This is a genomic window from Aeromonas sp. S8(2024) (genome assembly GCF_041403085.1).
Taxonomy (GTDB): Bacteria; Pseudomonadota; Gammaproteobacteria; order Enterobacterales; family Aeromonadaceae; genus Aeromonas; species Aeromonas dhakensis.
The window spans coordinates 112,424-227,766 of sequence record NZ_JBGLRF010000003.1 but is presented as its reverse complement, the minus strand read 5'-3'; the positions used below and the strand labels follow the sequence as shown (position 1 = coordinate 227,766).

98 protein-coding genes, 1 other RNA gene and 1 pseudogene (1 of these 100 cut by a window edge) are annotated in these 115,343 nt (G+C 59.6%); 42 read left to right on the top strand and 58 right to left on the bottom strand.

Features of this window, described 5'->3' with window-relative positions; genetic code table 11:
- The 5 genes in view from ACB031_RS09900 to ACB031_RS09880 are tightly spaced (at most 43 nt apart) and all read left to right on the top strand, a layout consistent with a single transcriptional unit that may run on beyond the window.
- Window positions 1–513, top strand: the 3' portion of a protein-coding gene (locus ACB031_RS09900; RefSeq protein ID WP_371139467.1) for an MBL fold metallo-hydrolase. The gene continues 447 nt to the left of window position 1, outside the view; the window shows 513 of its 960 coding nt (coding positions 448–960); its start codon lies beyond the left edge, outside the window; its stop codon occupies window positions 511–513.
- Window positions 506–835, top strand: coding sequence for a hypothetical protein (locus tag ACB031_RS09895; protein WP_371139466.1), 330 nt, complete (start codon window positions 506–508; stop codon window positions 833–835). Before ACB031_RS09900 ends, ACB031_RS09895 begins: the two co-directional genes overlap by 8 nt.
- A complete protein-coding gene (locus ACB031_RS09890) occupies window positions 823–1,683 on the top strand; it encodes a DUF692 domain-containing protein (RefSeq protein WP_026141310.1) in 861 nt (286 codons plus the stop codon). Before ACB031_RS09895 ends, ACB031_RS09890 begins: the two co-directional genes overlap by 13 nt.
- Before the next feature lie 43 nt (window positions 1,684–1,726).
- On the top strand, window positions 1,727–2,470 hold the full coding sequence (locus tag ACB031_RS09885) for a putative DNA-binding domain-containing protein (RefSeq protein WP_371139679.1): 744 nt from the start codon (window positions 1,727–1,729) through the stop codon (window positions 2,468–2,470).
- Complete coding sequence (locus ACB031_RS09880; protein ID WP_017765996.1) at window positions 2,467–3,072, top strand: DoxX family protein; 606 nt, start codon at window positions 2,467–2,469, stop codon at window positions 3,070–3,072. The genes ACB031_RS09885 and ACB031_RS09880 overlap by 4 nt, the downstream gene beginning before the upstream one ends.
- A 78-nt stretch (window positions 3,073–3,150) precedes the next feature.
- Here the strand turns inward: ACB031_RS09880 and ACB031_RS09875 are convergent, their stop codons facing one another.
- From ACB031_RS09875 to ACB031_RS09840, 8 genes and pseudogenes are all read right to left on the bottom strand, one after another.
- Complete coding sequence (locus tag ACB031_RS09875) at window positions 3,151–4,332, bottom strand: MFS transporter (protein ID WP_043170022.1); 1,182 nt, start codon at window positions 4,330–4,332, stop codon at window positions 3,151–3,153.
- 557 nt (window positions 4,333–4,889) lie between these two features.
- Window positions 4,890–5,693: a 2,5-didehydrogluconate reductase DkgB gene (dkgB, locus tag ACB031_RS09870; protein WP_371139465.1), complete on the bottom strand. Its 804-nt coding sequence runs from the start codon at window positions 5,691–5,693 to the stop codon at window positions 4,890–4,892.
- A gap of 46 nt (window positions 5,694–5,739) precedes the next feature.
- Window positions 5,740–6,036: a putative quinol monooxygenase gene (locus tag ACB031_RS09865; protein WP_371139464.1), complete on the bottom strand. Its 297-nt coding sequence runs from the start codon at window positions 6,034–6,036 to the stop codon at window positions 5,740–5,742.
- A 163-nt stretch (window positions 6,037–6,199) separates the two neighbouring features.
- On the bottom strand, window positions 6,200–6,850 hold the full coding sequence (locus ACB031_RS09860) for a hypothetical protein (RefSeq protein WP_371139463.1): 651 nt from the start codon (window positions 6,848–6,850) through the stop codon (window positions 6,200–6,202).
- Between the two features lie 182 nt (window positions 6,851–7,032).
- Window positions 7,033–7,398 (bottom strand): VOC family protein, encoded by a 366-nt coding sequence (locus ACB031_RS09855; RefSeq protein ID WP_371139462.1) that lies wholly within the window; start codon window positions 7,396–7,398, stop codon window positions 7,033–7,035.
- Between the two features lie 20 nt (window positions 7,399–7,418).
- The gene (locus ACB031_RS09850) at window positions 7,419–7,805 is read right to left on the bottom strand and encodes a DUF6404 family protein (protein ID WP_371139461.1); all 387 of its coding nucleotides are present in this window, start codon (window positions 7,803–7,805) and stop codon (window positions 7,419–7,421) included.
- Between the two features lie 137 nt (window positions 7,806–7,942).
- Window positions 7,943–8,164 (bottom strand): hypothetical protein, encoded by a 222-nt coding sequence (locus ACB031_RS09845; protein WP_158627191.1) that lies wholly within the window; start codon window positions 8,162–8,164, stop codon window positions 7,943–7,945.
- A 57-nt stretch (window positions 8,165–8,221) separates the two neighbouring features.
- Window positions 8,222–8,608 (bottom strand): annotated as a pseudogene (locus ACB031_RS09840) (DUF6404 family protein).
- Between the two features lie 190 nt (window positions 8,609–8,798).
- Here ACB031_RS09840 and ACB031_RS09835 point away from each other — a divergent pair.
- On the top strand, window positions 8,799–9,701 hold the full coding sequence (locus ACB031_RS09835) for a LysR substrate-binding domain-containing protein (RefSeq protein ID WP_005299545.1): 903 nt from the start codon (window positions 8,799–8,801) through the stop codon (window positions 9,699–9,701).
- 86 nt (window positions 9,702–9,787) lie between these two features.
- Here the strand turns inward: ACB031_RS09835 and ACB031_RS09830 are convergent, their stop codons facing one another.
- The 4 genes from ACB031_RS09830 to ACB031_RS09815 form a co-directional block, all read right to left on the bottom strand.
- Complete coding sequence (locus tag ACB031_RS09830; RefSeq protein WP_017779399.1) at window positions 9,788–10,024, bottom strand: hypothetical protein; 237 nt, start codon at window positions 10,022–10,024, stop codon at window positions 9,788–9,790.
- Between the two features lie 186 nt (window positions 10,025–10,210).
- Window positions 10,211–12,187, bottom strand: coding sequence for a methyl-accepting chemotaxis protein (locus tag ACB031_RS09825; protein ID WP_371139460.1), 1,977 nt, complete (start codon window positions 12,185–12,187; stop codon window positions 10,211–10,213).
- Window positions 12,188–12,384: 197 nt separating this feature from the next.
- Complete coding sequence (glpK, locus tag ACB031_RS09820) at window positions 12,385–13,887, bottom strand: glycerol kinase GlpK (RefSeq protein WP_005299552.1); 1,503 nt, start codon at window positions 13,885–13,887, stop codon at window positions 12,385–12,387.
- Window positions 13,888–13,941: 54 nt separating this feature from the next.
- The gene (locus tag ACB031_RS09815; protein ID WP_005299554.1) at window positions 13,942–14,790 is read right to left on the bottom strand and encodes an MIP/aquaporin family protein; all 849 of its coding nucleotides are present in this window, start codon (window positions 14,788–14,790) and stop codon (window positions 13,942–13,944) included.
- Between the two features lie 487 nt (window positions 14,791–15,277).
- Between ACB031_RS09815 and glpT the strand changes: the two genes are divergently transcribed.
- Window positions 15,278–16,633, top strand: a complete 1,356-nt coding sequence (gene glpT, locus ACB031_RS09810) for a glycerol-3-phosphate transporter (RefSeq protein WP_005299556.1) — start codon at window positions 15,278–15,280, stop codon at window positions 16,631–16,633.
- A gap of 101 nt (window positions 16,634–16,734) precedes the next feature.
- Window positions 16,735–17,493, top strand: a complete 759-nt coding sequence (locus ACB031_RS09805; protein WP_005299558.1) for a DeoR/GlpR family transcriptional regulator — start codon at window positions 16,735–16,737, stop codon at window positions 17,491–17,493.
- 79 nt (window positions 17,494–17,572) lie between these two features.
- Here the strand turns inward: ACB031_RS09805 and ACB031_RS09800 are convergent, their stop codons facing one another.
- Entirely contained in the window at window positions 17,573–17,710 is a 138-nt protein-coding gene (locus ACB031_RS09800; protein ID WP_162852035.1) for a hypothetical protein, read from the bottom strand.
- Between the two features lie 104 nt (window positions 17,711–17,814).
- On the opposite strand from ACB031_RS09800, the gene glpD reads away from it, so the two are divergent.
- From glpD to tyrA, 4 genes are all read left to right on the top strand, one after another.
- Window positions 17,815–19,302, top strand: a complete 1,488-nt coding sequence (glpD, locus tag ACB031_RS09795; RefSeq protein WP_371139459.1) for a glycerol-3-phosphate dehydrogenase — start codon at window positions 17,815–17,817, stop codon at window positions 19,300–19,302.
- A gap of 99 nt (window positions 19,303–19,401) precedes the next feature.
- Entirely contained in the window at window positions 19,402–20,481 is a 1,080-nt protein-coding gene (gene glpQ, locus ACB031_RS09790) for a glycerophosphodiester phosphodiesterase (protein WP_019840494.1), read from the top strand.
- A gap of 319 nt (window positions 20,482–20,800) precedes the next feature.
- Entirely contained in the window at window positions 20,801–21,874 is a 1,074-nt protein-coding gene (locus ACB031_RS09785; RefSeq protein ID WP_017779394.1) for a 3-deoxy-7-phosphoheptulonate synthase, read from the top strand.
- Window positions 21,875–21,993: 119 nt separating this feature from the next.
- Window positions 21,994–23,133, top strand: coding sequence for a bifunctional chorismate mutase/prephenate dehydrogenase (gene tyrA, locus ACB031_RS09780; protein ID WP_042008083.1), 1,140 nt, complete (start codon window positions 21,994–21,996; stop codon window positions 23,131–23,133).
- 79 nt (window positions 23,134–23,212) lie between these two features.
- Here tyrA and hdfR read toward each other — a convergent pair whose 3' ends face one another.
- The 10 genes from hdfR to ACB031_RS09730 all read right to left on the bottom strand — a co-directional run bounded on the left by hdfR (window position 23,213) and on the right by ACB031_RS09730 (window position 36,541).
- Window positions 23,213–24,079 (bottom strand): HTH-type transcriptional regulator HdfR, encoded by an 867-nt coding sequence (hdfR, locus tag ACB031_RS09775; RefSeq protein ID WP_371139458.1) that lies wholly within the window; start codon window positions 24,077–24,079, stop codon window positions 23,213–23,215.
- Window positions 24,079–24,435: a DUF413 domain-containing protein gene (locus ACB031_RS09770; RefSeq protein ID WP_010634377.1), complete on the bottom strand. Its 357-nt coding sequence runs from the start codon at window positions 24,433–24,435 to the stop codon at window positions 24,079–24,081. The genes hdfR and ACB031_RS09770 overlap by 1 nt, the downstream gene beginning before the upstream one ends.
- A 302-nt stretch (window positions 24,436–24,737) precedes the next feature.
- A complete protein-coding gene (gene eco, locus ACB031_RS09765) occupies window positions 24,738–25,220 on the bottom strand; it encodes a serine protease inhibitor ecotin (protein WP_005299572.1) in 483 nt (160 codons plus the stop codon).
- A gap of 230 nt (window positions 25,221–25,450) precedes the next feature.
- Window positions 25,451–26,008: a DUF1566 domain-containing protein gene (locus ACB031_RS09760; protein WP_371139457.1), complete on the bottom strand. Its 558-nt coding sequence runs from the start codon at window positions 26,006–26,008 to the stop codon at window positions 25,451–25,453.
- Window positions 26,005–27,378: a DUF1566 domain-containing protein gene (locus tag ACB031_RS09755; protein ID WP_371139456.1), complete on the bottom strand. Its 1,374-nt coding sequence runs from the start codon at window positions 27,376–27,378 to the stop codon at window positions 26,005–26,007. The genes ACB031_RS09760 and ACB031_RS09755 overlap by 4 nt, the downstream gene beginning before the upstream one ends.
- Before the next feature lie 58 nt (window positions 27,379–27,436).
- Entirely contained in the window at window positions 27,437–29,851 is a 2,415-nt protein-coding gene (locus ACB031_RS09750; protein ID WP_371139455.1) for a proprotein convertase P-domain-containing protein, read from the bottom strand.
- 32 nt (window positions 29,852–29,883) lie between these two features.
- Window positions 29,884–31,950, bottom strand: a complete 2,067-nt coding sequence (locus tag ACB031_RS09745) for a prolyl oligopeptidase family serine peptidase (protein WP_371139454.1) — start codon at window positions 31,948–31,950, stop codon at window positions 29,884–29,886.
- Entirely contained in the window at window positions 31,950–34,112 is a 2,163-nt protein-coding gene (locus tag ACB031_RS09740) for a TonB-dependent hemoglobin/transferrin/lactoferrin family receptor (protein ID WP_371139453.1), read from the bottom strand. Before ACB031_RS09740 ends, ACB031_RS09745 begins: the two co-directional genes overlap by 1 nt.
- 307 nt (window positions 34,113–34,419) lie before the next feature.
- Window positions 34,420–36,270 carry a DUF3413 domain-containing protein gene (locus ACB031_RS09735; protein ID WP_005299588.1) on the bottom strand — a complete coding sequence of 617 codons (1,851 nt, stop codon included), beginning with the start codon at window positions 36,268–36,270 and terminating at the stop codon, window positions 34,420–34,422.
- Window positions 36,271–36,313: 43 nt separating this feature from the next.
- Complete coding sequence (locus ACB031_RS09730; RefSeq protein ID WP_005299589.1) at window positions 36,314–36,541, bottom strand: YejL family protein; 228 nt, start codon at window positions 36,539–36,541, stop codon at window positions 36,314–36,316.
- Window positions 36,542–36,614: 73 nt separating this feature from the next.
- Here ACB031_RS09730 and yejK point away from each other — a divergent pair, with 73 nt between their 5' ends.
- The 5 genes from yejK (at window position 36,615) to ACB031_RS09705 (ending at window position 43,091) form a co-directional block, all read left to right on the top strand.
- Window positions 36,615–37,676 (top strand): nucleoid-associated protein YejK, encoded by a 1,062-nt coding sequence (gene yejK, locus ACB031_RS09725; protein WP_026140927.1) that lies wholly within the window; start codon window positions 36,615–36,617, stop codon window positions 37,674–37,676.
- 395 nt (window positions 37,677–38,071) lie between these two features.
- On the top strand, window positions 38,072–39,253 hold the full coding sequence (malE, locus tag ACB031_RS09720; protein ID WP_017779386.1) for a maltose/maltodextrin ABC transporter substrate-binding protein MalE: 1,182 nt from the start codon (window positions 38,072–38,074) through the stop codon (window positions 39,251–39,253).
- 75 nt (window positions 39,254–39,328) lie between these two features.
- Complete coding sequence (gene malF / locus ACB031_RS09715) at window positions 39,329–40,981, top strand: maltose ABC transporter permease MalF (protein WP_005299595.1); 1,653 nt, start codon at window positions 39,329–39,331, stop codon at window positions 40,979–40,981.
- A 12-nt stretch (window positions 40,982–40,993) separates the two neighbouring features.
- Window positions 40,994–41,884 carry a maltose ABC transporter permease MalG gene (gene malG, locus ACB031_RS09710; RefSeq protein WP_005299600.1) on the top strand — a complete coding sequence of 297 codons (891 nt, stop codon included), beginning with the start codon at window positions 40,994–40,996 and terminating at the stop codon, window positions 41,882–41,884.
- Between the two features lie 70 nt (window positions 41,885–41,954).
- Window positions 41,955–43,091 carry an ABC transporter ATP-binding protein gene (locus ACB031_RS09705; protein WP_371139452.1) on the top strand — a complete coding sequence of 379 codons (1,137 nt, stop codon included), beginning with the start codon at window positions 41,955–41,957 and terminating at the stop codon, window positions 43,089–43,091.
- 115 nt (window positions 43,092–43,206) lie between these two features.
- Here the strand turns inward: ACB031_RS09705 and ppk2 are convergent, their stop codons facing one another.
- Window positions 43,207–44,022 carry a polyphosphate kinase 2 gene (gene ppk2, locus ACB031_RS09700; protein WP_005299604.1) on the bottom strand — a complete coding sequence of 272 codons (816 nt, stop codon included), beginning with the start codon at window positions 44,020–44,022 and terminating at the stop codon, window positions 43,207–43,209.
- 172 nt (window positions 44,023–44,194) lie between these two features.
- Between ppk2 and ACB031_RS09695 the strand changes: the two genes are divergently transcribed.
- A complete protein-coding gene (locus ACB031_RS09695) occupies window positions 44,195–44,995 on the top strand; it encodes an alpha/beta fold hydrolase (RefSeq protein ID WP_371139451.1) in 801 nt (266 codons plus the stop codon).
- 71 nt (window positions 44,996–45,066) lie between these two features.
- Here the strand turns inward: ACB031_RS09695 and ACB031_RS09690 are convergent, their stop codons facing one another.
- Genes ACB031_RS09690 through ACB031_RS09680 form a run of 3 tightly spaced genes read right to left on the bottom strand, consistent with a single transcriptional unit; the run spans window position 45,067 to window position 47,241 of the window.
- Complete coding sequence (locus ACB031_RS09690; protein ID WP_371139678.1) at window positions 45,067–45,855, bottom strand: MipA/OmpV family protein; 789 nt, start codon at window positions 45,853–45,855, stop codon at window positions 45,067–45,069.
- A gap of 56 nt (window positions 45,856–45,911) precedes the next feature.
- Window positions 45,912–46,982 carry an AI-2E family transporter gene (locus tag ACB031_RS09685; protein WP_371139450.1) on the bottom strand — a complete coding sequence of 357 codons (1,071 nt, stop codon included), beginning with the start codon at window positions 46,980–46,982 and terminating at the stop codon, window positions 45,912–45,914.
- 16 nt (window positions 46,983–46,998) lie between these two features.
- Window positions 46,999–47,241 (bottom strand): sulfurtransferase TusA family protein, encoded by a 243-nt coding sequence (locus tag ACB031_RS09680; protein WP_010634366.1) that lies wholly within the window; start codon window positions 47,239–47,241, stop codon window positions 46,999–47,001.
- Between the two features lie 129 nt (window positions 47,242–47,370).
- Here ACB031_RS09680 and ACB031_RS09675 point away from each other — a divergent pair, with 129 nt between their 5' ends.
- Window positions 47,371–48,825, top strand: coding sequence for a M48 family metalloprotease (locus ACB031_RS09675; protein WP_010634365.1), 1,455 nt, complete (start codon window positions 47,371–47,373; stop codon window positions 48,823–48,825).
- Window positions 48,826–48,953: 128 nt separating this feature from the next.
- Here the strand turns inward: ACB031_RS09675 and ACB031_RS09670 are convergent, their stop codons facing one another.
- Complete coding sequence (locus ACB031_RS09670; RefSeq protein ID WP_025201870.1) at window positions 48,954–49,436, bottom strand: TlpA disulfide reductase family protein; 483 nt, start codon at window positions 49,434–49,436, stop codon at window positions 48,954–48,956.
- Window positions 49,437–49,496: 60 nt separating this feature from the next.
- Here ACB031_RS09670 and arsC point away from each other — a divergent pair, with 60 nt between their 5' ends.
- Window positions 49,497–49,847 (top strand): arsenate reductase (glutaredoxin), encoded by a 351-nt coding sequence (arsC, locus tag ACB031_RS09665; protein WP_010634363.1) that lies wholly within the window; start codon window positions 49,497–49,499, stop codon window positions 49,845–49,847.
- Window positions 49,844–50,227 (top strand): DUF2069 domain-containing protein, encoded by a 384-nt coding sequence (locus tag ACB031_RS09660; protein WP_010634362.1) that lies wholly within the window; start codon window positions 49,844–49,846, stop codon window positions 50,225–50,227. The genes arsC and ACB031_RS09660 overlap by 4 nt, the downstream gene beginning before the upstream one ends.
- A 143-nt stretch (window positions 50,228–50,370) precedes the next feature.
- Here the strand turns inward: ACB031_RS09660 and ACB031_RS09655 are convergent, their stop codons facing one another.
- Both ACB031_RS09655 and ACB031_RS09650 read right to left on the bottom strand, forming a co-directional pair.
- Complete coding sequence (locus ACB031_RS09655; protein ID WP_025201869.1) at window positions 50,371–52,653, bottom strand: hypothetical protein; 2,283 nt, start codon at window positions 52,651–52,653, stop codon at window positions 50,371–50,373.
- Window positions 52,654–53,495: 842 nt separating this feature from the next.
- On the bottom strand, window positions 53,496–54,110 hold the full coding sequence (locus ACB031_RS09650; protein ID WP_025201868.1) for an ACP phosphodiesterase: 615 nt from the start codon (window positions 54,108–54,110) through the stop codon (window positions 53,496–53,498).
- Window positions 54,111–54,285: 175 nt separating this feature from the next.
- On the opposite strand from ACB031_RS09650, the gene iadA reads away from it, so the two are divergent.
- On the top strand, window positions 54,286–55,416 hold the full coding sequence (iadA, locus tag ACB031_RS09645; protein WP_010634359.1) for a beta-aspartyl-peptidase: 1,131 nt from the start codon (window positions 54,286–54,288) through the stop codon (window positions 55,414–55,416).
- 114 nt (window positions 55,417–55,530) lie between these two features.
- Here the strand turns inward: iadA and ACB031_RS09640 are convergent, their stop codons facing one another.
- The gene (locus ACB031_RS09640; RefSeq protein WP_010634358.1) at window positions 55,531–56,433 is read right to left on the bottom strand and encodes a lysine exporter LysO family protein; all 903 of its coding nucleotides are present in this window, start codon (window positions 56,431–56,433) and stop codon (window positions 55,531–55,533) included.
- A gap of 533 nt (window positions 56,434–56,966) precedes the next feature.
- Here ACB031_RS09640 and ACB031_RS09635 point away from each other — a divergent pair.
- The 4 genes from ACB031_RS09635 to ACB031_RS09620 all read left to right on the top strand — a co-directional run bounded on the left by ACB031_RS09635 (window position 56,967) and on the right by ACB031_RS09620 (window position 60,151).
- On the top strand, window positions 56,967–57,737 hold the full coding sequence (locus tag ACB031_RS09635; RefSeq protein ID WP_005299631.1) for an ABC transporter ATP-binding protein: 771 nt from the start codon (window positions 56,967–56,969) through the stop codon (window positions 57,735–57,737).
- Window positions 57,738–57,801: 64 nt separating this feature from the next.
- Window positions 57,802–58,575: an ABC transporter substrate-binding protein gene (locus ACB031_RS09630; protein ID WP_017765964.1), complete on the top strand. Its 774-nt coding sequence runs from the start codon at window positions 57,802–57,804 to the stop codon at window positions 58,573–58,575.
- Between the two features lie 139 nt (window positions 58,576–58,714).
- Window positions 58,715–59,455: an ABC transporter permease gene (locus ACB031_RS09625; RefSeq protein ID WP_005299635.1), complete on the top strand. Its 741-nt coding sequence runs from the start codon at window positions 58,715–58,717 to the stop codon at window positions 59,453–59,455.
- 3 nt (window positions 59,456–59,458) lie between these two features.
- Window positions 59,459–60,151 carry an ABC transporter permease gene (locus ACB031_RS09620; protein ID WP_005299639.1) on the top strand — a complete coding sequence of 231 codons (693 nt, stop codon included), beginning with the start codon at window positions 59,459–59,461 and terminating at the stop codon, window positions 60,149–60,151.
- 60 nt (window positions 60,152–60,211) lie between these two features.
- Here the strand turns inward: ACB031_RS09620 and ACB031_RS09615 are convergent, their stop codons facing one another.
- The 13 genes from ACB031_RS09615 to ACB031_RS09555 form a co-directional block, all read right to left on the bottom strand.
- Window positions 60,212–61,525: a capsule biosynthesis protein gene (locus tag ACB031_RS09615; RefSeq protein ID WP_201892130.1), complete on the bottom strand. Its 1,314-nt coding sequence runs from the start codon at window positions 61,523–61,525 to the stop codon at window positions 60,212–60,214.
- 7 nt (window positions 61,526–61,532) lie between these two features.
- Window positions 61,533–63,587: a capsular polysaccharide biosynthesis protein gene (locus ACB031_RS09610; protein ID WP_371139677.1), complete on the bottom strand. Its 2,055-nt coding sequence runs from the start codon at window positions 63,585–63,587 to the stop codon at window positions 61,533–61,535.
- A 53-nt stretch (window positions 63,588–63,640) separates the two neighbouring features.
- Window positions 63,641–64,639, bottom strand: coding sequence for a galactosyltransferase-related protein (locus tag ACB031_RS09605; protein WP_371139676.1), 999 nt, complete (start codon window positions 64,637–64,639; stop codon window positions 63,641–63,643).
- Window positions 64,640–64,737: 98 nt separating this feature from the next.
- Entirely contained in the window at window positions 64,738–65,583 is an 846-nt protein-coding gene (locus ACB031_RS09600; RefSeq protein ID WP_323963111.1) for a hypothetical protein, read from the bottom strand.
- 51 nt (window positions 65,584–65,634) lie between these two features.
- A complete protein-coding gene (locus ACB031_RS09595) occupies window positions 65,635–66,690 on the bottom strand; it encodes a hypothetical protein (protein WP_258116493.1) in 1,056 nt (351 codons plus the stop codon).
- On the bottom strand, window positions 66,690–69,308 hold the full coding sequence (locus ACB031_RS09590) for a glycosyltransferase (RefSeq protein WP_371139449.1): 2,619 nt from the start codon (window positions 69,306–69,308) through the stop codon (window positions 66,690–66,692). The genes ACB031_RS09595 and ACB031_RS09590 overlap by 1 nt, the downstream gene beginning before the upstream one ends.
- A gap of 84 nt (window positions 69,309–69,392) precedes the next feature.
- Entirely contained in the window at window positions 69,393–70,649 is a 1,257-nt protein-coding gene (wecC, locus tag ACB031_RS09585; protein ID WP_017765957.1) for a UDP-N-acetyl-D-mannosamine dehydrogenase, read from the bottom strand.
- 67 nt (window positions 70,650–70,716) lie between these two features.
- Entirely contained in the window at window positions 70,717–71,892 is a 1,176-nt protein-coding gene (gene wecB, locus ACB031_RS09580; protein WP_371139448.1) for a non-hydrolyzing UDP-N-acetylglucosamine 2-epimerase, read from the bottom strand.
- 45 nt (window positions 71,893–71,937) lie between these two features.
- On the bottom strand, window positions 71,938–72,930 hold the full coding sequence (locus ACB031_RS09575; RefSeq protein ID WP_231586262.1) for a glycosyltransferase: 993 nt from the start codon (window positions 72,928–72,930) through the stop codon (window positions 71,938–71,940).
- A 55-nt stretch (window positions 72,931–72,985) separates the two neighbouring features.
- Complete coding sequence (locus ACB031_RS09570) at window positions 72,986–74,614, bottom strand: polysaccharide biosynthesis/export family protein (protein ID WP_042008107.1); 1,629 nt, start codon at window positions 74,612–74,614, stop codon at window positions 72,986–72,988.
- Between the two features lie 32 nt (window positions 74,615–74,646).
- Window positions 74,647–75,840 carry a capsule transporter KpsE gene (locus ACB031_RS09565; RefSeq protein ID WP_010634347.1) on the bottom strand — a complete coding sequence of 398 codons (1,194 nt, stop codon included), beginning with the start codon at window positions 75,838–75,840 and terminating at the stop codon, window positions 74,647–74,649.
- Window positions 75,841–75,872: 32 nt separating this feature from the next.
- Window positions 75,873–76,523, bottom strand: coding sequence for an ABC transporter ATP-binding protein (locus ACB031_RS09560; RefSeq protein ID WP_017765952.1), 651 nt, complete (start codon window positions 76,521–76,523; stop codon window positions 75,873–75,875).
- A 4-nt stretch (window positions 76,524–76,527) separates the two neighbouring features.
- Window positions 76,528–77,328 (bottom strand): ABC transporter permease, encoded by an 801-nt coding sequence (locus ACB031_RS09555; protein ID WP_010634345.1) that lies wholly within the window; start codon window positions 77,326–77,328, stop codon window positions 76,528–76,530.
- A gap of 825 nt (window positions 77,329–78,153) precedes the next feature.
- On the opposite strand from ACB031_RS09555, the gene ACB031_RS09550 reads away from it, so the two are divergent.
- Window positions 78,154–78,678, top strand: coding sequence for an acyloxyacyl hydrolase (locus tag ACB031_RS09550; RefSeq protein ID WP_371139675.1), 525 nt, complete (start codon window positions 78,154–78,156; stop codon window positions 78,676–78,678).
- Between the two features lie 37 nt (window positions 78,679–78,715).
- On the opposite strand, the gene ACB031_RS09545 is transcribed toward ACB031_RS09550, so the two are convergent.
- The 3 genes from ACB031_RS09545 to ACB031_RS09535 all read right to left on the bottom strand — a co-directional run bounded on the left by ACB031_RS09545 (window position 78,716) and on the right by ACB031_RS09535 (window position 83,267).
- Window positions 78,716–79,357, bottom strand: a complete 642-nt coding sequence (locus ACB031_RS09545; RefSeq protein ID WP_005299641.1) for an energy-coupling factor ABC transporter permease — start codon at window positions 79,355–79,357, stop codon at window positions 78,716–78,718.
- Window positions 79,358–79,443: 86 nt separating this feature from the next.
- On the bottom strand, window positions 79,444–80,262 hold the full coding sequence (pflA, locus tag ACB031_RS09540; protein WP_371139447.1) for a pyruvate formate lyase 1-activating protein: 819 nt from the start codon (window positions 80,260–80,262) through the stop codon (window positions 79,444–79,446).
- A gap of 65 nt (window positions 80,263–80,327) precedes the next feature.
- Window positions 80,328–83,267, bottom strand: a complete 2,940-nt coding sequence (locus ACB031_RS09535; protein ID WP_371139446.1) for an EAL domain-containing protein — start codon at window positions 83,265–83,267, stop codon at window positions 80,328–80,330.
- 134 nt (window positions 83,268–83,401) lie between these two features.
- Between ACB031_RS09535 and ACB031_RS09530 the strand changes: the two genes are divergently transcribed.
- The 3 genes from ACB031_RS09530 (at window position 83,402) to pbpC (ending at window position 92,522) form a co-directional block, all read left to right on the top strand.
- Window positions 83,402–85,090, top strand: coding sequence for an FAD-dependent oxidoreductase (locus ACB031_RS09530; RefSeq protein WP_024942788.1), 1,689 nt, complete (start codon window positions 83,402–83,404; stop codon window positions 85,088–85,090).
- A gap of 165 nt (window positions 85,091–85,255) precedes the next feature.
- Complete coding sequence (locus tag ACB031_RS09525) at window positions 85,256–90,148, top strand: alpha-2-macroglobulin (RefSeq protein WP_371139445.1); 4,893 nt, start codon at window positions 85,256–85,258, stop codon at window positions 90,146–90,148.
- A 1-nt stretch (window position 90,149) separates the two neighbouring features.
- A complete protein-coding gene (pbpC, locus tag ACB031_RS09520) occupies window positions 90,150–92,522 on the top strand; it encodes a penicillin-binding protein 1C (protein ID WP_371139674.1) in 2,373 nt (790 codons plus the stop codon).
- A 102-nt stretch (window positions 92,523–92,624) separates the two neighbouring features.
- Here pbpC and ACB031_RS09515 read toward each other — a convergent pair whose 3' ends face one another.
- Window positions 92,625–93,584, bottom strand: coding sequence for a hypothetical protein (locus ACB031_RS09515; RefSeq protein WP_099358410.1), 960 nt, complete (start codon window positions 93,582–93,584; stop codon window positions 92,625–92,627).
- Window positions 93,585–93,762: 178 nt separating this feature from the next.
- On the opposite strand from ACB031_RS09515, the gene thiI reads away from it, so the two are divergent.
- A complete protein-coding gene (thiI, locus tag ACB031_RS09510) occupies window positions 93,763–95,211 on the top strand; it encodes a tRNA uracil 4-sulfurtransferase ThiI (RefSeq protein WP_371139444.1) in 1,449 nt (482 codons plus the stop codon).
- A gap of 73 nt (window positions 95,212–95,284) precedes the next feature.
- On the opposite strand, the gene ACB031_RS09505 is transcribed toward thiI, so the two are convergent.
- Window positions 95,285–95,641, bottom strand: a complete 357-nt coding sequence (locus tag ACB031_RS09505; protein WP_010634335.1) for a hypothetical protein — start codon at window positions 95,639–95,641, stop codon at window positions 95,285–95,287.
- Between the two features lie 136 nt (window positions 95,642–95,777).
- Window positions 95,778–96,410 (bottom strand): trimeric intracellular cation channel family protein, encoded by a 633-nt coding sequence (locus ACB031_RS09500; RefSeq protein ID WP_011705587.1) that lies wholly within the window; start codon window positions 96,408–96,410, stop codon window positions 95,778–95,780.
- Window positions 96,411–96,825: 415 nt separating this feature from the next.
- Here ACB031_RS09500 and flaA point away from each other — a divergent pair, with 415 nt between their 5' ends.
- The 7 genes from flaA (at window position 96,826) to ACB031_RS09465 (ending at window position 103,982) form a co-directional block, all read left to right on the top strand.
- Window positions 96,826–97,737: a flagellin A gene (gene flaA / locus ACB031_RS09495; protein ID WP_094697284.1), complete on the top strand. Its 912-nt coding sequence runs from the start codon at window positions 96,826–96,828 to the stop codon at window positions 97,735–97,737.
- A gap of 581 nt (window positions 97,738–98,318) precedes the next feature.
- Complete coding sequence (gene flaB / locus ACB031_RS09490) at window positions 98,319–99,224, top strand: flagellin B (protein ID WP_124250013.1); 906 nt, start codon at window positions 98,319–98,321, stop codon at window positions 99,222–99,224.
- Window positions 99,225–99,262: 38 nt separating this feature from the next.
- Window positions 99,263–99,706 (top strand): flagellar protein FlaG, encoded by a 444-nt coding sequence (locus ACB031_RS09485; protein WP_017786670.1) that lies wholly within the window; start codon window positions 99,263–99,265, stop codon window positions 99,704–99,706.
- Window positions 99,707–99,733: 27 nt separating this feature from the next.
- Entirely contained in the window at window positions 99,734–101,143 is a 1,410-nt protein-coding gene (fliD, locus tag ACB031_RS09480; RefSeq protein WP_005299668.1) for a flagellar filament capping protein FliD, read from the top strand.
- Window positions 101,144–101,168: 25 nt separating this feature from the next.
- Window positions 101,169–101,591 (top strand): flagellar export chaperone FliS, encoded by a 423-nt coding sequence (gene fliS / locus ACB031_RS09475; protein ID WP_010634331.1) that lies wholly within the window; start codon window positions 101,169–101,171, stop codon window positions 101,589–101,591.
- A complete protein-coding gene (locus ACB031_RS09470) occupies window positions 101,588–101,887 on the top strand; it encodes a hypothetical protein (RefSeq protein ID WP_005299672.1) in 300 nt (99 codons plus the stop codon). The genes fliS and ACB031_RS09470 overlap by 4 nt, the downstream gene beginning before the upstream one ends.
- A 7-nt stretch (window positions 101,888–101,894) precedes the next feature.
- A complete protein-coding gene (locus ACB031_RS09465) occupies window positions 101,895–103,982 on the top strand; it encodes a 6-hydroxymethylpterin diphosphokinase MptE-like protein (RefSeq protein WP_371139443.1) in 2,088 nt (695 codons plus the stop codon).
- A gap of 87 nt (window positions 103,983–104,069) precedes the next feature.
- Here the strand turns inward: ACB031_RS09465 and ACB031_RS09460 are convergent, their stop codons facing one another.
- The 5 genes from ACB031_RS09460 to ACB031_RS09440 form a co-directional block, all read right to left on the bottom strand.
- Window positions 104,070–104,891: a cobalamin-binding protein gene (locus tag ACB031_RS09460; RefSeq protein WP_371139442.1), complete on the bottom strand. Its 822-nt coding sequence runs from the start codon at window positions 104,889–104,891 to the stop codon at window positions 104,070–104,072.
- On the bottom strand, window positions 104,884–105,834 hold the full coding sequence (locus tag ACB031_RS09455; protein WP_371139441.1) for a cobalamin biosynthesis protein: 951 nt from the start codon (window positions 105,832–105,834) through the stop codon (window positions 104,884–104,886). Before ACB031_RS09455 ends, ACB031_RS09460 begins: the two co-directional genes overlap by 8 nt.
- Entirely contained in the window at window positions 105,831–106,523 is a 693-nt protein-coding gene (gene mtnN, locus ACB031_RS09450; protein WP_371139440.1) for a 5'-methylthioadenosine/S-adenosylhomocysteine nucleosidase, read from the bottom strand. Before mtnN ends, ACB031_RS09455 begins: the two co-directional genes overlap by 4 nt.
- 107 nt (window positions 106,524–106,630) lie before the next feature.
- Window positions 106,631–107,389 carry an ABC transporter substrate-binding protein gene (locus ACB031_RS09445; protein ID WP_010634325.1) on the bottom strand — a complete coding sequence of 253 codons (759 nt, stop codon included), beginning with the start codon at window positions 107,387–107,389 and terminating at the stop codon, window positions 106,631–106,633.
- Window positions 107,390–107,483: 94 nt separating this feature from the next.
- Window positions 107,484–108,416, bottom strand: a complete 933-nt coding sequence (locus ACB031_RS09440) for a ZIP family metal transporter (RefSeq protein WP_279699113.1) — start codon at window positions 108,414–108,416, stop codon at window positions 107,484–107,486.
- Between the two features lie 377 nt (window positions 108,417–108,793).
- Here ACB031_RS09440 and ACB031_RS09435 point away from each other — a divergent pair, with 377 nt between their 5' ends.
- A complete protein-coding gene (locus ACB031_RS09435; protein ID WP_162518734.1) occupies window positions 108,794–110,425 on the top strand; it encodes a methyl-accepting chemotaxis protein in 1,632 nt (543 codons plus the stop codon).
- A gap of 355 nt (window positions 110,426–110,780) precedes the next feature.
- Here the strand turns inward: ACB031_RS09435 and suhB are convergent, their stop codons facing one another.
- Window positions 110,781–111,584 (bottom strand): inositol-1-monophosphatase, encoded by an 804-nt coding sequence (gene suhB / locus ACB031_RS09430; RefSeq protein ID WP_005299686.1) that lies wholly within the window; start codon window positions 111,582–111,584, stop codon window positions 110,781–110,783.
- 202 nt (window positions 111,585–111,786) lie between these two features.
- On the opposite strand from suhB, the gene ACB031_RS09425 reads away from it, so the two are divergent.
- The 3 genes from ACB031_RS09425 to emrD all read left to right on the top strand — a co-directional run bounded on the left by ACB031_RS09425 (window position 111,787) and on the right by emrD (window position 114,540).
- Window positions 111,787–112,242 carry a hypothetical protein gene (locus ACB031_RS09425; RefSeq protein WP_017765933.1) on the top strand — a complete coding sequence of 152 codons (456 nt, stop codon included), beginning with the start codon at window positions 111,787–111,789 and terminating at the stop codon, window positions 112,240–112,242.
- A gap of 186 nt (window positions 112,243–112,428) precedes the next feature.
- Window positions 112,429–113,091, top strand: a complete 663-nt coding sequence (locus tag ACB031_RS09420; protein ID WP_371139673.1) for a glutathione S-transferase family protein — start codon at window positions 112,429–112,431, stop codon at window positions 113,089–113,091.
- A gap of 249 nt (window positions 113,092–113,340) precedes the next feature.
- The gene (emrD, locus tag ACB031_RS09415; RefSeq protein ID WP_005299692.1) at window positions 113,341–114,540 is read left to right on the top strand and encodes a multidrug efflux MFS transporter EmrD; all 1,200 of its coding nucleotides are present in this window, start codon (window positions 113,341–113,343) and stop codon (window positions 114,538–114,540) included.
- A gap of 149 nt (window positions 114,541–114,689) precedes the next feature.
- Here the strand turns inward: emrD and ssrS are convergent.
- Both ssrS and zapA read right to left on the bottom strand, forming a co-directional pair.
- Window positions 114,690–114,872: non-coding RNA, 6S RNA (ssrS, locus tag ACB031_RS09410), on the bottom strand.
- A gap of 16 nt (window positions 114,873–114,888) precedes the next feature.
- Window positions 114,889–115,221, bottom strand: coding sequence for a cell division protein ZapA (gene zapA, locus ACB031_RS09405; RefSeq protein ID WP_005299694.1), 333 nt, complete (start codon window positions 115,219–115,221; stop codon window positions 114,889–114,891).
- Window positions 115,222–115,343 lie beyond the last annotated feature (122 nt).

Below are 115,343 nucleotides of genomic sequence, written 5' to 3'. Positions count from 1 at the left end.
GCCTACCTCGGCGGCTTCAAGGATGGCACTGATGGTCTCTTCCCCATCAATGTGCACGATGTGCCCTACCAGACGCCCAGGCCGCAACAGGTCTATCAGCAGGATGGCCTGACCATCACGGCGCTCGGCATCCCCCACGGGGACGTGCCCTGTCTGGCCTATCGCATCGAGAGCGCCGAGGGGACCATCGTCATCTCGGCGGATCAGAACGGCAGCAACCCGGCCTTTGTGCCGTTTGCCAAGGGGGCCGACATCCTGGTGATGCCGCTCGCCATCCACGAGGGCGCCGATCCCGTCTCCGCCTCGCTCCATGCCAAACCCTTGGTGGTCGCCAGAATTGCCGCCGAAGTGAATCCCAAGCTGCTGGTGCTGAACCACTGGATGGGGGTCGGTCTCAATCACAAGAAGGAGGCGATGGCCATCGTCAAGCAGCAGTTCCACGGCCAGGTGGTGGCCGCCCGCGATCTCTCCAGTTACCCCGTTTCATCCGTCAAGGAGTCCAGCCATGAGTAACGCACACAGCAACAAGAGCTCCCGCAAACTGAGCCTCTCCATCGCCATGACCGGCCTGATCGCGCTGACCCCCGGGCTTGCGCTGGCGGCCACCCCGAGCGAGGCACCGGTGAAGGCGGCGCCGAGCGAGCAGCACGGCGGCAAGTGCGCGGCCGGCAAGTGCGGCACCGAGAAGCGCTTCGAGAAGCAGGCCCTCGACAGTGATCCACAGGGCCGGCTGGTGCGCGCCCGCGATGGCAAGTGTGGTCTGACGGAGCAGGGGATCAACGGCGAGACCCAGCGCCAGGAGAGCAAGATAACGGAGGGGGTATGCGGCCAATAAGCGCCAGCAGCCGTGGCGTGGGGCTGCGCCAGGAGCATCTGGCCCAGCTCTGTGGGGCGCCTGCCCGCCCTGGCATCGACTTTCTCGAGCTGGCGCCGGAGAACTGGATGGCCATTGGCGGCGCCAGGCGGGAGCAACTGCAGCAGATCGCCGAGCGCTATCCGCTGGTGGCCCACGGGCTCAGCCTCTCCCTCGGCGATTGCCAGCCGCTCAATATGAGCCTGCTCGGCCAGATCCGCGCCTTTCTCGACGAGTTTGGCATCGACATCTACAGCGAGCACCTGAGCTTTTCCCGCGATGCCCGGGGTTATCTCTACGAGCTGCTGCCGGTGCCGCGCCAGTGGGAGAACCTCCCCTACCTGGCGGATCGGATCCGGCAGGTACAGGATGCGCTGGCCCGCCCGCTGGTGCTGGAGAACATCTCCTACTACCACGGCTATGAGCACGAGATGGCGGAGGAGGCGTTTCTGACCGAGCTGGTGGCGCGCAGCGGCTGCGAGCTGCTGCTCGACATCAACAACGTTTTTGTGAACAGCCGCAACCACGGCTACTGCCCCGAGCGGATGATTGCCGGGCTGCCGAGCCAGGCGATCCGCTACTTCCATATCGCCGGCCATCTGGAAGAGGCGGACGGCACCCTGCTGGATACTCATGGCCGTCCGGTCTGCGAGGAGGTGGTGGCGCTGGCCCGCTATACGGTGCAGACCCACGGCCTGCGCCCCCTGCTGCTGGAGCGGGATCACCATCTGCCCCCCTTGCCCGTGCTGGAGGCCGAGCTGGCCCGGGTCCATCAGGCCTGCTGCGAGGCGACGGCGCATCCTGCGGGACGGGAGGTGTGTCATGACTAGGCGAGAGCAAGCGGCATGGCCTGCCGCAGCGGTCCCGCCCCGGTTGTGGCAGCAGACCGAGTGGCTGGCCGGTTGCATACGAGAGTCGGCAGCCGAACTCGCCCCCCACTATGTGCGCAGTGTGCGGGCCAATGTCGAGGCGGTGCTGGAGAGTACCTTCGCGCTCACCCTGAACCACCTGACGCCGGCTGAGCGCGATGCGCTGGTGAATGGTTTCGTCGCCCACCATGGCGCGATCGAGCCCGCCTTTCACCAGATTGCCACCGAGCTGGTGCGCCATGTACAGCTTGGCCAGGGGGAGGGGCGGCTCAACTGGCCCGGGCTGCGGCTGGCGCTGCTGGAGTATGAGTGGGCCTGCCTGTGCGTCGAGATTGACGACGCGCAGGTGCCGCGCCCGCTTGCAGGGGAAGAGGTGGAGATGGGCAGCCAGCTCTGGCTCAACCCCACCCTGCAGTTGCTGACGCTGCCCTTTGTGATCCAGCAGGGGCGGGTGGTGGCGGCCGGTCAGGAGCCTCAGCTCTGCGCCCTGTTTCGCTGTCCTGCCCATCAGCTGGTCAGCCAGGCGCTGCGCGAATTCGATGTGGCCCTGCTGCAGCTGCTTGGGCAGCAGCAAGGGCTCAGTGTGGCCGGGTTGGCCGCCCAGGTGCATCCCTATCGCAGCGGTTTTGATCTGCTGGGGTGGGCCCGCCATTTTCACCGGCTCGGCCTGCTGGCCACGCAACCGCCATCCATAGAACCCATATCCATTGAACGTCAGGTTCCCCCTTTCCAAGGAGACATCCCATGAACAACACCCTTATCCATTGGTACGAGCGGGCCGTGGCCCAGTGCAAGCGGCTCGATTTTCTGGCCCTGCTGGCCATTCGCCTCTACCTCATCCCGGTCATCTATGTGGGTGCCCACTCCAAGGTGGTGGGGTTTGCCGGCACGGTCGCCTGGTTTGGTGCGCCAGCCTCGGAAGGGGGGCTCAACCTGCCGTTCCCGACCCTGCTCGCCTTTCTGGCGGCGGGCACCGAGGTGCTGGGCTGCATCTGCATCGCCCTTGGTCTCTTTACCCGGGTCATGGCCATTCCGACCATCTTCCTGATGAGCGTGGCGAGCGCCATGGTGCACTGGAAGCACGGCTGGGATGCCATCGCCACCGGCAGCATGGAGGCGACATTGCGCCTCAACGGCTTTATCGAGTGGCTGGCCGCCAACTTCCCCGGTCGTTACAACTACATCACCGAGCTTGGGGATCCCGTGATGCTCAACAATGGGATGGAGTTTGCCGCCACCTACTTCGTGATGCTGCTGGTACTGCTGGTGTACGGCGGCGGTCGCTACGTCAGCCTCGACTACTGGCTGGCACGCGCCGTGACGGGCAAGACCGGGCCGCAAGCGGCATAACAAAATAAACAGAGCGTGAAAGCGAAACGAGCGGCATCAGCCGCTCGTTTTTATTTTGCAGAACAAAGGCCTGTGGTTTCAGTACTGGGGGCAGGCTTGTGCCATCCGGGCGGCTTGCCGCTCGCTGACATGGGTGAGGCCGTAGGCCAGCAGCACGATCAGCGCGCCGATCCAGGGGGTGTGCATCAGACCCAGGTGCTCCACCACCAGGCCACCGACCACGGATCCCAGCGCGATGCCGACGTTGAAGGCGGCGATATTGAGGCCGGAGGCCACATCCACCGCCCTCGGCGTGTGCTGCTCGGCCTGTTTCACCACCAGCACCTGCAGGCCCGGTACGTTGCCAAAGGCAAAGGCGCCCCACACCAGCACGGTGAGCACCGCCAGCACCGGGTGGGGCGCGGTGAAGGTGAGCACCAGCAGCACCATGGCGAGACCGGCAAACAGCAGCTTCAACGCAGGCAGCGGGCCCATGCGATCGGCCAGCTTGCCGCCCCAGATATTGCCGACGGCGACCGATACCCCGTACACCAGCAGAATGAGGCTCACCGCGCCGGCGCTAAAGCCGCTCACCTGCTGCAAGATGGGGGCGAGGAAGGTAAAGGCGGTGAAGGCGCCGCCGTAACCGAGCGCGGTCTTGGCGTAGACCAGCAGCAGCGGCTTTTTGGTGAGCACCGAGAGCTGCTCGCGGATAGTCGAGGCGGCTCCTTTGGGCAGGTTATTGGGGATCAGCAGCAGGCTGCCCACCATGGCGACCAGCCCCAGCAGGCTCACCACCAGAAAGGTGTCGCGCCAGCCGAAGACCTGACCAATCCAGGTACCGAGCGGGACGCCTGTCACCAGCGCTATGGTGAGGCCGCTAAACATGATAGCGATGGCGCTGGCCGCCTTCTCTTTGGCAACGAGGCCGGTGGCGATGGTGCTGCCCACCGAGAAGAAGACCCCGTGGGCCAGCCCGGTCAGGATGCGGGCCAGGATCAGGCTCTCGTAACCGGGGGCCTGCCAGGCCAACAGGTTGCCGGCGGTAAAGAGCGCCATCAGCCCTACCAGCAGCCACTTGCGTGGCACCTTGCCGGTCAGTGCCGTCAGCACGGGGGCGCCGATGGCCACGCCAAGGGCATAGAGGCTGACCAACAGGCCCGCCGAGGGGAGCGAGACATTCAGTTGTTCGGCGATGGTGGGGATGAGCCCCACGATCACAAATTCGGTGGTGCCGATCGCAAAGGCACTTAAGGTGAGGGCAAACAACGCCAGTGGCATAACAACTCCTTGGATGGTGACTCCCGACGGGAGAATGACGCCAGTATGCCGAGGTGGTTTGTTGGCAAAAATGACGGCGACATCAAATTACTTTTGCCAAATCAGCAGCAATGGCGCCGTGGAAGGAGGAGTGGCTGAGGCAACGCGGCAAGAGCAACTGGTAGCGCACGAGGTGGGTGCAGAGACAACGCGCACGGCTGCAATCCGTGCATAGCGAGCCAGGACAACGAGAAAAGAGGAAAGAGATAAGAAGTAAACGGTGAGGGAAGGCGCTGGAGGAGCGGCACGTGCGGCCGTGGCGCTGTGTTGGAGACAAAAAAGCGGGAGGCATCATGCCTCCCGCTCAGGTTCTCGTCGATGTTGTCGGGTTTTCTTTGCTCCCTTCTCCCCTTGCGGGAGAAGGGTTGGGGATGAGGGGGCCTGATGACCCAAAAAGAGGAGCTTGCCCTCACCCTGACCCTCTCCCATAGGGAGAGGGGATAGCCCGTGGCTGCAATAGGCTCGTGAGGGTTGCCGCTATCCGCCGCCTAAGCGAGAGGCCATGGCTCCACTCCCGTTTAATCCCAATCTGGTGCAAAGTCCGGGTTGGCGCAGCGCTCGCCCCGCTCCAGAGTGGCGATGGCGGCCAGTTCCTCGGCAGTGGGTGTGACCTTCAGCGCCGCCAGGTTGGCGGCCAGATTCTCCCGCTTGGTGGAGCTCGGGATCACCGTCATGCCCTGGGCCAGCAGCCAGGCCAGCGACACCTGGGCCGCCGAGACGCCGTGGCGTTGGCCGATCTCCATCAGCAGCGGCTCGGTGAGCACCTTGCCATAGGCGAGCGGCATATAGGCGGTGATGGCGATGCCGTGATCCTTGCAGAACGCCACCACCTTGCGGTTTTGCAGCAGCGGGTGGATCTCCACCTGCTGGTGGGCGATGGCGCCCGGCCCCAGAATGTCGATAGCCTGTTTGAGCTGGGCCACGGTAAAGTTGGAAACCCCGATCTCGCGGGTCAGGCCCCGGGCCTTGGCCTCGGCCAGCTGCTCCAGATAGACCGTCATCGGCACCTCATCCTTGGGGGAGGGCCAGTGGATCAGCGCCAGATCCAGATAGTCGGTGCCCAGTTTTTTCAGGCTCACCTCTAGGCTCGGGATCACCTTGCCCGGGCCGAACTCGCTGGTCCACACCTTGGTGGTCAGGTAGATATCCTGGCGGGGCACGCCGCTCTCGCGCATCAGCTGGCCCACTTCGGCCTCGTTGGCGTAGATCTGGGCGGTATCGATATGGCGGTAGCCAAGCTCGAGCCCCTGCAGCAGGGAGTCGCGCAGGGGTTGCCCGGACAGGCGGAAGGTACCAAGACCCAGGTTGGGCATCTTCATCATTTATTCCTCGAATGGGTTGTAAAAATGCGCTCGGCGGCGCGGCACATCAGGCGTCCACTGGTTGATAGCGGCGAATGGTGCTGCCGGCAAACCAGGGCTCGGCCGTGGCGACAAATTCGGTAAAGTGGGGTTGGCTCTGATGGGCGCTAAGGGCGGCCTCGCTCTCCCACACCTCGTAGAGCATCCAGCTGTGGGGATTGTCCAAATCCTGATGCAGCTGGTAGCGCAGGCAGCCAGCCTCCTGCAAGGTGGCCGCGATCAAGGGGTCCAGGGCGGCACGAAACTGGGGGGCGAATTCGGGTTTGGCTTCAAGCTGGGCAATCACAATCACGGGTGAAGACATCTGAACCTCCTTGCAAAAACGAAGGGTCAGTATGCCCACCTAGACTTGCCCGAAACAGGGCCGCTGTCGCAAAACACTATTGAGATAAGAGCAGCAATCAATAATTAAAATTATTAACGACATTAAATGTTAATTTAAGATAAGAAGTGAGTTATATAAATAACTATCTCACTTGAAGTTGTTCTCTGTAAAATTTTATATATTTCCTTAATGTTGGATGTGCTTTTAGTAAGAGCTTTACTGCATCCAGACAAGACATGCTACTTCCTTTTAAAATCTCAATACTTAGCGGCCACTGTATTTGATAAGATACAAACTCTTTAATTGGTACGGCATAGTTTTCCATACTTCGCTCATTAGGGTGAGTCCTGTATTTTAATTGATAGCATTGATGCGGCGTAATGAATTCCTCAGCAAATGGGTTGTCAATGAAGCAAGTAGCCTTAAAGACTCTAAATCCTCGAGTCAACTCTTCTTCATCTAAAGGCTTAGTATCAATCGAGAATTCGACAGCTGGATAAATAGAGATAATAACCTCGTTAAAGATTATAGGCTCACCGTGTAAAGCTGCATTACGTAAAGATTTCAATATCTTTGTGTATAGTGTCCATTCTAAAAAATCACTGGCACTCCATGAACGACCAGTAAGATTTTTGAATTCCCTTCTCATCACATCAGTAAGTTGCTGACTTTTAACTATATACTGTTCAAATAAGTGTCGGAAGTGTTTAGGCTTTCGCCTTGAGTTCATAATCTGAAAGTAAATTTCATCTAAGTCTGAGAATATTATATCTGCCTTAGTAAGATAGTCCAATTCTTGTACCTATTAGTTTTTAAGTCGTAAGGGTGGGGTATATTAGTTGGCATATCTTCTGGCTTCAGTTATAAAAACGATAATAAATAATATGAAACCGTTGAAAGTGTATAAATACAGATTAACTCGCATCTATTATTGCTTATCAAAATTTTATGCATGAATTTTGCTCTATCTATTTCTCAGATATCGGCCGGCTCGGACCAGACCGCAAATTCATTGCCGCTGGGCTCGACAAAGTGAAAGCGGCGGCCACCGGGAAAATCGAACAGAGGGCGAACTATGGTGCCCCCTGCGCTGGTCACCTTGGTCTGGGTTGCGACAATATCGGTACTGTAGAACACCAGCAGGGCGCCGCCTTGCGCACTCTGGCTGCAGAGATCGGCGCGATAGAAGCCGCCATCCAGCCCTTCTCCCTCGAAGGCGCAGTAATCGGGGCCATAATCGGCAAATTGCCAGCCGAAAGCGGCCTGAAAGAAGGCCTTGGTGGCGGCAAGATCCCTGGCCGCAAACTCCACATAGTTCAGTTTTTCATGGGCCCTGGTCATGAGGATCTCCTTGTCGGTGATTATTTCGGTTGCCAGCGTTTTTGCGTGCGGATCGTGGAGTGGGGCAAGGCGTCCCAAGGGGTCAGCTTGAGCTGCTTGCGCCGAAACCAGAGCCAGGTTGCCATCAGCAGACCGACCCCTATGCCGAACAGCAGGCTCTGGCGCAGGGCAAATGCCGGGCTCACCTCATGTTGCCAGCCGAAGAACCACATCAACACCCCCCAGATAGCGCCAGTGGGGAGTCCCAGGGCAAGAACGTTGATCATAAAGCGTTCGTAGTGGGGCGGCCTGATGGTGAACCCAGCCTTTCGCAGCAGCCAGGTGAGTGGCGGGTTGTAGTTGAGCGTCTGCACGCCCTTCTCTGCCAGCTCCCGGTGGGCGGCCGCTAGTCTACGTTCGAATTCCATGATGTTTTTCCTTGAGGTGTTTGGTGCCATACGATGCCGGCTTGCCGCATTCTACTGGCAAACCCCGAGTGGCATGTGAGCGTGCCGTCACGTTATCTCCTCGTCGTGGCTTGGCCATCTCAGGCTGTGGTTACCCATCACGCCAGGGCCGCCATGATGGCTGGATGAAGCCTTCTAGCGACCACCATGCCAAGTAAAATGGAGACGAAGAGAGGGAGAGGATCCCGGCTGCGTCGATAGCTGCGCCAGTTGCCATTATGGTGGCGGAACAGCCGGTAGGTGAGAACCACAAGACAAATTGCGGTTTGAATGAAGCAGTTAACTGAAAAACTGATCATGAATTTGACGAAATCGGGCAAGGTGGGGGTCCGTATCTGTAGCCTGTATTACATCTGGTGCCAATTTGCGGCGGGGTTTCAGCCTTTTCCTGCCGCGCGTTCACGGATGGGTTGGCGTGCTAGCTGTTCCCATGGGGTCAAATCAAGCTGCCTGCGCCTTTGCCAGAGCCTGATTAAGGTAACGAGACCAAACAGACCAGCGAATAGAGCTGTGCTGAACAAGGATGATACGAAGGATCTTCCCTCTGGGTGCCAAACGAACGTTCACATAATCAGACCCCAGATCGGCGCGATACTGAGGCTGGCATAAAGAAAATTGACCAGCCAGCCCGCGTAATAAGGTGGCTTGACGGTGCAGCCGAGTTTGCGCAGCAGCTTGAACACCCATGGGTTGTAGTCGGATTCCTTGATGCCTTGGTCAGCCAGAGTCTGATGGGCTATGGTCAGTCGTTCTTCAAATGTCATTGATGTGTCTCATATCAATGTGGCGTCATATGATGCCTTTTTTGCGGCATTCTACGGATTAAGCAGGTTGAGGGATAGCGCTCATATCTGGTTTTTCTCCCTGAAATACCGGCACGGCTGCCAGAGCGCCCTTGCCAACCCAAGGACATTACGCCTATAAAGGCCCATTACTCTTGTCTGGATTGCAGCAATGAAGACCCATTCTGATGAACTGACCCTGTTTGTGGCGGTGGTGGAGGCGGGCAGCTTTCGCCAGGCGGCGGAGAACCTCGGCATGGACAATTCGGTGGTGAGCCGCGGCATCAAGCGGCTCGAGGAGAAGCTCGCCACCGTGCTGCTCAATCGCACCACCAGGCGGGTCAGCCTGACCGAGGAGGGGGGCTGGTTCTATCAGCGGGCGGTGAAGATCCTGACCGAGATGAGCGAGGCGGAGGGGCTGCTGCTGATGCGCCGCGAGCAGCCGGAGGGGGTATTGCGGGTCGATGCCGCCACTCCTTTCATCCTGCACCGGCTGGTGCCCATCATCGGCGAGTTTCGCCGCCGTTATCCCGCCATCGAGCTGCAACTGCACAGCTCCGAGGGCTTTATCAACCTGATGGAGCGGCGGGTGGATATGGCCATTCGCATCGGCGAGCTGACCGACTCCTCCCTGCGGGCGCTGCCGCTGGGCCGCTCGCGGCTGCGGCTGCTGGCGTCCCCCGACTATTTGCGCGAGCACGGCACCCCGCGCCAGCCGGCGGATCTGCTGAGCGGGCACGAGCTGCTCGGCTTTTTGCACCCCGATCACCTCAACCACTGGCCGCTCTTGAGCCAGGAGCAGGGGGATCGCTTTCCCATCACCCCGACCCTGCGGGCCAGCAGCGGTGAAACCCTGCGCCAGCTGGCGCTGCGGGGGCAGGGGATCGTCTGTCTGTCGGATTTCATGACCGGGCCGGATCGGACGAGCGGGGCCCTGGTGGAGGTGCTGGCCCGCAGCAACAGCGGCGCCTCGCGCCCCATCAATGCGGTCTTCTACTCCGATGCCCAGCGCGACATCCGGCTGCGGGTCTGGCTCGATTTCCTCAAGGAGCAGTTGGGGAGCCATGCCCTGTGATCCTGCTGCCGGCTGAAGGGGGCAGGGGCGGATAAGCAGACGACCGCCTCAAGGGGCGGCCGTCTGCCTGGGAAGGTGGGGAGGGCTTAGCGGGGCAATCTGCCCCATACCCGGCTGAGCAGGGCGCCACCGATGGCAGGCGGCACGGCCAGCAACAGCGTCCCATACCAGGGGAGCTCAGCCAGGGTGGCGGCCAGGACGATGCAGGTGAGCACCAGCAACTGGGCAACCATCATCAGCAAGGTGCCTTCACGGGGGGTCAGCGCCGCCTTGTGGGTGACACAGGTTTGAGCGGCGGGGGTGTGAGTGGTGGTCGGCTTCATGGCGATGTCCCTGGGTTGCGTCTGATATGACTCAACGATGACTAGCAATGGCCGTTCCAAATTTTTTCGTGTTACTTATCAATCAGTTGTGTATGTGCGTGCCATTCCCGTTTCGGGAGTGATGCAAAATCGTTCGCAAAATGAAAACGCCACCCCAGGGTGGCGTCTTGTCTGACCGACGGCGGCTCAGCCGATCCGGTATTGGCGGATCTGCTCGTCTATCGCCTTGGCCAGTTCGAACAGCTCACGACTGGCGGCATTGCTCTCCTCTGCATGTTCGCGCTGATGCTCGGCCACCATGGCCAGCTCGTCCAGCGCCGCTCTGGCTTGTCCCATCTGTTGATCCTGCGCCTGGGCCAGCGCACTGATCTCGTTTATCTCGAGGGCGGTCTGCTTGATCTGGCGGCTGGCATCCATCAACACCGCCCTGGCCTGATGCATGCGGTCATGGCTCTCTTCACTCAGGGTGCGGGAGTCAGCCATGGAGCCGCTGGCCTGGCGGGTACCCTCCTGCAAGCGCAGGATGAGATCCTGCACATCCTTGGTGGCGGTCTGGGTGCGCACCGCCAGCTGGCGCACCTCGTCGGCCACCACGGCAAAGCCGCGCCCCATCTCGCCCGCCCGCGCCGCCTCGATGGCGGCATTGAGCGCCAGCAGGTTGGTCTGGTTCGAGACGTCACGGATGAGGTTCATGATCTGGGTGATGTTGTTGCTGTCCTTGACCACCTCTTCGAGCAGGGCGGAGGAGCTGCCGATGCTGCTGCGCAGGGTGTCGAGCTGCTGGGCGCTTTGACTGACGTCCCGCTCGATGGCGAGCATGTGATCGGCGATGCGGTGGGTCACCTCGTTGACCCCCTCCGAGCGACCGGCAATCTGCTCGGCATTGTCGCCGATGAGGGCGACCACGCTGCTCAGCTCCTGGATGCTCTGGGCCTGCTGGCAGGCCTCTCCTGCCAGGGCCTGCGCCTGATGCAGGGATTGGGAGGACTGGGCCGAGAGGGCACTGCCTGACTGCTGGAAGCGGGAGAAGCTTTGGTTCAGGCTCTGGATCAAGCGGTTGAAGCTCTGCGCCATCTGGCCCAGCTCCGACTGATCCGAGAAGTCCAGGCGGGTCGCCAGATCCCGATCGGCGGTGATGTGGTGCATGCCGTCGGCGGCCTGGCGAATGGGGCGGCTGATGGAGTGGGCGAGCCAGGCGGAGGCCAGCATGGCGAGCCCGCCGATAGCCAGCGACACCATGATGATAAGCCGGCGGGATTCGCTGCGTCCCTCCTCCAGTTCGGCTGCATTGATCTCGCCTATCAGCAGGCGATTGAGTGCCGGAATGTAGCGCACGGCGATCAGATAGGTCTCTTTCCCAAGCGTCAGCGCCTGGACCGCGATCTGTTCTCTGGCTGCCGGGATCAGCGCCCTGACGGTATCGAGGAAGGCGCTCTGATGGTGAGCAGCCCCCTTGAGCTCCTCTTCGGGGTGGATTTCGATATGCCCCTCCATATCGGCCAGATAGACCTGCCCGCTCTTGCCTATCCGGTAGCTGCTGATGAGTTTGCGCAGTGCGCTCATGTCGATGGAGGTGCCGGCCACCGCCAGAGTCTTGCCCCCTGCCGTGACGGCGGTATTGATATAGAGGGAGGCACGCTTGTCAAAGTCGGAGATGTCGAGGTTCAGCTCGTAGGGCTTGCCCCGTTTCAGAAAGCCGTAAAACCACTCGTCTTTGGGATCCGATGCGCTCAGTTTCTTCTGGGCCGTGGTGCCGTTGCTGAAGTTGAGCAGGGTGGCGCTCTGGCGCGGCGCGATAAACACATTGCCCCCGATGCGTTGCTGCAGTGCCAGAAAATAGCGCTCCATGACCGGCCACTGCTCGGCGGGCATCTCCTGGCTCAGCCAGTCGATGACAAAGCTGTTGCCGGCCAGTGCCTCGGCCTCGGTCAGGTGCTGGGTCAGCTCGGCGGTCAGCTGGTTGGCGATGCGCTCCACGCTGCTTGGCAGCTCATAGCGCTCCACCCGCTGCTGTGCCTGGTCGTGGGAGATCTGCTCCAGGATCAGGGTGATGCAGCTGATGGCAATGATCATCAGGATGGCTACTCCGAGCAGGATCCGGCTGCGGATCCCGAGCCCCGACCAGAGTGATTGCAATCTAACAAGGTGTATCGCCCGCTCCATAACGCTCTCCTGTATTAAATAAGGTCGCATATGCGACCCAAGAGATGATTATAGATAGATAACTCAATTGAGAATGGCTGACATGAAATCGTCATCAAGGCAGGGGTGGTTGGCAGGGGGCCGGCAGGCCATAAAACAAGAGGCCGACATTGCTGTCGGCCCCTTCAATTTTTATTTCAAGGATATCGGTTGCCCGATCACTCCTCTTCGGCCCAGCGGCGTGAACGCTCGACCGCCTTCTTCCAGCCGTTGTAGCGTTTGGCGCGATCGTCGCGGTCCATCTGCGGGATGAACTCACGGTCCACGCTGAACTTGTCTTCCAGCTCTTCCGAGCTCTTCCAGAAGCCGACGGCGAGGCCGGCCAGGAAGGCGGCGCCCATGGCGGTGGTCTCGATCCGGGTCGGACGCACTACCGGGGTGTGCATCATGTCGGCCTGGAATTGCATCAGGAAGTCGTTGGCAACCGCGCCACCGTCCACCTTGAGGGCGGCCAGCTTGATACCGGAGTCCTGCTGCATCGCATCCAGCACATCGCGGCTCTGATAGGCGATGGATTCCAGCGCGGCACGGATGATGTGGTTGCGGTTGGCGCCGCGGGTCAGGCCGACCATGGTGCCGCGAGCATACGGATCCCAGTAGGGGGCGCCCAGGCCAACGAAGGCCGGTACCAGGTAGACGCCGTTGGTGTCGCCCACCTTGGAGGCGAAGTAGTCGGTATCGCGGGCATCGTGAATGATCTTGAGCTCATCACGCAGCCACTGGATGGTGGCGCCACCCATAAACACCGCACCTTCCAGCGCGTAGTTCACTTCCCCTTTCGGGCCGATGGCGACCGTGGTCAGCAGGCCGTTGCTGGAGCGAACCGGCTCGGTGCCTGTGTTCATCAGCATGAAGCAGCCGGTGCCGTAGGTGTTCTTGGCCATCCCTTTCTCAAAGCAGAGCTGGCCGAACAGGGCAGACTGCTGGTCACCGGCGATACCGGCGATGGGGATGCGGGAGCCGCCGCCACGGGTGGTGTAGCCATACACCTCGGAAGAGGGTTTCACTTCCGGCAGCATGGAGGCAGGGATGCCCAGCTCGTCCAGCATGCGCTGATCCCACTTCAGGTCGCGGATGTTGTAGAGCATGGTACGGGAGGCGTTGGTCGGGTCGGTGACGTGTACTTCACCGTTGGTCATCTTCCACACCAGCCAGGTGTCGATGGTGCCGAACAGCAGCTCGCCGTTCATCGCCTTCTCGCGGGCACCTTCGACGTTGTCGAGGATCCACTTCACCTTGGTGCCGGAGAAGTAGGCGTCCAGCACCAGACCGGTGTTTTCGCGCACGTACTCTTCGAGGCCGCGGGCTTTGAGCTCTTCACAGATGGCCGCGGTACGGCGGCACTGCCAGACGATGGCGTTGTAGATGGGTTTGCCGGTGGCCTTTTCCCAGACGACGGTGGTTTCACGCTGGTTGGTGATGCCGATGGCGGCGATCTCTTCGCTGCGCAGGCCAGTCTTGGCCAGCACTTCGGTGAAGACGGAGGACTGGGTCGCCCAGATCTCCATCGGGTCGTGCTCCACCCAGCCCGCTTTCGGGTAGTGCTGGGTGAATTCGCGCTGGGAGGTACCGACGATGTTGGCGTCCTGGTCAAACACGATGGCACGGGAAGAGGTAGTACCCTGGTCCAGAGCGACGACATATTTCTTTTCAGCAGACATGATGTTCTCCACGTTTTTATTTTCCACGTTTTTACACGTTGGGGAGGGCCGCTCTTAGGCGGCGGCCTCTTCTTTGGCGGTTTGGGCAGCTTGCTCGGTGGCGGCAACACGGTTGCCCGGCACACAGGGAGCCAACACTTTCACATAGAGGGCGGTACCAATCTGGGCGCCGACGATGGGGCCAAGGATGGGGACCCAGAAGTAGGGGTTGTCACGACCACCGGTCAGGGCAACGTCACCCCAGCCGGCCAGGAAGGCGAACAGTTTGGGGCCAAAGTCACGAGCCGGGTTCATGGCAAAACCGGTTAACGGGCCAAGGGAGGCGCCGATCACCGCGATCAGGATACCGATCAGCAGGGCGGCGGCGAAGCCTTTGGGGGCGCCGTTGTTGTTGTCACCCAGTGCCATGATGCCCAGCATCAGCACGGCGGTGATCACCAGCTCGACGGTGAAGGCCTGCATGTTGGAGAGCAGGGCATTCGGGTAGGTAGAGAAGATGCCGGCGGTGCCGAGGCTCTCGACGCTGCCGCGCACCACGTTGTGGGTCACTTCCCACTGGCTGAAAAGGTTACCATAGAGGAAGTAGACCAGCGCCGCGAAGCAGAAGGCGCCAGCCACCTGGGCGATGATGTAGGGCACTACCTTGCGCTTGTCGAAACCGCAGAAGGTCATCAAGGCCAGGGTGACCGCAGGGTTGAGGTGGGCACCTGAGATGCCGCCGGTCACATAGATGGCGATGGCGACGCCCAGACCCCAGGTAATGGAGATTTCCCATTGCCCGAAGTTGGCACCGGCCAGCACCAGTGCGGCCACGCAACCGACGCCGAAGAAGATCAGCAGGCCGGTTCCGATAAACTCGGCGATGCACTCGCCAAGCAGGGTATTGGGTCTTTGTATGCTCATACCGTTATTCCTTATATCCACCCAGAGTAGGTTTGATGTTCCGTTTTGTTGTTTTTCATTCCCATTGTTGCGCCCGAAAACGTTTCTTCTTGTTTTTTGAGCTGACGCAAACGTTATGCTCGTTTGCGCTCGTTCTCGGACGAGAGAGAAAATAAACCGAAATCGACCATTCACCACTCCCTCCCCGCAGGAAATGTGGACAAGATCCCACTCATTGCTAAGAAAATGTGACGGAAAGCAAGTTGATACCGTGGTTATACCACTTAGTGGGTAGCCATAAGCCTTGCTACACAAGGGATTGCGGCTGATGAGTGATTACTCATCTGACACTTTCTTTTGTAATAAAACTGCAATATTTCCGACTACATCACAGATTAAATGTTCACATATGAGCACAATAGGCTCGCTTTCGAATCGGGACTCCTCTGATTGGTCAGCATGGACAGGGCACCCTCAACCGCCCACAACAACAATAAGGAAGCAGAACATGCTTAGTCTCTTCAGGCCTGCACCACACATAGACAGGCTCCCGGCCGACAAGGTCGACCCCTTCTACAAACGCATGCGTTGGCAGGTGTTCTTCGGGATCTTCTTCGGTTATGCCGGTTACTACCTGGTACGGAAAAACTTCAGTCTGGCGATGCCTTATCTCATCGAGCAGGGCTTCTCCCGCGGTGATCTGGGCCTGGCCCTGTCCGGCGTCTCCATCGCCTACGGTCTCTCCAAGTTCCTGATGGGGAACGTGTCGGACCGCTCCAACGCCCGTTACTTCCTCTCCGCCGGTCTGCTGCTGTCGGCCGGTATCATGTTCATGATGGGGACCATGCACTGGGCCACCTCCAGCATCGCCATCATGTTCGTGCTGCTGTTCCTGAACGGCTGGGCACAGGGCATGGGCTGGCCGCCCTGCGGTCGCACCATGGTGCACTGGTGGTCGCAAAAAGAGCGGGGCGAAATCGTCTCGGTCTGGAACGTGGCCCACAACGTGGGTGGCGGCATGATAGGCCCGCTGTTCATTCTGGGGATGGGCTGGTTCAATGACTGGCGCAGTGCCTTCTACGTGCCGGCCGCCGCTGCTGCCGCCATCGCGGTGATCGCCTTCTTCGTGATGCGCGATACCCCGCAATCCGTGGGCCTGCCGCCCATCGAAGAGTTCAAGAACGACTATCCGAAGGATTACAACGAGAGCCACGAGCAGGAGTTTTCCGCCAAGGAAATCTTCATGAAGTACGTGTTGCACAACAAGCTGCTGTGGTACATCGCGATCGCCAACGCCTTCGTCTACCTCATTCGCTACGGTGTGCTGGACTGGGCGCCCACCTACCTGAAAGAGGCCAAGGACTTCAGCGTCGACAAGTCCTCCTGGGCGTACTTCCTCTATGAGTGGGCCGGTATTCCGGGCACCCTGCTGTGCGGCTGGATCTCCGACAAGATGTTCCAGGGCCGCCGCGCCCCGGCCGGTATCCTGTTCATGGTGCTGGTGACCATTTCCGTGCTGGTTTACTGGTTCAACCCGGCCGGCAACCCGACCATCGACATGATGGCCCTGGTCGCCATCGGCTTCCTCATCTACGGCCCCGTCATGCTGATCGGCCTCTATGCCCTGGAGCTGGCGCCGAAGAAGGCGGCCGGTACCGCGGCGGGCTTCACCGGTCTGTTCGGTTACCTGGGTGGCGCGGTTGCGGCCAACGCCATGCTGGGTTACACCGTTGACCACTTCGGCTGGGACGGCGGCTTCATGGTGCTGACTGCCTCCTGCTTGCTCTCCATCGTGCTGCTGGCGATGACCCTCAAGCACGAGAACGAGTCGATTGCCGCCAAGGCTGCTGTTCATAAGGCATAAAACGTGATCCTGCCCTTATCGATTGGAAAAGGGATCAGGTAAACTGCCCAAGGCCCCGCATCTGCCGGGGCCTTTTTTCGTCTCATCATCGGAGTTCAAGCGTGAAGCAAACCCAACGACATCTGGAGATCCTGGACGTCCTGACGCGGCAGGGCTTTGTCTCGACCGAGGATCTGGTGACCCATTTTGACGTCAGCCCCCAGACCATTCGCCGGGATCTCAACGATCTTGCCGAGCAGAACAAGATCCGGCGCCACCATGGCGGGGCCTCCCTGCATTCGAGTACCGTCAACACCGCCTACAGCGCCCGCAAGGTGATGCAGCTCAAGGAGAAAGAGCGCATCGCCCGGGAAGTGGCCGCCAACATCCCCGACGGCTCGTCGCTGTTCATCGACATCGGCACCACCACCGAAGCCATCGCCCGCGCCCTGCTCGATCACCGCGAGCTGCGCGTGGTCACCAACAACCTCAACGTGGCCAGCATCCTCACCGCCAAGGATGACTTCACCGTCATCATCGCCGGCGGCGAAATTCGCAACCGGGACGGCGGCATCGTGGGGGAGGCGACCCGCGACTTCATCGGCCAGTTTCGGATGGACTACGGCGTCATCGGCATCTCTGGCATCGACAGCGACGGCTCACTGCTCGATTTTGACTACCATGAGGTGAAGATCGCCCAGGCCATCATCGCCCACTCCCGCCAGGTGTTCCTGGCCGCCGACCACACCAAGTTCGGCCGCAACGCCATGGTCAACCTCGGCAACCTCAGCCAGATCCACGCCCTGTTCACCGATCAGGAGCCGCCGGAGAAGCTGATGCGGCTGATGTCCCAGCATCAGATCGAGTGTCACATCTGCTGAGTCGCCGTTAATCCGCTCCAGCATCAGGCCGCCATCGGGCGGCCGCTTCGTTTTCAGCTTTCCGCCTTTCTGCTCGCCTTCATCCCACTGCCGATGCCGCGCTGATCACCCCAAAAAGCGCGAACTCGCTCACAGCCTTGCCCCCGTTTTCCCCATGCCCTGCCGCTTTATCACCGACCGGCAGCATTTTTAGCATTGCCAAAACAATCGCGATCACATTTTCTCCATAAAATGTTCGTTTATCATTTTTTCATGCTCTAATATGAGCGAAATCAAACATTGCGACGGTTTCGCAAGATCAAAATAAGAAAGTAGGTGAACATGAGCGAACATTATGATCTGGTCGTCGTCGGCGGCGGCATCAACGGCGTCGGCATCGCGGCCGATGCGGCGGGGCGTGGGCTGAAGGTTGCGCTGTTTGAAGCGCAGGATCTCGCCTCTGCCACCTCTTCCAACTCCAGCAAGCTGATCCACGGCGGCCTGCGCTATCTCGAACACTACGAATTCCGGCTGGTGAAAGAGGCGCTGGCGGAGCGGGAAGTGCTGCTCGGCATGGCCCCTCACATCGCTCGCCCCATGCGTTTTCGCCTGCCCCATCGCCCGCACCTGCGTCCGGCCTGGATGATCCGCGCCGGCCTCTTCCTCTATGACAACCTGGCCAAGCGCGACAAGCTCAAAGGCAGCTGCGGCGTGCGCTTCCTGCCGCAGGACGGTCTCACCGCCGGCATCAGCAAGGGGTTCGAGTACTCGGACGCCTGGGTCGACGACGCCCGCCTGGTGGTGCTCAACGCCATGATGGCGCGCGACAAGGGCGCCGACGTGCAGACCCGCACCCGCTGCGTCAAGGCGGTGCGCGGCTCCAAACACTGGACCCTGACTCTGGAGCGGGAGGGGGGTGAGCAGTTCAACGTCACCTGCCGCGGTCTGGTCAATGCGGCCGGCCCCTGGGTCAAGACCTTCTATGACGAGAGCCTGCACGAGAAATCCCCGCGCGGCATTCGCCTCATCAAGGGCAGCCACATGATAGTGCCGCGCATCCATGAGCGCGAAGAGGCCTACATTCTGCAAAACGAGGACAACCGTATCGTCTTCGTCATCCCTTATCAGCAGGACTACTCGCTGATTGGCACCACTGACGTGGAGCACAAGGGCAGCCCGCGCGAAGCCAAGATCAGCGACGCCGAGATCAACTACCTGTGCAAGGTGGTCAACGCCCACTTTACCCGCCAGATCGCCCCCAAAGACGTGATCTGGACCTACGCCGGGGTGCGCCCGCTGTGCGACGACGAGTCCGATTCACCGCAGGCGGTGACCCGCGACTACACCCTCGAACTGTCTGGCGAATCTGATGGCGCACCACTCTTGTCGGTGTTCGGCGGCAAGCTCACCACCTACCGCAAGCTGGCCCAGGCAGCCTGCAACAAGCTCAAGCCCTGGTTCAGCCAGATGGGGGATGACTGGACCGCCAGCAGCCGCTTGCCCGGTGGCGAGTTCGACTGCTCGGTGCGCGAACTGGCGCGCGCCTTTGCGCTGGAGTTCGACTGGCTCGATGATCGCAACGCCCTGCGCATTGCCGAGGCCTATGGCGCCCATGCCCGCCTCTGGCTCAAGGAGCCCCGTGGTCAGCACTTTGGTGCCGGTCTGTACGAAGCCGAGGTGCGCTACCTTATCGAGCGGGAGTGGGCCTGCAGCCTGGAAGACATTCTGTGGCGCCGCAGCAAGCTGGGGCTGCGCCTCTCCGACGCCGAGCAGCAGCAACTGGCTGCCTGGCTGAGCGAACACCACCACGCCCTGCCAAAAGCGAGCTGAACCCCTGCGGGCGGCCTCGGCAGCCCGCCGTAAAACTGCAATAAACCTCTTTTATAACAATAACCTACATCCCATAAACAATAACAAAGAGCACCGCGCATGAAAAAACATACTCGCTCCCTGATTGCCCTTGGTCTGGGTGCTGCCCTGGCATTGCCCGCGCTGGCCGCCGATGAAGGCAAAATCGTGATCGCTCACCGGGGCGCCTCCGGCTACCTGCCCGAGCACACCCTGGAGTCCAAGGCATTGGCCTACGGCATGGGGGCCGACTATCTGGAGCAGGATCTGGTGATGACCAAGGATGACCAGCTGGTGGTGATGCACGATCACTTCCTCGATGGCATCACGGACGTGGCCGAGCGCTTCCCCGGCCGGGCTCGCCCGGATGGTCGCTACTATGTGGTGGATTTCACCCTGGACGAGGTGCGCTCCCTGCGCATGACCGAGCCGTTCCAGCTGGTGGACGGCAAGCAGGTGCCCGTCTATCCGGCCCGCTTCCCGCTGTGGAAGTCCAGCTTCAAGATCCACACCTTCCAGGAAGAGATCGAGATGATCCAGGGGCTCAACAAGAGCACCGGCAAGAACATCGGCATCTACCCGGAGATAAAAGCCCCCTGGCTGTTCCGCCACGAAGGCAAGGACATCTCCAAGGCGGTGCTCAAGGTGCTGAAGGAGTACGGCTACACCAGCAAGAACGACAAGGTCTATCTGCAGTGTTTCGATACCAACGAGCTCAAGCGCATCAACAGCGAGCTGATGCCTGCCATGGGGATGGATCTCAAGCTGGTGCAGCTGATGGCCGAGACCGACTGGAACGAGACCATGGTCTACGATGCCAAGGGCAAGGCGACCCCCTACAACTATGACTGGATGTTCAAGCCGGGCGCCATGAAGGAGATCGCCGCTTACGCCGAGGGGATCGGCCCCTGGAAGCCGATGATAGTGCCGGAGCCGGGTACCCTGGGCAAGCCGACCTTCACCGGCATGGTGAAAGAGGCCCATGCGGCCGGTCTCAAGGTGCATCCCTATACCTTCCGTCAGGATGAGGGCCAGATCCCGGCCTATGCGAAAGACTTCACCGATCTGCTGAACATCTTCCTCTATCAGGCCGATGTGGATGGCGTGTTCAGCGACTTCCCCGACAAGGCGGTCGAGGTGATCAAGACTCACGGCAAATAATAAAAGAAGAGCAACACGGGAATGCAAGCGGGGCCAGGTGCCCCGCTTTTTTATGTCTGCTGGCAAGGGAAATAAGTAAGGGTGTAATTTTATGTTTACGATTTTGGTGTTTTGAGTGTGTGGTGAGCACTACTTTCTGGCCGAAAGGGTCTCTTTTGTGGTCATTTATCCATCTATCAGCGAATAAGTCCGCTAGTTTCACTTGATTGTTTGTTTTTAATTGGTAAGGTGGGGGCGGTTGCGTAACAAAGTGCTGACTCGTGTAAACAAAAGTGAACGGTCGGCGCAGTTGGCTTGAAACAGTAGAGAGAATGAGAAAATGCAAAGAGACCCCCTCAACAACATCCATATCCAGTCCGAACAAGTGATGATCACGCCTGCTCAGCTCAAGGAGAAACTGCCCATCTCCGATCGCGCGCTGGCATTCGTGCAAGGGGCCCGTAATACCATCGCCGACATCATCCACCGTCGTGATCACCGTCTGCTGGTGATCTGTGGTCCCTGCTCCATCCACGACATGGACGCCGCCAAAGAGTACGCAACCAGACTCAAAGCGCTGCATGACGCCTATCAGGACACTCTCTACATTGTCATGCGGGTCTACTTTGAGAAGCCACGCACCACGGTCGGCTGGAAGGGCTTCATCAACGACCCGAACCTGGATGGCACCTTCGACGTGGAGCTGGGGCTGCACCGGGCCCGCGAGCTGCTCTGCTGGCTGGCCGAGCTGGAGTTGCCGCTGGCCACCGAGGCGCTCGACCCCATCAGCCCGCAATACCTGGCGGAGCTCTTCTCCTGGTCGGCCATCGGTGCCCGCACCACCGAATCCCAGACTCACAGGGAGATGGCGTCCGGCCTCTCCATGCCGGTCGGCTTCAAGAACGGCACCGACGGCAACCTGGGCACCGCCATCAATGCACTGCAGGCCGCCTCCAGCCCCCACGCCTTCATGGGGATCAACCAGCAGGGCCAGGTCGCGCTGCTGCAGACCCAGGGCAACCCGGATGGTCACGTGATCCTGCGCGGCGGCAAGCACCCGAACTACGATTCGGTCAATGTGTCGCTGGCGGAAGAGGCTCTGGAGAAGGCGGGCCTGCTGCCCGGCCTGGTGGTGGATTGCAGCCACGGTAACTCCAGCAAGGATCACCGCCTGCAGCCCAAGGTGGCCGACAACGTGATCCATCAGATTGAGGAGGGCAACCGCTCCATCATAGGGGTGATGCTCGAATCCAACCTGTTCGAAGGCAATCAGTCCAGCGAGCAGCCCAAGTGCGAGATGCGCTACGGCGTCTCCATCACCGATGCCTGCATCGACTGGGAGACCACGGACGCGCTGCTGGCCCGTTGCCACAGCCAGCTGGCGGCACCACTTTTGGCCAGAACCAAGGCATAAGCCGTGGTATCTTGTCAGCACTGAATTGAACAATCGAGGTGTCACCGGCCGAGGCGGTGGCACCTCGTTGCCTCTTGAATCACAGGGCGTCGCTGCGGGCGGCGCCGCAGGGACCGGATATGGCTGAAGAGTTGAATGCCCTCAGGGACAAAATCGATGCGGTGGACAAGCAGCTGATTGATCTGCTGGCCGCCCGTCTCGCCCTGGTGGGGGAAGTGGGGGAAGTGAAGAGCCGGCACGGCCTGCCCATCTACGCACCGGATCGGGAGGCGAGCATGCTGGCCCGCCGCCGCGCCGAGGCCGAGGCTCTGGGAGTGCCGGGTGATCTCATCGAAGACGTGCTGCGCCGGGTGATGCGCGAGTCCTATATTCTGGAGTCCGCCAGCGACAAGGAGCACCACTTCAAGTGCATGAAGCCTGAGCTCGGCAAGGTGGTGATCATCGGTGGCGAGGGGCAGCTTGGCCGCCTGTTCGGCAACCTGTTCAGCCTCTCGGGCTACCGGGTCGAGACCCTGGGTCAGGCCGACTGGCCGCGCGCCGACGAGATCCTGCAGGGCGCCGGACTGGTGATGGTGGCGGTGCCCATCGACGTCACCTGCCAGGTGATCGACCGGCTCGGCAACCTGCCTGAGAACTGTCTGCTGGTGGATGTGACCAGCGTGAAGGCGGCGCCGCTCGAGCATATGCTGGCGGTGCACAAGGGGCCGGTGCTGGGGCTGCATCCCATGTTCGGGCCGGACGTGGCGAGCCTCGCCAAGCAGGTGATCGTCTGCTGTCAGGGGCGCGAGCCCGCTGCCAGTCAGTGGCTGCTGGAGCAGATGACCATCTGGGGCGCGCGTTTGCAGCAGGTGGAGGCCAGGGCCCACGACGAGGCGATGACCTTTATCCAGGCGCTGCGCCACTTTGCCACCTTTGCATACGGCTGGCACCTCTCCCGCGAGCAGGCCAACCTCGACCGCCTGCTTGCCTTAAGCTCCCCCATCTACCGGCTGGAGCTGGCCATGGTGGGACGGCTGTTCGCCCAGGATCCCCACCTCTACGCCGACATCATACTGTCGTCGCCGCAGAATCTGGCGATGATCCGCCGCTACTACCAGAACTTCGGCGAGGCGCTGGGGCTGCTGGAGCGGGGAGACAGGGAGGGCTTCATCGAGGCCTTCAGCCAGGTTTCGGGCTTCTTTGGCGAGCGGGCGGACGAGTTCCTGCGCGAGAGCCGCACCCTGCTGGCCCAGGCCAACGATCGTCGCCACCACGGCTGACGATGACCAAAAGCAAAAGGGGCCGACAGGCCCCTTTTGCTTTTGCATGCCAGCGCGCGCTGCGCCGCCTCTATTCCGGCTACGGCAAGCGCAGATCGGCGCCATCCCAGCCCAGCGGCAGGGTCAGCAGCTGATCGATCAGCTCCCGCCGATCGGACTTTTCCAGATAGGCAAGGTAGAGCGGACGGCTCAAGGCCTGGGCGCCTTCCACCAGGTGCAGGCGCCCCTGCTCCAGGAAGGGGCTTACCATGCGCCTTGGCAGGTAGGCCGCACCGCCGTTGGCCAGCACGAACTGCAGCGCCATGTTGGCGGAGCTCGAGTGCAGCACCGGGGTCTTTTGCAGGCTCTGCAGCCGGCTGGGCTGTGGCTCAAAGCTGGTGCCCCAATCCAGATGAATGTGCGGCATCTGCATCAGGCTATCGGCGTTGGCCGTGCCATCCCGGCTCACCAGCTCGAACACCAGCTCGCCGATGGGGTGCAGGGCAATCTCGTCGATCTTGGTCGGCTCCGAGAGCAGGGCGAGATCGAGGGAGCGCTCCAGCAGCTGGCGGCACAGGTGCTCGCGGGAGGCGGTCTCGAGCCGCACCGCCAGACCGGGGGCCAGGGCATAGACATGGTTGAGCCAGTCATTGAAGTCGAGCTCCCAGAACACGGCGGGGGCACCGATGGCGAGCTGCTGGCTGAAACCGGGGGAGAGGGCCACATCCTGCTTGGCGCGGCCCAGGGTATGCAAGATGGCGTCTGCGTAGGGCAGCAGACGCTCACCGGAGGCGGTCAGGCGGATGTTGTTACGATGGCGGGCAAACAGACTGACCCCGAGTTGCTGTTCGAGCTGGCGGATCCGAAAGCTCACCGCCGACTGGGTCAGGTAGAGATTTTCAGCAGCCCGGCCGAAGTGCCGGGTCTTGCTGACCTCGATAAAGGTCCGAAGCAGTTCGGTATCCATTAATCGATGGACTCGTCGCTACCGCTGCCACCTTCAAAACCGCCGCCACTCGCTTCCTCGTTGGCACCGCCGGCGACGGTGCACAGACGGTGCACGCGCTTGGGACCGATCACCTTCAGATACTTGAACCACACCTTGGCGTGGGGGTTGTTGCCAGCGGCGCCGGACTTGACCTGCTCGATGAAGGCGCTTTCCACGTCATCGCGCGCGGCCAGGTTGCCCTGATAGAGCGCGAGCATGGCGGTACCGTATTTTTCCAGACTGTCCGCTTCGGCCACAGTGAATTCGCCACTGCGACGCAGGCCACGGGGAAAATGTTTGAAGTCGTTGAAACGCTTGTCTGATTCGAAGCTCATAGTGCTCTTTTTCTGGTTAGTTTGACCTTTGCGGGCAAGTATCATCAGGCCGTCGCAGAGTGCAAAATCAATTTTTTCACTATATTGATAAATCTCTTTCATCGAAAGTGATTTGCCGCGGATCCATGGGCCCGGGTCGGCTGAAAAGGGCAAAAAAGTGAGAAAAAAAGCGGAGTTATGTCAGGTTCTGTAAAGGTTGGCGGGGTGGGAAACAGCACAATTTGTTACAAATAAAGCGCCATTCGGCGCTCTATTTGATGTCATTCATGAACCAAAGCGGGAGGTTTGGTCTCGGTAGAGACTCACTCGATCATGGCTGGCTGAGCCAGGGTATCGGCACGCCACAGACGGTAGCGCACTTCATACTCCTGCGGTACGTAGAGCACGAACGGCAGCTTGGAGTTGTAGTTCACGAAGAAGCCCTGGCCGTAGATCTGGACGAAGGTCTCTTTCTTCTGGCCATCCGGGCAGGCCATCAGGGTGCTGATGGGATCGGACACCTTGCCGAGCATCAGGTAGTTGTAGCCCCAGCCTTTGACGCTGTGCTGTTCCAGGTTGCCGGCAAAGCGCGGCACATTGCAATCGACCATCATTTTCTTGCCGACCTGCAGCTCGACCATCATGTCGGCTTCGTTCTCGACTTCCGGCAGGCGGATCACCACACGTTCCTGGTTCACTTCGGCAGCCGGGAACATGCTGATATCAAATTTTTTCGGTTCGGCGGCGAAGGCATGGCCGCCCAGCAACAAGGCGCCCAGCAGGCTAAAACGCAATACGGTTTTCATCTGTACCTCATGGGGTTGGTTCAACGCCGCTAGACTAACCGCTCTGCCCGTTTCATGCCAGCGATCTGCTACGTAAAAACTGCGTAAAATGATGCAGATCCGGCACACAATGACGTCTTCTGGCTATTTTCTGACAGGGTGCAGATCCGCCAAACGACAGGCCGGGCTGCAAACGTGGGTGGCCAGCCGGGATCCTGTGTTCATCGGGATCCCCTGGCCACCCGACTCCATCAGCGCACCAGCAGCACCTGCTTGGCCCAGGCGCCGGGGGCCCGCATGCCGACGGCGCCGCTGGTGATATCCAGATAGGCGACCCCCTTGCTGGCCGGCACCGTGGTGGAGGACCAGAGGTAGACGTAACCGTCGTTCACCTCTTTGCCGTCACCGGCCATGGCGCGGGGGAAGATGGTTTCGTTGAGCGCCGGCTTGTAGCAGGCGGACTCCAGCACGCTGGCCAGCTCCTTGATGGTGGGCAGGCGCCAGCCGCCGTGGCCGCCGAAGTTGTAGAGGGCATGGCTTGGCTCGGTGCGGATCCGCTCGGCGGTCAGCAGGGCCTGCTGCCAGTAAAGCCGGGTCGGCTCGCCTTGGCAGCTCTGGTTGCGCCAGGTCTGGCCGAGCTGACAGCGCATCCAGGTCAGGCCGGTGGAGCGATCCGTGACGGTGCCGTTGCCGCGGTCGATGAAGCGGGCGGTAGGGCTGGTTCTGGGCATGTTGTCATCACAGATGGCGGTGGCCAGGGCGAGGGGGCTGCCGAGGGTCAGCAGCAGGGTCAACATCAAGCGGTTCATCGGGTTACCTCCGCCACCAGTCGCAGTTGCAGACCGTTGGCATCATCGCTGTTTTGAACTGTGGTTGCGTAGTCGGTGCCGGCGTCATCGCCAAGGAAGATGTGGGCGATGGCGCTGATGGGGGCGCTCTCAAGCCGGCGCGAAGGGGTCAGGGTCTGGCTCCAGTAGTAGCCGCTGAAATCCTTGCTGGTGGTGCCGACATCGGGGAAGTAGCGCACGTCCATGCTCACCGGCTGGTCGTCCTGGCGGGAGAGGGAGCCGTAGTGCTGCAGGCTCATCAGCTCGCGCGAGTGGGGCATGCGCCAGCTGGTGATGCCGCACAGCTGCTGGGCGTTGAGCCACTGGCGGTACTGCTCCGTGGTACAGATGGCCTCGCCCTCCGGGCAGGCGTAGTCCAGCTCCTGCTGAGTGGGGTGATAGTCACCAAGCTCCCAGGCGAAGGTGCGGTGCAGATCCCGCGGGCTGGCGGGATCATCGAGCTTCTTCTCCCAGACCAGGCCGGTATTGAGATCCTCCACGCACTCCCAGGCGGGGGCGTCATCGGCCAGCGGCTGCCCTTGGCCGTCGAGCTTGCGATAGCGCAGCGGCGCCTTGTTGAGGCTGGCCTCCTGCCCCGGGTGGTCGGCGGGTTCTTGGGTGAGCAGGTAGTCAACCCCGTCCGTGTAGGTGGTGACGCCACTGCCGGTGATCAGTGGATGGGAGTGCTGTTGCAACAGCCGGGCGCGGACGTCTGCCTGCTGGCTGGCCAGCTCGCCATGCAGGGCAAAGTGGCTGGCCAGCTCGGGCAGTAGGCTGCCGATGGCTGGCCACACCAGCATATGCAGGGTGGCGGTCGAGAAGCCCTCTTGCGCCTGTAGATCGGTCTCGACGACCGCCTGCAGCAGCTGGCTCAGCGCCAGGTTGAAGTCGCTCAGCCGGGAGAGGGCGGCCAGATCCTGACCCGGTTGCAGCGGCGCCAGCGCACTGAGCAGCTCGCCGAGGGCTTGCCTGGGGGGCTGCCCCTCGGCGATGCGGTATTGCAGCAGGGTGCTGAGCGGGCTGGGGGTGAGGTGCTGATCATCGAGCCGGGCGGCGGGATGCAGCAGCACGGGGGCGGCCGGGTTGCTTGGCAAGAACAGCAAGGTGCTGGTCAACAGGGCCGGGGCGCTGCCGCTCAGCCGGTGAGTGCCGGCCGCGCCGCTGACACTGGGCTCCCCCGCATCACAAGATGCATTCTGGTTGAGGTTGACGCACAGGGTGCCGGCTTCGGGCAGGGTCACGGTCAGGCTGTAGTCGGGAACCGCCAGCGGCGCCTCGTCCGAGCCACCACCGCCACAGGCGGTGAGCAGGGGGGCCAGCAGGCAGGCCAGGCGGGAGTAATGTGGTGTCATCTCTAGTCCTTGGGGAGGGGGCCTTGGCCCCCTCTTCTTATATATGGATGGGGTGGATTCAGGTGCGCTGGCGCAGGCGGCGCCAGAGGGCCAGCGGCAGCAACCAGAGCAGGTTGGTCGTACCGCCACCGCTACCGTCGTCCACCTGGAAGTGGATGATGCCGTCATCGGGCGGGGTGACCGGCTTGCTGCACTGGGCGCCGGTCCGCTGGCTGATGCTCCAGCCGTTGATGCGGCCCTGATTGCCGGGCTTGCTGTCCACTATTTCCAGCGTCCAGCGACCGGCCAGCGGCTCCCCTTCCAGCGCGCTGAAGGGCTGCAGGGGCAGCAGCTCGGTGGGGAACACTCCCTTGAGGCGCGGCAGCGGGCTGTAGCCCTTGTCCCAGATCTGGATGCGGGTGCCGGAGGGGGAGTTGAGCCAGATCTCCAGCTCATCGAGCGCCGGGTGCTGCAGATCCAGGTTCAGCTGCAGCCGGTCGCTCACCCTGGCCTCGCTGCTCTCTATCAGCAGGCTGGTTTCGCTGAGGCCACGCACCTCGTCGCTGATGGCATCGCTCAAAGTGAGCGGCTGACCACTGGCGCGGCTGACGATGGGGGCGCCGATGGGCAGGGTCAGCGACTGTTGCCACTGGCGCTCGGTCGGGCTGGTGCCGCTCATGGCGAGGCTTACCGGCAGCGCCACCTCGTCGCCACAGGCGAGCGGGCTCTGGGCCAGCAGGCGCAGGGTGGTGGTCATACTGGCACCCGCCGCGAGGGTCGCCGGTTGCCAGCTGTAAGGATCGGCCTGCAGCCCGCTTGGCAGCTGGAGGGCCAGCTCGTTCAGGGTCACCGGCGCCTTGCCTTGGTTGGTGAGGGTCAGCTGTACCGACTGGCGCTGCCCCAGCTCGATGACGCTACCATCACCCAGGCCCACATTGACCGGTGCCTGCAGCAGGCCGTGCTGGCGAAACGCCTGCTCCAGCAGCCTGGCATAGGGGCGCGCCGGGTAGAGGCGAGCGGCGGTATCCACAGTGATGCGGGCCAGCTGCGGCATGCGGATGGCCGGGCCAAGACCGAAGTGGGACTCGATGATCAGGCGATCAAACTCGTCCCGCACCCCTTCGCCCTGCTCGGCGACCGCGGCCAGCAGCGCCTGGAACAGCGGGGTGCCCCACAGCTGGTCGCCATTGCTGCCGTTGATGGTGCGGTGGGCCGGGTAGTTGTAATCCGGGTGGTAGCGGGCGCGCAGATCGTCCAGCTGACGCGGGGTGCGGTCGGTGAAGCGGGCATCCCAGTTGAACACCATGGCGGGCTCGAACTGGCGACCGGCTTCGCTGCGCTGGCGGTGGCTGGCGGCCAGGTAGTCGCTGAAGCCTTCGCCGATGGCGCCCCAGTCCGCCTCGTCCCCCAGATCCGGCACTATGTGATGCTGCACCGCATGGCCGAACTCGTGCCAGATCACCATGGGATCCTCGGCATCGGGCACGCCGCTGCGACCCAGTTCCAGCCGGCGTTCGAAAGGATCGTAGAGGGAGTTGTCCTGATAGCCGGCCTCGGTGTCGATGTCGAGCGCCCCCGGAATGAGATCGACAAAGCCGAGGTGCTTGAGGTGGCGCTGGGCCAGATCCAGATGGTAATAGGCGTTGATGTCGGCAAAGCCGCGATCATCGCGGGTCAGGCGAAACCCCTGCGGGCTGTCGGCGCTGAAGGGGGCGGTATCCGGCTCCATGGCATCCACTACCCGGGCGTGGGGGCCGCTCAGCAGATAGCGTCCGCCCGCCAGGGTGACCGGCAACGGCACTTTGTCCTGATAGGCGGCGTCTGCCAGTTGCAGGGCTTCGTGCCAGAACAGACCGGCGTCGCGCAGCTGGGTGCGGGGATCCGGATCGAATACCCGAGCCTCCAGCTGGGTGTCGCCTGCGTCGACGGTGCGGCTGGCCCGGGTGGTGGCCGCATCCATCCAGCGGCCGAGCTCGCGGCTGCCGTCACAGCTGGCGAAGAGCTGCACCTGGCTGGCCTTGGCGTTGCCGGCCTGATGCTCGCGTACCCGCTGGCGCAGGGCCGGCACCAGGGTGTCGCCGTCGCGCCAGTACCAGGCCTCGACCGGACCAAGGGTGTCGATCTTGCTGCCGCCATCGCGCAGCTGTTCCAGCAGGGGATCCAGATTGCCGGCGGCGTCGCAGCCGGGTTCGCGGCTATCCAGCGGCCGGCTGTTGTGATAGATGCGCCAGGGCTTGCCTGTTTGATCGACGCTGACGGCGGCCTGAATGGTGGCCACCGGCAGACCGTTGACCAGCTGGCGGAAGCTGTAGTGATGGCCGAGCAGACTGGCCCGCTCGTAGTCGGGGGCCAGGCTCACACCCAGGCGCTGTTCTAGCCAGAGCTTTGGCGTGGTGGTCAGCGGTTGTTCATCGACAAACTGCAGCTCGGCCGCCAGCAGTGGCTGGGAGAGCAGGGTTGCCGCCAGCCAGAGGGCCAGGGAAGAGGGTTTCATGGTTTACTCCAACACAAAAATGAGAAAAGGGATCACCGGCGGACGCCCCCCAGGGTGAGCAGGAAGGCGTACTCGCGGGCCGCCTGCTGGCGCGCGTTGGCCGGGCTGATGCGGTGGCCGCCGTCGAGGGCCGTGCTGAGCAGATAGGGACCCGGCCCCGTGCTGTGTTCCCGCAGGCGGGCCACCCACTTGAGCGGCTCCCAGTAGGGCACCTGACTGTCGTGCAGCCCGGCCGTCACATAGACGGGGGGATAGGGGGCCACATGCAGGTTGTCGTAAGGGCTCAGGCGGCGCATGGCGGCGTAATCGGCGGCAATGGCCGGGTTGCCCCACTCGGCGTACTCCTGGAGGGTGAGCGGCAGTTCGGGATCGCTCATGGTGCCGATGAGATCGACGAAGGGCACCTGCAGCACGGCCCCGGCGAAGCGGGTCGGTGCCTGGTTGAGGGCCGCCGCCACCAGCAGGCCGCCGGCGCTGCCGCCCATGGCAAACAGCCGGGCGGGGTCGATGGCGGGATCCCGGGCCAGCGCCTCGGCCACAGTCAGGAAGTCGTCCACGCTGTGCTGTTTGTGGCGACCGCGTCCCGCCAGATACCACTCATCCCCCAGCATGCCGCCGCCGCGCACGTGGGCGATGGCGTAGACGAAGCCGCGATCCAGCAGGCTCAGCACCTGCGGCTGGTAGTAGGGGCGCATGGGGGTACCGTAGGCGCCATAGCCGTAGAGCAGCAGCGCCTTGGGAGTGTGGATGTCCTTGCGCCACACCAGGGAGACCGGCACCTTGACGCCATCCTTGCCCACCACCCAGCGGCGCTCGCTCTGGTAGGGGGAGGGACGCTGCGCCTGCGCGTCGGCTTGCCACTGGCCGCTGGCCAGATTGAGCCAGCGTTGGTGCGGCGGCTCGGCCATGCCCTGGCGGCGGATCAGGAGCTGCCCGCTGGCGGGGTCGTGGGCGCCCTGGATCCAGGCCGTGCCGGCCCCCTCGGTCAGCAGCAGGCGATGGCTGAGCTGGCCGCGGCCATCCAGCACGTCGAGCCAGTCATCCCCTTTGTGGCGATACTGCAGCACCGTGTAGTCGGCAAACAGGCGCCACTTCTCGAGGCTCCTCTGCTCGCCGGACCAGAGCGGCTGCCACTCTCCCTTGGCCACTTGGCTCAGGTCGGCCACCTGATAGAGGCCGAGGGCACCGTCCCGGTTGCTTTTGAGCAGCACCCGCTCCCCCTGGGTATCCAGGTAGTACTCGAGGCCGGCCTGACGGGCCTTGAGCAGAGCAGGTCTGCCCTCGTCCAGCAGATATTGCTCGGCGCTGTCGTGGTTGTTGCTCTGCAGCAGCAGGTGGCGTCGATCCGTGGTGCGATAGAGGCTCAGCAGCCAGGCAGGGTCCGCCTCCTGGTGTACTAGCCGCTCCTTGCCATCCTGCCAGGCCCACAGCTGCCAGGGGCGCAGGGTGCGAGGTTCGTTGGCGATGGTGTAGAGGGTCTTGCCATCCAGGCTCCAGAGCAGATCGCTGGCCCTGTGCGTCAGGGTGGCCAGGGGTTTGCCGTCGACCAGGTCGAGCAGGGTGATGCGGTAGTCCCGATCGCCTTGCAGATCTTCGGCCAGGGCCAGCCAGCGCCCGTTCGGGTGCAGGGCCCAGCCGGCGAGCTCGTAGTAGCCGCTGGCCGGCTGACGGGCCGCCAGCCGTTGACGGGGTTCAGCCTGCTCGCCGCTGCGCTGCCACAGGCTGCCGTTGGCTTCCATCCGCCACTGGCTGCCCGCCTCGCTCAACCACTCTTGCGGCATGGGTTCACCGCGTGCTTGTGCCTGCCACTCGGCCTGCAGAGCCTGCTCCAGTGGCCGCTGAGCGGCGAGCTGCTGCTCCGTCCAGCGATTCTGCTCGCCCAGCAGGGCCAGCAGGGCGGGATCCTGGCGGCTGTCATCGCGCCAGCCGCCGTAGGGATCGAGCCGGGCCCGCTCCCCCGGCATCGGTAGCGGGCGGTGAGGAATAAGCGGCGCCGACGCGGCGACGGCTTGGCTCGGGGCGCCGGCCGGTGCAATGGCGGCGGGCTGGGCAGCTGCCGGAGTGGCCAGCAGGCTGGCCAGCATCAGGAGTGCGTGCATCAGAGCCCCACGAAGGTGTAGCGCAGGCTGGCGCTCAGGGAGCGGCCTGTCTGGGTGTAGAGGCCCGCATCCGTGCCTGCTTCCAGCCCGGCGACATCCTGATAGCGGGTGTAGCGGGTGTCGAGCAGGTTGTCGAGCTTGAGGTTGGCCTTGAGGGCGTCGGTGATCTGCCAGTCGGCGGTCAGGGCGAAGCTGAGCCAGCCTGCGGTTTTCAGGCACTCGCCCTGCTGCTGGGTCAGGCTGTTGCCACAGCTGGGCACCCGGCTCATGGCGGCGGCGTAGTCGGCCTGCAGCCCCAGGCTCCAGTCGTTGGCCTGATAGCTGAGGCGGGTGTTGCCCTCGAGCGGCGTGAGGTTGCGCGGCGATTCGCCCTGGCTGGTCTTGCCGTCGACCCAGCCCAGCTTGGTGGCCAGCTCCCATTGCGGGGTCAGCCAGTAGCTGGCGGCGACTTCGGCACCCCAGGTCTCGGACTTGGCGACGTTGCGATATTGACGCAGCATGACCCCGTCCCGCAGGCGGAAGCCCACCTGACGCCAGTCGACGAAGTTGTAGTAGCGGTTGTAGAAGAGGGCCGGCTTGATGCTCCATTCGTCCCCTTCGCCGCTCACCCCCCACTCGAAGCTGTGGCTGGTCTCCTCCTTGAGATCCGGGTTGGCGATGATCTCGAACGGCGGCAGGGCAAAGTAGTGGGGGATGTTGCCGTACACCTTGTCGTAGGAGGGGGCACTGAAACCGTTGGCGTAGCTCAGCCAGCTGCGCCACTGCTCGTTGAAGCGATAGCTGGTGGCCAGGCTCGGCGAGAGGTGCCAGCTGTGGTTGCTGTCGCCCCGGCCATCCTGCGGGCTCAGCCACTGCTGATCCATGCGCAGGGTCGGGGTGAACTGCCACTGGCCCAGGGTCGCCACGTCCCCCAGCCAGATGCCGGCCCGATCGGTGCGGGCGCTGCTGAAGGGGGCTGACTGGGTGGGTTGGGGAATGCCGGCTTCCAGCATCAGCTTCTCCACCGGTCGCTCGTGCCGGGTGCGCGCCAGCTCGATGCCGTAGCTCAGCTTGTGTTCGACGGCGCCGGTGACCAGGTCGCGGCGGATATCCAGCTCGCTGCCGAGCAGGTGTTCGGTGAAGGTGGCCAGCTCCCGCTCGCTGCGATAGCGGGGGTAGCCGCTCAGCTCGTCATTTTGCAGCAGGCTGCGCTTGTTGGCGGTGTTCTTGGCGTAGTTGCCGTGCAGGTTCCAGGTAAAGCGGTCGGCCAGCGGGTGGCCCAGATCCTGCGCCTCCCAGCTCAGCTTGCCGCCCTGGGAGCGCTGGCTGCCATTCTCGCGATACTGGCGCACCTGCCACTTGCCGTCGGGCTGGGGAATTTCGCGCGGCCCCTGATCCCGCTTGGCGTTGTCCTCGAAGTAGTCGAACTCAAGGCGCAGCAGATGCCGTTGATTGAGGGTCAGGCTGGAGCTGGTGGAGGCGCTGAGGCCATCGAGATCCGCCGGGATGCGGCTCTGGTCGTAGTTGGCGGTCTCGTGCCCCTGCCAGCCGGAGAGGCGCAGCAGGTGGGCGCTCTCGCCCCAGCGGGCGGCGCCGGTGGCGCTCAGCTTCTGCTTGTCGCTGCTGCCGTCGTGCAGCACCTTGCTGCTGAGGTAGCCATCCTGCCCCTGCAGGTAATCTTCCGGCTGCTTGGTGGTGATGACCACGGTACCGCCGATGGCGTCCGAGCCGTGCAGGGCGGAGCCTGCTCCCTTGGCCACTTCGATCTGCTTGACGTCATCGAGATCGAAGCTGAAGCGGCCCACCTTGTCGTTGAGATCGTCGGCACCGAAGCCGTCGCTGACCCGGACTCCGTCCTTGACGATCAGTACCCGGTTGCCACCGATGCCGCGGATGCTGATGTTTTGCGGCCGACCCGCCGAGCCGGTCACAGAGACGCCGGGTTCGTTCTTGAACACGTCGGTGAGCTCGGTGGCTATCTGGCGTTCCAGATCCTCTTCGGTGATGACGGTGATGGAGCCCGAGATGTCGGACAGTTTCTGCTCGACCCGCTGACCCTTGACGATTATGGTCTCGCGCGCCTTGGGCGGGGTGGTGCCGGAGGTGTCTATCCCTGCGGGATCGCCGGCGGCCAGCGCTGTACCGGACAGCAGCATGGGCCAGTAGTGAAGTAGTGTTTTCATTTTGAGAATAATTATTATTTAAGCCTGAAGGCCGCGGATTATTGCAGAGAGGTCCAATCAGATCAACGATTGATAATCATTATCATTTTGTTTTTATGATCCTGATCAGGCTGCATTTTTTGATGAAGACATCAGTAGCAAAGTGGGCCAACGTTTGTGCCTGCAGGACGCAGGGCAGGCAGACGGGGGGATGAAATGGGGGAGGGTGGCAAGGTGTTGGCTGAGGGTTTGGCAGCTCATGCCAAGGTTATGTCGGCAATAAAAAACCCGCTCGAGGAGCGGGTTTTCAAGGGATACAGGACGGGCCTCAGGGGGCGCGGTAGAAGCGGTTCAGCTCGTTCATCACCTGGATCATGACCCCCATGTCCGGGGTGCCGTGCTTGATGGGACGGTAGCTGTTGCGCTCCAGCAGCTCGAAGTCACCCTGCTTGTTGAAGTGGGTGATGGTGTTGCCCTGATAGATGGCAAAGTCGCGCTGATCCCCCGCCAGCAGCCAGTTGCGCGGGCTGTTGTCGAACAGGTTGCGGCCTATGCTGTAGTCCCGCGGCGGGTTGCGCACCCCCAGCATCCCCTGCATCAGGGTGGGCACCAGATCCAGGTGGCTGCTCACCGGGCTCGTCGGCAGGGTCTCGTTGCCCGGCCAGGCCAGCACGAAGGGCACCTGCACCTGATAGGGTGAGTAGTTGGTGCCATAGCCCCAGCTGTTGCTCTGGGTATCGTTGAACTCCTGGCCGTGGTTGGCGGTGACCACGACGATGGTCTGCTCGCCAATGCCCTGCTGCTGCAACTGGGTCAGCATCTGCTCCAGCAGCTGATCGGTGTAGAAGACCGAGTTCTTGTAGCGGTTTTCCAGCTTTTGCAGGTTTTCGGCCTGATAGGCGGTGGCCGGGTTGAACTTGGTGAGCTCCGGCTGGAAGGGGCCCTTGATGCCGGCCGGCAGCTGGTAGTCGCCCGGGCTCGACAGATAGACCAGCGAGAACCAGGGGCGGTCAGGGGAGCGCTTGGCGAGCCACTGCTGCCAGTCGCCGACAAGCTGGGTATCGTCGGTCTGCTCGGAGACGAACACCTGCTTGCGCAGGCCGGAGAGGATGCTCTGGCGATACTGCTGGGCATCTTCCAGCGCGCCGAACAGGCCGAACTGGTAGTCCTGGCGCAGCATCTCGTCAAACAGCACCGGCGGGGTCTTGTCGTTGCGAATGTCGTCGTAGTAGTGGCCCGGCAGGCCGTAGAACAGGCTGAACATCCCCATGGCGTCATCGTTGCCGCCACTCATGTGGTTGGCAAAGTTGAGGTGCTGATCCGCATAGCGCTGCAGATTGGGCATGTTGATGTTGTTGAGCATGTCGGCCCGCAGGGAGTCGACCACCACGATCAGCAGGTTCTTGTGGGTCAGCGGGGCGTTGACGCTGAGCGGGCGCAGCGGGTAGCGCAACCGGCTCGCACTGTCGCCATCCTGGGACTCGGCCTTCTTCTCGTACTGATCCAGATCCAGCCAGCCGTGCTTGGCGAGGAAGCTCTTGGCGGTCATCGGGTAGGAGAGCGGGAAGTTGGCGCGCTGCATGGTGATGGGCTGATACAGGGTGGCATCGGCCCAGCTGTTGACCACGTGGGTCAGGATGAAGCAGACCAGCAGGGCCAGCCCCACCTGATTGCCGTACTGGCGGCGCTTGCGCTTGTTGATCTTGCGCCACACATAGGCCGACAGCAGCAACTGCACCAGGAAGATGGTAGGCACCGCCACGAAGATGATGCTCCAGATCGAGCCCTCCTCGGTCTGGGCCTGATCCAGCAGCAGCTGCCACACCTGACCGTTGAGGTGGAACTTGAACAGCTGGAACACCTGGGTGTCGATAAGCAGCAGCACCAGCGCCAGGGTGGCGATGATGGCGGAGATGAAGCGCAATGGTTTCTCCCTGGGCAGCACGAAGCTCAGGGGGAAGATCGTCAACAGGTAGGTGACAAAGCTCAGAAACGAGAAGTGACCGATCCAGCTGATGATGAGATAGGTCACGCCGAGCGTGGTCGACGGCCAGCTGATCGCCCCCAGATAACGGGTGGCGATCAGCATGGCCAGAATGATGTTGAAGAAGGAGAACCAATGCCCCCAGGTGATCAGGCGAGAGACATTATCACGATAGGGGTTGCCGGTTTCGACCATAGTGATCCATCTGCTTGAAAAACATCAAAGAATGCGAAGAGACTCAATGAGCGTCGTGGCGATGATCGACCGAGGCGGTGAGCGCCTGGATGAATTTCTCGGTGATCGCCTGACGCTGGGCCGGGGCCATGCCATTGATGATGTTGGTGGTCAGGTTGCCGAGCACCATCAGACTGAGGTCCACCGGCGCCTTGTGCTTCTCCAGGGCGGTGATCAGGTCGTTCATCAGGGCGTCAAACTGCTCGTTATTGTACTTTGATACGATGGGCATAATCTTGGGTTCATCTCGGTTCAAAGCGCCTTATAATACTTCACCCTTTCGGCTAACACTATGGCTTTGTGACATGAGTCTCGATATCGACAAGATCATTCTTCACTCCCTGCGCCAGGGCGGCGATGGTCAACCTCACGCCGACACCCGCAGCCAGCTTCTGCCTGCCGATGAGGCTGTACAGGGGCTGATGGCGGAGCTGCACCGCATTTACAACGGCAAGGGGGGCAAGGGCTTTGGCTTCTTCGCCGACCCCGAGGCCGCCGTCGCCGAGCTGGCAGAGGGGGAAGAGGCCCCCAAGCAGCCCTCTCCCCTGTTTCGCATCGCGCTGGAAAAGCTGCTGGACGAGCAGCTCGAATTCGTTCCCTTCTCGGTGGAGATGACCCAGCTGCTGGTCAAGCAGCTGGTGGAGCACGCCCTCGACGAACAGGGGGTGCTGCTGTTTGCCAAGTACAACTACGTGGGTGTGGATTATCTGATGATCGCCCTGCTGGAGGGCAAGGAGAGCGTCACCGTCAGCGAGGCGCTGGAGCTGCGCCACATCCAGTATCTGGATATCGGCAAATTGAACCTGGTGGCCCGCATCGATCTCACCGAATGGAAAACCCAGGCTGATTCGCGCCGTTACATCACTTTCAGCAAGGGTCGGGTCGGTCGCAAGCTGGGTGATTTTTTCATGGATCTGCTGGGTGCCCGCGAGGGGATGGATGCCAAGATCCAGAACAAGGGGCTGCTGCAGGCGGTGGACGACTATTGCGACAGCCGCCAGCTCGAACCGGCCGAGCGCAACGACTACAAGAAACAGGTCTTCAAATATTGCACCGAGCAGGCCAGCGCCGGTGAAGAGATAGAGATCAGGGAGCTGTCGGCGGAGCTCTCGTCAAAAGAGGCAGGGGAGGGCGACCTCGATTTTTACAGCTTCATCGGTCAGGAGTACGAGCTGGAAGAGCGCTTCCCGGCGGACCGCTCCACCCTGCGCGGGTTGACCAAGTTCGTCGGCTCCGGTGGCGGCCTGACGTTGAGCTTCGAGCAGAAGCTGCTCAACAGCCGGATTTTCTACGATCCCCAGACCGATACCCTGACCATCAAGGGGGTGCCGCCCAACCTCAAGGATCAGCTGTTGCGCCAGTCGTAATGTGATCTGCTTTCCACTTTTGGCAAAAAGACACCGCAGCCTGCTGCGGTGTCTTTTTATTTAACGGGGTAGGTGGCAGCGAAACCAACTCGGTGATTTGTTAACAAATTAAACAGAATAATCCCTGTGAAAGGGTTTTCAATGAGGTGAAAACCCTTTCATTCATGTTTATTTATTTCTCTTTGGTAATTTAATTTCTTAATTTGGCGATAAATATGCCAATAAATGGCGTTAACCCCCTGAAATAAGAAAATGTTTTCAGAACTTTCCGGAAGAAAATACGTAATTGCGTTTCAAAAATGCGAGTTGCGTCATGTGAGGCGGTAACGGCTTGGGATAATATTCATCTCGCACACAATGCTCTTGCAGCGCGGAACTAATACAAGGAAAGGCTCATGAAAAAGAAATTGCTGTCATCCCTGATCGGTCTGGCTACTCTGGGTGTGGCTTGCTCTGCCACTGCCGCCATTGACGAAGGCCAACTGACCATCTGGATCAACGGTGACAAGGGATACAATGGTCTGGCCGAAGTAGGTAAGAAATTTGAAGCCGAAACCGGCATCAAGGTGACGGTTGCTCACCCTGATCAGGTGGAAGTGAAATTCCAGCAAGCCGCTGCCACCGGCAACGGCCCGGACATCTTCTTCTGGGCTCACGACCGTTACGGTGAGTGGGTCAAGGCCGGTCTGCTGGTCCCCGTGACCCCGAATGCCGCCACCAAAGCCAAGTTTGAACAGTTCGCTTGGGATGCCATGACCGTTGATGGCAAGACCTACGGTTATCCGGTTGCCGTCGAAGCCGTCAGCCTGATCTACAACAAGGATCTGCTGCCGGAGCCGCCGAAGACCTTCGAAGAGATCGCCAAGATTGACGAGAACCTGAAGAAGAGCGGCAAGCGCGCCATCATGTGGGCCTATGACACCCCCTACTTCAGCTACCCGCTGGTGGCTGCCAACGGTGGCTACGCCTTCAAGAAGACCGCTACCGGTTATGACGTGAAAGACACCGGCGTGAACAACGCGGGTGCCAAGGCCGGTGTCGGCTACATCTCCGAGATGATCAAGTCCGGTCATCTGGAAAAAGGCATCGACTACGGTGTGATGGACGCCAAGTTCAACAAGGGCGAAGTGGCCATGATGATCAACGGTCCCTGGGCCTGGAGCAACCTGGACAAGAGCGGCATCAAGTACGGCGTAGCGCCGCTGCCGACCCTGAAGGGTAAACCGGCCAAGGCCTTCGTCGGCGTGCTGGGTGCCACCATCAACGCCGCCAGCCCGAACAAGGATCTGGCCATCGAGTTCTTGGAAAACTACCTGCTGACCGACGCCGGTCTGGCTCCGGTCAACGCCGACAAGCCGCTGGGCGCCGTGGCGCTGAAGTCCTTCCAGAAGACCCTGGAAGCGGATCCGCACATCAAGGCAACCATGCAAAATGCCCAGAATGGCGAGCCGATGCCGTCCGTGCCTGAAATGAGCCGTTTCTGGTCCTCCTTCGAAACTGCCCTCAAGAACGTGACCTCCGGCCGTCAGAGCGTTGACGAAGCCCTGGATACCGCTGCCAAGCGTATCGTTCAGTAAGCACGCACTACCCGGGAGGCCGCAACGGCCTCCCACTCTCTCAAATCTCTCTTGGCGTTATAAAGGTTAATTGGCATGGAAGTAGTACCTTCTATCGAATCCTATGCCGGTCCGAAGGATAAGCACACCTGGCTTAAGTGGACCATTGCTGCCCTGGTAGCCATCCTCAACGGTTATGCAGCCGTGATGATGTACGCCAGCGGTGAGTGGGTATTCGCTCTGCTTGATCTGGTGGTGGTCTCCGTCGGTCTGTATGTCTTCATGAACAAGAAGACCTATGCCCACCGCTATATCTTCCCCGGTGTGGCTGGCATGGTTGTTTTTATCATCTTCCCTCTTGCCTACACGATCGGCATCGCCTTCACCAACTATTCGGGATCCAACCTGCTCTCCATCGAGCAGGCGCGGGATTACCATCTGAAAAAAACCTATAAGGTGGCGGGCGGTGAATTCGATTTCACCCTCCTGGGTGGTGAGAACAATCAGTTTCAGCTGCTGCTGAAACAGGACGACCAATCCTTTATCAGTCAACCCGTTACCCTGATGAACAACAAGGCCCGTGAACTGGCTGTCCGCGAGGGCAGGGTTCATGACAAGGTACAAGTTGTTCAGCTGCAACCCCTGGCCGGTGAGGCCGTGGACCAGGTGGCGCCCATCCGGGCCATCGTCGACCACCGCACCCACCTGAGCGCCCTCGATCTGGTGCTGCCGGATGGCGGCACTCACCTGACCCTGAGCAGCCTGCGCAAGTTCGCCGCCCAGAAGCAGCAGTACACTCGTCTGCTGGACGGTGCCGTGCTCAAGTCCGGGGTGGTGATCAAAGACAGCAACCTGCTGCGTGACAACCAGAGCGGCGAGCTGATGCTGCCCAACGGCGACACCGGCTTCTATCAATACATCGACGAGCAGGGCCAGTTTGTCGGCAAGAGCGTGGCGCCCGGTTTCGTGGTGAGCGTGGGCTGGAAGAACTTCGCCCGCATCGTCACCGATCCGGGTATCCAGGCGCCGTTCCTGCAGATCTTCGTCTGGACCGTGATCTTCTCCGCCTGTTCGGTGGGCTTCACCCTGGCCATCGGCATGGTGCTGGCCTGTCTGGTGCAGTGGGAGTCCCTCAAGGGGCGCGGCTTCTACCGGGTCATGCTGATCCTGCCCTATGCCATCCCGGCGTTCATCTCCATCCTGGTGTTCAAGGGCTTGTTCAACCAGAACTTCGGCGAGATCAACCTGTTCCTGGAAGCGGCGTTCGGCATCAAGCCGGACTGGTATACCAACCCCTTCCTGGCCAAGGTGATGATCCTCATCGTCAACACCTGGCTTGGCTACCCCTACATGATGATCCTCTGCATGGGCCTGCTCAAAGCCATTCCGGAAGATCTCTATGAGGCGTCTGCCATGGACGGTGCCGGTCCGGTGCAGAACTTCTTCAAGATCACAGTACCGCTCTTGATGAAGCCGCTGACACCCCTGTTGATTGCCTCGTTCGCTTTCAATTTCAACAACTTCGTGCTCATCCAGTTGTTGACCAATGGCGCGCCGGACATCATTGGCGCCAGCACCCCGGCCGGGACCACCGACCTGCTGGTGAGCTACACCTACCGGATCGCGTTCCAGGGCTCGGGTGGTCAGGACTACGGTCTGGCCAGTGCCATCGCCACCGCCATCTTCCTCATCGTGGGTGCGCTGGCCTTGCTCAACCTGAAATTGTCCAAAGCCGACAAGCAACTGTAAGGAGGCTTCAACATGGCAATCGTACAACCCAAATCAGTCAAATACCGGGTGTGGGCAACCCACCTGGTGATGTGGGGCTTCCTGGCACTGATCATCTTCCCGCTGATCATGGTCATCGCCATCTCGTTCAGAAACGGTAACTTCGCGGTAGGGGAGATCATCCCCTCCAACCCGACCCTGGATCACTGGAAGCTGGCGCTGGGCATGTCCATCACCAACGCCGACGGCAGCATCACGCCGCCGCCGTTCCCGGTGCTGACCTGGTTGTGGAACTCCATCAAGATCGCGGGCATCACCGCCCTGATGATAGTGGTGCTCTCCACCACCTGTGCCTACGCCTTCGCCCGCCTGCGTTTTCGTGGCAAGTCCACCATCCTGCAGGGCATGCTGATCTTCCAGATGTTCCCGGCGGTGCTGGCACTGGTGGCCATCTATGCGCTCTTTAACAAGATTGGTGACTACATCCCATGGCTGGGTCTCAACACCCACGGCGGCCTGATCCTGGCCTACATGGGCGGCATCGCCCTGCACGTCTGGACCATCAAGGGCTACTTCGAGACCATCGACTCCTCCCTGGAGGAGGCTGCGGCCATCGACGGTGCCACCCCGTGGCAGGCGTTCCGGTTGATCCTGCTGCCGCTGTCGGTGCCCATCCTGGCGGTGGTGTTCATCCTGGCCTTCATCGGTTCCATCACCGAGGTGCCCATGGCCTCCATCCTGCTGCAGGATGTGAACAATCTGACCCTGGCGGTCGGGGCTCAGCAGTACCTCTATCCGCAGAACTACCTGTGGGGTGACTTTGCCGCAGCCGCCGTGCTGTCGGGCTTCCCCATCACGGTCGTCTTCCTGCTCGCCCAGCGCTGGCTGGTGGGTGGTCTCACGGCCGGCGGCGTGAAAGGTTAACGGTTCATGGCCGGGGGAGCCGACTCCCCCCGCCATCACGATTTGCAAAGATTCAAGAGCGGAGCTCGACATGGCTGAAGTAGTACTCAACAACGTTCGCAAAAATTACGATCCGGCTGTCCACAAGGACACCCTGCGCAATATCAACCTGGCCATCAAGGAAGGGGAGTTCATCGTCTTCGTCGGCCCGTCCGGTTGCGGCAAGTCCACCCTGCTGCGGATGATCGCCGGTCTGGAAGACATCACCAGCGGCGAGCTGACCATCGGCGGTCGCTACATGAACGACGTGCCGCCGGTAGAGCGCAACGTGGGCATGGTGTTCCAGTCCTACGCCCTCTACCCGCACATGAACATCTACGAGAACATGGCTTTTGGTCTGAAGCTCAAGAAGATGGACAAGGAGAACATCCACAAGCGGGTGATGCGCGCCGCCGAGATCCTGGGTCTCGAGCCGCTGCTGGACCGCAAGCCCAAGGCGCTCTCCGGTGGTCAGCGCCAGCGGGTCGCCATCGGCCGCAGCATAGTGCAGCAGCCGCAAGTGTTCCTGTTTGACGAACCGCTCTCCAACCTCGACGCCGCCCTGCGGGTCAAGATGCGCATCGAGATTGCCAAGCTGCACAAGGAGCTCAACTCCACCATCATCTACGTGACCCACGACCAGGTGGAGGCCATGACCCTGGCCAACCGCATCGTGGTACTGAGCCCGCTCAAGGCGGACGCGACCACCAACCTGGAACAGTTCGGCACCCCGCTCGAGCTCTACCACAACCCGGACAACAAGTTCGTGGCGGGCTTCATCGGCTCTCCCAAGATGAACTTCCTGGCCGGCGAGTTGGTGGAGATTGGCGAGCAGGAGTGCCTGGTCAAGCTGACCACGGGCGACAGCGTGCGGGTGCGGGTCGATGCCCGCCGCGGCGCGGTTGGCGACAAGGTGGAGCTGGGCATTCGTCCCGAGCACCTGGTGCCGCTCGATCACGCCCATGCCGACAGCCGCGTGAGCGGGGTGGTGCAGGTGGCCGAACACCTGGGGGCCGAATCCTTCGTCTACATGGACGTGGCTGGGCATGACTTCACCGTCAAGGCCAGCTCCGACGTGGACGTGGCCACCGGCCAGGAGTACAGCGTCGGCATTCCGGCCGAGGCGTGTTACCTGTTCGATGCCAAGGAGCAAGCCTTCCCGCGCACGGCCAAATACATCCGCACCTGACAAGGGGCGGCTGCCGAGGTTTCCTTTTCTTTATATTCAATGCCTTTTTGCCGGTCGCAAGACCGGCTTTTTATTGCCTGCCGTTTGGCGAGCACGGCAGGCGAGGTGGCAGTGCTCAGGCCTCGAGCGCAGCTGTGATGTCCGGCACGAAGTGCTGGCTGGTGAGCGGCGGGCGCTCGTAGCCTTCGGTGTTGATGGGGGGCAGGGTGATGGGCTCGTAGTGGATCGCCTCGTAGGGCACCTTGCCCAGCAGGTGTGAGATGCAGTTGAGGCGGGCTCGGCGCTTGTCGTCCGCCTCCACCACGAACCAGGGGCAGTCCTCGGTGTCGGTGTAGGTGAACATGTCGTCCTTGGCGCGTGAGTACTCCACCCAGCGCGAGCGGGACTGCAGATCCATCGGGCTGAACTTCCAGCGCTTGATGGGGGTGTTGATCCGCTCCTTGAAGCGTTTCTCCTGCTCCTCGTCGCTGACCGAGAACCAGTACTTGATGAGGGTGATCCCTGAGCGAGTCAGCATCCGCTCGAACTCGGGGCAGGCGCGCAGAAACTCGCGATACTCGTTGTCGCTGCAAAAGCCCATCACCCGCTCGACCCCGGCCCGGTTGTACCAGGAGCGGTCGAACAGCACCATCTCGCCGGCGGCGGGCAGGTGGGTCACGTAGCGCTGAAAGTACCACTGGGAGCGTTCCCGGTCAGAGGGAGCTGGCAGGGCGGTGACCCGGCAGACCCGGGGGTTGAGGGGCTCGGTGATCGCCTTGATGACGCCCCCCTTGCCGGCGGCGTCGCGGCCCTCGAACAGCACCACCACCTTCAGCCCCTCCTGCTTGACCCACTCCTGCAGCTTGACCAGCTCCTCCTGCAGATGGGCCAGGTGGTGCTCGTAGGTCTTCTTGTCCAGGCGCGGGCGCTTCTTGCTCTTGTCCTTCGGCATGATTGTCTCCTTATTGAGTCCTTTCCAGATTGCACCAGGCGGGCGTCACTGCCAAGGGGGTCATGTTACACTGCCGCCTCACGAGCCGCCGGCAGGCAATAGAAAAACATGACGCCAATGATGGCGATGTGCACTGCCGTCTCATCACCGGCTGTTGGCAACAGGAGAAAACATGAAGCAAGTTATGGAGATAGCGGGCCGCCAGATGGCCTATCTGGACGAGGGGCAGGGCCCGGTCGTGCTGTTTGGTCACAGCTACCTGTGGGACAGCGCCATGTGGGCGCCCCAGGTCGAAGCCCTCAAGGGGCAGTACCGCTGCATCGTGCCCGAGCTGTGGGGCCACGGTGATTCCGATGCGCTGCCCGAGGGGGGTTGCACCCTGGCGACCCTGGCTCGCGATCACCTGGCCTTGCTCGATGCGCTCGGCATCGACGCGTTCGTGCTGGTGGGTCTCTCCATCGGCGGCATGTGGGGCGTGGAGCTGGCGCGCATGGCGCCTGCGCGCCTCAAGGGGCTGGTGCTGATGGACAGCTTCGTCGGCCTCGAGCCCCAGATCACCTGCGAGCGCTACCTCGGCATGCTGGCCATGATCGAGCAGCTTGGTACCATCCCGGCTCCCATCGTCGAGCAGGTGGCGCCGCTGTTCTTTGCCGACCAGCCGGATGTCGCCCTGATGAGCGGTTTCAAGGCGCGTCTCGCCGCCTGGCCGGCCGACAAGGTGGCCGCCATGGTGGCGGTGGGTCGCAGCTTCGTGACCCGCGAAGATCGCATCGAGTGGCTGGAAGAGATGAGGCTGCCCGCGCTGGTGATGACGGGTTGCCAGGACAAGGCCCGCCCTGTGCTGGAAGGCTACCTGATGGCCGAGGTGCTGGGCTGCCCGTTCAAGGAGATCCCGGCGGCCGGCCACATCGCCTCGCTGGAGAACCCCGCCTTCGTCAACGGCGCGCTGGCTGAGTTTCTGGCCCGCCTGTGACAGTGTTCTCTGCCGGATCACAAGAAAAGGAGCCATGGGCTCCTTTTCTCTTTGGGGCGGTAGCCGGGGCGTTACCAGATATAGCCGAGCCCCAGCCCGGCATAGAGTTCCCCCTGATGCTGGACGAGGGGGCTGTCCGCGATGTCGCCGTCATAGCGCTCGTAGTTGATGCCAAAGCCGCCGATCCAGTTGGCGTTGAAGCGATAGCTGCCGATGAGGGAGACCATGGGGGAGAGGGTGGTGCCGGTGTTCCACGCCGGCCTGTCCGCCCTCGCTTCATCTTGCGAGACACCGCCGAAGTAGTAGTTGGCGAGGTTGTGGCTGCGCAGCATGACGCCGGCCCCCGGCATCAGCAGCAGCGGGCCGCGGATGATGGGGAAGTTGGCCCACAGCATCAGCTCCTGGCCATTGCTGGTGCCGGTCACGTCGCTGGTGGCCCGCACGCTCCAGAGGGCATAGGGGGTGATGAGATCGGCCCCGACCCCGGCTTCGAACTCACCCTTGCGTTTGTCGAGGCCGTGCAGGAAGGGATCATCGTCCGGATCCAGATTGCCAAAGCGCATCCGGCCGAAGGCGTAGGTGGAGAGGCCGCCATTGCGGCTCAGGTAGTAGCGGGCCCGATCCCCCAGGTACATGAGGTTGTCGCCAAAGTAGAGGGCACCCGGGATCGGCAGCAGGGTGTCATCCTGGTGCTGATAGCGGGCCTGACCGCCGATGACGGCCCCGCCCAGCACCAACCCCTTGGGGATGGGGCTGTCGGGGCTGTCGCTGGAGAAGGCGCTGAGCGCCCCGATATCGAGATCGGCCAGGGCCGGCAGGGTGGTCAGGAGCAGGGCAGCCAGCCCCGTCCGTGTGAGCATTTGCAATATCTTCATGGACACTCCGTTGTCATCGATGGCCAGGCACGACTATCGCATTATTTGGGCACGGCGGGCAGCTCTTCGCGCTTGGGCCAGGCATTGAGCACTGCCTTGACCAGGGTGGCGAGGGGAATGGCAAAGAAGACCCCCCAGAAGCCCCACAGACCGCCAAACACCAGCACGGCAACGATGATGGCCACCGGATGCAGGTTGACCGCCTCGGAGAAGAGCAGAGGTACCAGCAGATTGCCGTCGAGTGCCTGGATCACCAGATAGGCCACCATCAGCCAGGTGAACTCGGGGGTCAGCCCCCACTGGAACAGGGCCACCATGGCCACCGGCACCGTCACCGCGGCGGCGCCTATGTAGGGGATCAGCACCGAGAAGCCCACCGCTACCGCCAACAGCGCCGAGTAGCGCAGCCCCATCAGGGCGAATGGGATATAGGTCGCGACCCCGATGATGAGGATCTCGATCACCTTGCCACGGATGTAGTTGAGGATCTGCTCGTTCATCTCCACCCAGACCCGGTTGACCAGGGTGCGGTTGCGCGGCAGGAAGCGGCGCAGCCCCCCCATCAATATCTCTTTGTCCTTGAGCATGAAGAACACCATCAAGGGCACCAGGATGGCGTAGATGAGGATGGCCACCACGTTGATGAGGGAGCCGAGGGAGGCGGTCACCAGCTGCTCGCCCCCGCTCAGGATACGCTGGCGCATGTTGTCGATGACGGTCTCCACCAGGCTGACATCGACTAGCTCGGGGTACTGTTCCGGCAGGGTGCGCACATAGTCCTGGGCATGGGAGAGCATGGCCGGGGACTCCTTGGCCAGGTTCAGCCCCTGGCTTGCCAGGGTCGGGATGAGGCCGAGAAACACCATGGCGGTGAGGGCGATGAACAGCAGCAGGATGAGGCTGGTGGCCAGGGTGCGGGAGAGCCCGGCCCGCTGCAGCCGGCTTACCGGCCACTCCAGCAGATAGGCCATCACCAGTGCGACCAACAATGGCGCCAGCAGATCGCCAAACAGCCAGAGCACGGCGAAACAGGCCGCCAGCAGCAGAAACAGGGTGACGGCATCGGGATCGGAGAAGCGGGTCTGATACCAGCGCTTGATGACTTCTAACATGGCGACATCCTTTACGTTACTGGGGCTGGCTGTGGTGCCTGGCCCCGACCACCAACTGCAAAGAGAGGGTATTGTCCGGCGCTTCCTGCAAGGTGAAGGGGTGACCCTGGCGCTGCAGATAGGCGGGAATGTCCTGCCGGGAGCCGGCATCGGCCAGCCGGATGGCGAGGGCTTGACCGGTTTTGGCCTCCCGCAGCCAGAGCTTGAGCCGGATCAGCGGCTCGGGGCAACGCCAGGGGGTCAGGTCGAGGTATTCCATGGAGGCTCCATCGCGCGTGATGGCGGCTATTATGGCCGTGATGAGAGCGCGAAACAACGCTTGTAGCCCTTGATGGGCAAGGGTATTCTGCCGGTGTCCCGGTAGGGTCTGATTGGAGATAGAGATAACGTGGCACGCTTTTCCCCCCTGATGGCATCGCTTCCCCTGCTGGCTTCCCTGATGGGCGCCACTTTCCATGCCCAGGCCAGCAACCAGCTTCCCGACATCGGCACCGCCGGGGTGGCCGCCCTGCCCATCGAGCAGGAGGTGCGCTACGGCAACGCCTTCATGCGCTTTGCCCGGGCCGGTTTGCCGATCATAGATGATCCCGTGTTGAGCCAGTACATCGACGATCTGGGCCAGCGGCTGCTCTCCAACGCCGACGGGGTGCGTTTCCCGTTCACCTTCTTCCTCATCAACGACCCCAGCATCAACGCGGCCGCCTTCCTCGGCGGGCGGGTCAAGGTGCACACCGGCCTGTTTCTCTATGCCGACAGCGAGAGCGAGCTCGCCTCGGTACTGGCCCACGAAATCACCCACGTGACCCAGCGCCACATCGCCCGCTATATGGAGGCGCAGGCGAGCAGCTCCGCCATGACCCTGGCCGGCCTGGTGGGCTCCATTGCGCTGGCGGTGATCAACCCCACCGCAGGGATCGCCGCGCTGCAGACCACGCTGGGTCTCTCCATGCAGTCGGCCATCAACTACACCCGTGACAACGAATACGAAGCGGACCGGATCGGCATGAAGACCCTCTACGATGCCGGCTTCGATCCCATGGGCATGGCCAACTTCTTCCAGAAGCTGGCGGCCGAGTATCGCTACGCCAGCAAGCCCCCTGAGATGCTGCTGACTCACCCGCTGCCGGAGACCCGGATCAGCGAGGCGCGCGCCCGGGCGGGCAGTTATGGCCGTCGCAATCTGCCACCCAGCCTCGACTTCTGGCTGGCCAAGGTGCGCATTCAGGTGCGTTTTGGCACCGAGAGCCCGCAGGCCCTGCTCACCTATTTCGACAACCGGTTGCAGAAGGGGGACTACCCGCTCAAGGATGCGGCCATCTACGGCAAGGCGCTGGCGCTGCTGCAGCTCAAGCGCACCGACGAGGCCGACGCCCTGATGCAGGAGCTGGCGACTCGCCACCCGGAAGATCTGTTCGTGGTGGACGCCCTCACCGACATCGATCTGGCCAAGGGGCGCAGCGCCCAGGCCATCGCCCGGCTCGAGAAGTTCCGCACCCGCATGCCGGACAACGAAGTGGTGGTGGTGAACCTCGGCAACGCCTACCTGGAAGGGGGCAACTACAAGAAGTCCATCGCCATTCTCGACCCCTATGCCCGCGAGCACGAAGAGAACAACCTGGCCTGGAGCCTGCTCTCCGATGCTTATCGCAAGGCGGGCAGGATGACCGAGCTGCACATGGCACGGGCCGAGATGCTCTCCCTGCGCGGTGACTACCAGGCGGCCATCGACGAGCTGATCGTGGCGCGCGGCACCACCAACGACAAGTTGACCCTGGCAAGGCTTGAGGCACGGATCACCGAGCTGGAGCGGGCCAAGAAGGATCTCGACAGCCTCAAGGGCTGACGGGCCAGCGGCTCTCACGCACGACAAGGGCGCACCAGGGGGCGCCCTTGTCGTTGATGCAGGTTGCCGATGGGCAACAACGGGGGGAAGGGTGGGGAAACAGAGCGGCCGGCGGCAAGGGGTCAGGCTCAGTGGCCAGCCGGCTTGACTGAGGCCCTGAGGGCCTCGACCCGCGATGGGGTGAGCTCCCCCACCAGGCTCTGCAGGAGGTTTCCTTTGCCATCGAGCAGATAGCTGGTGGGTAGCCCGGCGGGGCGAGGGAAGGGGAGGCTCGCCTCCTGTCGGGGGATGAGCAGCGGCACCCTGATGTGGTACTGCCCGGCCAGTTTGCGAAGCTCGGCCGGTGTGGTCGGGTCATAGTTGACCATCACCACGGCGATCTCTCCCTCCCGCGCCAGCGCCTCCAGCAGCGGCAGCTCCCGCAGGCAGGGGGCACACCAGGGGGCGAAGTAGTTGACCAACAGCCGCTTGCCGGCAAAGTCGGCCAGGGCCACCGGCAGGTGCTGGCTGTCGGTGAACTGGGGCGCCGGGCTGCAGGCCGTCAGCAGGCCGGCCACAATCAGCCAACAAATTCGTTTCAATTCCTGCACTCTCGCGCTTACCCTGACCATCAGTTTCCCCTACAATAGCGCCGTTTCTTGTCCCATCTTGCGATTAATCAGGGAGTTATCATGAGCGAGACCCAAATCTACCACAATCCGCGCTGCTCCAAGAGCCGTGAAACCCTGGCCTTGCTGGAACAGCACGGGATCGCTCCGGCTGTGGTGCTCTATCTGGAGCAGGCCCCGAGCGAGGAAGAGATCCGCACCCTGCTGAGTCAGCTGGGATTCAGTGATCCGCGCCAGCTGATGCGCACCAAGGAAGATCTCTACAAGGAGCTGGGGCTTGGCGAGGTGAGCGGTGACGCCCTCATTCGCGCCATGCACCAGAATCCCAAGCTCATCGAGCGCCCCATCGTCATCAAGAACGGCCAGGCCCGCATCGGCCGCCCCCCCGAGCAGGTGCTGGAGATCCTCAAGTGAGCACCCGCTTCGCCCGCCTGCTGACCCTGGTCGGCTTTTTCGGCCTGCTGGGCTGGGTGCTGCTGTGGCACCTCTGGCTCTCGCCCCACCCGGACCTCAACCCCTGGCTGTTGCCGGTGATCTGGACGGTGCCGTTGCTGTTCCCGCTCAAGGGGATAGTGCAGGGCAACCCCTACACCCACGCCTGGGGCAACTTCGTGCTGATGCCCTACTTCCTGCACGCCCTGACCCTGATCACCACGGATGAGGGGGAGCGGTGGCTGGCGGTGGTGGAACTGCTGTTTACCGTGCTCGCCTTCGTCGGCACCATCTACTATGCCCGCCTGCGCGGCCGCGAGCTGGGGCTGAGCATTCGCAAGAAAAAGGATGCCGACCGCTGACTTTGCACCCTGGTTGACGGGGGAAGAACGGATTGGGGTTGTCGCTGCGACCACAATGCAGAGCGCGCATCCAAATGAAAAGTCCCTGCTTTGGCAGGGACTTTTTTATGGACTGAGGGGCCTTGGCTACGCTTGCCGTTCGCTTAGAAATGAATGGTCAGCTGGGGCGCTTTGGCCGGGGTTGCCTCCGAGGTATAGACATATTTATCGTAGAAACTGGCATAACCGGGATCGAGCGTGAAGCTCAATCTTGGCTGTTCATAGGTATCGCCACTCCCCGTTTTTGCCCTGTCCAGGGCGGCATTGAACAAGTCAGTGACATCAACCCAGGCCACCTGTTCACTGGAGTAGGTGATTTGGTCGCTGAACTTGGGCCGGTACTCTTTCCAGCTGTTTTGTCGCATCGCCCAGGTTGAGGCGTTGGCGCTGAAGAAGTAGTAACTCCAGTAACTGGAAATATATACGGTGCCGGGATCGTTCTGTTCAATTCTCAATGAAACCGAGCTCGGTTTTCTGTTGCCATATTTGGCGACGTATTCACCCAGGTTGAATGAGAGAAATCCCCAGGTCATGGCAGGATTATAAGCACCATCGGCGCCGAGAGTCAGGTAGTTGTTTTGAGACTGACTGACTTGTTTGGGATCATAGGTATAATAGGCCATGTCTTCATCGGCATAGATGGCATAGGTGCCATCGCTTCTGACCTCATGGGGCTTGTTATATTCCCCTTCTGCCGCGCAATAGTTCTTTATGGTGACCTGACTTGATGGTGCACCGAGACGAATATCAAGACCTTGCTTGGGAGTCAGCGTCACATTGCCCAGTTGTCCTGAATTTATCAGGCGCTTGGCATCGCTATCCGGATCCAGCGTGTCCTTGGTATAACTCAAGGTGGCGGGATACTCTTTCATGGTCAAATAATAGGGAACGAATTTCCCCTCGGCGTCCGTTTTATTCACCATGGCAATGTCTTTATTCAAGATATTGTCATGGAGGGTGGCGGAATTATTCTTAGCCGTGACGATCAGGGAGATGCTATCCACAACCCCTTTTCCCCCCTTGAATGAAATGCTCGGGCGCTTGCTGTTCAAGCGGTCGTACAAATACATCAAGGGCACGTCATCGGTGACTACCGTATACAGCTTGGAACTGCTGCCATTGGTAGACATAGCGGCATAGGAGAAGCTGTCATTATTGCCGTCTATATCGTGAAGGTTGGTGAACTGCGGGGTGACATCAGCACTGACCAGATATTTGATCTTCAACCTCCCGGTGAGATTGACGCCGGTATTCTCGGTCGTGTTCCAGCCACTCATGGTCAAGCCCGACTTGGCATTGCTTGCCAGCACGACGTTGGAGGGGATGAAGGTGGTGACCAGCTTGTATCCCTGGGAGCTGGAGCGATCGCTATAGGTCTTGTCGACACGGACCTTCGGGGTGGTCAACAGGGTGAACAAGCCCATGGGCTCATCATAGAGCGGGAACGAGGTATCACTGGCACCATTTTCGCCAAAATCTTGCCAGGCGGTGGACAAACTGCCCGGCATTTTCAGTTTGACCGTGATGCCAGGATCTGAGGAGGTCGTTTCACCCCGCAAATACACCTCCGAGAAGGAGATTTGTGGAATGATTGGGCTGTAGCCGGGCACGGCCGCCGCCTGTGTTCCGAAGATGGCTCCCACGCCAGACAGGGTGCCGGCCAGTGCCTTGAAGCCTGCCGTTACACTGCTTCCCCCCGGGGCCAGCTCCATCATGCCGCCCAGAAAGTCGCCTGCGGCACCCAGGGCATCGCTGGCCACGGCATTGGAGGTGGCGGAGTCGTTGATGCCGCCGAAGACATTCTGCAGGTCGGAGAGATTGCTGACGGTATAATTGCCGGCCTGTTCCAGGTTGTCGCTCAAGCTACCTGAGACATCCATCAGATAGGCCGCCGGATCGCCGATACCCTCGTCGGTGATATTCTGCGAGATACCGGTGGCATGCCCATACAGTTCAACATTGGCGATCGCTTTTGGACTGATCTTGATGTTCAAGTCAATCTCATCTGAACCGGCGGAACAGGGATCCAGATTCACCTGGAAGTCGGTCACCCCCCAGCCACCATCCTGCGCGTTATTGATGGCGCCAAAGCCGGTCTTGCTGCTGGAGTAGAATCGGGCATCCGCGCTCTGGTTGCTGTCAAAGAGCTTGGATTTGCCAGTGGTGGAGAGCGTCACCGCAACGCCGGTGCCTATGGTGTAACCGGGGAAATATCCCATCACCCGCAGTTTTGCCGTCATCCGGTTGTAGAGAATGAGGTAGGGATATTGATTGGTTGAAAATGCATCATCCCCATCGGCAGACCAGACGGACTTCGCATTGGCATAATGCTGCATCTTGTAGCCAAGATTGAATTTGAGGAGCTCCCAACCGCTATTTGGGTCCATGTCGGGTATTTTGTCTGCGATGGATCTGGCTACCCGCCTAGTGCAGCTTGTGGCGGGAGGAAGCTGATTACCCGGGCCCATGATATCCGAGGTGATGGCTGCGCCACCCGGAATATTGTAGAGCGATTCTATTTCGCAGATATAGAATGGGCTGGTCATCAGCTCATCTTCTCCGCTTATCGAAGACATGCCAACTTGCAGGTGTTGGGTGCGCCAGTCGAAAATATTTTTGCGCTGTTGTTGAATTGCCGCTGCCGTATTTGGGTAGCGCGCATGATCCGGGTGGGTAATGACGGCTTCCTGTTTCCAGCGAGCATCTATATCCAGCGGGGTGGCTGCATGCGCCATCAATGGAAGCATGGCACTGACGGCCATCCATAATGTTGAATGCCTGATCTCTATTATCATAATTCTCCAGGTTTTAATCGCTATTGTAAAATCTTACAATTGACAGATATCGAGAATGTTATTCTCGCAATGAATATGTCAGCGGATTTTAAATGAAGCATATCCATTACCGTGAGGGTAATAATTAATGCTGGCTAGTCAATGACTTTTTATTATTCTGGAGGTCATGGATAATAGCAGTGGCATTCGACAGGCGTTTTTATATGAAAATAATATCAGTCAGAACTGTTGTGGCACCATTTATGTGGAGCCTTCATTGGCGTTGATTTTTTACAGCCAGTTCGATATATGAAAATATATATTCAATGAATGAAATATTTTCCATCAAGGGTCATTGCCAAGCAAATATTCCTTACCCCAGCTCAACCGGAGTTATGCTCCCGTGAAGTACGGGGAGCGAAAGAGAGTGTGTTTGCCGTCATTTCGCGGGGAACTCATGGCTGCGGCCGTTCATCCCCGCCACGATAGTGGACCAGCTGCTGCACGCTGAACTGCATCAGCTGAGGATAGAAGCGCAGAAAGCCCTCTTCGCACTGCTGCCAGCGGGTCGCGTCCAGGGTCGTGAGCGCTTCTCCCAGAGGCTGCGGGCGGCGCAGCCGGCGACCTATGCCGTTGAGGGCCTGCGCCAGCCCCTCTTTGCGCTGATAGGAGGCGATCCAGTCCTGCTCTGCCATCCGCTTGAGGGGTAGGGGCAGACCCTCCGGCAGCTGGGGGGCATCCGCCAGCAGGCGCCCGTAACTCTGCTGCAGGAAGCGGGACAGGGCTTCGTCATGAAACTGCGGCCAGTGCAGGCTGAGCCAGTGATCGTAGAGCATGTCCACCAGGATGCCGCCAAAGCGGCGCCAGGGGGCCTCGAAGCAGGCCACCGCCGCCCTGTGTTCGGGGTGGCCGTCGGTGAAGGCGTCTATCTTGCGGTGCAGCCAGATCCCCTCGTCAAACGGTGCGGCGAGGCCGGTGGGCAGGGCGCCCTTGACGAAATCCCCCAGCAGGTTGCCGGTGAGGGAGCTGTGGGTATGGGCTGCCAGATGCAGGTGAGCCAGATAGTTCATGGAGGGGGAACCAGCCAAAGAGATTGCCGCTGAGCCTAGCGGATCCGGCGGCCCTTGCCTATGAAAACGGCCGCCTGGCCGTGAGGAAGTGCTTCCCTCCCTGACCGTCGGCTGGGTAGAGTGCAGCATGGCTGCCGCTTTAAGGCGCACATCAACATCACGAGGAGCATGCCGCATGTTGACCCTGATCGAAGGGGCCGAACTCTATGGCCCTACCCCGCTTGGCCGCCAGGATCTGTTGGTGGCAGATGGCCGCATCGCCTGGCTCGGGCAGGGATTGTCTGTCCCCGCCGACTGGCCGCTGACGCGGGTGGACGCTCGCGGCCGCTATCTGGTGCCCGGACTGGTGGATCCGCTGGCCCACATCACCGGCGGTGGTGGCGAGGGGGGCTTTGGTTTTCGTACCCCGGAGCTCTCGGCAAGGGAGGCGCTGAGCGCCGGGGTCACTACCCTGGTGGCGGCGCTTGGCACCGACAGCCTGACCCGCAGCCCGGCCCAGGTGCTCGGCAAGGTGCGCGAGTTTCGCGCTGCCGGGGTGAGCGCCTTCATGTATACCGGCTCCTACCATCTGCCGGTCAAGACCCTCACCGGCACGGTGGAGTCCGACATCATGCTCATCCCTGAGGTGCTGGGGGTGGGGGAGGTGGCCATCAGCGATCACAGATCCAGCGCGCCGACCCACGACGAGCTGGCACGGCTGGTGAGCGAGGCGCGGGTGGCCGGGCTACTCGCGGGCAAGAGCGGGGTGAGCTTCTTTCATCTGGGGGACGGGCGTGGGGCGCTGGCACCGCTGCGGGCTTTGCGCGATGGCACCGACATCCCGCTGCGCCAGCTCTACCCCACCCACTGCAACCGCAATCCCTGGCTGTTTGCCGAGGCCATCGAGTGGGGCCGGGCCGGCGGCTGGGTCGATCTCACCACCTCGAGCTTCCCGGACCTGCTGGACGATGGTGAGTTGCTGGCGGCCGACGCCCTGGTGGCGCTGCTGGCGGCCGGGGTGCCTGCCGAGCGTATCAGCTTCAGTTCGGACGCCAACGCCAGCCTGCCGCGCTTCGATGGTGAGGGGCGTCTCATCGAGCTGCGCTGCGGCCAGATAGGCAGCTTATGGCAGGGGCTGGTGGAGAGCTGCAGCAAGGGGATCGCACTGGAGGTGGCGCTGGCAGTGGTGACAGCCAATCCGGCCAGGGCGTTGGGGTTGGCGGCCAAGGGCACGCTGGCGGTGGGGCAGGATGCGGATCTGCTGCTGATCGACCCCGACACGCTCACCATCGAGCGGGTGATGAGCGGCGGCCGCTGGCGCAGCTGAATATCGGAGTTGATGGGGAATCCGTGATGTCAGGCCACCCCTCTTTTAAACAACAAGCCCGGCAGCAGTGCCGGGCTTGTTGTTGTTGACCGTGGGCCAGTCAGCGGGTCGAGATCAGATGGCCAGGAAGCCCAGGATCAGGATGGGGCCGAGCAGGCTCAGGATAAAGCCGGAGACGATGGCCACCGGTACCACCTGGATGCCGCCGGATTTCTGGATCACCGGCAGGGTGAAGTCGAGGGCCGTGGCGCCGCCATAACCGATGGCGGCGGAGGGGTGGCGGCGCATCAGCACTGGAATGATCAGGATGGCGATGAGCTCGCGCCCCAGATCGTTGATAAAGGCGGCGGAGCCCAGCACCGGCCCCAGCTTGTCGGCCACCAGGATGCCGGAGAGCGAATACCAGCCGAAGCTGGAGCTGAGGGCCAGGCCGTGGGCCAGCGGCATGCCGAGCAACTGGGCGGCCAGCAGGCTGCCGAGCCAGCTGCTGACGATGACGGTGGCGGCGATCTTCATGCCCCAGGGGTTGAGCAGGATCTGGCGCAGCCGCATGCCGGAGTTGCGCATCTGTACCCCGATGAGAAACAGCAGCAACATCAGGGCCCACTCGCTCCACTTGTCGATGGGCAGGGCGCGCAGGTCCACCAGCAGCCCCAGCAAGACGCCGCCCAGCACCACGAAGCAGAGCTGCAGCGACTCCCACAACAGGTGCAGCTTGCTCGGCATCTGGCCGTCGCTGGCTTCATGCGTAGGAGGGGAGCGCCGATCCAGCCACCAGAGGGCCAGCAGGTTGCACAGGGTAATGGCGGCGAGCATGACGCCAGCCACCTTGAAGATCACCGCCAGGTTGCTGCCCAGGTTCTCCACGTAGGCGAGCCCCAGCCCCATCAGAAACAAGATGAGATAGACCATCTTGCCCAGCGATTGATTGACCAGCTTGATCAAGCGGGCGGAGGAGAGGGGTACCAGATAGCCGATCACCAGCGGCAGCAGGATCAGCAACACATTGAGCAACATCGGGGCCTCGATCACAAAAACTGACAAAAATGACACCTTATCATCACTTATTGGCCCTGTGTCACATATTTGTGTGTTTGCCTGCCTCATCCGGAACTTTTTTATCGATTTGTTATGTTTCTGGTATGAAATGAGGCCCCGTTTCGGGGCATCTACCCACCCTGGTGCAACCCGAAAACGGCGCGAGTCGGCGATTTTTCAACGGGATGCGAGGGCGGGGCGGGTGAATAAAGCCACTTCGGCTGCCTTATGGCATGATGGGCGGAATTTTCTTGCCAGTAGTGCGCTGCGGGTATAAAAAGGCGGTGTCGTCGAACCGGTATGATTAGCATTTTATGCAGACAAAGTGCTGAAAAATACCTGTTTGGCCAATAAAAATACAGACAAAACACCAAAGACCTCGGTTCTGTATTGTTTTTTGACTATCCGAGTGATATTTTCGCTGAAGGTTGCCATCGGTTAACTTTTTGTTAAATAAGCGATGGCGTGAGTCACGCCCCAGCGGCGTCTAGGGACAGACAAGGTTGTAATGGATGAGCGACGTTGCCGCACTGGAAGTTCGTGATCTGCACAAGTATTTCGGCACCCACGAAGTGCTCAAGGGCATCGATATGACCGCCCACAAGGGGGATGTCATCTCCCTTATCGGCTCCTCCGGCTCGGGGAAGTCGACCTTTCTTCGCTGTATCAATCTGCTGGAAACACCCTCTTCCGGCACGGTTTCCCTCCATGGCGAGCTTATTCGCATGAAAACCAACCGCACCGGTGAACGTCTGCCGGAAGACATGCGGCAGGTGGAGCGCATTCGCAGCCGGCTGGCCATGGTGTTTCAAAGCTTCAACCTCTGGTCGCACATGACCATCATGCAGAACATCATCGAGGTGCCGATCCAGGTACTCAAGGTGCCCCGCGCCGAGGCCATTGCCAAGGCGGAACACCTGCTCAACCGGGTTGGATTGTGGGAGCGGCGTGACTACTACCCGGGCCACCTCTCCGGCGGTCAGCAGCAGCGGGCGGCCATCGCCCGGGCCCTGGCGGTGGAACCCGAGGTGATGCTGTTTGATGAACCCACCTCGGCGCTCGACCCCGAGCTGGTGGGCGAAGTACTCGGCCTGATGCGCGAGCTGGCCGAAGAGGGGCGCACCATGCTGGTGGTGACCCATGAGATGTCGTTTGCCCGCGATGTGTCGAACAAGGTAATGTTTTTGCACCAGGGCCGCGTGGAGGAGGAGGGCAATCCCAAGGAGATCTTCGCCCATCCCAAGTCCGAACGGTTCAAGCAATTCATCTCCTCCATCTATTGATGGCCGGAGCTGAGCCCAACAATCTGCAATTGCAACAGTCGATGACTTTATCAAGGAGAGATACATGAACAAGCTGATGCTGGCGACTGCCATGGTTACTGCCCTGTCCTCCGGCAGCCTGATGGCCAAGGAGTGGAAAGAGGTGCGGATCGGTGTCGAAGGAGCCTACCCCCCCTTCTCCTGGACCGAGCCGAGCGGCGAGGTGAAAGGCTTTGACATCGACATCGCCAACGCCCTGTGCGAGGAGATGAAGGTGAAATGCACCCTGGTCAAGCAGGACTGGGACGGCATCATTCCGGCGCTGCTGTCGCGCAAATATGACGCCATCATCGCCACCATGGACATCACCGAAGAGCGCAAGAAGAAGGTGGACTTCACCCAGAAGTACCAGCACATTCCGGCCCGCTTCGCCGCCAAGAAAGGCACCGAGGTGAAACTGGAGAAGGCCTTCATGGATGGCAAGACAGTGGCCGTGCAGCGTGCCACCTCCATGGACACCTTTATTACCGACAACTTCCCCAACGCCACCATCAAGCGTTACGGCACCGCCGATGAGGCCTATCTCGACCTGAAATCCGGCCGCGTCGACTACGTGCTGGCCGACTCTGCCGCCATCAGCGACGGTCTGCTCAAGAAAGAGGGCGGCGATGCGTTCGAGTTCGTGGGCCCGAAACTGACCGATCCCAAGTGGTTTGGTGAAGGCGCCGGCATCGCGGTGCGCAAGGCCGACAAGGATCTGAAAGAGAAATTCAATGCCGCCATCCTGGCGCTGCGTGCCAACGGCAAGTACAAGGCGATCAACGACAAGTACTTCGACTTCGACGTCTACGGCGAGTAACCCCCAAGGCTCGCTGCCAGAGGCAGGAGCCAGGGCGTGACACGCACAATAGCGACAGGTTGACCCTCGTCTGTAGTCATCGGGCCCGTCGTCTCTCGCCAGGGAGTGATGGGCCCGCTTAGTTGCGATGGAACTGCATATGTTTGATTTGAAAGGATACGAAACCTCCCTGCTGGAGGGGGCCTGGGTCACCCTGGAGGTGGCGCTGGCCTCCCTGCTGCTGGCGCTGGTGCTCGGCATGCTGGGGGCGCTGGCCAAGCTCTCCCCCTACAAGTGGGCCCGCGGCTTTGCCACCGCCTACACCACCGTCATCCGCGGCATTCCCGATCTGGTGCTGATGATGCTGCTGTTTTTCGGCGGTCAGGTGCTCATCAACAACCTCTGTACCTGGGTCAACGAGACCTACAACAACTACCTGCTGGCGAGCAACCCCAACCAGGAGTGGGTCTCCCTGCTGCCCGATTACATCGACATCAGCCCGTTTGCGGCCGGGGTGGCCACCATCGGTTTCATCTTCGGCGCCTACATGACCGAGACCTTCCGCGGCGCCATCCTGGCGGTGGACAAGGGCGAGCTGGAAGCGGCCCGCGCCTTCGGCATGCGGGCAACCCAGGTGTTTCGTCGCATCCTGTTTCCCCAGATGATGCGCCACGCCCTGCCGGGCTTTGGCAACAACTGGCTGGTCTTGCTGAAAACCACGGCGCTGGTCTCCATCATCGGGCTCGATGACATGGTGCGCAAAGCGTCCCTGGCGGCGGGCTCGACCCAGCTGCCCTTCACCTTCTACATGGCGGTGGCCCTGATCTTCCTGATCTTCACTGCGGTCTCCACCTCGGCACTGAAATGGGCCGAGCGTCACTATGCGATAAAGACGAGGTAAGCCATGGATTTCTCAATCATTCTCAGCGAATGGCCCACCTACTGGCAGGGCCTCTACACCACAGTACTGCTGGTGGCCGCCTCCCTGATCCTCGGGCTGATGCTGGCGGTGCCACTCGGCATCCTGCGCAACAGTCGCAACTGGCTGATCAAGGGGCCGATCTGGGCCTACATCTACTTTTTTCGCGGCACCCCGCTCTTGGTGCAGCTGTTCATCATCTACTACGGCGCCGCCCAGTGGGAGTGGCTGAAAAACAGCGTCGCCTGGGATCTGTTTGCCGAAGCCTGGTTCTGCGCCCTGCTGGCGTTCACCCTGAACACTGGGGCCTACACCGCCGAAATCGTGCGCGGGGCCGTGCTCAACATGCCCAAGGGGCAGATTGAGGCGGCCAACGCCTTCGGCATGACCCGCTGGCAGACCCTCACCCGGATCATTTTGCCCAACTCGTTTCGCCGGGCACTACCGGCCTACAGCAACGAGGTGATCTTCATGCTGCAGGGCTCGGCGGTGGCGGGCATCATCACCATCGTCGATCTGACCGGCGCAGCGCGGATCATCAACTCCCGCTACTACAGCCCGTTCGAGGCGTTCCTGACCGCCGGTCTGCTCTACATGCTGCTGACTTTCGTCATCGTCTGGCTGTTCAAGAAGTGGGAAGCCCGCTGGCACGCCCACCTGCGCCCCCGCACCGTGTAACGCCCATAAAAAAAAGCCCGCAATTGCGGGCTTTTTTGTCGGTCAAGATAGGGGTAAGCATCACAGCATGCCGAGGGGCGCCAGCATCTCGTCTGCCATCAAACCAAGCGAGCTCAGCACGCCGAGGGCACCGATAAGCCCGGGGGCGTGGAGGGCCTGTTTGCCCTGCTTGAGCGGCATGCGCTGCTTGTCGTGCTGCTGGATCTTCTGTGCCACGGCCATGGCCCCGATCTCCAGATGCCGATAGAAGCTGGCATTGATCTGGGTCAGGTGCAACAGGGATTGGCGCATCCGTTCGAACGTCTCGTTGCAGACCGGGCTCTGCTTGTGCCAGAACTTCTCCAGCGTGCCGCGGGTGGTGAGCCCCGGCAGATCGTAGAGGGCGCGGCCCATACAGAAGGTCGGCACATCGTGCAGCAGGGCGGAGAGGCCGACCGTGCTGTTGATGGTAATGACGCCCTTGAGCAGGGGATAGAGTGCCGGCAGCGGCAGGTCATAGCCATAAAACACCCGCCCTTCCAGCCCGAGCAGGGTGACCAGCCGGTTGATTTGGGACTGGTAGCTGACGTAGCCCCGATCCATGGGGTGGTGCTTGAACAGCAGCACATCTTCGCTGCGGGCATGCTCGGCAAACGAGTTCATCACCTGTGCCACCATCTCCTCGACACCGCTCAAATCCGAATGCTCGCGGATCTGGAAGTCCTCGGTGACCTGCAGGGGAACGAAGAAGATATGTCCCTTGTGTGCCGGCAGGGCTTTCAGCAGACGGCGGTCTGCCCAGCGGTAGCGCCACTTCACCAAGCCGCCGGCAACCCAGCCGCTGGCCTCCTGGTAAAGGCTCCAGGGTCTGTGATTGACGAAGTGGGGGTAGCGCCAGCGAAACAGGCTCTTGTTGATGTGGTAGCGGCTGGCATACCAGGCTCGTCTGGCAAAGGTCTTGCCCACCTGCAACGGCGCCTGGTAGGGCTCAGGCCATTGCATCTCCGCCAGTTTGTCACGCTTGGCATAGAGCGGGCTGAAGGCGTTGACCCCCCCTTGCTCCAAGGTCACGTAGTCGGGGCGCAGGTACCCCTCTTCCATGGCCCAGACGGCAATCTTTTTCTGCTTGCAGATGCGAATGGCCTGCAGATGGTAATAACGGCAGTCACCGTAGCAGACCAGGCTGTCGATACCGTTGCGCTTGATGAAGCGGCGAAAAAAAGTGTTCCAGCTCTCCGGTTTGCCGGTAAAGCGCTCGTTATGGCCGACACAGGGCCAGCACTCATCCCCACCGTTGAAATGGATCTTGTACACCTGATGGCCGGCATCGCTCAGCACCTGGCTCAGGGTCTGAAAGAAGGGGCCCAGCGGTCCTTGCAACAACAAAATCTTCATGTACGACTTATCTCATGAGCTGGGGGAGGGAAGGGCGCTGCCACAGGGTCTGGGCCAGGTAACTCAGCTTGAGCTGCCAACGTTGCCAGCGGCCAGCCTTTCGGGCCGATGAGTGGCCCTGCTGTGCCAGCTGGCGGATCAGCTGCTCCGGACTTATCCAGAGGCCGGTCTGCCAGTCGATATAGAGCGGATAGGCCACCAGGGTCAGATAAACCAGTGCGGCCAAAGGCAGGGTTCGCTGCCGACGAGCAGGAGGGTGGGCATCCGTGGTCAGGCCCCAGCCACTGTAGAAGGGTTGACCCCAGGTCGTGACCTTGACCCCTTGCACCAGCGCCTCGAATCCGCTCAACGAGGTCATGGTATGCAGCTCGTCCACATGGGGATAGAGGCTGGTGAGGCCGATATCGAGTACCTGGCTGTCGACGCACTCCGCCAGGCAGGCTGCCGAGATGGCACCGGCCCGGTTGCCTGCCACCACATCCGGATGCGGTTTGTAGATGATATGGGCCTCGGGTTTGGCGGCCCGCACGGCCCACAGCAACTGCTCGTTGCTGCGAATGGTCGGACTGCCGGTCAGGATGGAGGCATCCCCGTCGACCTGACCTACCACCAGCACCCGCGTGCGGCCATCCGCCGGCGGCGTGAATGGCTGTACTGTGCCCACATTGTATTTGCTGACGCCGTGTCGCTTGAGCAGCTCAAGCAGAGCCTGGCCTCGCATGACCTCCTGTTCGGTCAGTTGCTGGTAATTGAGCAGCTGCTCGAGCCCGCTTGGGGTGCGGCAGTCAAAATAGATCCCCACCGGATCGATGGAGAGGGAAGAGGGACGACACAGGTTGGAGCCCAGCCCGCGAGAGCGGATAAAACCATCTTCCACCCGGATGGCAGAGGTGAGGTCAGGGTGGCGGCTACCCCAGACCAACACCTGCTCATCGCCGGTCAGCCGCTTGGGAGGCTTGCGAACAAAACGAAGCTCCTCGGCCAGGTGATGGCAAAACGCCTGCATAAAGGCGCGCTTCCACAGCGAAAAACCGACCAGATAGAGCCTGCGCCAACGGGGAGCGGGCTTTTGCTGGCGGGCGATGATGGCGATCACCTCTTCCACTTCGCAGCGCTGGCCGAGCACGGGGTCAAGGTAGCGCGGGTAGTGGATCAAGGCCGCCGCCACCAGCTGGGGCAGCGACACCGGCAGGTTGCGACGCTCACACTGCTTGCTGTCGTGGGTCAACCCCCAGCCGGCATAAAACGGCATGCCGAAGCAGTAGACCGGCTTGCCCAGCAGCAGGCCCTCAAAGCCGAGCTGGGATGAGACGGTATAGACGGCATCCACCAGGCTCAGCAGTGCGTGGGGGTGACAGTGGTCGGCCACTATCTCCACATCGCTGAGCTTCAGCCTGGCCAGCACTCCGCTCTTCTTACCAAAGCGGGTATCCGGGTGAGTACGCAGCAGCAGACGGGCATGGGGGTGGTTGCGACGCGCCGCTTCCACCATGGCAACAAAATCGGCTTCGCTGGCCAGTGCGCCGGGGATGGAGAGATCGCCGGCCACCTGATCGACCAGCAAGACTCTGGGCCTGGCGTCTTGCAGCAGGCGTTGAGCCAGTGCTGCCGGTAGCCCTTTCACTTCGGCAACCGACGGGCTGCGGGGCCCGGCGGCCGAGGCGATATCGGGGCGGCTGGCATAACAGTTGTACTTGGTCACCCCAAGGCGTACCAGTTCGCCGATCAGTCGCTCGGCACGCGCCAGCGTATCGGCATCGCAAGGGGTGGCGATCAGCTGTTCGAGCCGGCTGGGTTGGCGGGCATCGTAATAGATGCCCACCGGGTCGGCGATCAGCGACACCGCCATCCCCCCCTTGGCGGGGTGACCGATATAGCCGATAAAGCCATCTTCCAGTTGCCAGTAGGGCAGGCCCATAGCCTGTGCCTGCTGCTTGATCTGGCGGGTATTGGCCTTCTGGCCCCAGCCGATCAGCACATCACCCGGTTGTAGGTCATCAGGGGATGTGAAGCGAGCCAGGGGCTGGTCCAGGCAGGCACCGATCTGGGCGCTGCGAGCCATAATGCCGCCGGATTGTGTCCATAGAGTCATGCAAATTGCTCAGATAAAAAAGTTCAGCGAGACCTGGGGTTGAACATGTCTCTGAAAAAAGCCCGAGGATTGAGGTAGAGCTTGCGCAGCTTGCGCCACAAAGGGCGCTTGGGTTTGATGCCATCCTGCCAGCGAAGCAGACCCGGATACTCCTGCACCGGGTAGCCCGCCTCCTCCTGCAAGTGGATCATCCATTCCCGAAAATCGGGCAGCTCTCCACCAAGGTCGTTGCAGGGCACCACGGGCCCTTTCAACGGGCCCCGCTCTGCCTCGCTGCGGGCCAGCATCTGCTCGAGCAGCTGATCATTGCCTGCCCGCCGCTTGTGGTATGGGTGGGTCAGGGGGCGCGGATGCCACTGGTGCACCAGAAACCGGCCGGCAAACAGATGGGGCAGCGCATAATAGCTGAAATAGCGCCGAAAGCCCTGATAATCCCCCGGATGCTGGGCCTTGATATTGAGGGCATAGTCATCCGGCCTCGGCCCGATGGGGTAGTGACGGGTGAGGCGGTCTATCAGTTCGAGATCTTCGCCGCCATGGCCGACAAACTGCTCATCAAAGCCCCCCAGCTGCAAAAACCACTCGCGGTTCATCAGCAGACAGCTACTGGCCAGGGCGATTCCCTCCACTCGATGATTCTCCCCGCGCAGAAAGGACTCCAGGCAGCCCTGAAAATCCCCGTCAAAGCGCTCCGTCTCTTCCTTGGTTAGATAGAGACAGGGGTACATCTCAAAGGCAGCATGATTGACAGCAAATAATTCATTTGCCTTTGAATTAATTTCATCAGCAAGGTTTGGATTGCAGATTAAATCAGCATCCATGAAAAATACATAGTTAGAATCAATATGACTGATTGCTAAGTTTCTGTCGTGTCCGGGGGAGTAGATAAGTGTTGGTTGTAGTGTAATGACTGATAAGTCTACACCTAAATCGAAATGCTCAATGTCACTACTTGTTGCAACATTAATCCCAATGCTGTTACCTTTCAGAGAGGATATGCATCTTGTTAGCCTATCCCTCACTGATAGTTTACATTCTCTATGAATAGTATCTTTAAATGGGATTACCGTTGAAGTATTAACCAAAAAAGTCACCTTAACTTAAGTAAAACAGCAATAAGCTATTTCTCTAGTAGAAGAAAACTTGACTTGTAGAAATGTTTGAAAGCACAGTCAAGGCGTTCAATTGCAACCTCAAATGTATCCGCATCATGCCCCTGAGTTTTACTGGAATATAAGTCAAATACTATCTCAGAGTTAATCATTACGTTTTTCTTTATTTTAGATAGGCCTTCTATAAAAATTTTAAAATGTAAATCAAAGTGATGTGAGTCATATGTGTTTTGAATGTAATACACATTTGGTATATGCTTTTGTTGTTCAAAAAGTGCAACTACATTAGTTCTTTCAGGTGGGACGTCTAAATTGTTGAAATTGTTTTTTATGATCTCAGCATAGTAGTTACCATGATACTTCTTTATATCTATCTGTGGGTTTTGTACAATCGCCTTTGAACCTTTTAGGTAAGCAGACATAATTAAAGATGAAAAACCACCCGCAGAGGATCCATAAAAAATGGTATTTTCTCTAGCTATCATGAGTTGTGAAGCTATTTTGCTAATCACATTCACTATTTTGGTAATCGCATATTGCTCTTGAACACCTAAAAACCAACCAATATTGAATTTCCCTGTCTCTAAGGTTGGATCACTTATAACGATAGTTGACTCAGAAAACTTATTTGCCCAACTCCAACGATGATAAAATGGTGGAGTCACTTTTGTTGCATCAATTGCTCCGGGGCTACATATAATTAGTTTATCTGAGTTTGACTTAAGGCTCATGTACAAGCTGTAATTAACACCATCTACATCTACATTCAATATATAGTTTATTCCTATATGTATAGGATAGTTTTTTCCTGATGTAAAATGATATTTGCATTGCTCAATCGTATCTACTTTCATTTAAGTCTCATAATATATATGTGCCTGCAATGCAGGCACATATACTAAAAATTAGTATGCGGTAAATGATAAAGATCTAGTGTAAGAATCACCACTTAGTATTTTTTCAGGGTTCTTCATAATATCAACTAGGAATAATGCCCTTGACTTGGCTGAATAATCTTTTTGAAAACGCTTACTTATTAAATTGGATTGCTCTAAGGCGAAGTCATAATCATTTATTATCTCTTGGATATAAGGGCGCAGTTCATTTATTGTTTTCTTTACCTCGATCTCAGGGAAGACTTCTTTCATATCTTGTTCACCGAGAGCTACTATTGGTAATCCTGATGCCGCATATTGAATAACCCGACTCGGAAATTGGAAATAGCCTAAGTTCTCTAAGCCATCAAAATAGTATTCATCAAGGCCTATATAACTTTCAAAGTATTGAGGGATACTTATTCCGAATTTAGCAAGCTGCAACTGCTCACTGATTTTATTTATATTGATATAGCCATCTCTGATGTTTCCACCATGCATTCCATTAAAATCACTGTCAAGTAATCCGAAAATTTTAATATTGCAATCTAAGCCAGCGATTTCTTTATAGCGTTTGTGCCTTACGGCACCGTGCATATTTCCAAGAAATATACCATCAGTTGTAGAGTATTCAGGAGCATAGACATTTGGTAATGCGACATTATCTGTCCAGAAAGGAAAGTTAACACCAGCCTTATGCCCCTTATCTTTATAAAAACTTAGAACTCGTTCGCTACCACAGTGTAAAATGATATCGTATTCATCAACGACTTCACCATAGCATGTTTTGTAGAGAACAGGATCATCTGAAAGCCATATTGCAATTGCTGCATGTTTTTTAATTTTGGCAAGCAATGCTTTGTTAAGATTCATCGGCCTGAATGAGATGACAAGATCTACGGAGCTATCAATGTATTTTTCAATAGCTGCTTCCATCACTTCAATATGCTTTGGGTCAGAAATCATGGAGTGACCATGTAGAATCAGGTCTGTATATATCACCTCGTGGCCCAATTCTGTAAAGGCTCTTTGCAAGCTTTCACATAAGTGTCTTTCTAGAATTGTGTCAAACAATACGATTTTCATTATATCCCCACAACACTGTTTGTTTTATAAAGAAATGCCTGATGTGATACTTGCTTCTGTGGGTACTCCAATATGCTAAACGGATCACAGGAATATATCGATGGTTCTTTGTTTTCTTTTGCTGACATAGACAAGGCTGACTGCCAAATGTCATAAGTTTCTACATATGAATGAATACTGCCCTTGTTAAAGACTGAAAGCTTGTCATCTTTCATCTTGAAGAAGCTAGCTTTTGTAATAATATCAGCATTTGTAAATTTGAACGGCAATAGTAAATCAAATACATAATTATCGAAATAATGATACTTATCACTCATAAATACAGCGTATGACTCACTATCAGAAATAGATAATGCTTCGTCAAGGGATCCTACAACTGAAAGGCTGTCATCAGAGATAGAGCAAGACTCGCTATTAATTACAATTATTTTATTTATATTGTACTGGTTGTATAGTTTTTGTCTCTTGATAGATGTTAGCATCCTTTTAATGCTAACGTCATCGCTTGCAGATACAATAACATTGAAAGATTCGGTAGCTCTCTGTACCGTGAGACCGAGTTCTTTTGCAATAGATTCTGCTCTGTCTAAGTAAGTGCAATATGCATGTATATATCGATATCCTAAGTGACTCTTTTTGTACCAGAATATTTCATCGCTTAAGAGTTTTTCTGCAGCCAGATTAGCTTCTTCTTTATTTTTTACAGTAAGAACAAGACCCGGTAATTGCTCAAAAATTGCCTTAGATGTCGTTGAGATTATTGGTGTACCAGACGCCAAAATTTCATAAACCCGTCTCGACATCATGCTTGGCGAATTTGTAATGGTATTGACATTTAAGAAAATATTAAATTTCTTATAAGTATCCATCATTTCATTAAATGGTATACTTGGTTTTAGATAATTATTATATTTTTCTGGGAACTTGTACCGATCACTATCGGAGCCTGAGGCCCTGTCATATATAACGCCATTCCGGCCTTCAAGTGTAGACAAGACAACATCCATTTGGTCTCTTCTATCACCGTGATCATGTGCGTAGTATGTTCCTGCAAAGCATATATCGCCCAAGCACATGCTGTTTCTACCAACAGGATTACAAGAGCTTGTTTCAGCTGCGAATGGTAACCCATAAACATTGCTGTTGTAGGTGTCTCTCTTATAACTATCTACTTTATTTGTGTCAGTTGTGAAGATGAAGTCACTTTCCTTTGCAATATTAATGAAGGTGTCATAATGCATTGGGTCTTCTTTATTCCAAAAAACAATTGGAATATTCTTCTTCTTTAAACGGGATAGCGCATCTAAAAAACGCTGAGCATTTATATGTGAAAAGTTTGGGGATGTTTGAGCATACAGCCAAGTGCCTTGGTTTGCATTCCAACAGCTTTCCATGAAGAAAAAATCAAAATCTCCATTTTCTATTTGATCAATATAATCGTCATAGGAGAGAGGTGTGGTGTTAAATACTGCTGACCAGCACGCATGAGAAATTGGGTCAAGCAGGCTTAGCACTTTTATGTTCTTTGTACTATCAAATGAACGAGTTCTGACTTGTGTTGAGGTCGCTGCAGGAGATTTAGATCTTAGTTTTCTACGCTTAACCTCCTCTCTTAACTTATATAGTTCAATTGGCAACTTAATTATGCCGGATATTGATTTCTTACTATTAATAAGGGTTGAACCAAGACGATAACTGATTGAGTTTTTGGCATTGAAGTGAGCTTTATTTGACTTGGAAAGCTCTTGCTCCAATTTATTAACTTTATTCAGAAGGGCAGGTACAGTTTTTTCAGAACCAATTACACCAGATAATGGTGACATGTCTTGAAGCGACTCGAAAATTGTACTCTTAAAATATACTCGAGAATTTGGATTCCAGGACCGAATGCCCACTTTAAAGGTCTTTATGACTGGTGGTAATGTGACATTGCAGCTGAAAATATCAAATCCATTAATGTCATTGACATACAAATAATAACCTGCGACAGGTGACAAACCAAATCCGTTTCCGTTCTTGTATTTTTCATCAAGAGTATGCTCACCAAAATCGAAGCATATTAGAGCAGACTGGTTGCTATCGCCATCAATATAGCATGGGATATGTATGGATAGTTTTTTACCAGGGTTTACATATTCTTTTAACCAAGTCGTATTTATATAACATGCTTGGTTGAGATCCCGTTTATAATTAGTTATTAAAGATCTTGTTTTTAACTCTGTTGCTGAAATGAAATCTTTAGACTCGTTATTATGTTTCCATTTCTTTAAAATAACTTTTACTTTCTCTACATTGGAAGGTATTTTTAGTGTATCACTATAGGTATTATGCCCTTTTTTGATATGAATATATTTGTAGTTGCCTAGTACAGATGAGTTACTAATATTGTTAGCTTTGAGTGCCTCAAGTGAAGGCTTTGAATCGAGAAAATCAAAGCACATGCACATCCCATCTTTTTCATGACCAAGTGATGAATCAACGGAGAAGCTAAATGATGTGATGCCTTCGCTATTTTCAAAAATGCCAATTACATGTCCATCGTTTAATAAATTTAAATTCTTCACATCACTACTTTTAGTACTATTTCGTTGGCTCTTCTTATTTATTCTCTTCCGCATACCTGGTTCCATAATATATCAGATAAGTGTGCTATTGTGGTGCAGTATAACGTGCTGGAGGATGTCCCCCCAGCACGTCATCACTTAATAAGTAGCATTTACGAAATCATATACTTTAGCTTCTTTAAAATCTCTTTTTGATAGAGAAGTGAACGAATTATGCTTAACAAGAATTACGACTATGTCAGCTTTTTGAATAGCATCAGACAGAGATGTCAATTTGACGTTATTACGATTTTCTAATGCTGCTGGCAAAACCTCAATGTTAGGCTCGACAGCCAGGATCTGATAGGCAGGGTTGTTGGCCAGGGTCTTGGTAATATCCAGCGCCGGGCTTTCACGCAGATCGTCGATATCCGGTTTGAAGGCCAGACCCAGGCAGGCGATTTTCGGGTTAACCAGACCGGCAGCCGCTTGCTCTACCTGCTCTACCACATAGTGCGGCTTGTAGTCATTCACCAGACGCGCCTGATGGATGATTTTGGCGGTATCGGGGTTCTGGTTGACGATAAACCAGGGATCGACCGCGATGCAGTGGCCGCCCACGCCGCAACCCGGCTGCAGGATATTGACCCGCGGGTGACGGTTGGCAAGGGAGATCAGCTCCCACACATTGATGCCCTGCTTATCGCAGATCAGCGACAGCTCGTTGGCAAAGGCGATATTGACGTCACGGAAGGCGTTCTCGGTCAGCTTGCTCATCTCGGCGGTGCGCGCTTCGGTGGCAATGCACTCACCCTTCTTGACGAACATCTTGTAGACCTGGGTGGCCGCAGCAGTGCTGGCCTTGTCCATACCACCTATGATGCGATCGTTTTCCACCAGCTCGCGGATCACCTGCCCCGGCAGTACGCGCTCAGGGCAGTGCGCCACAAAGATATCAGGGGTCTGGCCTTCTGCCACAGTGTGGGGGAAGGTCAGATCGCTGCGCTCTTCGGCCAGCCATTTGGCCATCTGTTCGGTGGCGCCGACCGGTGAAGTGGACTCCAGTACCACCAGATTGCCTTTCTCCAGCATGGGTGCCAGGGCGCGAGAGGCACTCTCGATATACTTGAGGTCCGGCTCGTGCTCTTCACCCTTGAACGGGGTCGGTACGGCAATCAGGAAAGCGTCCGCTTTCTGCGGGCTGGTATGGGCACTCAAGTGGCCATCCTGCACCGCCTGCTTGACCAGATCTTCCAGGCCCGGCTCCACGATATGGATCTTGCCCTGGTTGATGGTATCGACCGCATGCTGGTTGACATCAACCCCGATAACGCGAATGCCGTTGCTGGCGATGACTGCTGCTGTTGGCAAACCGATATAACCCAGACCCACGACGGAGATGGTTTCAAATTTCATTATTGTGTGCTCTCGATAGTAAAACAGGGGGCAAGAAGCCCCCAAGGACAGGTATGTAATCTGTAGATCAGGCAACCTGCAGGCTGCTGTTGATCTGTTGACCCAGGGCGCCGCTCAGGCCGATCACCGCTTCGACGATACGCTGGCTGGTTCTGCCATCCCCGTAGGGGTTGTTGGCATGGCTCATCACCTGATAGGCCAGCTCGTCATCCAGCAGACGAACCGTTTCAGCGACGATAGTTTCATCACAAGTGCCCACCAGACGTACTGTGCCCGCCTTGACGGCGGCCGGGCGCTCTGTGGTATCGCGCATGCACAGTACCGGTTTGCCCAGGGTTGGCGCCTCTTCCTGAATACCACCCGAGTCGGTCAGGATCAGATAGCTCTGCTTCATCAGATAGACGAACGGCAGGTAGTCCTGCGGCTCGATCAAATGCACGTTGTCGAGCCCCTTGAGGTTGCGGTTGACCGGCTCTTGTACATTGGGGTTGAGATGCACGGGATAGACGATTTGCACATCGTCCCGTTTGGCCAGTACGGCGAGGGCCTTGCAGATGCGCTCAAAGCCATCGCCATGGTTCTCGCGGCGATGGCCGGTGACCAGGATCAGCTTCTTGCTCTGGTCCAGGAAGGGGAAGCGAGCAGCCAGCTCAGCCTTCATGCCCAGGTTTTTATCAATGCGCTGGGAAACCTCAATCAGCGCATCGATCACCGAGTTGCCGGTCACGAAGATGGTCTCGGGAGCGATGTTCTCCATGATGAGGTTTTTCAGCGAGCTGATCGTCGGGGTGTAGTGTTGATCGGCGATGCCGCCGGTCAAACGACGCATACCCTCTTCCGGCCAGGGGGAGTAGATGTTGCCGGTGCGCAAACCCGCTTCCACATGACCCACCGCGATACGGTGATAATAGGCAGCCAGCGTGGCCGCGAACGAGGTGGCCGTGTCGCCGTGCACCAGAATGCGATCCGGCTTGAACTCGGCAAAGACGGGTTTGAGCCCCTGCAAGATGGCAGTGGTCACATCGGTCAGATCCTGACCCGGCTTCATGATGTTGAGATCGTATTCCGGGGTGATCTCGAACAGGTTCAGTACCTGATCCAGCATCTCCCTGTGTTGCCCGGTGACGCAAACCCTGACGTCGACCTGGCGGTTGGCCTGAAAGGCCTTGACGATAGGTGCCATCTTGATCGCTTCCGGTCTGGTGCCAAATACGATCAATACCCGCTGTGCTTTCATCGGCATATTATTCACTCCCGTGTGAGTTAATTGATTTTCGTTTTCCTGAACTTAATAAAGGCTGAGCTCGCGGTTGAGCTGATCCAGCCGGTGCTGCCAGGTGTGCTGGGCAAGCACTATTTCCTTGGCCTGCTCGCCCAATGCGCTTCTTTGTTGAGCATCTTTTTGTAATTGCACACACCATTCTCTTGCCTCCGTGCCACTTGACACGGAAATAACGCTTTCACCAAAAATATTCGCCATGGCTAGCGAAGGGGTACTGATAATGGGGCAGCCGGCCGCAGCCAGCTCAAATACCCGTCTCGAAAGCATGGTGCTCGATTGACTGATGGTATTGAAATTGAGATAGAGCTGATATTGCCGATATGCCTTGGCAACCAGCGCCGGCGAAATGGCCGGTTTGCAATATGGCAGCAATTTTTCTGGATAACTGCAGCCACTGTTGTGCTGCCAGAAGCGGTCAAAAATGATCAGCCCCCGATCTCGCAGGGCATAGAGCACATCCTCCTGGGTCCGGCTTCGCTCTGCCAGCTCGTTGCCATAGTAGCCCCCCAGAAAGGCGATGCCTGGCCCGCGTTCGCCTGGCTCGGCAGGCAGGTACCAGCGCGGTTGGGCCGCAAACATCAAGACCCCCACATGTTGGAAAGCCTGATGGGGCAGGGCCCGATATCTCTCCACTGAGCCTATGTCGGTGGTATAGACGACGTCGAACAGCGCGGCGGCATCGGCAAAACGTTCGAAATGAAACGGGTCTTCCTTGTTCCAGAAGATGGTGGTTATCTTCTGTTTGCGGCAAAAATCGAGCAGCTTGCTGAGCTCGGGTTTATGTGGCGAACTGTGGGCATAACTGGCGATTTTTCCTTGCCAACTATTTTTATAACCACGCCAGGTCGATTCAACGAACAGAAAGTCAGGTTTGAATAATCTGAGTTTCCAGCGCCAATCTATTGGGGTGATTTGCACAAGGTCTGCGTCAGGTGACAAGCTGAATGTGGTGAACTGATCCGCCACCAATGCGATGCGTGGTTTTTTATTATTATTCAAACGAATTGACTCACAATTTAAATGGAGTGGCCAGCAAGGCCACTCCATTCATTTATTAAAGGAGCACCAGCGCTCTGGCAGAAATGGCGATCTGATAAAGCACTTCGGTGAGATCCTTGGTGATCTGCAGTGACTTGGTATCAACCTGCGGCAGTACGAATATTTCGTCGCCCGGTTTGATGGCAATCTCTTTATTGTCGAGATCACCCTTCTCGATCTGGCTGAAAGTGCCGTCACGATGCAGCAGCAAGATGCGTGAGTTGCTCGCTTTCTGGGTAAAGCCACCGGCCAGATTGATGTAGTCGGCCACAGTCCGCTTGCTGTCCATCAGGATGGCGTTCGGGAACATCACGTCCCCATGCACCATGATGAGGTTGGTCTGACGCGGGATCCGGATCACATCCCCCGGTTCGAGCCGCACCTCTTCCATATTGGTACCGTTGGCCAGTACCACCTGGCCATTGGGCTGGATGTCTTTGGCACGTTCTACCCATTGCATCAGAAGCTGGGCTTCGCTGTTGCGCAGCTTGGCCTCACCCTCGGAGGATGAACGAGCAGTCAGGATGCTCGCTTCCAGCGCCTTGAGCGAGGATTGCAGCATCTCTTTTTGGCGTACCTTGACCGATTCCCGATAGAGCTGGATGGCACTGAGATCCGCATCCTGGGTCAGTTTCAGCCCGTTGAGGATATCGCCAAGGCGTGCTCCGTACTTGAGCACATACTCCTGGGCACTGTCGTGTTCCCCTTCCACCCGTACCGCGATGGAGGCATAGCGCTTGTCGGCGATCACTTCCACCGTGTCGCCTGAGCTGACCATCTTGCTGTTCAGTTGCTGATCATTGATGGGGTAGTAGTCCATGCGGATATCTTCCCCCTGATTGCGGCTCACCCGGATATGGGTGGCATCGGGGTCGGGTCTGGCCATCTGCATCAGCTCGGCCAGGGTGACATGGGGCTTGCTCAACTCAAACTTGTTGGCGTTCGCCACCTTGCCTCTGACCGTGGTCTGATAGCGCAGCGGCGCCACCACTATGATGTCACCATCGCGCAACTGGGTCGGCAGCAGGGTGCCATTGACCAGGAACTGATAGAGGTTGTAGTGACGCAGGGTCTGGCCATTGCGCTTGAGGGCGACATCCAGATAGCTGCCACGCTCGGGGGAGATGCCACCCGCCTTGTCGAGAAAATAGAGGATGGAGTCCCCAGATTGACCGGCAAACAGACCCGGTTGCTTGACGAAGCCAGTGACAAAGATCTTGACCGGTTGGCTGACATCCAGGGTGGCATACACGCTGACGTTTTTCTGATAAACGGTGGTGATGGCGCCGAGCAGAGTGTCGTTGAGCTGTTCGTTGCGCACCCCGGCGACCTTGATGGGGCCCACCTTGGGCAGGAAAATATTGCCCTGATGATCGACCGTCAGCGGCTGATCAAATTCGACACCGCCCCAGAGTTGTACCTGCAGGCGATCGCCAATGGCGATGCGATAATCCGGGTTGAAGCCGTTGAAGGATTCGCGGGCGAACTCGCCGCGAAACAGCCAGTTGCCAAAGACAGGATCCTGGGTCTGGGTGTCGGTAATGACTTTGCGCACCGGGGCCGCTTCTTGCGAGATCTCGAGAGCCAACGCGGGCTGCAACAGCATGCCCAGGCCCAGCGCCAGCAGGCTGGGTTTCAGGTTCAAATGGGATAACATCTTCAAAAAATCACTCCTGATCAGTCCTGGTGTTCACGCAGGGTCGCCAGACCCATTACGACCAGACCGTAGAAAAGACAAAGCAGCACGCCGATGGTTGCCAGGTTGTAGAGACGGCGGGGATATTCAGCCTGTTCGGCCAAGCTGGGTTGGCTGACCACCAGCAGATGCTTGAGTTTGCGATAGGCTTCGACGCGGGCCTGCTCCATGCTGACCAGACCTGTCTTGTAGACATCGGCGGCCAGCTGGGTTTGTACCTGAACCGCCTGATAGTCGGCATTGACCTCGTTGAGGGCCTGTTTCTCGCTGCCGGTCAGCCGCTGTTTCTCTTGTGCCAGCTGGCGGGTGAGGGCATCGACCCTGTCTTTTACCGCTACCACATCCGGGGCATTGGGGTTCATGTAGATTTGCAGGCGCTTGAGCTCGGCGTCCTGGCGTACCAGCTCCGCTTCCAGTTCAGACACCACGCCCATCATGGCGGTACTGGTCGCCTCGGGGCTGATCAGCTGGTGCTGGTTCTGGAAGGCGAGCATCTTTTCCCGCTCACTCAACAGCCGTTCATGAGAGCGAGCCACCTGGGACTCGACAAACTTGAGCTGTTCGACGGCGACCTGGCGGCTCAGCCGGTTGATGAATCCTTCGCTCTCCTTGAGCATCAGCGCGACCACCTGTTTGGCATACTCGGGCTCAAAGGCTTGCAAACTGACGGTCAACACCCCGGAAAGCTCATCCAGGCTGACGGTCAGGTGATCACGATAGAAGCCCAGAAACTCTTCGCGACTGGCGTCTGCCGGCAGGCGGGAGAAGAGGTCTGCACTGTCGCTCTCGTAGTGCTTTTTCAGCTGCAGTTGTTTGTCCAGCGTTTCGAGCATGTCCCAGGATTTGAGGTAATCCTGGATCACCAGCACATCCTGATGATTGCTGCCCCCCAGCCCCAGCATGGAGAGGGCATCCGGCATCATCTTGAGTTGATCCGCCTGCTTGATGATAAGGCTGGCCTGACTGACATAACGATCGCTGGCAATGGTGCCGTAGTAGAGCGCCGCCAGGCTGAAACAGACGACAACCCACAGAAAACTGCCCAGTTTGATCGTCTTTTTCCAGGAGTGGTGGGCTACCTTGTAGCCCTTGGAGTCGATCAGAAACAGCTTGGGATCCCGCTTGAATTTGCGAAGCTTGCGCTCAAGCAGGGCGGTCAGATTGGCTTTGGTCATAGATGTCCGTGGAAATGCTTAAAAAGAAGAATTCAGAGCTTTTGGTAGACGGCGATGGCATCTTCGATGTCATCGTGCAGGGTCAATTGCCCATTTTGCAGCACAATGCCCATATCGCACTGTTGGCGCAGGGTGTTCATATCGTGCGAGACCATGATCAGGCTGGCGGTCTGCCGCTTCTGGGTAAAGACGTCGATGCACTTTTGTCTAAATCTGGCATCCCCCACCGAGGTGATCTCGTCGGTGAGGTAGATATCGAAATCAAAGGCCATGCTCACAGCAAAGGAGAATTTGGACTTCATACCGCTGGAGTAGCCCTTGATGGGCAGTTCAAAATGCTGGCCGATTTCCGAGAACTCTTTGACCCACTCCTCCACGGCTGCCGTGTCGTGCACGCCGTGAATGCGGCAGACGAAGCGGGTATTTTCGCGCCCCGTCATGCTGCCCTGAAAGCCGCCGCTCAGGGCCAGCGGCCAGGAAACCCGGCTATGGCGCGTCACCTTGCCCTTGCTCGGCATATCCATGCCCCCGAGCAACCGCAGCAGCGTCGACTTGCCCGCGCCATTGGCACCGAGAATGCCGATATTGCGATCCCCTGGCAGGGTGTAACTGACATCTTTTAGCACGTAATGGCGACCAAATTTGGTCGGGTAATATTTTGTGACGTTGTCCAGCGTGATCATAGGGTTAGCTTGCAATTAGACGGCGATGGCTGAGGCGATAGGCACTCATGGCAAACGTGAGCAATATCAGGGTAATGCCAGCCAGATAAGACCAGTTTCCACCTTGGGTCTGGTAACCGGCGATCCAGCCGGAGCGGATAAGCTCAAGGGCATGCACAACGGGATTCCACAACAGCAGATGCTGATAACTCTGTGGCACCGCCGCCAGTGGAAAGAAAACGGCGGAGATAAACATCATGGGGCGCATCAGAATGGGAAGCAGTTTTTTGGCTTCTTCGGAAAGAGATGCCGCAATACAAAACAGGGTGCCCAATGCAAACGAGAAGATCATCAGCAGACCATAGCCGGTCAGCACCGCCAGCGGGTCGGCAGGCATGGCATCAAAGCCAAACCAGATAAGTCCCAAAATAAGCACAAAGGCTACCAGCACGCCGATCAGGGTTTCCAGTACAAAGCGGGAAAACAGGGTGGCGAAGGGTGTTACCTGCCGATAGCAGAACAGCCCCTTGTTGGCACTGACTGCGGATTGCAACTGGCTGACCACGTTTTGAAACATCATAAAGGGCAGGTAACCGGCGGCGATAAAGACCGGTGCTTCCACCCCGCCGAAACCGGTGCGCTGGCGCATACCAAAGATGAAACAAAACAAGGCAATCGCAATTAGAGGATCGAGCACGGCCCAGGCGTAGCCCATCCGGTAACTGCCGAAACGGGTCTTCAGTTCACGCATCAGCAGGCCGAAGGTAACATCCTTCAGCACGGCCAGCGACGTTCGGCGATGAGTTGATAAAATGGGGGTGTTCAATTTTTAATCTTTCATCAGCGTATGAAAATCAAGAGGGGCGACTCTAGCATAAAGGTTTGGCAAAGCAGCAATGCTCTGAAAGCGAATAATTCATTGCGCAATGCGATGCAACCATATTACGTTGCCAGTGTGTTAATAATTTGTTTGTTGATTTGTTTTGTTAGGGTATAGCTACCGCACGGCAATGACATATTCCCGGCGTAAAAAGCAGATTGTGTTGAATAAAAATAAAATGGGGATGATAGCGAGGCGTAGCTTGTTGATGGCAACAAACATAAGTGGACTTGCAAAGCAAGTAATCAACCCGTGCATATGACGTCGTTCTGTGACGTGCGTCATGCTTAATTTTATTTGCGCTGCATACTACCTACCAGCTGCAATTGAGTCAACACGCATTATCAATTGTTCGTAAACGCGACCAAATAATATAACTAATTGTTGTATATGTGTTTTTTTTGAAACTTAATGGTAATTGACACGAACATGGTGAGTATTGATGGCGAAAAAATGATTAATTAAGACTTTTCTCATACATCCCCCTTCCTCAATAAAATTCTATTTTTGTGATCTGTATTTCTTGCTTTTACGTGTGTTTAGACATTTTCGCGCGACACTATTTAATTGTTCAAATAATGACCGAATATTTCCATTTGTTCTGACAAAATCAGCCTTTCTCTTGAGTTGGTAGACTATTTGACATGAAATGTTGATTTTTTTAGTTGTTAATACTCAATTGACAAACCTCCTTTTGACTGACTATGTCTGTTATGTACTCGCTTGCACTTGGACGTGGCGGCGCAAACAACAGGGATGGTGGAGGAGATGATGAACGCTAATTCGATCTTGCTTTCAGGATTGCTGGCGACCATGGCTGTCAGTACGGGAGTCTTCGCCGAGGATGACATAATGGCACTGCAGCTTGGCAAACCAGCCGAAGACGAAAAGCTCGATATCTATAGTGTCGATGTGAAATACCACCACATGTTTTGGCGTTGGGGTGACTCAGGCTGTCAGCTGGGTTTGGGTGCCCGGGGCGGCATGTTGAAGGTCGGAGATGGCAGCACTGCCAGACTAGGAACCGGAGCCAGGGCTGAGTGCCTGTGGGGTAACTGGGTAGTCTGGATCCCGGTTGAAGTGATCTGGCTGGCGGAGCATGAGTTTGGCCACCGCGGCAATGGTTTCAAGGACTATGGCGGGCCATTTCAGTTTTCAAGCGGTATTGGTCTTGGCTATGCGCTGACGCCGAACTGGCTGATTGGCTATCAATATGAGCACATGTCCAACGCCAACATGTATGAACAGAACCCGGGTCTGGATAGTCACTCCATCCACATTGAATATCGCTTCTAACCTCGCTTGTCTTTCACAAACAAGCTTAAGAGCAGGCTCAGCGGCCCAGGTATTCCCGGTCGAAGAAGGTGTTGACCCAGTGGGGGCGGTAGATGGCGAGCAGGGTCATGGTCATGCCGTTGAGCAGGGCTTCGGGGAAGAGCAGCAGTGGCCAGATGGAAAGGTAGTCGGCGCTGATGGTGTACCAGGGATAGGTGTCGCTAAGGCCCATCAGCAGGGCGCTGGCCACCACCTTGACCGAGATGGAGAGGGCGCCGCCAAGAAAGGCCACCACGAACAGGTAGACGAACAGGTGACGCGGCAGCCAGGCCCAGCTGGCCAGAAACAGCAGCCAGGTGGTGGCGACCGGCAGGGCCACGCCGATGAGGGCCTGCCAGCCGATGTCGGCCAGCGGGATGACCCCGAAGTAAGAGAGGACCAGCAGGGTGAGGCAGGGGGCGAGCAGGGCGAGGCGCCAGCCCAGCAGCAGGGTCAGGCTGGTGAGGCCGAGAAAGTGCACCTCCAGTCCTTCGTGCAGGCCGGCCCGCAGGGTCCAGAGCGGCACCAGCACGATGGCGCCGCCAAGGCAGAGGTGCTGGTAGAGCGGATTGTCGTGGAGGGTGCGCAGCAAGGTGCCACGCAGGCTGAATGTGAGCAGCAGTACCCAGAGCAGCAGGGCGGCGGCTTGTCCTTCACTCATGGCAGATCCTTGTCCGGTGACGGCATGCAGGTGGGCGAGGCCCGATGTGAAAGGGGCCGGCGTTTTCCCGGCCAGCCCCTGAGCTATCAGTATTTGACGTTGTTGTGGTACTTGGCGAGGATGCCCTGGACGCGGTCCATGGTCTCCTTGCTGGGCGGCTTGATCCCGGTGAGATCATAGGTGTCGCCCAGTACGTCCCACTTGTGCTTGCCGAGTTCGTGATAGGGCAGCAGTTCCACCTTCTCGACGCACTCTCCCAGCTCGGCGATGAACTGGCCGAGCCCTTCGGCGCTCTCGTCATCGTCCGACCAGGTCGGCACTACCACGTAGCGGATCCACATGGTCTTGCCCTTGGCGGCCAGGTAGCGGGCAAACTCCAGGGTGTACTTGTTGCTGACGTGGGTCAGCGGAATGTGCTTGTCGTCGTTGATCTGCTTGATGTCGAGCAGCACCAGATCGGTATTGTCGAGCACCTTGTCGAGCTGTTCGTCGTAGTGGCGCACGAAGCCGTTGGTATCGAGGCAGGTGTGGATGCCCTTCTCCTTGCAGGCGGAGAACAGTTCGGCGATGAAATTTTGCTGCAGCATGGCTTCGCCACCGGAGGCGGTGACGCCGCCACCCGAGGCATTCATGAAGTGGCGATAGCTGGTGATGTCGCTCATCAACTCCGGCACTGTCACCTCGCGGCCGCCCTGGGTATCCCAGGTGTCGCGGTTGTGGCAGTACTTGCAGCGCATCAGGCAGCCCTGCATGAACACGATGAAGCGTATTCCGGGGCCATCGACGGTGCCGCAGGTTTCAACGGAATGGATCCGGCCAATGACCCCGGATGTATCGGTGGTCACACTGGTTTCAGCGGCGGTGCCGCTGACTTCGACAGCAGGGATCCGATTAATGACAGACATAGACGACTCCAATGATTCGAGCAGGCCGTTATTTTATTACATAAAGCCCTATAAATCCTACATGTTTAGCCCGGTACCGGGGCACCCAGCAGGCTCTCGAGGGCTTTGGCGGTGAGCGGTCTGCTGGTCAGGAAGCCTTGATAATGCTGGCATCCGAGGGCTTTGAGGATGGCGAGCTGCTCTTCGTCCTCCACCCCTTCGGCGGTGACGGTAAAACGAAAAACCTTGGCCAGTTCCAGGATCGCCTTGACGATGGCCTTGTCCTGCTCGCTGTGCACCAGGGTCTGAATGAAGCTTCTGTCGAGCTTCACCTCGTCCGCCGGCAGATCACGCAGATAGGCGAGCGACGAGTAGCCGGTGCCGAAATCATCGATGGAGAGCAGGATGCCGAGCTCCTTGAGCTGGCGCATCCTGGCGATGCTCTCCAGCCGGTTCTCCAGCACCACGGATTCTGTCACCTCCAGCAGCAGGCGGGAGGGGGGCACCCCGGTATCGCGCAATATGTATTCCACCTGCTGCACGAAGCCTGCGGTGTGGAACTGGCGGGCGCTGACGTTGACTGACAGATGGGGAATGGCCAGCCCGCGGTTGAGCCAGAAGCTGTATTGGGCGCAGGCGGTCTTCATCACCCAGTAGCCGATGTCCTGGATGAGGCTGGTCTCCTCGGCGATGGGGATGAACTCTGCCGGCGGCACCATGCTGCCGTCGCTGCGCTGCCAGCGCAGCAGCGCCTCGATGCCGGAGAGCGCGCCGTTGTCGACCCGGTATTGCGGCTGATAGTGCAGTTGCAGCTCGTGGTGGCGCAGGGCATCGCGCAGCTGGTTGTTGAGCGCCAGCTTGCTCTTCTCCTTCTCCGCCATGGCCTCGCTGAAGAACACATAGTTGCCCTGGCCGGATCGCTTGGCCATGTGGGTAGCGGTGTCGGCCTGCTGCATCAGCACCAGGTGATCCTTGTCCTCGCTCGAGAAGAGGCTGATCCCCACCGAGGCGCTGCAGTGCAGCTTGTGATCCTCGATGTCGAACGGGATGCGAAACAGCCCCATCAGCTCGCGGGCGAAGTGTTCTGCCAGGATCTTGGCGGTAACATAACCCTGGCCCAGGGCGCTGAACAGCAGGGCGAACTCGTCCCCCGAGATGCGGGCCAGCACAAGGTTGTCCTGGGGCAGGGTCTTGAGCCGCTCCACCACCGCCTGCAGCAGCCGATCGCCGCAGGCATGGCCGAGGGAGTCGTTGATCGACTTGAAGTTGTCCAGATCCACCAGCAGCAGGGCGCCCCACTGGCCGCTGGCCTCCTGCAGGGTGCGCTGTATGATGTCGTTGAGGCTGCGGCGGTTGTAGAGGCCGCACAGATCGTCGTAGTAGGCGAGCTGCTCGATGTGGCGCGCCGCCTCCTTTTCCTGGCTGATGTCGTAGAAGCTGCAGACATAGTGGCTGATCTCGCCGTGCTCATCCTGCACCCCGCTCACCATCAAGCGGACCGGGAACAGGTGACCATCCTTGTGCAGGCAGCGCTCTTCCCCCATCCAGAACTCCTGGGCCGCCACCGCCTGGCGCACATCCTGCTTCAGGTGATCGCCATAGTAGGTGGGCCTGAGCCGGACGATATGCTGGCCGATCATCTCATCGTCGGCAAAGCCGGTGATGCGGCCAAAGGAGCGGTTGACCTTGAGGATGATCCCCTTGTGATCCATCACCAGCAGACCATCGTGGGTGTTGAAGGCCACCTCGGCCAGCCGCAGCGCATCGTCGGCGGCCAATCGTTGCAACTCGACGGCGGCCCGCTCGTGCTGGCTACTGAGGGCGTCGAGCAGCGGCATGGGGTCGGCCAGTGGCGTGTCGAGCAGCAGGGTGAGCTGGCCGATGGGGGCGCCCTGCGAGCCGTGCAGCGGAATGCCGACATAGACGGGGGCATTGAGTGCCAGCAACTGGCTGGCCTGGGGATAGCGCAGGGGCAGGTCTTCCACATAGACAGCCTGGCCGTGCTGGAACAGCTCCTGGCCAGGCCCCGGGTCCATCTGGATGGGCTTGAGCACAGAGAAGGTCTCCCCCTCCAGCACGCAGCGCGGGATCATCCAGAGATCCTGGCCGCGGGGCTGATACTCGCCAATCCAGCCGATGCGCGCGCCGCTGATGCCCATGGCCCAGCTCACCAGGGCGCGGCAGTAAGCGATGCCGGTCAGCAGGGTGAGCTCGGCAGGCAGCGTCAGCACGGCGGGCTGGACCGGTTCCGGCACTGGTTGCCAGTGGCCGAGCAACTGGGCGCTGTGACGCACCAGTTGCAGCATCTCTTCGCTCAGCGGGGTGGCGTTGAGGTATTCGAGGCTCAGCACGCCGATGAGTTTTTCCTGCTCCAGCAAGGCACCGTCCAGACGCGAGCTCACGCCGGCATTGGCCAGATAGTAGTGCTGGCTCAGCATGGGCTGGTGCGCTGCTTCCGAAAAGCTCAGGGACTTGCGGGTGCGCAGGGCGCGGATGTAGCGACTGTCGCCGCGAATGGCGGCCACGTCGTCGGCCCCCAGGTTAAAGACCGGGGTCAGCTGTTCGCTGCCGAGGGGCCCGTTGGCCTGATAGTGCCAGAGGATGAGGCGATCGGCCCCCAGGCTCTCCTTGAGGGCCTCCAGCATGGCGGCAAACTGCTGCTGGCTCGCCATCTGGCTCAGGCGTGGCAGTTGTAGCGCCAGGTCGGCCACCGGCTCCTGGCGCAGGGTCTGCAGGCAGATGAGCCAGAAGGCGTCTTGTTCGTGGGAGAGGGCAATGTGCCACTGCTGGCCAGCAAAGCGCAGCACCAGCTTGCCGCCTTGGCCGTTGCTGAGGGCCTGTTCGATGGGCAGGCGCAGCGCATCCGGCAGCTGGGCCGGCCAGGGGCCCCTTGGCTCATCGAGCCAGTAGAGCGGGGTTTGCATCACATCGGTCAACGCGACCAGCCGTTGGCTGCGCACGTCCAGACGAAAGAACAGCGGTGTCTGGTTGGCAGAAGAGAGATGACTGAGCGCGGTTGACGACATGAACTGATAACATCCTGTTGAACGACTGTCGGGTGGCAAGAATACTGCAAAATCGGTGCAAACAAAATTTCATTGAAATCTAAATTAGAAAATACTAATTTAATGTCAATTTGTCGTTGACTGGAGTCTTGCTGATGAAACGGATCCTGATTGTAGGCGGGGTAGCGGGGGGCGCGTCTGCTGCCGCCAGAGCCCGCCGTCTGAGCGAAGAGGCGGAAATTGTGATGTTCGAGCGGGGCGAGTTCGTCAGCTTCGCCAACTGCGGGCTGCCTTATCACATCGGTGGTGACATCCCCAACCGGGATGCCCTGCTGTTGCAGACCCCCCAAAGCTTCAAACGCCGCTTCAACGTGGATGTGCGGGTCTTTCACGACGTCATCGAGATAGACAAGGCCGGCAAGAGCCTGCTGGTGCGCAACCTGCTGACCGGTGAAGAGCGGCGCGAACCCTACGACGTGCTGCTGCTTAGCCCGGGCGCGGCCCCCATCCGGCCTCCCTTCCCCGGCATCGACAGCCCGGGTGTGCACACCCTGCGCAATATTCCCGACATGGATCGCATTCTGGCGGCGCTGGCGCACGATCAGCCGCGCCATGTCACCGTGGTGGGGGGCGGTTTCATCGGGCTGGAGATGATGGAAGCGCTGCACCAGCGCAAGCTGGACGTCACTTTGCTGGAGCTCTCCGATCAGGTGATGGCACCGGTGGATAAGGAGATGGCCAACATGCTCCATGCCCGCATCCGGGAGGAGGGGATCGACCTGCGCCTGCGCACCGGCCTCTCCGCCATCGAGAGTCTGGATGTGCTAGCGGAAAAAACTGCTGCCGTGGCCACTGAACAACGGGGTGGGCTGCGACTGACCCTGAGCGATGGCACCCGGCTCGATACCGGCTTGCTGATCCTGGCCATCGGCGTCAAGCCCGAGACCCTGCTCGCAGCCAAGGCGGGGCTGGACCTGGGGCCCCGCGGCGGCATCAAGGTGGATGTCGCCATGCGCACCTCGGATCCCTTCATCTATGCGGTGGGGGATGCGGTGGAGGAGACCGACTTCGTCACCGGCGAGTCTGTGCTGATCCCGCTGGCGGGGCCTGCCAATCGGCAGGGGCGCATCGCCGCCGACAACATGCTGGGCCGCGCCGAAACCTACAAGAAGACCCAGGGTACCGCCATCTGCAAGCTGTTCGATCTGGCGGTGGCCAGCACCGGGCTGAACGAGAAGCGGCTGCTGCAGCTGGGGCTGCCGTTCGAGAAGGCCTATGTCCACCCGGGCAGCCACGCCGGTTACTACCCCGGTGCTCACCCGGTCAGCCTCAAGCTGCTGTTTGCCCCCGATGGCAAGATTTACGGCGCCCAGGCCATCGGCAAGGACGGGGTCGACAAGCGCATCGACGTGCTGGCGGTGGCCCAGCGCGCCGGTCTCACCGTGTTCGATCTGCAGGATCTGGAACTCACCTATGCACCGCCCTTCGGCTCGGCCAAGGACGTGATCAACATGGCGGGCTTTGTGGCCAGCAACCACTTGAAGGGGGATACCCTGCTCTGCCACGCAGCCGAGGTAGAGGCTCGTCACCCCCATCAGCAGGTGCTGGACGTGCGCAATGGCCCCGAGCTCGACAAGCTGGGTCGCATTCCGGGGGCGATGCACATTCCTCTGGATGAGCTGCGCAATCGCCTTCATGAACTGCCCAAGGATAAAGAGCTGCTCATCAGCTGCCAGGTGGGCTTGCGCGGCCACGTGGCCTGTCGCCTGCTGAGCCAGCACGGCTTCAAGGTGAAAAACCTCTCCGGCGGCTTCAAGACCTGGCAGATGGCGGTGATGGAGTAACCCGCCACAGCCGCAAGCGAGCGCCGACCCCAGGGTCGGCGCTGTTGCATCTGGCGGGGGGCCGCCGGCGTTTTAACGCAATGAGCTTTGTGTCAAGCGAGCCTGATCCCTTATCCTGTTGGCTATTGCGCTGCACTGGCAGCGAGCCAATCAGGGATGACATTTATGCGCCGCGTCGACTCTCACCCTCGCTTCTCTCGTTCCTCACCGCAACAGACGGCCGCCCCCGGGGGCCGTTGGCTGGTCCTGCTGCTGGCGGGATTCACGGCGCTGCTGCTGAGCGGCTGCGGCCCCGACAAGCCTGTCGCCAATGAGCCGACCACGCAAGCGGCTGCCGCGCAGCAGGAAGCGGGCGCACCAAGCGCCGTAGTGCAGGCCAATGCCCGCCAATACCGCGATGCCCCTGCGCTGGCGCTGGTCTTCTCCGGCCCCCTGACCCCCAAGGCGAACTGGCAAAGCTGGCTTGCAGTCAGCGAGGGGGGCAAGCAGGTGCAGGGGGAGTGGATCCTCGCCGACGATGGTCGCACCCTCTATTTCCCGAACGTTCAGCCCGACAAGAGCTACGAGGTGAGCCTCAAGGCTGGGCTGGGCCCATCCCCCCAGAGCTGGACCCTCAAGACCCGGCCGCTGGAGGCAGGAGCCTCCTTTACCGCCAGCGGCATGGTATTGCCGCTGCGTCAGGAACTTCGCCTGCCCATCAGCGCGGTCAACGTGGACGAGGTCAATATCGACTTCTTCCGGGTCGATGCGGAATATCTGCCCCGTTTTCTGACCGAGTATCGCCCCGGTGCCGGCATGGGCAACTGGGAGCTTGAGCAGATCACCAAGCGGGCCAAGCGGGTGTTCAGCGGCCGCTATGCGCTGGAGCTCGATGCCAACCGGCGCGAGACCCGCCTTATCAATGTGAAGGAGCCGCAGCTGGCAGAGGCTGGCGTCTACTTTGCGGTGATGTCGCCCCTTGGCAACTACGACTGGCGCAAGGAGACCACCTATTTCGCGGTGAGCGATATGGGGCTCAGTGCCCGCCGTTACCGCGATCAGCTGGAAGTGTTCGTGAGCTCTCTGGCCAGCGCCGACCCGCTCAAGGATGTGCAGCTCTCCCTGCTCGACGAGAAGGGCAACCGGCTGCAGGTGCAAACCACCGATCCCCAAGGCCATCGCCGCTTCGATCAGGTGCAGGGGGCCCGCCTGCTGCTGGCCGAGCAGGGCAACCATCTGGCGGTGCTGCGCCTCGACGGGGCGGCGCTCGATCTCTCCACCTTCGATCTCGGCACCCAGCCTTGGCAGGCCCAGCAGCTCTATCTGTTCAGCGGGCGAGATCTCTATCGCCCCGGCGAGCGGCTCGACAGCGAGATCCTGCTCAAGGGCCAGGATGGCCAGCTGCTGCCGGGGATGGCGGTGGAGCTGGAGGTGAAGCAGCCGGATGGCCAGCTGCTCGAACAAAAGCGGCTGCTGCCGGATAGCCTGGGCGCCGCCCACTACGGCCTGCGCCTGCCGGACGATGCCCCGCTCGGGCGCTGGACCATCAACCTCAAGACCTCTGCCGGCAGCCGCTTCGAGTGGCCTTTCCTAGTGGAGGAGTTTTTGCCGGAACGGCTGAAACTGCAGCTTGGCAAGGGGCCGGATGGGGACGTCACGGATCTGGACGCTGCCCTGACGCTGCCGCTGCAGGGGGACTATCTCTACGGCGCGCCAGCCAGTGCCACCAAGGCCAAGGCGGAGGTAAAAATCAGCCGCGCCACCATGCCCTTTACCCAGTGGCAGGAGTTCACTCTGGGTGACGTGCTGCTCGCCGAGCAGGCCAAGGATCTCGAGCCCCTCAACATCACCCTCGATGCGCAGGGGCAGGGGACTTTTTCGCTGGCTGATGAGCTCGATGGTGTGCGCGCCCTCGGGCCGCTGGAGGTGGCCTATCGGGTGTCGCTTTCCGAACCCGGTGGCCGCGCCGTCAATCGCAGCCGCACCCAGTATGGCTGGCCAGCGGGCAGCCAGTGGCCGGCGCTCAAGGCCGACTTTGTGGCGGATCGGGTGGAAGGGGGCAAGCCGCTCCCCTTCCAGATCCTCAACCTCGATGCGCAAGGTCAACCGGTGGCGGGAGCGGTGAAGGTGCGCCTTATCAACGAGTACCGCGATTACTACTGGCACTACGCTGATGGCGAGGGGTGGAAGTACGAGTTCAACAGTCAGCCCTATCTGGAGCAGGAGCAGACCCTGCAGCTGGATGGCAAGGGGCCGACCCCGCTCACGCTGCAACTGGCGGCGGGCTGGTATCGATTGGAGGTGGAGAACAGCCAGGGCCATCAATCGAGCCTGCGGGTGGAAATAGGCAGTTACGCCTGGGGCGGCGGTGGCGAGCAGGCTCGGCCCGACAAGATTGCCATCACCCTCGACAAGCGCGCCTACCAGGCGGGTGACAAGGCCAAAGTGACGTTGGTTGCCCCGCGCCCCGGCAAGGGGCTCTTGTTGGTGGAAGATGGCGACGGCCTGCGCTGGTGGCAGCGCATCGAGCTCAAGGGGGAGGGTGGCGATGCCAAGGATGCCCGCGGCGAGTTCGAGATCCCGGTCAGCCCCGAGTGGCAGCGCCATGACCTGCATATCTCGGCCCAGATCGCCGCGCCAGACAGTGCCTCCAAACCGGCTGGCAAGCAGCAGGGGCAGAGCCTGCGCTCGGTCGGCCTGGTGCCGCTCACCCTGGATCGGGAAGCGCGCCGTCTGCCGCTCACCCTGAGTGCGCCGGATAAAGCGGTGCCGCTTACCCGACTGGAGGTGACAGCCACCTCCACCCCCAACAGTCAGGGGCGGGTGGTGCTGGCGGCGGTGGATCGGGGTGTGCTCAATATCAGCGATTATCAACCCCTCGACCCGTTCGAGATCTTCTTTGGCCGCAAGCGCTTCGCCCAAGATTTGTTCGACAACTACGGTCAGGTGATCCCGCCGCAGGATGGCAAGCTGGCCCGCCTCAACTATGGGGGCGATCGGGCGCCGCTGAAAAAGGGCGGCGCGCTGGAGAGTCGGGTCGAGATCGCCGCACTGTGGAGTGGCGAGGTGAGTTTTGATGAGAGCGGCAAGGCGGTGATCCCACTCGACCTGCCCAACTTCAACGGCGAGCTGGCGCTGATGGCGCTGGCCTGGAACGAACAGCAAGTGGGTGAGGCCGAGCGGGCCGTCAAGGTGGTGGCGCCCTTGGTGGCCGAGATCGGCTGGCCGCGCTTTGGCGCCAGAGGGGATGAGACCCGGGCGCTGGTGCAGCTGCGCAACATGAGCGGCGAGGATCAGACCCTCTCCCTTGTCTGGACCCTCAACGGCGGGCTAAAGGCAAACGGCGAGCTGCCCGGCACCCTTGCCCTTAAAAATGGCGAGGAGCAGTGGCTGACCCTGCCGCTCACCGTGACCGGGGCGAGCGGTGTGGCGAGCTTGCAGTTGGCGGCCAGCGGCAAGGATTTTGCCATCAGCCGCGACTGGACTTTGCCGCTGCGCTCCCCCTGGCCGGCCCAGACTCGTCAACGCTACCAGATGCTGGCCCCCGGTCAGCAGATGAGCTTTACGCCAGCTGAGCTGGCCGGGCTGGATCGCGCCAACCTGCAGGGGCTGCTCAGCCTCTCCGGCACTCCCCCCTGGGATCCGGCTGCCCAGTGGCAGGCGCTGGCTGACTACCCCTATGCCTGTCTGGAGCAGACCCTGTCTCGTGCCTGGCCTTACTTGCTGACCACGGCCGATGAGCGGGCCGCCTGGCGCAGACCCGCAGAGGGCAAGAAAGCGGCGAGCGAGGCAGATGTGCAGCGCGCCCTGCTGCAACGGCTGCAGCGGTTGCAACTGCCAAGCGGCGGCTTTGGCCTCTGGGATGGTCGCTCCGACGAGGAGCAGTGGCTCACCGCCTATGCCGCCGACTACCTGCTGGCGCGCAAGGAGGCAGGCGATGCAGTCCCTGAGGCAATGCTCAATCAGGCGCTGAACCGGCTGCAAAGCTATCTCACCGACAGTCAGTATGGTGAGCGCTGGAGCAGTGCCCCCGAGCACAGCCGACTGGCCTATCAGGCTTACAGTGCCTATGTGCTGGCCAGGGTAGGCAAGGCGCCGCTCGCTACCCTGCGTCTTATCTGGGAGCAGCAGGCCGATCACGCCCGCTCAGGTTTGCCGCTTTTGCACCTCTCGCTGGCCCTCTCGGCCATGGGGGATGAGCAGAACGCCGCCAAGGCCCTCAGCCGGGCATTGGCGACCGAGCGTGGTGACGACTATCTCGGGGATTACGGCTCGCCGCTGCGCGATGAAGCCCTTGAGTTCTCCTTGCTGCGTCAGCACAAGCTGGCTGCGGAGAGCTGGTCAGCCCTCAGTGCCAAGGTGGCCGATACCCTGGCCCATCGTCAGTGGCTCAGCACTCAGGAGCGGCTCGCCCTGCTGCGACTCGCCCGTTTCGATCCGGCCGTCGACTGGCAGGCCAAGGTAACTTCCTCTCTTGGCAGTGGATCCCTGAGCGGTTCGGCTCCGCTGCAGCAGGGCGCCCCCGAGGCGCTGGCGGCGAGCTCCGTCACCAACGAGGGCAAGGGATCCCTCTATGTGCAGCGCACTCTGGTAGGTTACCCCGAACAGGCTCCGGCACGGATCAGCAAGGGGATGAGCGTGACCCGCAGCTGGTTCAACAGCGATGGTCAGCCGTTTGATCCCGCCAAGGTGAAGGTCGGCGATCTGGTGGTGGTGCGGCTCAACGTCAGCAGTGAATCGGCGGTGCCCGATGCCCTGCTGGTGGAGATGGTGCCCGCCGGCTTCGAGCTGGAGAACCCGGCCCTTGGCAACAGCATCAAGCTGGAAGAGCTCTCCATCGAGGGGAAACCGGCGTGGCAGAGCGAGTGGAACGATTATCTCAAGCATCAGGAGTTTCGCGATGACCGCTACACGGCAGCGCTGGATCTGAGCGAGGGGAGCAACCAGCAACTGGTCTACCTGATGCGGGCGGTGACGCCGGGTCGCTATCAGGTGCCGCCGACCCAGGTGGAGGATATGTACCGTCCCGAGCTGCGGGCTGTGGGTGAGGATATCCATGAGGTGATCATCTCTGAGTAACATTCCCTCCCTTGAGCGGGTTCGCCCGCTCACTTTCTGGCAGCGTGGCTGGCTGAAATTAGGTCGCACTGGCCGCGCTGGCTGGCGCTGGCTTGGTCGCCTGCCACGCTGGCTGCGTTGCTCGGTGCTGGGCGTTGTAGCACTGCTCCTGTCATTGCTGGCGCTGGATCGACTCTTCCCGCCGCCACCGCTCGACCCGGCCTATGCGCGGGTGGTGCTCGACATGAAGTGGCGGCCACTGCGCGCCTTTGCCGATACCAGCGGGGTGTGGCGCTACCCCGTGACCCTGGAGCAGGTCTCCCCCCGCTATATCGAGGCGCTGCTCGGCTACGAGGATCGCTACTTCTGGCGTCATCCCGGGGTCAATCCGGTGGCCATGGTGCGCGGGGTCTGGCAGTGGCTGCGCTATGGGCGAGCCGTGTCGGGCGGCTCGACCCTCACCATGCAGGTGGCGCGTCTTATCGAACCCTACCACAGGAGTGTGCCCGGCAAGCTGCGCCAGATGGCCCGCGCGCTGCAGTTGGAGTGGCACTACGACAAGCGCACCCTGCTCACCGTCTACCTCAACCGGGCGCCGTTTGGCGGCAACCTGGAGGGGGTGCAGGCAGCAAGTTTTGCCTATCTCGGCAAGAGTGCGGCCAAGCTGACCTATGCCGAGGCGGCGCTGTTGGCGGTGCTGCCGCAGGCTCCCAGCCGCAACCGGCCGGACCGCCATCCCGAGCGGGCCCGCACCGCCCGTGACAAGGTGATGCAGCGACTGGTAGCGCAGGGTGTCTGGCCCGAACAGGCGTGGTTGGAGGGACGTATCGAGCCGGTGCTGGCCCGCGGTCACTTCACGCCGATGGAGGCGCCGCTCTTTGCCCGTCTCGCCGCCGACAATCAGGCCGGGGCGCTGGTGCACACCACCATCGACGGCGATCTGCAGCGCTGGCTGGAGGGGCGGGTGGCGAGCTATATCCGTCGCTTCCCTGAGCAGACCTCAGCGGCGCTGCTGTTGGTAGATAACAAAACCATGGCGGTGCGCGCCTATGTAGGCAGCGCCGAGTATGGCAATTTGCGCCGCCACGGTTACCTCGACATGGTGCAGGCGATCCGCTCTCCCGGCTCTACGCTGAAGCCCTTCATCTACGGTCTGGCCATGGATGAAGGGTTGGTGCACTCGGCCTCCTTGCTCTCCGATGCGCCAAGGCTGGGGTCTGACTATCGTCCCGCCAACTTTTCCGGCGCCTTTCAGGGGCCGGTGACCCTGGCCCAAGCGCTGCAGCAATCCCTCAACGTGCCAGCGGTGCAGGTGCTGGAGGCGCTCGGGGCCGACAAGTTGGTCAGCCGCCTCGACAACGCCGGGGTGCGGCTGGCCCTCTCCGATAAGCCCAATCCGGCCATCGCGCTGGGGGCGGCGGGGATCCGGCTCGAGCAGCTGGTGGCGCTCTACAGTGCGCTGACCCGACAGGGGCAGGTGGCGATGCCGGTCTGGCTGGCGGGGCAGCAGGCGGTGTCACGTCCCTTGCTGAGCCCGGGGGCGGCCTGGATCATCTGGCAGATATTGAGCGCGCAGGGGCGGGCGGACCAGCCCTTTGCCAGCGAAGCGACCGGCCGGGTCAACCGACTGGCCTGGAAGACTGGTACCAGCTATGGCTATCGCGACAGCTGGGCGATGGGGGTCTCAGGTCGCTGGACCATCGGCGTCTGGTTGGGGCGCCCGGATGGTACCCCTATGCCCGGCTTTTACGGCCAGAGCGCGGCGGTGCCGCTGCTGCTCTCGGTCTACTCGCGGCTGGCTGACAACAGTCCCCTGCCGGCACAACCCAACACGGTGAGCGAGGCCGAAGTTTGCTGGCCGCTGGGGCGCAAGGCGAGCGCGACCCTGCCTGAGGCCTGTCTGCAGCGCCAGAGCGCCTGGCTGCTGGAAGGGCGCGATCCCCCCACCTTGCCGGATCCCATGGATTGGCCTTCGCCGCTGCGCCAGGTTGCGTTGACCGTTCAGGGAAAACCCACTCTGAGCCGCTGTCAGGATGCGGCGCAATCCGGTTTTCGGGCGCTCTGGCCATTGTCGCTGGAGCCGTGGCGGGTGCCTGGCGAGCGGCGCCAGGCGCTGCTGGCGAGTGGTTGCAAGGGGGAGGGGCAGAGCACCGAGCTGCAGGCCCCCATTCGCATCTTGGCGCTGGGGGAGGGTAACCTTGTTCGCAGCCAGCGCTATCGGCTGCAGCCCAAGGTGCTGGGGGGCGTCGGCAAGCCGGCCTGGTTTCTCAACGGTCAGCGGCTGCGCTGGGACGGGGATCAGGTGCTGAGTGAGGCGGGTCGCTACCAGCTGGTGGTGGTGGATGAGGCGGGCAACAGCGATCGCATCGAGTTTCGGCTGGAGAATCCCTCCTGAGGGGAGGCGCCTCTCTTTGGGGTGTCAGAATATTGACGACATCGGGGGGATGGCTCCGATGCCGTCAGCGGATTGTCGATTTCCCCGCAGGGCGTCGCGGAGTCAGGGCTTGACCTGACCCAGCCGGGTGAAGAAGTGCTGACTCTTGCGCTGGTGGAAGTGGCTCTTCTTGATGGAGTGAAACACCAGCTTGCTGTCCGGATGGCTCGCCTTGAGGCGATGGATCATCGCCATGGCAGGCAGGCCAGTACTGACGAGCGTAGTGAGCGGCAGGCTCTGGGTCTGCGGCCCCAGCAGCTGGTTTAGCCCCTGCTGGGCCTGCTCGAAGCGGGTCAGCACGGCGGGCTCGGCGTAGCCGCTGCCCAGCATGGCGAGCAGGGCATCGAGCGCCTGATTGAACTCGGCCAGTTGCTGGCGAAAGCCGCTGCGGCTGCGCAGGGCGATCAGCTCTGCAAACGGGATGTCGGCCAGGTGAGTGGGCACTTGCAGCGGGATCTCCAGATGGAAGCAATCCTGGCCACCGCGGTTGTGATAGCGCGATTCGAGCAGGTGGAGCAGCCGGTCCAGATAGTCGTGATCGGTGATGAGGGCCCCCTCATTGGCGAGTGCCCACTCGCGGGCGAGCCGCATGGAGAGCAGGTTGGCAAAGCGGCGCGCCATCCTGAACCCGCCCTCCTCCCGGCTGGCAAAACCGTGGGCCAGGCAAAAGCCGTGCAGCCGCTCCAGCCCCGCCTGGGCCGGGCAGAAACAGTCGTGGTTGGCCGGCGTGCGCCAGCGCCCGATCAGCTCCTTGTTGCCAAACACCTTGTGACGCACGAAGTCGGGGGCGATAAGGCCGGCAATCTGACTCTCTATCTGGGGGGTGATGGCGGCAAAGAAGGCGGCATCCGGCCGCTCGGCCAGCAGATCCGTCTCCTGCTCGAGGGTTTGCAGCAGGGCGGTGAGGCCGCTCTTCTCACTGACGGTGAAGACGAAGGCGAGCCGCTCCAGATAGAGCAGGGCAAACTTGAGCCACAGCTCGTCGCGCACTTCCATGCCGGGGTAGTAGATATAGGTCTTCATCGAATGGGTCTGTGGTCAGGAATGTTGCCAGGGCGCAGGTTCGGGAATATACGCAAGATTGCCTCGCTGCGGCAAACATTGCGTGGGGGAATGTGAGCAAACGCTCATCCAGTAGGCGCTGGCCACAAAGTTCTGATATAATTCGCGCCCTTAAATCAAGGTCACCCGAGTCATTACCATGAAGTTCATTATCAAGCTGTTCCCGGAAATCACCATCAAGAGCAAGTCGGTTCGCCAGCGCTTTATCAAGATCCTGCAGGGCAATATCCGCAATGTCCTGCGCCGCTTCGACGACGATGCCCGGGTGCGGATGGATTGGGACAAGCTGATCGTGAGCTCCCGCAATGACCAGTTCCGTGAACAGGCCATCGAAGCCCTGGCCTGCATTCCCGGCATTCAGGCCTTCCTCGAGGTGCAAGCCAGCAAGTTTACCGACCTGCACGACATCTTCGAGCAGGTGAAAGCCGTGTGGGGTGACCAGCTCGAGGGCAAGACCTTCTGCGTGCGCGCCAAGCGCCACGGCAAGCACGAGTTCTCCTCCCTCGAAGTGGAGCGCTACGTGGGCGGTGGCCTGAACCAGCACTGCGTGAGCAACGGCGTGCGCCTCAAGAACCCGGATGTGAAGATCAACCTCGAGATCGACGGCGAAGAGCTGTTCATCGTCAGCGCCATCCACCAGGGTCTGAGCGGCATGCCTATCGCTACCCAGGAAGATGTGTTGAGCCTCATCTCCGGCGGTTTTGACTCCGGTGTTGCCTCCTTCCAGTTCATCAAGCGTGGTTGCCGCGTGCACTACTGCTTCTTCAATCTGGGTGGTGCCGCTCACGAGATTGGCGTCAAGCAGGTGGCCTATCACCTGTGGAACCGTTTCGGCTCTTCCCACCGGGTGCGTTTTACTGCGGTGGACTTCGAGCCTGTGGTGGCCGAGATCCTCGAGAAGATCGACAACGGCCAGATGGGCGTGGTGCTCAAGCGGATGATGATGCGTGCCGCCGCCAAGGTGGCCGACGAGTTCCAGATCCCGGCGCTGGTGACCGGTGAGTGCGTGGGTCAGGTCTCCAGCCAGACCCTCACCAACCTGAACGTCATCGACCGGGTGACCGACAAGGTGATCCTGCGCCCGCTCATCACCTGGGACAAGCCGGACATCATCAGTGAAGCTCGCCGCATCGGCTCCCTGGAGTTCGCCGAGACCATGCCGGAGTATTGCGGCGTCATCTCCAAGAAGCCGACCGTGAAGGCCGATCTGGCCCGCATTGAAGAGGAAGAGGGCAACTTCGACTTCGCCATTCTGGACAAGGTGGTGGCCGAGGCCCGTTACCTCGACATTCGTCGCATCGGCGAAGAGACCGCCGCCGAGGTGCAGGAAGTGGAGACCACCGCCGAGAGTGGTGACAACGAGGTGATCCTCGATATCCGCTCCATGGACGAGCACGACGAGAAGCCGTTGCTGGTGGAAGGGCGTGAGGTCATGCATATCCCCTTCTTCAAGCTGGCCACCGCCTTTGGCGACCTGCCGAAAGAGAAGACCTACCTGCTCTACTGTGATCGCGGCGTGATGAGCAAGCTGCAGGCGCTCTATCTGAAAGAGAAGGGCTTTGCCAACGTCAAGGTGTACCGTCCGTAAGGTGACGCTCACGCATGCATAAAAAAATCCGGCCAATGTGCCGGATTTTTTTATTTCACTTGCAGGTTGAGGCTCAAGGGCAGGGGACCGGGGTAAAGGTGGACTGCCCCTGGCAGCGCCATCCCATTTCCGCCTGGCGCATCTGCCACAGGTTGTTGCTGCGAAACAGGGTCAGGATGTAGATCATGTCGCTCTTGGTGCCATCGAGGGCGACCGAGAGCACCAGATCGTTGTCCAGCTGCTGCGCCTGGATGCGACTGGGTATGTCGCTGTGGCCCACGAAACGCAGGGCCACTTCACGATAGTCATTGACCCAGCTCTGCTGGGCGGTGCTTGCCTGACGGATCTGCTGGTTGAACTGCTGCACCGGGGTGGACGCGAGCCGACCAAACAGTACCTGGGCTTCAGCCTGCGCCGTTGCCACATTCATCAGTAACAGTGATGCGATGAGTCCAAGTTTTTGCATGAGGGATTCCGGCTTACAACACTGCATCCTATGACAACAGAAAAGCCTGCTTGGTTCAACGCAACCGGGCCGGGAGTGCGACCTGACGCCGGTTGTGAGGTCAATTGCGCTGCAGCGAGAAGGTAGGCAGTGACAGATGCCAGTAGATGGCGGCCACCCGTAAACCAAACACCGCCGTCATGCAGATGAGCATGGCGGTCACCCGATCCACGTTTATCTCAAGCGCCAGGGTATAGAGGATCCCCCCCAGGATGCAGGCGGTGGCATAGATCTCCTTTTGCAGCACCATGGGCACCTCCCGGGCCAGCACGTCCCTGATCATGCCGCCGGCCACCCCTGTCATGGTGCCCATCAATACGGCGATCAGCCCCGATGTACCAAAGTTGAGGGCTTTCTGTGCCCCGATCACGGTAAAGAGCGCCAGCCCGAAGGCGTCGGCGACCGGCAACACGTACCAGGGCATGCGACGGGGCAGCTTGACCATCCACATGCCGATCAGTGCCGTGGCGATCACCACCCAGATGTAGAGGGGGTCACGTACCCAGAAGACCGGGGTGGCCCCCAGGATCATGTCGCGGATGGTGCCGCCGCCGATGGCGGTGACCGCCGCCAACACCATGACGCCAAAACCGTCCATCCTGAGACGGCCCGCCACCAGTACGCCCGAAAACGCGAATACCGCAGTACCAAACATGTCGCTGATGTAAACAATCTGCTCAACCAGTGTCTGCATGGAGAACAACTCACGTCCAATTGTTGATGGGGCCGCGATTTTAGGGGGGATTGCGGCGTCTGACCAATGGCTGCCTGCAAGAAGTGGGAGCCAGACCAAGTTTTTCTCGGCCGCGATGGCGCCAGCCAGCGCGATGCATCTGAGCGGCGTCATGTTGCAGGGGAGGTGGATGTAGCCCTGCGCCCGGCCCGTTGTCGCAAGCCCGATGAACCCAGTGAGCAAAACAGGGCACTTTTTTCCTCAAGTTCAGCCGGAACATGCCGATATATAGGGTAAGCGGCGTTAATGCGATGAAGCGTTGAAAATAATGCTAAAGACATCGAAAAAGAGGCCGTTAAATAAGAAGCATCGAACAGGAAAGACAATAAAGTTCGAGCAAATTAAATAGTAAATTTAATAGCTTAGGAGAATAGTCATGGGTCTTTATATCAATACGAACGTTTCATCGCTCAACGCTCAGCGTAACCTGATGAACACCAACAAATCTCTGGATACATCCTACACCCGTCTGGCATCCGGTCTGCGCATCAACAGCGCCAAAGACGATGCCGCCGGTCTGCAGATTTCCAACCGTTTGACCTCCCAGATCAATGGTCTGGATCAGGGCAACCGCAACGCCAACGACGGTATCTCCGTCGCCCAGACCGCCGAAGGCGCCATGGATGAAATCACTTCCATGCTGCAACGGATGCGTACTCTGGCCCAGCAATCCGCCAACGGCTCCAACAACACGGATGACCGTACCGCGTTGCAGCAAGAGTACAGCCAGCTGATGACTGAAATCGACCGGGTGTCCAAAGACACCACCTTCGGTGGCCAGAACCTGCTCAATGGTGGGTATGTGGGCTCCTTCCAGGTTGGTGCCGATGCCGGTCAGACCATCACGTTCCGGATGACCACTGCCTTCAGCATCTCTGGCATGGCGTCTGCAACCAGCGGCAGTGCGGCAGTGACGACCACTACCTCGGGCGAGCCTTATACCATCACCAGGACGGCAGGCACTCCGGTCACCTCTACCAGCATGTCGAGCATTACGGCGGCAAGTTCCGCCCAGTCGGCCATGGCCAACCTGGATTACATGATCAAGGTGGTGGACAGCAAGCGTGCCGAACTGGGTGCGGTGCAAAACCGGTTCGATTCGACCATTCGCAACCAGGCGAACGTCTCTGAAAACGTCAGTGCCGCCCGTTCACGGATCCGCGACGCAGACTTCGCGACCGAGACCGCCAACCTGACCAAGCAGAACATTCTGCAACAGGCTGCCTCGACCATACTGTCTCAGGCAAACCAGCGTCCGCAGTCAGCACTCTCCCTGCTGCAGGGCTGATAAAAGAAAACAGGGCGGTTGTTCAGGCCGCCCTGGTCAAGAGATGGAACAAAGGGGTGTTCGGTTCGCACTCTGTTCTATCGGGAGAGAATCTATTCTCTACTAGTAAAGCCAAGTGTTGTACAGCTGTTCAGTTCTGTCACGCTTGGTCATATTCTCCTGAGCGTATGCTCGTTTTAGGCCGGATCTTCCGGCCTCTTTTTATTGTGCCGTCAAAATGACGCCACTCCCCCAGATAAAAGCACAAACTGTGCCAACACTCAGAATTCATCTCTGTCACGCCGGCTTTAGGCCCTGCTCCCTTTCATTGGGGATGGCTTGCCGGTTCACCTTGCCGCTTGCCGGATAAAACTTGCCGCCTTCGGCAATTATTTTCCTAAAGCTTGTCGCTGCGCTGCCGTTAAATAAAGTGAAGCAATCGAGGGGTGTTCGGAATCCAACGTTTGCACTACTGCGGGTGACCTGTCCGTTCAAACAGACACCCGCCAGAAGAATCAGGCTCGTTCAACCTGTTCTTCTAACGGTGGGACGCCGCTTTGGCGGTGCAACCCGCAGTCGCATGTTCTTCGGGAGAATATTTTATGGCCATGTACATCAACACGAATACTTCATCACTGAACGCCCAGCGTAACCTGATGAACACCAACAAGTCCCTGGATACGTCCTATACCAGACTGGCTTCCGGTCTGCGTATCAACACCGCCAAGGACGATGCTGCCGGTTTGCAGATCTCCAACCGTTTGACCTCCCAGATCAACGGCCTGGATCAAGGTAACCGCAACGCCAACGACGGTATCTCCGTCGCGCAAACGGCTGAAGGGGCCATGGATGAAGTGACCAGCATGTTGCAACGCATGCGTACGCTGGCACAACAGTCCGCCAACGGCTCCAACAACACCGATGACCGTACTGCACTGCAGCAAGAATTTGACCAGTTGACCACGGAGATCAACCGTATCTCCAACGACACCACCTTTGGTGGCCAAAAACTGCTGGATGGTACCTACAAGGGGTCGTTCCAGGTCGGTGCCGACGCAGGTCAGACCATCACCTTCAAGATGACCTCCGCGTTCACCATCAGCGGGATTGCGGCGTCCACCAAGGGCAGTGCGACCGTTGCGACCAGCGCCACTGGCGAACCCTATACCGTGACCAAGGGCACGAGCGCTGTGACTTCTACCAGCGTCAGCAGCATCACCGCTGCCAGCTCGGCACAACTGGCCATGGCCAACCTTGATTTCATGATCAAGGCGGTTGACAGCAAGCGGGCGGAGCTGGGTGCGGTACAGAACCGGTTTGACTCCACCATTCGCAACCAGTCCAACGTCTCTGAAAACCTGAGCGCCGCACGCTCTCGTATCCGTGACGCAGACTTTGCGACCGAGACAGCCAACCTGACCAAGCAGAACATTCTGCAACAGGCTGCGTCCAGCATCCTGGCGCAAGCCAACCAAAGACCGCAGTCTGCTCTGTCCCTGTTGGGCTAACAGAACAGCAGTGATGAGCTAGGAAAAGGAGCGACGATATGGCCAATGAAATTGGGATCCCGTCATCGGTCACTCCTTCTTCTCTTCAGTCAAGTAGCAAGAGCGGCCAATCGGCCGCTCAAGTGCTATCTGGCACGACGGAAGAGCAGCGGGTGACGGCACAACAGGATGTGAAAAAACAGCAGGATGCTCTGGCTGGTGATAAAACCGCCAAACAGGACGTATCCAATGCCGATATTGAAAATGAGGTGCAAAACTTGCAAGAGTTCAGCAAGTTGCAAGGCTGGACTGTCAATTTCAGTGTTGAGAAGGATCTGGATCAGGTGGTTATCAAGGTGGTGGACGCCGAGACCAAGTCAATGATCCGGCAGATCCCGAGCGAGGAGCTGCTGGCCATCAGCAAGCGGATCAAGGATCTGCGTGAGGGCGATGTATCTGGCGGCGGTTCGCGGGTCGGGTTGCTGCTCGATAACGAGATCTGATACGAAAAAATTAAGAGGAGAGAGAGTATGCCCACCATTACGTCTGCCGGTGCCGGCTCTGGACTCGATTTGGAGTCAGTGATTGCTGCCAGTGTCGATGCCAAAAAGGCACAACTGATGCAGCCCATCACCACCAAGAAGACCAACACTCAAATCACTCTCTCCGGTGTGGGGCAGCTGAAGTCTGCCATCGCCTCGTTCGTGACCACTCTGCAGGCCATGGCGAAGGATGATGCGTTCAACAAGCGCTCCATCAACATTACCCAGGACAAGGACAAACCCGTGCTCAAGGTGGAGAGCAAGGCGGGGGCCTCCAACGGTCAATATGACATCAGCGTCGAACAATTGGCGAAGTCTAGTAAATTTGACGGCACCTTCGACTCGTCGACGACCCCCCTCATCACTCAGGACGGGAAACTGACGTTCAAGGCTGGCGACAAGACCTTCGATGTGGATGTCAAGGCGGGTGACTCGCTGCAGTCCATTCGCAAACGGATCAACAATGACGCCGACAACTTCGGTCTGAGCGTCAACATCATGAATACCTCAGATGGCAAATCCAAGCTGATGATCGACTCAGGGGTCAGCGGCGACGGCAAGGATCTGCAGATCACCGGCAGCACCACTGAGTTGACCGACAACCTGGTGTCCAAGTTGACCAAGAGCCAGAGCGCTCAGGATGCCAAGATAAAGGTAGATGGCAACTCGCTGACCAGTGCGACCAATACCTTCGATGGCACCATAGTCGGGCTCAAACTGACCGTGCTCAGAGAGTCGGATAGCACGACCACCACCGATACCAACGGCAATCCGGTCAAGACCTACAGCTCGAACAAGGTCGATGTGACCACCGACAAGGCCGGCATCAAGGACATGGTCAAGAGCTTTGTCGACGGTTACAACGCGCTGGTGAAGAAGAGCAATGATCTTGGCAAGCGCAACTCGATCGTGGCAGGGAAGAGCCAGAATGATGGCGGTGCATTGGCCGGTGATGCGACGACGCGTGCCGTGGTCAACATGATGAACGGCCTCATCACCGAACCCTCCAAAAAATCGTCTACCTATTCAACGATTTTCCAGATGGGTATCAAGATGGACAACAAGGGGGTATTGTCCATCGACGATACCAAGTTCAGCGAGGCCATCGACAAGAACTTTGATCAGGTAGTTGCGGTGTTTGGCGGCAAGGATGGGGTCGCAGGCAAGCTGGCCAGCCAGCTGGAAACCTACTCCAAGACCGGCGGCCTGCTGGCCAAGCGGGAAGATTCGCTCAATTCCGATCTGCGCGAAGTAAGCCGCAAGGAGTCGGATGTTACCGCCCAGCTGACCAAGTATCAGGAGACCTTGCGGGCTCGTTATGGCAGCCTGGACAGCATGCTGGCCAAGATGAACAAGTCGGCCTCTTATCTGAATCTGCTCAATACCAAAACGAATTAATACGTAGTCAGGAGCCGTGCCTCTTATGTATCGGAAAAATATCAAGGCTTACACCACCCAGAATCTGCAGTCCGAGCTGGCGGTGGCGGATCCCTACCGGGTGATCCAGCTGTTGATGCAAGGTTGCCTCGAGCGTCTTGCCCAGGCCCGTGGTGCCATCGAACGTCGTGATTTCGAAGCCAAGTCCCAGTCCATCTCCAAAACCATGGCCATTATCAACGGTTTGCAGGACTCGCTGGACCTCTCCTATGGCAAGGTGCCGGAAGATCTGTTTGCGCTCTACGACTACATGAAGGTGCGCATGATGGATGCCAGTCGTGACATGGACATGGCCGCCATCGACGAGGTGATGAACCTGATGCTGACGGTCAAGAGTGGCTGGGATGCGATTCCGGTCGAAGAGCGCGATAAGGCCATTGCCCAGCAAAAAGCGGGTCGTGCGGAATGAATGATGCCAAGCTGTCCGGCTTGATGAACCACGGCAGCCGTTTGCGGTTGCTGTTGGAGCAAAATGAGCTGGCGGCAGCGGAAGTGCAAATGGAGCACTATCTCGCTGCCCTGAACGAGGTCTTCGAGCATATCCCAGCTGACAGTCACCTTAATGCAGAGCAGCAGCAAGCCCTGTCTCAGTTTCACATGATCCATGCGCTGATAACGGATGCGAGACACCTGGCAGAGGATGAATTGCGCCAATTTTCCAAGGCCGGTCGTGTGGCGGGCCTTTACAAGATGAATGCGGGTTGAGTACCGAATGGATTTTAACAAGAACATCAAAGATGCCGAGCATGAGCTCTCCCGTCTAGCCAGGCAGAAAGAGCAGGAGGCCGCCATGCTGGAGGTGCTGCCCGTTCGCCATGAACTCAATATGGCTGCCTTTGAAAAATATATGCCCGGAATACATGCATTTTTCAAAGAGTATCAGCCAGTCAGACCCTTCCGATTTTTCTGCAACGAGAACGGCGTTCCAAATGTTCTTTGGCTGGACGATGACGTCTCCCTCTATGGCGATGATCCCTTTGCCGAAGCACAGGCCCAGATTGCCGAGGTGATCGAACATAGCGTATTGCAATGTATCGACTTCGTGCCTCAGTGGTATCTGGAAGGCCAGATCCATATCGCCTACAACAATGCCATCTCCGAGCTCAAGGAGAATGTGTCGCTGGAAGGCTTGCCGCTTCGCAAAGCGCTGGATGCCGACATTCCCTTGTCCTTCATGTACGGGATCGGACTGGGTTATCAGCTGGGCTACCTGTATGAGCGGTGCCGGGTTCGGAATCTGTTTGCCTTCGAGCCCGACCTCGATATGTTCTACGCCTCGCTCTATTGCTTCGATTGGCACAAGTTGCTCGAATACATGGATCAGGAGTCGCTGAGTCTGCACCTGTTCATCGGTGTCGATGAACAGCTGCTGGTCGCCGACATGATGGAGGCGCTGCATCGCAAAGGGGCATTCTGGTCGGCGAGCTATTTCTCGTTTTGTCATTACCACTCACCCAAACTGCATGCTCTGATCGACAAGGCAGAGGGCGAGTTGTATCTGCTCAAGACGGGTTGGGGCTTTTTCGATGACAATATTTATGCGCTGGCCCACAGTCACACCCATCTGCAGGATGGCACGCCTTTCCTGAAGCGAGAGCGGGATACCTCGCTGGTCGAGCAGGTACCGGTATTCGTGGTCGGCAATGGTCCGTCGCTGGATCAGAGCATCGACTTCATCCGGCAGCATCAACGGCAAGCCATCATCATTGCCTGTGGCACGGCCGTCAGTGCGCTGCACAAGGCGGGCATCAAGCCGGACATCTACGTGGCGGTGGAGCGCACCAAGAGCTCGGCGGATTTCCTGCGCATCCTCAATGCGGATGACTTTCTCAAGGATGCGGTCTTCCTCAGCGTTGACGTGATCCACCCAGAGTGCAAGACCTTCTTCCGCAAGACGGGTCTGACCTTCAAGCCCAACGAGCCGATGTTCGCCATGCTGGTCAGCCGGTTTGGTCAGGCTTTCGAGTATGAGTCCATTGAATTCTCCAACCCCTTCGTTGGCAACACCGGCCTCAATTATGCGGCGTTGCTCGGGTTCAAACAGGTATACCTGTTCGGAATAGACAATGGCTACAAGTACGCAGACAAGCATCACTCCACTCTGAGTCTCTATTACAACGAGAAGAGAGAAGCCAAGTACGACGAGAATCTGAAAGATACTTTCCCGGCACCGGGCAATTTTGGCGGGGAAGTGCGGATCAATCATCTATTTGGCCTGGCAATCCATAACATGACGCGCGTGCTGACAAGCCATCCGGATATGCGCTGTCTGAATTGCAGTGATGGGGCCTACATTGAAGGCGCCATCCCTCAACGGGTGGATGCCCTGCAAGTCAACAGCCCGGAGCTGGACAAGATCGCCTTGCTTGATGAGTTGATGGCGTGCAGCTTCCAGCCGTTCGACATGGCCAGTGTGGATTTTACTGCCGCGCTCAATGTGACGCTGTTTGACGATCTGCTGGAGAAGTTGCGTACCGACTGGCGGACAGTCAAATACGAACATAATGACATACTGGCCATGATGCAGCGTCACCACGACTATCTGCTCTATTTGCTGATGAGCCGTGATTGCCATCTCTACCGTGTCTTGATCGGCTCGATGAACTATTTCTACGCCAACATCATCGGCTTGATGATGACCCTGATTGACGCAGCGCCTGACAAGTTCGAAGCCAAGGTGAAAGAGGCCGAGGTGATACTCGAGCGGTTCTTCGACGATGCGAAGCCGATTTATGCCGATGCCTTCCAGCGACACGATTCCGTCTACTTCGTGGGACTGGATATCTTCAAGAAGAAGTGACGGCTATCTCTCATCACGTCTCTGCCAAATAAAAAACACCGGCCTACGCCGGTGTTTTTTTGTTGTACGAGTGATTGGCTGCGGGCTTTAAAAGCTTGGTGACTGTACACCTGTGATGGCCCGGCATATCTGCTCCACCGCATTGAGTGCTCTCGGGGTGAAACGGTGCAGCTCATCCGAATTGATGAGTTGCAGACGCTGGTGACGAACAGCATCCACCATGGGCCACTGTTGCCAGTGGTGCAGGGCGTCAGCGTCTTGACTCCCTGCCAGGATCAGTGCCGGATTGGCCTTGATCACCTGCTCCAGGCTGACCTGGGGATAGGGCGTGGGGGCCGCTGCCATCACGTTTTCCCCACCGCACAACTCGATGGCCTGGGCGGGCCAGGCGTTGCCGCTGACGCTGGTGAGCGGTGGATACCAGAGCTGGTAGAACACCTTGATATGCTTGGGTTTGCCGTAGCGCTGGCCAAGGGCGGCCAGGCGGGCGAGATAGGCATCGGCCTCGGCATTGGCGGTTTTTTCCACCCCCAATGTTTTTCCCAAGGCCCGCATCTCGGTGGCGAGGGAGGCAAAGTCGGTCGGTTCTGAATAGAACACCGGGATCCCCAACTGCTCGATGGGGGCCAGCATGCGGGATTGGGCGGAGCGCCAGGCGACGATCAGGTCGGGTTTCTGGGCCAGCAGGGCCTCCAGATTGATGCTGCGATAGTTGGCTACCTGGGGCAGGCGCTTGACCTCGGGCGGATAATCGGAGGCATCGTCGGTGGCCACGATGCGATCCCCTGCACCGATGGCAAACAGCAATTCGGTCAGGTGGGGGGTGAGGCTGACGATGCGTGTCGGCGGGCCGGCCAGCAGGGCTGGCGACATGCACAACAGGCAGAGCAGGGTGAGCCATCTAGCCATGCAGGTGCTCCAGCACAGTGAGCAGCAATGCCAGCGTCAGCCAGCCCCAACCGGCTTGTTGCAGGCGGTTTAGCAGGCGCAGGGCCGTACCGACATCCGGCTCGGCGGCGGCGTCAAACACGGGAAAACGGATCAAGCTGCCCTGATAGTAACGGGGGCCACCGAGCTTGCAGCCCAGCGAGCCGGACAGCAGCGCCAGCAGTATTCCCATGGCGGGGTAGGGCCAGAGCATGGCTGTACGCAATCGGCTGGCCAGCTTGCGCAGCTGGGTCAGGCACAAGGGCAGCGCCAGCAACAAGATGGCAGGGGTACACAGGGCCTGGTAGAGCACGGCGGCGGCCCGGCCAAAGTGGGCAAAGGCTGGCAGTTTCGGGCTCCAGCCCTGATTCATCAACTGGGCGAGGCGCCACAGCAGGGCGCCTTGCACACCCGCCAGGGCGAACCCCAGTAGCGGGCCGGCCCATTGTCCTATCAGGCGCAGGGCGCAGCTTTCGCTGACCGCCTTGGCAAGCCCCATCAGGGAGAGTTTACCGGTGTCGCGTCTGAGCCAGGGGGCGGCCTGCAGCCGGGCCACCACCAGAGTATCCTGGTCTGTCAGCGAGCGAGTGGCACGGGCCAGCTCCCGTAGCGGGCGCGATTCCAGCATCAACAGCAGAAACAGCAGATCGAACAGCGGCTCCGAGAGCGAGAGATTGCGCACCGCCCAGAGTCCGGCGGCGCACGGCAGCCAGACAATCAGCATGGCCAGCAGACCGGCCTGCAGTTGCTGACCGGGGACGCCATCGGGGCGACACACCTTGTGACCCAGCCGAGTCAGCAGGGGCACGACGGCGGAGAGCCGATAGTGGGCCGGCCAGGGCACGATGGCCTCCAGCAGCGCGGCCCCGAGCAAAATGGCCGCCGGAGTGGCGGCCATCTGTTCCAGCGTGGTGAGAGTGATCACAGCTTGCCGAGCATCTTGATGATCACTTCGGCAGAGTGCTTGCCGGCCACCTCGATGAAGGCATCGAAGGATTCAACCTGTTCCTTGCCGGCGATGTCGGACATGGCACGCACCACCAGATAGGGCACCTTGAACATGTGGCACACCTGGCCGATGGCCGCCCCTTCCATCTCGACCGCCAGCATCTGCGGGAAGTCGGCGCGAGCCTTGGCGATGGCGTCCGGCTTGCACATGAACTGATCGCCGGTGCAGATGAGGCCGACCTTGGTCTGATGCTTGCTTTGCTCGGCAATGCAAGCCTGGGCGACGGCGATGAGTTGCTCGTCGCAGGGGAAGGCGGCAGGCTGCTGCGCCATCTGACCCATCTCGTAGCCAAAGGCGGTCACGTCGACATCGTGGAAGCGCATCTCGCTGGCGATCACCACGTCACCTATGTGCAGGTCCTGGGCAAAGCCGCCGGCAGAGCCGGTGTTGATGACGCAGTCGGGGGCGAATTTTTCCAGCAGCAGGCTGGTGGCGACGCTGGCGGCGACTTTACCGATGCCGGAGCGGGTCAGGATCACCTCCTTGCCTGCCAGGGTGCCCTGATAGAACTCGCAACCGCCCAGTTGCAGGGTGGTCGGGTTGCTCATCTGGCTGCGCAGCAGGGCCACTTCCTGTTCCATGGCGCCGATAATACCTACTTTCATCACTCACCTCGTCTTGATGGCCAGTTGGCCGAATAAGTTGTTGTGGATCATAACAAAAGTTGGCGATGGCGCCGAGCATTCCGATGCTGGCGGGTGGGAAGATCCACTCAAGGGTAGCGCTCGGCCAATCTGGCCAGCTCGCCGCGGTCCGCCAACCGTTGCAGGGTATTGGTAAACAGGGCCAGGCGGGCAGGGGAGGTGCGCTGGTAAAACAGGATGTAGAAGGGGATGGTCTCCATGGCGGTGGGGAGGATGCGGATCTGGTCGCTCAGGCGATGGCGCTGCAGGTCGGCTTCGATACCGGGTGAGCGGTAATAGACGAAGCGTCCGCGCTTCATCAGCAGCTTGTCGTAGTTGGCGGCGCTGCTGCTCCCGCCGCTGTCGATGATGAGCCCCTGTATGGCCTGCAGCCGTTCGATGGCGCCACTGCCGTGATTGACGAGGATGATCCCCGCATTACCCAGCGCCCTGACGTCGTCCCAGTGGTGGATCTCGACCGGGTCGTCGCTGCGCACCGCCAGGTGGTAGCGTACGGTGAAGATGGAGGGCTGCAGATAGAGGAAGTGGTTGCGGCGGACCGGGTTGTCGCCCACGCCGCAGAGGAAGTCGAGCTGGCCGAAGCGCACCCGTTTTTCCAGCCGCTTGAGGGGGATAAAGTGCTGATCCCCCTCGATGCGCAGGGCAGGCTCCTGTTGCTCCATCAATCGAAACAGCTCGACGCAGAGCCCCCCGATGCGGCCATCAGCCATCTGGGTATATTTGGGGGCGGACTCGGGCTGCGCCGCCGTGCGATAAATCTCGGTGGCGCTGACGGCCCGGTGAGTGACTGCCAGCAGACAACCCAGCACCATCACCCGGAATATCATGTCATGCTGGCCCTCGATGCGTGGGGAAATGCGACGGTGCCTGCGGATGTCGCGGCGCTAGTGCTGAAACATTACGCCATATATCAGAACCTTATCAACCAAGCGCCGTATCCAGGGTCATCATCAAGGCAAACCCGGCCATCAGGCCCAGGGTGGCGTGGGTCTGGTGGCCGTTGCGGTGCGTTTCCGGGATCACTTCGTGGGAGACCACGAACAGCATGGCGCCGGCGGCCAGCCCGAGTCCGATGGGATAGGCGATGGCCATCCCGCTGGAGAGACCGACGCCGAGCAGGGCGCCGAGCGGCTCAAGCAGGCCGCTGCCGATGGCAACCAGCACGGCCATGCCGGGGCGAAAACCGGCGGCGCACATGGCGAGCGCCACCGCCAGCCCTTCCGGAATGTCCTGCAACGCGATGGCGGTGGTGAGCGGCAGGCCCACCGACATGTCACCCTGCGAGAAGCTCACCCCGATGGCCATTCCCTCCGGCAGGTTGTGCAGGGCGATGGCAAACACGAACAGCCAGACCCGGGAGCAGCTCTCGTGACCGGGGCCGCAGGGGCCTGTCTTGTCGTGTTCATGGGGGGTGAATTGATCGAGCCCCAACATCAGGAGTACCCCGAGGGTCATGCCTGTCACCACCACGGCGGCGGCGAGAAAGCCGTTGCCAGTGATCCCCTCTGCCGCCTCGAGCCCCGGCAGCAGCAGGGAGAAGGCGCTGGCCGCCAGCATCATGCCGGCGGCAAAGCCCAGCATGCTGTCTTCTACCCGTTGCGGAACCGAGCGCAGAAAAAGGGCGGGCAGGGCGCCAAGTGCGGTGGCGGCAAAGCCGGCCAAGCCACCGATAAGGCCATAGCGAACGCCGGGGCTGATGTCGCCGGCGGCCAGCATCACCAGGCTTTGCAGCAGCAACAGCACGACGGCCGCCAAAGCAACGAACAGGCCGATGGCGATCACCGGGCGTGCCCGCAGCTGCTCGCGCAGCTGGGCTGACCAAGAGGAAAGGGGCAGGGCTGACGCGTTATCCATGAAGATCACCTCTTTTGCTTGACGGCAGGGATGGCGCGGCGCCATCCGGGGACTCTTGCATTACAGCGAGCCGGGCCTCACTTGTCCATGCCGGGGCATCGATTGCATTCATCGGCTAACTATTTGAAATGATGTGGTCGTCTTGAATAGTTTGTGACGAAGATCTGGTTGTATGGAAAAACAACTTGCTTTGTTGCGGCGAAAGCTGGTGAAGGAGTAGGCAGGTTTGTGGTAAAGTGCCGCCCTCGCGAAACCCACCCTTCCCTTGGTCTTTCGCAACGTCCCATCTCCCGTCAGGAAAGCCCGGGTTACCAGTTCATACGGATGTGATCGCCACTGTGCACCTGCTTGTCAGCAGTCGAGGATCACCAGCCACCATGTTTTACAAAAATCTGTCTATCGGCAAAAAGATTGCCGTGGTCTTTGCGGTCATTGCCGCCGTCAACGTGATATTCGGTATTTTTCTCTCCAGCGAACTGCGCGGCGTGCGCGATCGCGTGTTGAATTTTACCGACTCCACCCTGCCTAGCGTGCTCTCGGTCGAGAACCTGCTCTACGACGTATCCTACGTGCGCCGCGCCCAGTTTGCCCTGCTGATGGTGGATGACGCCACCGATCTGCAGGCGCGTCGCGGCCGCATCCAGGCCAGTGTCCAGAAAGTCGAGCAGGCCTTCCGGGGCTATGAGGCCACGGTCGGTGCCGCCCATGAGCGTCAGGTGTTCAACGGCGCCAAGCAGGCGTGGCAACGCTACCTGAACTCGGTCAATCTAGTGGATCAACTGCTGGCACAGGGCCAGCTGGAGCAGGCCAAGGTGCAGCTGTTCCAGTCCAACCCCATTTATGGCGAGCTGGAACAGGCGGTCAACGGCCTGGTGGAAGTGAACCTCGGCTTCGTCAAAGAGAACCGCGGCAGCCTGCTTGACAGCGTCAACATGGTGACCAGTTTTGCCATGGTGAGCATCGGCAGCCTGCTGCTGTTCATGGTGGCTATGACCTGGTTCCTGACCCGCCAGATCTGCCTGCCGCTGCAGGCCGTGGTGGCCCAGGCCAACGCCATCGCCGCCGGCGATCTGACCCATCAGCTGGATCGCCAGCACATCGGTCGTGACGAGCTGGGCATGCTGGCCAAGGCGTCTCTCAAGATGCAGGACAACCTGCGCGGTCTGATTGAAGAGGTTGTGGCGGCCGTGACCCAGCTGGGCGCCGCCATCGAAGAGGTGAGCGCGGTCTCCGAGCAGTCGGCACAGGGGATCCAGAGCCAGCAGCAGGAGATCTCGCTGGTTGCCACCGCCATGGCCCAGATGAAGGCCACCGTGGCCGATGTGGCAGGCAACACCGAGACGGCGTCCGAGTCGGCCAGCTCCGCCAATGCCCTGGCGCGCCGCGGCAATCAGGATGTGCAGAGCTCGCTGATGGCAATCACCCGGGTTGCCGAAGAGATTGAACAGGCCGGTACCCTGGTCACCGAATTGGAGCGAGAATCCGCCCAGATCAACGTGGTGGTGGATGTGATCCGCGGCATCGCCGATCAGACCAACCTGCTGGCGCTCAACGCCGCCATCGAGGCGGCCCGTGCCGGCGAGCAGGGCCGCGGCTTTGCGGTGGTGGCCGATGAGGTGCGCACCCTGGCGGGTCGCACCCAGGCTTCTACCGGCGAGATCGTTGCCATCATCGAAACCCTGCAGGCCCGTGCCAACCAGGCCAAAGAGGTGACCGGCCAGAGCTGCGAGATGATCCGCCAGTGCGTGGAGCAGAGTGAGCAGACCAGCGACGGCATCCAGCAAATCGAGGAGGCGGTCGCCCAGATCGCCGACATGGCCATTCAGATCGCCAGTGCCTGCGGCGAGCAGGACGCGGTCTCCGATGAGCTGGGTCGCAACGTGGAGCGGATCAACGAATCCTCCAACGAGGTCGCCGTTGGTGCCGATCACACCGCCCGCGCCTGCCTGGAACTGAGCCAGCTGGCAGCTGGTCTGCGTCAGACCATAGGCCGCTTCCGCCTGGCGTAATAGCTGTATCGGCACCAGATTGGGTGCCGTGTCATGGCCTGTTGCTGCAGGCAAACAGTCAACCCGGCTTCGGCCGGGTTGACTGTTTTTGTTGCTCCTTCATCTCAAGGCATGAGCACAGGGATGGGTCACGACTCTAGGCCTGCGGTTGGTATCGAGCATTGACGTCGCACAAGGCGGCAGTGACGCTCACGATCTCGCCAGTCGGGACAGCGCTGGCCATGAGGGGCAGAGGAGCGATGGCAATGCGCATTGGCAGGGATTTGCTTGTCAGCGTCGATGGGCTGATGGTCATGAAAAGGTCATAAAAAAACCCGGCCTGAGCCGGGTTTTGATGAGTGCGGATAGCGCTGGCTTACTTGGCCAGGGATTCCGGCAGCTCTTCGCGGATCTTGCCCAGCATCTCTTTCAGGACACGCGGGTTGGCAACGACGATGTTGCCGGAGTTCTCGTAGTTGTGACCACCGACGAAGTCGGTGACGATGGCACCGGCCTCTTTGGCCAGCAGCTCACCGGCAGCGGTGTCCCAGGGCTTAAGGCCGATTTCCCAGAAACCGTCGACGCGACCGGCAGCCACATAGGCCAGATCCAGCGCGGCGGAGCCGGCACGACGGATGTCGGCACACTCGATGAACATGCTCTGGAACATCTTCAGGTACGGCTCGATGTGGTGCTTCTGCTTGAACGGGAAACCGGTGGCCAGGATGGTGCCGGCCAGCTCTTTGGCCTTGCCGACACGGATGCGGTAGCCATTCAGCTGGGCGCCGCTGCCACGGGTGGCAGTGAACAGCTCGTCACGGATCGGATCGTAGATCACGGCTTGTTCGGTCTTGCCCTTGACGCGCAGGGCGATGGAGACGGCAAAGTGCGGAATGCCTTTGACCAGGTTGGTCGTGCCATCCAGTGGGTCAATGATCCATTGGTAGTCCGGATTGGTACCGGCAATCTCACCAGACTCTTCAGCCACGATGCTGTGTTCCGGGTAAGATTTTTTGATGGTGTGAATGATGGCCGCTTCGGCTTCACGGTCAACGTTGGTCACGAAGTCATTGCTGCCCTTCTGGATAACCTCGATGTTCTCGGGTTGAGAAAAGGCTTTTACTACTACTTGACCGGCGTTGCGCGCAGCGCGCACGGCGATATTCAGCATCGGATGCATAGGTTCACCACTGGATGTTAAAGAACGGGGGAATAAAAGGACGCGGTATCATACCAGTCTTTTCGACAATGGCAACTGTTATACGTTATCGCTCCGGCCTTGACGACTGCCAGATCTGACGGCTCCAATATAGGCTCTTTTTGGTCTAGTCTTATGGGCAGCAGCCGAATAACAGGCTGCCTTGAGCATAGGGACGTGGATCATGAATTTGTCATTAGTGAGTCAAAAACCGTCGGCAACCTCCACCCAGGGTTTGCTGGCCGCCTTGCGGAACTCGACCGGATACGGCGACTACTTCAACGAGCTAACCATTACCCAGCCATCCCACTGGCAACCTGGCAAGGAAGAGGCGGCTATCCTGCTGCTGGACGGGGATGCGGCCTGGCCCGAGTTTGCCTGGCAGCGCAACAGCGACACCTTCGGGTTGCCGGTATTGCCGCTGCTGATGCGCAAGGGAGACGGTACTCTCACCATTCAGGGGCCGGATGTGCGGGACCCGCGCTTCTATTTCGTCTCCAACGGCATCGTGCTGGAAGAGTCTGAACTTGCCGATCCCGCCTGCAGCCGGGTGCTGCTGAACAAGCTGGAGTCCTACTTCCCGCTGCTTTCCCGCCTCATTCTGCTGCGCCAGCGTCAACCCATGGGGCTGTGCAACTAGGCTCTTCCTTCCCTGCGCCGGGCTGTTCAAGCGGCACAATATTTGTCATAACTGACCGGTATTGTGCCGCTTCGTCATGTTCAGGCCGGGGGATGTCCATGTTGTCCATCTCGCTGCGTTTCTCTGGCCGACATGGGCGAGGCCCTGTCCGTCCTGTGCCAATGTGTGAATCACAAGGAGTCCATGATGATCGATTTTTATACCGCCGCCACGCCCAACGGCTTCAAGGTGGCGATTGCCCTTGAAGAGCTGGGCTTGCCCTACCGTCTCATTGCGCTCGACCTGTCGGCGCTGGATCAGAAGAAACCCGAGTTTCTGGCCATCAACCCCAACGGTCGCATTCCAGCCATCGTCGATCGGGATAACGGGGACTTCGCGGTGTTCGAGTCGGGCGCGATTCTTCTCTATCTGGCCGAGAAGGCAGGTAAGCTGCTGCCGGCGGATCCCAAGCGCCGCTCCCTGGCCATTCAGTGGTTGATGTTCCAGATGGGTGGGGTGGGGCCCATGATGGGGCAGGCCAATGTCTTCTATCGCTACTTCCCGGAGAAGATCCCGGCCGCCATCGAACGCTATCAGAAAGAGGGACGCCGCCTGTTCGAGGTGCTCGACAGCCATCTGGCCCAGCACGAATATCTGGCCGACGAGTACAGCATCGCCGACATTGCCACCTGGCCCTGGGTGCGTATCTATGACTGGAGCGGTATCTCTATCGAGGGGTTGCCCCATCTGCAGGCCTGGATGGACCGGATGGCTGACAAGCCGGCCTGCCAGAAGGGGATCACCATACCGCCGCGCAACGAGAAGCCGGAGGATCTGGTCAAGCAGGCCCAGCAGATGGTAACGCGTTGATTTTTATCGTTGACGGGGCCTAAAACCCCGTCACATTAGAAAAACTAAGGAAAGCTGATTATAAAGATTCGTTCGTTTTTCGTGATCTGAATCACTAAGATGACGGCAAGCCATGGGAGTGTCCTGCTCCCGGCCGGTGCGGGTTCTCCGCCTTGAGTTTTCACCTTTGATTGACCCTGTTTGTTGGATCCCCTCTGCGGTTTTCTGCCAGAGGCGGGCAGCCTTTCGATGATTTTTCGGGACTGAGATATGTATCGGCACAGTTTTTATCCGCTGTTTTTTCTGACCATTCTGATGGTCGCTGTGGGCCAGATGACCCAGACCCTCTACGTGCCCTCCATTCCCATGATGGCGGGGGACTTCAACGTGGCCTCCGGCCAGCTGCAGGCGGTGATGGCTTGCTACCTGATCCCGTACGGCCTCTCCCAGTTTGTCTACGGCCCCTTGTCGGATCGCATCGGGCGTCGTCCCATCATCATCATCGGCATGATGGTGTTCCTGGTGGGTACCCTGACCATTCAACTGATCCCGAGTTTCATGGCGCTGCTGGCGGGCAGCTTCATCCAGGGGCTGGGGACCGGGGCCGGCGGCGCCATGAGCCGTACCCTGATGCGCGACCGCTACACCGGTGCCGAGCTCAACCGGGCCAACAGCCTGGTGAGCATGGGGGTGATCTTCTCCCCGCTGCTGGCCCCCGTGCTAGGTGGCTGGCTGACCGAGTTGTTCAACTGGCGTGCGGGCTACTGGTTCCTGTTCGGCTTTGGCGCCGTGGCGACTCTGGCCATACTGGCCTGGTTCGTCGAAACCTTGCCAGAGGAGGCCCGTCAGCAGCCGCTGCGAGTCGGTGCAGCTTATCGCCACGTGCTCGGCAACCCGCGTTTTCAAGGCAACCTGCTCTGCCTGATGGCGACCTTCGCCGGTCTGGCGGTGTTTGAAGCGGCCGCCGGCGTGCTGCTGGGCGACGTGCTCAAGCTGAGTGCCCGTACCGTCAGCGTGCTGTTCGTGCTGCCGCTGCCCGGCTATCTGTTCGGTGCCTGGCTCTCCGCCAAGCTGAGTTTTCGCCTGAGCCAGGGCAAGCTGATGCGCCTTGGCATCGCCTTCCTGGCGCTGGGGTCACTCATCATCCTGCTGCCCGGTCTGTTCGGGATAGTGAGTGCCGCTTCCCTGGTGGGTGGGGCTGCCGTCTACTTCATCGGCAGCGGTATCCTCTATCCGACTGCCACCTCCTGCGCCATCGAACCCTTCCCGGGCCAGGCGGGCACCGCCGGTGCCATCCTCGGTGGCATGCAGAACCTGGGGGCCGGCATCGTGACCCTGCTGGCGGCCTGCTTCCCGATGGAGGGGCAGGTAACTCTGGGCGCCATCATGACACTGATGGTGCTGATCGTGGCGCTGAGCTTCCTCTGGTTGCGTCACCACGGTTCGCCCCACGAGCAGATGGCCGTGTGAGCCTAATGATGTGAAAAGACCCGCCCGAGTTGGCGGGTTTTTTATGGGCCGCCGCTGGGGGCTGATATGCCGGGTGACGGAAGCGGGGGAGGGGACTGCCGCGCAGGAAAAGAAAAAGCCCGTCACACTGGTGACGGGCTTTTTGCTGTTGGTACCCCGGAGATGCCGTTGCCGGTTTGGGCCCTTGAACCGTCGGTTCAAGGCGGGGATCGGATCTGACCGCAGGCTTCTCGGTCGTGCCGAGCATGCGCAATAGCCAGAAGGCAGATCCCCTGTTTGGTATGAATATCGGCTCGGGGACTTGAACCGGCTGACAAACACCCCAGGGAATTTCAAAAACGTTGCGAGTTAGGGTTGTACGCCTTCGTCGCTGGATTCGCCATATTGTCCGTGCTCGATCAAGGCCGCTTCGATGGTGCGTTGCAGCATCTTGATCCGCTTGTCCATGGTCTCAGAGTATTGGTGATTCTTGTCTTTTTCAAGACAGAGCTCATGGCAGAAATTGAGTGCTGCCATCACCGCCAGCTGTTCATTGCTGGAGACCTTGGAGCGTTGACGCAGCTCGATGAGTTTATCAGTCAGCTGGTCGGCGGCCTGGCGCAGGGCATCCTGCTGTCCCAGGGGACAGGATACCTTGTAGGGACGTCCCAAAATGACGATTTCTACGGCCTCTGTGCTCATGCCTTCCTCAATACGGCGGAGTGTCATTCCGCCTTTATCCACGTGGACAACTGGGCGGGACTATATAGCGCAGATGCAGAAGTTTCAAGGCCTTGCTGGCTCTGGAAGGGGGAGAATGCTAG

What these genes read in the sequence shown, in the direction of transcription:
- ACB031_RS09630 (WP_017765964.1), top strand. Translation starts at nt 57,802, where the DNA reads ATGAACAAGCTGATGCTGGCGACTGCCATGGTTACTGCCCTGTCCTCC.
- malE (WP_017779386.1), top strand. Translation starts at nt 38,072, where the DNA reads ATGAAAAAGAAATTGCTGTCATCCCTGATCGGTCTGGCTACTCTGGGT.
- fliS (WP_010634331.1), top strand. Translation starts at nt 101,169, where the DNA reads ATGTATCGGAAAAATATCAAGGCTTACACCACCCAGAATCTGCAGTCC.
- ACB031_RS09600 (WP_323963111.1), bottom strand. Translation starts at nt 65,583, where the DNA reads ATGAAAGTAGATACGATTGAGCAATGCAAATATCATTTTACATCAGGA.
- ACB031_RS09655 (WP_025201869.1), bottom strand. Translation starts at nt 52,653, where the DNA reads ATGGACCCAAATAGCGGTTGGGAGCTCCTCAAATTCAATCTTGGCTAC.
- zapA (WP_005299694.1), bottom strand. Translation starts at nt 115,221, where the DNA reads ATGAGCACAGAGGCCGTAGAAATCGTCATTTTGGGACGTCCCTACAAG.
- dkgB (WP_371139465.1), bottom strand. Translation starts at nt 5,693, where the DNA reads ATGATGAAGATGCCCAACCTGGGTCTTGGTACCTTCCGCCTGTCCGGG.
- ACB031_RS09745 (WP_371139454.1), bottom strand. Translation starts at nt 31,950, where the DNA reads ATGCACGCACTCCTGATGCTGGCCAGCCTGCTGGCCACTCCGGCAGCT.
- glpT (WP_005299556.1), top strand. Translation starts at nt 15,278, where the DNA reads ATGCTTAGTCTCTTCAGGCCTGCACCACACATAGACAGGCTCCCGGCC.
- ppk2 (WP_005299604.1), bottom strand. Translation starts at nt 44,022, where the DNA reads ATGCCGAAGGACAAGAGCAAGAAGCGCCCGCGCCTGGACAAGAAGACC.
- ACB031_RS09545 (WP_005299641.1), bottom strand. Translation starts at nt 79,357, where the DNA reads ATGAGTGAAGGACAAGCCGCCGCCCTGCTGCTCTGGGTACTGCTGCTC.
- ACB031_RS09695 (WP_371139451.1), top strand. Translation starts at nt 44,195, where the DNA reads ATGAAGCAAGTTATGGAGATAGCGGGCCGCCAGATGGCCTATCTGGAC.
- flaB (WP_124250013.1), top strand. Translation starts at nt 98,319, where the DNA reads ATGGCCATGTACATCAACACGAATACTTCATCACTGAACGCCCAGCGT.
- yejK (WP_026140927.1), top strand. Translation starts at nt 36,615, where the DNA reads ATGAGTCTCGATATCGACAAGATCATTCTTCACTCCCTGCGCCAGGGC.
- ACB031_RS09830 (WP_017779399.1), bottom strand. Translation starts at nt 10,024, where the DNA reads ATGAAGCCGACCACCACTCACACCCCCGCCGCTCAAACCTGTGTCACC.
- ACB031_RS09505 (WP_010634335.1), bottom strand. Translation starts at nt 95,641, where the DNA reads ATGAATGTGGCAACGGCGCAGGCTGAAGCCCAGGTACTGTTTGGTCGG.
- ACB031_RS09590 (WP_371139449.1), bottom strand. Translation starts at nt 69,308, where the DNA reads ATGCGGAAGAGAATAAATAAGAAGAGCCAACGAAATAGTACTAAAAGT.
- ACB031_RS09525 (WP_371139445.1), top strand. Translation starts at nt 85,256, where the DNA reads ATGCGCCGCGTCGACTCTCACCCTCGCTTCTCTCGTTCCTCACCGCAA.
- ACB031_RS09595 (WP_258116493.1), bottom strand. Translation starts at nt 66,690, where the DNA reads ATGAAAATCGTATTGTTTGACACAATTCTAGAAAGACACTTATGTGAA.
- ACB031_RS09640 (WP_010634358.1), bottom strand. Translation starts at nt 56,433, where the DNA reads ATGTTGCTCAATGTGTTGCTGATCCTGCTGCCGCTGGTGATCGGCTAT.
- thiI (WP_371139444.1), top strand. Translation starts at nt 93,763, where the DNA reads ATGAAGTTCATTATCAAGCTGTTCCCGGAAATCACCATCAAGAGCAAG.
- flaA (WP_094697284.1), top strand. Translation starts at nt 96,826, where the DNA reads ATGGGTCTTTATATCAATACGAACGTTTCATCGCTCAACGCTCAGCGT.
- tyrA (WP_042008083.1), top strand. Translation starts at nt 21,994, where the DNA reads ATGGCTGAAGAGTTGAATGCCCTCAGGGACAAAATCGATGCGGTGGAC.
- ACB031_RS09855 (WP_371139462.1), bottom strand. Translation starts at nt 7,398, where the DNA reads ATGACCAGGGCCCATGAAAAACTGAACTATGTGGAGTTTGCGGCCAGG.
- malG (WP_005299600.1), top strand. Translation starts at nt 40,994, where the DNA reads ATGGCAATCGTACAACCCAAATCAGTCAAATACCGGGTGTGGGCAACC.
- ACB031_RS09835 (WP_005299545.1), top strand. Translation starts at nt 8,799, where the DNA reads ATGAAGACCCATTCTGATGAACTGACCCTGTTTGTGGCGGTGGTGGAG.
- wecB (WP_371139448.1), bottom strand. Translation starts at nt 71,892, where the DNA reads ATGCCGATGAAAGCACAGCGGGTATTGATCGTATTTGGCACCAGACCG.
- ACB031_RS09470 (WP_005299672.1), top strand. Translation starts at nt 101,588, where the DNA reads ATGAATGATGCCAAGCTGTCCGGCTTGATGAACCACGGCAGCCGTTTG.
- mtnN (WP_371139440.1), bottom strand. Translation starts at nt 106,523, where the DNA reads ATGAAAGTAGGTATTATCGGCGCCATGGAACAGGAAGTGGCCCTGCTG.
- ACB031_RS09420 (WP_371139673.1), top strand. Translation starts at nt 112,429, where the DNA reads ATGATCGATTTTTATACCGCCGCCACGCCCAACGGCTTCAAGGTGGCG.
- ACB031_RS09565 (WP_010634347.1), bottom strand. Translation starts at nt 75,840, where the DNA reads ATGACCAAAGCCAATCTGACCGCCCTGCTTGAGCGCAAGCTTCGCAAA.
- ACB031_RS09530 (WP_024942788.1), top strand. Translation starts at nt 83,402, where the DNA reads ATGAAACGGATCCTGATTGTAGGCGGGGTAGCGGGGGGCGCGTCTGCT.
- arsC (WP_010634363.1), top strand. Translation starts at nt 49,497, where the DNA reads ATGAGCGAGACCCAAATCTACCACAATCCGCGCTGCTCCAAGAGCCGT.
- ACB031_RS09760 (WP_371139457.1), bottom strand. Translation starts at nt 26,008, where the DNA reads ATGAACCGCTTGATGTTGACCCTGCTGCTGACCCTCGGCAGCCCCCTC.
- ACB031_RS09690 (WP_371139678.1), bottom strand. Translation starts at nt 45,855, where the DNA reads ATGCTCACACGGACGGGGCTGGCTGCCCTGCTCCTGACCACCCTGCCG.
- ACB031_RS09625 (WP_005299635.1), top strand. Translation starts at nt 58,715, where the DNA reads ATGTTTGATTTGAAAGGATACGAAACCTCCCTGCTGGAGGGGGCCTGG.
- glpD (WP_371139459.1), top strand. Translation starts at nt 17,815, where the DNA reads ATGAGCGAACATTATGATCTGGTCGTCGTCGGCGGCGGCATCAACGGC.
- ACB031_RS09705 (WP_371139452.1), top strand. Translation starts at nt 41,955, where the DNA reads ATGGCTGAAGTAGTACTCAACAACGTTCGCAAAAATTACGATCCGGCT.
- ACB031_RS09425 (WP_017765933.1), top strand. Translation starts at nt 111,787, where the DNA reads ATGAATTTGTCATTAGTGAGTCAAAAACCGTCGGCAACCTCCACCCAG.
- ACB031_RS09865 (WP_371139464.1), bottom strand. Translation starts at nt 6,036, where the DNA reads ATGTCTTCACCCGTGATTGTGATTGCCCAGCTTGAAGCCAAACCCGAA.
- ACB031_RS09730 (WP_005299589.1), bottom strand. Translation starts at nt 36,541, where the DNA reads ATGCCCATCGTATCAAAGTACAATAACGAGCAGTTTGACGCCCTGATG.
- ACB031_RS09635 (WP_005299631.1), top strand. Translation starts at nt 56,967, where the DNA reads ATGAGCGACGTTGCCGCACTGGAAGTTCGTGATCTGCACAAGTATTTC.
- ACB031_RS09535 (WP_371139446.1), bottom strand. Translation starts at nt 83,267, where the DNA reads ATGTCGTCAACCGCGCTCAGTCATCTCTCTTCTGCCAACCAGACACCG.
- ACB031_RS09620 (WP_005299639.1), top strand. Translation starts at nt 59,459, where the DNA reads ATGGATTTCTCAATCATTCTCAGCGAATGGCCCACCTACTGGCAGGGC.
- ACB031_RS09515 (WP_099358410.1), bottom strand. Translation starts at nt 93,584, where the DNA reads ATGAAGACCTATATCTACTACCCCGGCATGGAAGTGCGCGACGAGCTG.
- ACB031_RS09445 (WP_010634325.1), bottom strand. Translation starts at nt 107,389, where the DNA reads ATGATATTCCGGGTGATGGTGCTGGGTTGTCTGCTGGCAGTCACTCAC.
- ACB031_RS09485 (WP_017786670.1), top strand. Translation starts at nt 99,263, where the DNA reads ATGGCCAATGAAATTGGGATCCCGTCATCGGTCACTCCTTCTTCTCTT.
- ACB031_RS09750 (WP_371139455.1), bottom strand. Translation starts at nt 29,851, where the DNA reads ATGAAACCCTCTTCCCTGGCCCTCTGGCTGGCGGCAACCCTGCTCTCC.
- glpQ (WP_019840494.1), top strand. Translation starts at nt 19,402, where the DNA reads ATGAAAAAACATACTCGCTCCCTGATTGCCCTTGGTCTGGGTGCTGCC.
- ACB031_RS09550 (WP_371139675.1), top strand. Translation starts at nt 78,154, where the DNA reads ATGAACGCTAATTCGATCTTGCTTTCAGGATTGCTGGCGACCATGGCT.
- ACB031_RS09755 (WP_371139456.1), bottom strand. Translation starts at nt 27,378, where the DNA reads ATGACACCACATTACTCCCGCCTGGCCTGCCTGCTGGCCCCCCTGCTC.
- ACB031_RS09680 (WP_010634366.1), bottom strand. Translation starts at nt 47,241, where the DNA reads ATGGAATACCTCGACCTGACCCCCTGGCGTTGCCCCGAGCCGCTGATC.
- eco (WP_005299572.1), bottom strand. Translation starts at nt 25,220, where the DNA reads ATGAAAACCGTATTGCGTTTTAGCCTGCTGGGCGCCTTGTTGCTGGGC.
- hdfR (WP_371139458.1), bottom strand. Translation starts at nt 24,079, where the DNA reads ATGGATACCGAACTGCTTCGGACCTTTATCGAGGTCAGCAAGACCCGG.
- ACB031_RS09880 (WP_017765996.1), top strand. Translation starts at nt 2,467, where the DNA reads ATGAACAACACCCTTATCCATTGGTACGAGCGGGCCGTGGCCCAGTGC.
- ACB031_RS09560 (WP_017765952.1), bottom strand. Translation starts at nt 76,523, where the DNA reads ATGATCACGCTGGACAACGTCACAAAATATTACCCGACCAAATTTGGT.
- ACB031_RS09895 (WP_371139466.1), top strand. Translation starts at nt 506, where the DNA reads ATGAGTAACGCACACAGCAACAAGAGCTCCCGCAAACTGAGCCTCTCC.
- glpK (WP_005299552.1), bottom strand. Translation starts at nt 13,887, where the DNA reads ATGTCTGCTGAAAAGAAATATGTCGTCGCTCTGGACCAGGGTACTACC.
- ACB031_RS09460 (WP_371139442.1), bottom strand. Translation starts at nt 104,891, where the DNA reads ATGGCTAGATGGCTCACCCTGCTCTGCCTGTTGTGCATGTCGCCAGCC.
- ACB031_RS09815 (WP_005299554.1), bottom strand. Translation starts at nt 14,790, where the DNA reads ATGAGCATACAAAGACCCAATACCCTGCTTGGCGAGTGCATCGCCGAG.
- pflA (WP_371139447.1), bottom strand. Translation starts at nt 80,262, where the DNA reads ATGTCTGTCATTAATCGGATCCCTGCTGTCGAAGTCAGCGGCACCGCC.
- ACB031_RS09785 (WP_017779394.1), top strand. Translation starts at nt 20,801, where the DNA reads ATGCAAAGAGACCCCCTCAACAACATCCATATCCAGTCCGAACAAGTG.
- ACB031_RS09440 (WP_279699113.1), bottom strand. Translation starts at nt 108,416, where the DNA reads ATGGATAACGCGTCAGCCCTGCCCCTTTCCTCTTGGTCAGCCCAGCTG.
- ACB031_RS09500 (WP_011705587.1), bottom strand. Translation starts at nt 96,410, where the DNA reads ATGCAGACACTGGTTGAGCAGATTGTTTACATCAGCGACATGTTTGGT.
- wecC (WP_017765957.1), bottom strand. Translation starts at nt 70,649, where the DNA reads ATGAAATTTGAAACCATCTCCGTCGTGGGTCTGGGTTATATCGGTTTG.
- ACB031_RS09850 (WP_371139461.1), bottom strand. Translation starts at nt 7,805, where the DNA reads ATGGAATTCGAACGTAGACTAGCGGCCGCCCACCGGGAGCTGGCAGAG.
- ACB031_RS09685 (WP_371139450.1), bottom strand. Translation starts at nt 46,982, where the DNA reads ATGTTAGAAGTCATCAAGCGCTGGTATCAGACCCGCTTCTCCGATCCC.
- ACB031_RS09740 (WP_371139453.1), bottom strand. Translation starts at nt 34,112, where the DNA reads ATGAAAACACTACTTCACTACTGGCCCATGCTGCTGTCCGGTACAGCG.
- ACB031_RS09435 (WP_162518734.1), top strand. Translation starts at nt 108,794, where the DNA reads ATGTTTTACAAAAATCTGTCTATCGGCAAAAAGATTGCCGTGGTCTTT.
- ACB031_RS09615 (WP_201892130.1), bottom strand. Translation starts at nt 61,525, where the DNA reads ATGAAGATTTTGTTGTTGCAAGGACCGCTGGGCCCCTTCTTTCAGACC.
- iadA (WP_010634359.1), top strand. Translation starts at nt 54,286, where the DNA reads ATGTTGACCCTGATCGAAGGGGCCGAACTCTATGGCCCTACCCCGCTT.
- ACB031_RS09735 (WP_005299588.1), bottom strand. Translation starts at nt 36,270, where the DNA reads ATGGTCGAAACCGGCAACCCCTATCGTGATAATGTCTCTCGCCTGATC.
- ACB031_RS09890 (WP_026141310.1), top strand. Translation starts at nt 823, where the DNA reads ATGCGGCCAATAAGCGCCAGCAGCCGTGGCGTGGGGCTGCGCCAGGAG.
- ACB031_RS09610 (WP_371139677.1), bottom strand. Translation starts at nt 63,587, where the DNA reads ATGGCTCGCAGCGCCCAGATCGGTGCCTGCCTGGACCAGCCCCTGGCT.
- emrD (WP_005299692.1), top strand. Translation starts at nt 113,341, where the DNA reads ATGTATCGGCACAGTTTTTATCCGCTGTTTTTTCTGACCATTCTGATG.
- ACB031_RS09465 (WP_371139443.1), top strand. Translation starts at nt 101,895, where the DNA reads ATGGATTTTAACAAGAACATCAAAGATGCCGAGCATGAGCTCTCCCGT.
- fliD (WP_005299668.1), top strand. Translation starts at nt 99,734, where the DNA reads ATGCCCACCATTACGTCTGCCGGTGCCGGCTCTGGACTCGATTTGGAG.
- malF (WP_005299595.1), top strand. Translation starts at nt 39,329, where the DNA reads ATGGAAGTAGTACCTTCTATCGAATCCTATGCCGGTCCGAAGGATAAG.
- ACB031_RS09650 (WP_025201868.1), bottom strand. Translation starts at nt 54,110, where the DNA reads ATGAACTATCTGGCTCACCTGCATCTGGCAGCCCATACCCACAGCTCC.
- ACB031_RS09875 (WP_043170022.1), bottom strand. Translation starts at nt 4,332, where the DNA reads ATGCCACTGGCGTTGTTTGCCCTCACCTTAAGTGCCTTTGCGATCGGC.
- ACB031_RS09825 (WP_371139460.1), bottom strand. Translation starts at nt 12,187, where the DNA reads ATGGAGCGGGCGATACACCTTGTTAGATTGCAATCACTCTGGTCGGGG.
- suhB (WP_005299686.1), bottom strand. Translation starts at nt 111,584, where the DNA reads ATGCATCCGATGCTGAATATCGCCGTGCGCGCTGCGCGCAACGCCGGT.
- ACB031_RS09770 (WP_010634377.1), bottom strand. Translation starts at nt 24,435, where the DNA reads ATGAGCTTCGAATCAGACAAGCGTTTCAACGACTTCAAACATTTTCCC.
- ACB031_RS09670 (WP_025201870.1), bottom strand. Translation starts at nt 49,436, where the DNA reads ATGGTCAGGGTAAGCGCGAGAGTGCAGGAATTGAAACGAATTTGTTGG.